This is a genomic window from Candidatus Hikarchaeum yamanae, assembly GCF_009889665.1.
GTDB lineage: Archaea > Halobacteriota > Halobacteria > Halobacteriales > Hikarchaeaceae > Hikarchaeum > Hikarchaeum yamanae.
This window is the reverse complement of record NZ_WTZR01000004.1, coordinates 1-110,043: the sequence shown is the minus strand read 5'-3', so window position 1 is coordinate 110,043 and position 110,043 is coordinate 1. Positions and strand designations below refer to the sequence as shown.

The 110,043-nt window shown below is 41.3% G+C and carries 110 protein-coding genes, 3 tRNA genes and 1 pseudogene; 53 read left to right on the top strand and 61 right to left on the bottom strand.

Annotated features, from left to right (window positions below; all coding sequences use genetic code 11):
* The 3 genes from larC to ACM9H2_RS03150 form a co-directional block, all read right to left on the bottom strand.
* The coding region (gene larC, locus ACM9H2_RS03160; protein WP_415488106.1) for a nickel pincer cofactor biosynthesis protein LarC at nt 1–842 on the bottom strand (842 nt) is incomplete at its 3' end.
* A 307-nt stretch (nt 843–1,149) separates the two neighbouring features.
* A tRNA-Leu gene (locus tag ACM9H2_RS03155) sits at nt 1,150–1,234 on the bottom strand.
* 81 nt (nt 1,235–1,315) lie between these two features.
* Complete coding sequence (locus ACM9H2_RS03150) at nt 1,316–1,924, bottom strand: TATA-box-binding protein (protein ID WP_415488104.1); 609 nt, start codon at nt 1,922–1,924, stop codon at nt 1,316–1,318.
* A 181-nt stretch (nt 1,925–2,105) separates the two neighbouring features.
* On the opposite strand from ACM9H2_RS03150, the gene ACM9H2_RS03145 reads away from it, so the two are divergent.
* A complete protein-coding gene (locus ACM9H2_RS03145; protein WP_415488102.1) occupies nt 2,106–2,483 on the top strand; it encodes a TRAM domain-containing protein in 378 nt (125 codons plus the stop codon).
* 54 nt (nt 2,484–2,537) lie between these two features.
* Nucleotides 2,538–3,101 (top strand): DUF420 domain-containing protein, encoded by a 564-nt coding sequence (locus ACM9H2_RS03140; protein ID WP_415488100.1) that lies wholly within the window; start codon nt 2,538–2,540, stop codon nt 3,099–3,101.
* Between the two features lie 32 nt (nt 3,102–3,133).
* Here ACM9H2_RS03140 and ACM9H2_RS03135 read toward each other — a convergent pair whose 3' ends face one another.
* The 4 genes from ACM9H2_RS03135 to ACM9H2_RS03120 all read right to left on the bottom strand — a co-directional run bounded on the left by ACM9H2_RS03135 (nt 3,134) and on the right by ACM9H2_RS03120 (nt 6,242).
* Nucleotides 3,134–3,307: a 50S ribosomal protein L37e gene (locus ACM9H2_RS03135; RefSeq protein ID WP_415488098.1), complete on the bottom strand. Its 174-nt coding sequence runs from the start codon at nt 3,305–3,307 to the stop codon at nt 3,134–3,136.
* Nucleotides 3,308–3,391: 84 nt separating this feature from the next.
* Nucleotides 3,392–3,943 (bottom strand): hypothetical protein, encoded by a 552-nt coding sequence (locus tag ACM9H2_RS03130; RefSeq protein ID WP_415488096.1) that lies wholly within the window; start codon nt 3,941–3,943, stop codon nt 3,392–3,394.
* 69 nt (nt 3,944–4,012) lie between these two features.
* Complete coding sequence (locus tag ACM9H2_RS03125) at nt 4,013–5,077, bottom strand: mRNA surveillance protein pelota (protein WP_415488094.1); 1,065 nt, start codon at nt 5,075–5,077, stop codon at nt 4,013–4,015.
* A gap of 43 nt (nt 5,078–5,120) precedes the next feature.
* Entirely contained in the window at nt 5,121–6,242 is a 1,122-nt protein-coding gene (locus ACM9H2_RS03120) for a zinc-binding dehydrogenase (RefSeq protein WP_415488092.1), read from the bottom strand.
* Between the two features lie 108 nt (nt 6,243–6,350).
* Here ACM9H2_RS03120 and ACM9H2_RS03115 point away from each other — a divergent pair, with 108 nt between their 5' ends.
* Entirely contained in the window at nt 6,351–7,274 is a 924-nt protein-coding gene (locus ACM9H2_RS03115; RefSeq protein ID WP_415488090.1) for an aminotransferase class IV, read from the top strand.
* Between the two features lie 15 nt (nt 7,275–7,289).
* Here ACM9H2_RS03115 and ACM9H2_RS03110 read toward each other — a convergent pair whose 3' ends face one another.
* The 8 genes from ACM9H2_RS03110 to panB all read right to left on the bottom strand — a co-directional run bounded on the left by ACM9H2_RS03110 (nt 7,290) and on the right by panB (nt 18,154).
* Nucleotides 7,290–8,195 carry a DMT family transporter gene (locus tag ACM9H2_RS03110; RefSeq protein ID WP_415488088.1) on the bottom strand — a complete coding sequence of 302 codons (906 nt, stop codon included), beginning with the start codon at nt 8,193–8,195 and terminating at the stop codon, nt 7,290–7,292.
* A gap of 54 nt (nt 8,196–8,249) precedes the next feature.
* Nucleotides 8,250–10,310: a ribosome rescue protein RqcH gene (gene rqcH / locus ACM9H2_RS03105; RefSeq protein WP_415488086.1), complete on the bottom strand. Its 2,061-nt coding sequence runs from the start codon at nt 10,308–10,310 to the stop codon at nt 8,250–8,252.
* Between the two features lie 72 nt (nt 10,311–10,382).
* Nucleotides 10,383–12,053, bottom strand: a complete 1,671-nt coding sequence (locus ACM9H2_RS03100) for a tRNA uridine(34) 5-carboxymethylaminomethyl modification radical SAM/GNAT enzyme Elp3 (protein ID WP_415488084.1) — start codon at nt 12,051–12,053, stop codon at nt 10,383–10,385.
* 43 nt (nt 12,054–12,096) lie between these two features.
* The gene (locus tag ACM9H2_RS03095) at nt 12,097–14,007 is read right to left on the bottom strand and encodes an OB-fold nucleic acid binding domain-containing protein (protein ID WP_415488082.1); all 1,911 of its coding nucleotides are present in this window, start codon (nt 14,005–14,007) and stop codon (nt 12,097–12,099) included.
* A 73-nt stretch (nt 14,008–14,080) separates the two neighbouring features.
* A complete protein-coding gene (locus ACM9H2_RS03090) occupies nt 14,081–14,323 on the bottom strand; it encodes a hypothetical protein (protein ID WP_415488080.1) in 243 nt (80 codons plus the stop codon).
* Nucleotides 14,324–14,369: 46 nt separating this feature from the next.
* Nucleotides 14,370–14,900: a YIP1 family protein gene (locus tag ACM9H2_RS03085; RefSeq protein ID WP_415488078.1), complete on the bottom strand. Its 531-nt coding sequence runs from the start codon at nt 14,898–14,900 to the stop codon at nt 14,370–14,372.
* Between the two features lie 43 nt (nt 14,901–14,943).
* Nucleotides 14,944–17,235 carry a CDC48 family AAA ATPase gene (locus ACM9H2_RS03080; protein WP_415488076.1) on the bottom strand — a complete coding sequence of 764 codons (2,292 nt, stop codon included), beginning with the start codon at nt 17,233–17,235 and terminating at the stop codon, nt 14,944–14,946.
* A gap of 133 nt (nt 17,236–17,368) precedes the next feature.
* Nucleotides 17,369–18,154: a 3-methyl-2-oxobutanoate hydroxymethyltransferase gene (panB, locus tag ACM9H2_RS03075; RefSeq protein WP_415488074.1), complete on the bottom strand. Its 786-nt coding sequence runs from the start codon at nt 18,152–18,154 to the stop codon at nt 17,369–17,371.
* A 103-nt stretch (nt 18,155–18,257) separates the two neighbouring features.
* Here panB and ACM9H2_RS03070 point away from each other — a divergent pair, with 103 nt between their 5' ends.
* On the top strand, nt 18,258–19,187 hold the full coding sequence (locus ACM9H2_RS03070) for an HAD-IA family hydrolase (RefSeq protein ID WP_415488072.1): 930 nt from the start codon (nt 18,258–18,260) through the stop codon (nt 19,185–19,187).
* On the opposite strand, the gene hisD is transcribed toward ACM9H2_RS03070, so the two are convergent.
* On the bottom strand, nt 19,184–20,458 hold the full coding sequence (gene hisD, locus ACM9H2_RS03065; protein WP_415488070.1) for a histidinol dehydrogenase: 1,275 nt from the start codon (nt 20,456–20,458) through the stop codon (nt 19,184–19,186). The genes ACM9H2_RS03070 and hisD overlap by 4 nt on opposite strands.
* A 342-nt stretch (nt 20,459–20,800) precedes the next feature.
* Here hisD and ACM9H2_RS03060 point away from each other — a divergent pair, with 342 nt between their 5' ends.
* Genes ACM9H2_RS03060 through ACM9H2_RS03050 form a run of 3 tightly spaced genes read left to right on the top strand, consistent with a single transcriptional unit; the run spans nt 20,801 to nt 22,816 of the window.
* Complete coding sequence (locus ACM9H2_RS03060) at nt 20,801–21,853, top strand: hypothetical protein (protein WP_415488068.1); 1,053 nt, start codon at nt 20,801–20,803, stop codon at nt 21,851–21,853.
* Nucleotides 21,854–21,907: 54 nt separating this feature from the next.
* Nucleotides 21,908–22,585, top strand: coding sequence for a hypothetical protein (locus ACM9H2_RS03055; RefSeq protein WP_415488066.1), 678 nt, complete (start codon nt 21,908–21,910; stop codon nt 22,583–22,585).
* A 3-nt stretch (nt 22,586–22,588) separates the two neighbouring features.
* Nucleotides 22,589–22,816, top strand: coding sequence for a hypothetical protein (locus ACM9H2_RS03050; protein WP_415488064.1), 228 nt, complete (start codon nt 22,589–22,591; stop codon nt 22,814–22,816).
* 60 nt (nt 22,817–22,876) lie between these two features.
* Here ACM9H2_RS03050 and ACM9H2_RS03045 read toward each other — a convergent pair whose 3' ends face one another.
* Genes ACM9H2_RS03045 through ACM9H2_RS03035 form a run of 3 tightly spaced genes read right to left on the bottom strand, consistent with a single transcriptional unit; the run spans nt 22,877 to nt 25,794 of the window.
* Nucleotides 22,877–23,614: an SDR family NAD(P)-dependent oxidoreductase gene (locus ACM9H2_RS03045; RefSeq protein WP_415488062.1), complete on the bottom strand. Its 738-nt coding sequence runs from the start codon at nt 23,612–23,614 to the stop codon at nt 22,877–22,879.
* Between the two features lie 55 nt (nt 23,615–23,669).
* Nucleotides 23,670–24,689, bottom strand: coding sequence for a class I SAM-dependent methyltransferase (locus ACM9H2_RS03040; protein WP_415488060.1), 1,020 nt, complete (start codon nt 24,687–24,689; stop codon nt 23,670–23,672).
* The gene (locus ACM9H2_RS03035; protein ID WP_415488058.1) at nt 24,682–25,794 is read right to left on the bottom strand and encodes a 60S ribosomal export protein NMD3; all 1,113 of its coding nucleotides are present in this window, start codon (nt 25,792–25,794) and stop codon (nt 24,682–24,684) included. Before ACM9H2_RS03035 ends, ACM9H2_RS03040 begins: the two co-directional genes overlap by 8 nt.
* A gap of 106 nt (nt 25,795–25,900) precedes the next feature.
* Between ACM9H2_RS03035 and htpX the strand changes: the two genes are divergently transcribed.
* Nucleotides 25,901–26,806, top strand: coding sequence for a zinc metalloprotease HtpX (gene htpX / locus ACM9H2_RS03030; RefSeq protein ID WP_415488056.1), 906 nt, complete (start codon nt 25,901–25,903; stop codon nt 26,804–26,806).
* A 7-nt stretch (nt 26,807–26,813) separates the two neighbouring features.
* On the opposite strand, the gene ACM9H2_RS03025 is transcribed toward htpX, so the two are convergent.
* On the bottom strand, nt 26,814–26,987 hold the full coding sequence (locus ACM9H2_RS03025; RefSeq protein WP_415488054.1) for a hypothetical protein: 174 nt from the start codon (nt 26,985–26,987) through the stop codon (nt 26,814–26,816).
* Nucleotides 26,988–27,189: 202 nt separating this feature from the next.
* Between ACM9H2_RS03025 and radA the strand changes: the two genes are divergently transcribed.
* Nucleotides 27,190–28,260, top strand: coding sequence for a DNA repair and recombination protein RadA (radA, locus tag ACM9H2_RS03020; protein ID WP_415488052.1), 1,071 nt, complete (start codon nt 27,190–27,192; stop codon nt 28,258–28,260).
* 37 nt (nt 28,261–28,297) lie between these two features.
* On the opposite strand, the gene pfdA is transcribed toward radA, so the two are convergent.
* From pfdA to ACM9H2_RS02995, 5 genes are read right to left on the bottom strand one after another with little or no spacing between them, the layout of a single operon-like run.
* Complete coding sequence (pfdA, locus tag ACM9H2_RS03015; RefSeq protein ID WP_415488050.1) at nt 28,298–28,708, bottom strand: prefoldin subunit alpha; 411 nt, start codon at nt 28,706–28,708, stop codon at nt 28,298–28,300.
* On the bottom strand, nt 28,695–28,874 hold the full coding sequence (rpl18a, locus tag ACM9H2_RS03010) for a 50S ribosomal protein L18Ae (RefSeq protein WP_415488048.1): 180 nt from the start codon (nt 28,872–28,874) through the stop codon (nt 28,695–28,697). Before rpl18a ends, pfdA begins: the two co-directional genes overlap by 14 nt.
* Before the next feature lie 47 nt (nt 28,875–28,921).
* A complete protein-coding gene (locus ACM9H2_RS03005) occupies nt 28,922–29,959 on the bottom strand; it encodes an ABC transporter ATP-binding protein (RefSeq protein ID WP_415488046.1) in 1,038 nt (345 codons plus the stop codon).
* Nucleotides 29,946–30,731, bottom strand: a complete 786-nt coding sequence (locus ACM9H2_RS03000) for a molybdate ABC transporter permease subunit (RefSeq protein WP_415488044.1) — start codon at nt 30,729–30,731, stop codon at nt 29,946–29,948. The genes ACM9H2_RS03005 and ACM9H2_RS03000 overlap by 14 nt, the downstream gene beginning before the upstream one ends.
* Nucleotides 30,728–31,663, bottom strand: a complete 936-nt coding sequence (locus ACM9H2_RS02995) for an extracellular solute-binding protein (RefSeq protein ID WP_415488042.1) — start codon at nt 31,661–31,663, stop codon at nt 30,728–30,730. Before ACM9H2_RS02995 ends, ACM9H2_RS03000 begins: the two co-directional genes overlap by 4 nt.
* 111 nt (nt 31,664–31,774) lie before the next feature.
* Here ACM9H2_RS02995 and ACM9H2_RS02990 point away from each other — a divergent pair, with 111 nt between their 5' ends.
* The gene (locus ACM9H2_RS02990; RefSeq protein WP_415488040.1) at nt 31,775–32,461 is read left to right on the top strand and encodes a TOBE domain-containing protein; all 687 of its coding nucleotides are present in this window, start codon (nt 31,775–31,777) and stop codon (nt 32,459–32,461) included.
* Between the two features lie 5 nt (nt 32,462–32,466).
* On the opposite strand, the gene ACM9H2_RS02985 is transcribed toward ACM9H2_RS02990, so the two are convergent.
* From ACM9H2_RS02985 to ACM9H2_RS02975, 3 genes are all read right to left on the bottom strand, one after another.
* Complete coding sequence (locus ACM9H2_RS02985; RefSeq protein WP_415488038.1) at nt 32,467–33,708, bottom strand: aminotransferase class V-fold PLP-dependent enzyme; 1,242 nt, start codon at nt 33,706–33,708, stop codon at nt 32,467–32,469.
* 73 nt (nt 33,709–33,781) lie between these two features.
* Nucleotides 33,782–34,087, bottom strand: coding sequence for a DUF424 domain-containing protein (locus ACM9H2_RS02980; protein WP_415488036.1), 306 nt, complete (start codon nt 34,085–34,087; stop codon nt 33,782–33,784).
* 1 nt (nt 34,088) lies between these two features.
* The gene (locus tag ACM9H2_RS02975; protein ID WP_415488034.1) at nt 34,089–34,799 is read right to left on the bottom strand and encodes a tetratricopeptide repeat protein; all 711 of its coding nucleotides are present in this window, start codon (nt 34,797–34,799) and stop codon (nt 34,089–34,091) included.
* A 159-nt stretch (nt 34,800–34,958) separates the two neighbouring features.
* On the opposite strand from ACM9H2_RS02975, the gene ACM9H2_RS02970 reads away from it, so the two are divergent.
* The 9 genes from ACM9H2_RS02970 (at nt 34,959) to ACM9H2_RS02930 (ending at nt 40,488) form a co-directional block, all read left to right on the top strand.
* Entirely contained in the window at nt 34,959–35,111 is a 153-nt protein-coding gene (locus ACM9H2_RS02970; protein ID WP_415488032.1) for a 50S ribosomal protein L39e, read from the top strand.
* The gene (locus ACM9H2_RS02965) at nt 35,108–35,386 is read left to right on the top strand and encodes a 50S ribosomal protein L31e (RefSeq protein ID WP_415488030.1); all 279 of its coding nucleotides are present in this window, start codon (nt 35,108–35,110) and stop codon (nt 35,384–35,386) included. The genes ACM9H2_RS02970 and ACM9H2_RS02965 overlap by 4 nt, the downstream gene beginning before the upstream one ends.
* A 2-nt stretch (nt 35,387–35,388) precedes the next feature.
* Nucleotides 35,389–36,057, top strand: a complete 669-nt coding sequence (locus tag ACM9H2_RS02960) for a translation initiation factor IF-6 (RefSeq protein ID WP_415488028.1) — start codon at nt 35,389–35,391, stop codon at nt 36,055–36,057.
* 58 nt (nt 36,058–36,115) lie between these two features.
* A complete protein-coding gene (locus tag ACM9H2_RS02955) occupies nt 36,116–36,505 on the top strand; it encodes an iron-sulfur cluster assembly scaffold protein (RefSeq protein ID WP_415488026.1) in 390 nt (129 codons plus the stop codon).
* Nucleotides 36,506–36,511: 6 nt separating this feature from the next.
* A complete protein-coding gene (ftsY, locus tag ACM9H2_RS02950; RefSeq protein ID WP_415488024.1) occupies nt 36,512–37,522 on the top strand; it encodes a signal recognition particle-docking protein FtsY in 1,011 nt (336 codons plus the stop codon).
* Between the two features lie 76 nt (nt 37,523–37,598).
* Nucleotides 37,599–37,832 (top strand): hypothetical protein, encoded by a 234-nt coding sequence (locus ACM9H2_RS02945; protein WP_415488022.1) that lies wholly within the window; start codon nt 37,599–37,601, stop codon nt 37,830–37,832.
* A 65-nt stretch (nt 37,833–37,897) separates the two neighbouring features.
* Entirely contained in the window at nt 37,898–39,274 is a 1,377-nt protein-coding gene (locus ACM9H2_RS02940) for a signal recognition particle protein Srp54 (protein WP_415488020.1), read from the top strand.
* An 88-nt stretch (nt 39,275–39,362) separates the two neighbouring features.
* On the top strand, nt 39,363–39,935 hold the full coding sequence (locus ACM9H2_RS02935) for a magnesium transporter (protein ID WP_415488018.1): 573 nt from the start codon (nt 39,363–39,365) through the stop codon (nt 39,933–39,935).
* 1 nt (nt 39,936) lies between these two features.
* A complete protein-coding gene (locus tag ACM9H2_RS02930; RefSeq protein ID WP_415488016.1) occupies nt 39,937–40,488 on the top strand; it encodes a magnesium transporter in 552 nt (183 codons plus the stop codon).
* Between the two features lie 2 nt (nt 40,489–40,490).
* Here ACM9H2_RS02930 and ACM9H2_RS02925 read toward each other — a convergent pair whose 3' ends face one another.
* Nucleotides 40,491–41,021: an AAA family ATPase gene (locus tag ACM9H2_RS02925; protein WP_415488014.1), complete on the bottom strand. Its 531-nt coding sequence runs from the start codon at nt 41,019–41,021 to the stop codon at nt 40,491–40,493.
* Between the two features lie 91 nt (nt 41,022–41,112).
* Here ACM9H2_RS02925 and ACM9H2_RS02920 point away from each other — a divergent pair.
* Nucleotides 41,113–41,217 (top strand) — tRNA-Arg (locus tag ACM9H2_RS02920).
* 28 nt (nt 41,218–41,245) lie between these two features.
* On the opposite strand, the gene alaS is transcribed toward ACM9H2_RS02920, so the two are convergent.
* Nucleotides 41,246–44,014: an alanine--tRNA ligase gene (gene alaS / locus ACM9H2_RS02915; RefSeq protein WP_415488012.1), complete on the bottom strand. Its 2,769-nt coding sequence runs from the start codon at nt 44,012–44,014 to the stop codon at nt 41,246–41,248.
* A gap of 60 nt (nt 44,015–44,074) precedes the next feature.
* Entirely contained in the window at nt 44,075–45,043 is a 969-nt protein-coding gene (locus ACM9H2_RS02910; protein WP_415488010.1) for a replication factor C small subunit, read from the bottom strand.
* A gap of 78 nt (nt 45,044–45,121) precedes the next feature.
* Between ACM9H2_RS02910 and samp2 the strand changes: the two genes are divergently transcribed.
* Both samp2 and ACM9H2_RS02900 read left to right on the top strand, forming a co-directional pair.
* Nucleotides 45,122–45,319: a ubiquitin-like small modifier protein SAMP2 gene (gene samp2, locus ACM9H2_RS02905; protein WP_415488008.1), complete on the top strand. Its 198-nt coding sequence runs from the start codon at nt 45,122–45,124 to the stop codon at nt 45,317–45,319.
* Between the two features lie 39 nt (nt 45,320–45,358).
* Nucleotides 45,359–45,736, top strand: a complete 378-nt coding sequence (locus ACM9H2_RS02900) for a GNAT family N-acetyltransferase (RefSeq protein ID WP_415488006.1) — start codon at nt 45,359–45,361, stop codon at nt 45,734–45,736.
* Here ACM9H2_RS02900 and ACM9H2_RS02895 read toward each other — a convergent pair.
* Both ACM9H2_RS02895 and ACM9H2_RS02890 read right to left on the bottom strand, forming a co-directional pair.
* The gene (locus tag ACM9H2_RS02895) at nt 45,722–47,101 is read right to left on the bottom strand and encodes a phosphoglucomutase/phosphomannomutase family protein (RefSeq protein WP_415488004.1); all 1,380 of its coding nucleotides are present in this window, start codon (nt 47,099–47,101) and stop codon (nt 45,722–45,724) included. The genes ACM9H2_RS02900 and ACM9H2_RS02895 overlap by 15 nt on opposite strands.
* Entirely contained in the window at nt 47,088–47,789 is a 702-nt protein-coding gene (locus ACM9H2_RS02890; RefSeq protein ID WP_415488002.1) for a type 1 glutamine amidotransferase, read from the bottom strand. Before ACM9H2_RS02890 ends, ACM9H2_RS02895 begins: the two co-directional genes overlap by 14 nt.
* Nucleotides 47,790–47,918: 129 nt before the next feature.
* Between ACM9H2_RS02890 and ACM9H2_RS02885 the strand changes: the two genes are divergently transcribed.
* The 5 genes from ACM9H2_RS02885 to ACM9H2_RS02865 all read left to right on the top strand — a co-directional run bounded on the left by ACM9H2_RS02885 (nt 47,919) and on the right by ACM9H2_RS02865 (nt 54,965).
* Nucleotides 47,919–48,497 carry a 2Fe-2S iron-sulfur cluster-binding protein gene (locus ACM9H2_RS02885; protein ID WP_415488000.1) on the top strand — a complete coding sequence of 193 codons (579 nt, stop codon included), beginning with the start codon at nt 47,919–47,921 and terminating at the stop codon, nt 48,495–48,497.
* Nucleotides 48,498–48,556: 59 nt separating this feature from the next.
* Nucleotides 48,557–49,582, top strand: a complete 1,026-nt coding sequence (gene gnd / locus ACM9H2_RS02880; RefSeq protein ID WP_415487998.1) for a phosphogluconate dehydrogenase (NAD(+)-dependent, decarboxylating) — start codon at nt 48,557–48,559, stop codon at nt 49,580–49,582.
* A 49-nt stretch (nt 49,583–49,631) separates the two neighbouring features.
* Entirely contained in the window at nt 49,632–52,259 is a 2,628-nt protein-coding gene (locus ACM9H2_RS02875; protein ID WP_415487996.1) for a valine--tRNA ligase, read from the top strand.
* Between the two features lie 110 nt (nt 52,260–52,369).
* Complete coding sequence (locus tag ACM9H2_RS02870; protein ID WP_415487994.1) at nt 52,370–53,191, top strand: DUF5821 family protein; 822 nt, start codon at nt 52,370–52,372, stop codon at nt 53,189–53,191.
* A gap of 25 nt (nt 53,192–53,216) precedes the next feature.
* On the top strand, nt 53,217–54,965 hold the full coding sequence (locus ACM9H2_RS02865) for a YcaO-like family protein (protein WP_415487992.1): 1,749 nt from the start codon (nt 53,217–53,219) through the stop codon (nt 54,963–54,965).
* Here the strand turns inward: ACM9H2_RS02865 and ACM9H2_RS02860 are convergent.
* From ACM9H2_RS02860 to ACM9H2_RS02850, 3 genes are all read right to left on the bottom strand, one after another.
* The gene (locus tag ACM9H2_RS02860) at nt 54,962–56,155 is read right to left on the bottom strand and encodes a DUF63 family protein (protein WP_415487990.1); all 1,194 of its coding nucleotides are present in this window, start codon (nt 56,153–56,155) and stop codon (nt 54,962–54,964) included. The genes ACM9H2_RS02865 and ACM9H2_RS02860 overlap by 4 nt on opposite strands.
* A 123-nt stretch (nt 56,156–56,278) precedes the next feature.
* Complete coding sequence (locus ACM9H2_RS02855; RefSeq protein WP_415487988.1) at nt 56,279–56,845, bottom strand: nicotinamidase; 567 nt, start codon at nt 56,843–56,845, stop codon at nt 56,279–56,281.
* A gap of 115 nt (nt 56,846–56,960) precedes the next feature.
* Nucleotides 56,961–57,045, bottom strand: a tRNA-Leu gene (locus tag ACM9H2_RS02850).
* A 162-nt stretch (nt 57,046–57,207) separates the two neighbouring features.
* Between ACM9H2_RS02850 and ACM9H2_RS02845 the strand changes: the two genes are divergently transcribed.
* Entirely contained in the window at nt 57,208–58,248 is a 1,041-nt protein-coding gene (locus tag ACM9H2_RS02845; protein WP_415487986.1) for a DNA-methyltransferase, read from the top strand.
* A gap of 41 nt (nt 58,249–58,289) precedes the next feature.
* Complete coding sequence (locus ACM9H2_RS02840; protein WP_415487984.1) at nt 58,290–59,249, top strand: LLM class flavin-dependent oxidoreductase; 960 nt, start codon at nt 58,290–58,292, stop codon at nt 59,247–59,249.
* Here the strand turns inward: ACM9H2_RS02840 and ACM9H2_RS02835 are convergent.
* The 3 genes from ACM9H2_RS02835 to ACM9H2_RS02825 all read right to left on the bottom strand — a co-directional run bounded on the left by ACM9H2_RS02835 (nt 59,244) and on the right by ACM9H2_RS02825 (nt 61,223).
* Complete coding sequence (locus ACM9H2_RS02835; protein ID WP_415487982.1) at nt 59,244–59,885, bottom strand: cyclase family protein; 642 nt, start codon at nt 59,883–59,885, stop codon at nt 59,244–59,246. The two genes, ACM9H2_RS02840 and ACM9H2_RS02835, sit on opposite strands and share 6 nt — an antisense overlap.
* 42 nt (nt 59,886–59,927) lie before the next feature.
* Complete coding sequence (locus tag ACM9H2_RS02830; protein ID WP_415487980.1) at nt 59,928–60,830, bottom strand: DMT family transporter; 903 nt, start codon at nt 60,828–60,830, stop codon at nt 59,928–59,930.
* Nucleotides 60,831–60,896: 66 nt separating this feature from the next.
* Nucleotides 60,897–61,223: a 30S ribosomal protein S10 gene (locus ACM9H2_RS02825; RefSeq protein ID WP_415487978.1), complete on the bottom strand. Its 327-nt coding sequence runs from the start codon at nt 61,221–61,223 to the stop codon at nt 60,897–60,899.
* An 88-nt stretch (nt 61,224–61,311) separates the two neighbouring features.
* Between ACM9H2_RS02825 and ACM9H2_RS02820 the strand changes: the two genes are divergently transcribed.
* Entirely contained in the window at nt 61,312–61,734 is a 423-nt protein-coding gene (locus tag ACM9H2_RS02820; RefSeq protein ID WP_415487976.1) for a bis(5'-nucleosyl)-tetraphosphatase, read from the top strand.
* 74 nt (nt 61,735–61,808) lie between these two features.
* The gene (locus ACM9H2_RS02815; RefSeq protein ID WP_415487974.1) at nt 61,809–62,072 is read left to right on the top strand and encodes an RPA12/RPB9/RPC11 RNA polymerase family protein; all 264 of its coding nucleotides are present in this window, start codon (nt 61,809–61,811) and stop codon (nt 62,070–62,072) included.
* On the opposite strand, the gene ACM9H2_RS02810 is transcribed toward ACM9H2_RS02815, so the two are convergent.
* Genes ACM9H2_RS02810 through ACM9H2_RS02800 form a run of 3 tightly spaced genes read right to left on the bottom strand, consistent with a single transcriptional unit; the run spans nt 62,073 to nt 63,671 of the window.
* Nucleotides 62,073–62,798 (bottom strand): methyltransferase domain-containing protein, encoded by a 726-nt coding sequence (locus ACM9H2_RS02810; RefSeq protein WP_415487972.1) that lies wholly within the window; start codon nt 62,796–62,798, stop codon nt 62,073–62,075. It lies immediately after the preceding gene.
* Nucleotides 62,795–63,151 (bottom strand): nascent polypeptide-associated complex protein, encoded by a 357-nt coding sequence (locus ACM9H2_RS02805; protein WP_415487970.1) that lies wholly within the window; start codon nt 63,149–63,151, stop codon nt 62,795–62,797. The genes ACM9H2_RS02810 and ACM9H2_RS02805 overlap by 4 nt, the downstream gene beginning before the upstream one ends.
* 46 nt (nt 63,152–63,197) lie before the next feature.
* Nucleotides 63,198–63,671, bottom strand: a complete 474-nt coding sequence (locus tag ACM9H2_RS02800; RefSeq protein ID WP_415487968.1) for a PUA domain-containing protein — start codon at nt 63,669–63,671, stop codon at nt 63,198–63,200.
* Between the two features lie 106 nt (nt 63,672–63,777).
* Between ACM9H2_RS02800 and dapA the strand changes: the two genes are divergently transcribed.
* The 7 genes from dapA (at nt 63,778) to ACM9H2_RS02765 (ending at nt 69,969) form a co-directional block, all read left to right on the top strand.
* Nucleotides 63,778–64,686 carry a 4-hydroxy-tetrahydrodipicolinate synthase gene (gene dapA / locus ACM9H2_RS02795; RefSeq protein WP_415487966.1) on the top strand — a complete coding sequence of 303 codons (909 nt, stop codon included), beginning with the start codon at nt 63,778–63,780 and terminating at the stop codon, nt 64,684–64,686.
* Nucleotides 64,683–65,468 carry a 4-hydroxy-tetrahydrodipicolinate reductase gene (gene dapB / locus ACM9H2_RS02790; RefSeq protein WP_415487964.1) on the top strand — a complete coding sequence of 262 codons (786 nt, stop codon included), beginning with the start codon at nt 64,683–64,685 and terminating at the stop codon, nt 65,466–65,468. The genes dapA and dapB overlap by 4 nt, the downstream gene beginning before the upstream one ends.
* Complete coding sequence (locus tag ACM9H2_RS02785) at nt 65,465–66,331, top strand: 2,3,4,5-tetrahydropyridine-2,6-dicarboxylate N-succinyltransferase (protein WP_415487962.1); 867 nt, start codon at nt 65,465–65,467, stop codon at nt 66,329–66,331. The genes dapB and ACM9H2_RS02785 overlap by 4 nt, the downstream gene beginning before the upstream one ends.
* 7 nt (nt 66,332–66,338) lie before the next feature.
* Nucleotides 66,339–67,565 carry a diaminopimelate decarboxylase gene (lysA, locus tag ACM9H2_RS02780; RefSeq protein WP_415487960.1) on the top strand — a complete coding sequence of 409 codons (1,227 nt, stop codon included), beginning with the start codon at nt 66,339–66,341 and terminating at the stop codon, nt 67,563–67,565.
* The gene (dapF, locus tag ACM9H2_RS02775) at nt 67,562–68,386 is read left to right on the top strand and encodes a diaminopimelate epimerase (RefSeq protein WP_415487958.1); all 825 of its coding nucleotides are present in this window, start codon (nt 67,562–67,564) and stop codon (nt 68,384–68,386) included. Before lysA ends, dapF begins: the two co-directional genes overlap by 4 nt.
* Nucleotides 68,383–69,456 carry a M20/M25/M40 family metallo-hydrolase gene (locus tag ACM9H2_RS02770; protein ID WP_415487956.1) on the top strand — a complete coding sequence of 358 codons (1,074 nt, stop codon included), beginning with the start codon at nt 68,383–68,385 and terminating at the stop codon, nt 69,454–69,456. Before dapF ends, ACM9H2_RS02770 begins: the two co-directional genes overlap by 4 nt.
* Nucleotides 69,457–69,537: 81 nt before the next feature.
* Entirely contained in the window at nt 69,538–69,969 is a 432-nt protein-coding gene (locus tag ACM9H2_RS02765) for a hypothetical protein (protein ID WP_415487954.1), read from the top strand.
* Here ACM9H2_RS02765 and purB read toward each other — a convergent pair whose 3' ends face one another.
* Nucleotides 69,970–71,343, bottom strand: a complete 1,374-nt coding sequence (purB, locus tag ACM9H2_RS02760; RefSeq protein WP_415488112.1) for an adenylosuccinate lyase — start codon at nt 71,341–71,343, stop codon at nt 69,970–69,972.
* 139 nt (nt 71,344–71,482) lie between these two features.
* Here purB and purH point away from each other — a divergent pair.
* Both purH and folP read left to right on the top strand, forming a co-directional pair.
* Nucleotides 71,483–72,490 (top strand): annotated as a pseudogene (gene purH / locus ACM9H2_RS02755) (bifunctional phosphoribosylaminoimidazolecarboxamide formyltransferase/IMP cyclohydrolase); the annotation flags it as partial.
* 34 nt (nt 72,491–72,524) lie between these two features.
* A complete protein-coding gene (folP, locus tag ACM9H2_RS02750; RefSeq protein WP_415487952.1) occupies nt 72,525–74,888 on the top strand; it encodes a dihydropteroate synthase in 2,364 nt (787 codons plus the stop codon).
* Here the strand turns inward: folP and ACM9H2_RS02745 are convergent.
* The 4 genes from ACM9H2_RS02745 to proS form a co-directional block, all read right to left on the bottom strand.
* Entirely contained in the window at nt 74,857–75,960 is a 1,104-nt protein-coding gene (locus ACM9H2_RS02745) for a glycosyltransferase family 4 protein (protein WP_415487950.1), read from the bottom strand. The two genes, folP and ACM9H2_RS02745, sit on opposite strands and share 32 nt — an antisense overlap.
* A 52-nt stretch (nt 75,961–76,012) precedes the next feature.
* Entirely contained in the window at nt 76,013–77,071 is a 1,059-nt protein-coding gene (locus ACM9H2_RS02740; RefSeq protein WP_415487948.1) for an NAD(P)-dependent glycerol-1-phosphate dehydrogenase, read from the bottom strand.
* Between the two features lie 60 nt (nt 77,072–77,131).
* Nucleotides 77,132–81,616, bottom strand: coding sequence for a glutamate synthase large subunit (gene gltB, locus ACM9H2_RS02735; protein WP_415487946.1), 4,485 nt, complete (start codon nt 81,614–81,616; stop codon nt 77,132–77,134).
* Nucleotides 81,617–81,721: 105 nt separating this feature from the next.
* On the bottom strand, nt 81,722–83,173 hold the full coding sequence (gene proS / locus ACM9H2_RS02730; protein ID WP_415487944.1) for a proline--tRNA ligase: 1,452 nt from the start codon (nt 83,171–83,173) through the stop codon (nt 81,722–81,724).
* Nucleotides 83,174–83,379: 206 nt separating this feature from the next.
* Here proS and ACM9H2_RS02725 point away from each other — a divergent pair, with 206 nt between their 5' ends.
* Nucleotides 83,380–85,299 (top strand): beta-CASP ribonuclease aCPSF1, encoded by a 1,920-nt coding sequence (locus ACM9H2_RS02725; RefSeq protein ID WP_415488110.1) that lies wholly within the window; start codon nt 83,380–83,382, stop codon nt 85,297–85,299.
* A gap of 27 nt (nt 85,300–85,326) precedes the next feature.
* On the opposite strand, the gene ACM9H2_RS02720 is transcribed toward ACM9H2_RS02725, so the two are convergent.
* Entirely contained in the window at nt 85,327–85,827 is a 501-nt protein-coding gene (locus tag ACM9H2_RS02720; RefSeq protein WP_415487942.1) for a flavin reductase family protein, read from the bottom strand.
* A gap of 75 nt (nt 85,828–85,902) precedes the next feature.
* Between ACM9H2_RS02720 and ACM9H2_RS02715 the strand changes: the two genes are divergently transcribed.
* A complete protein-coding gene (locus ACM9H2_RS02715) occupies nt 85,903–87,120 on the top strand; it encodes an MFS transporter (RefSeq protein WP_415487940.1) in 1,218 nt (405 codons plus the stop codon).
* Here ACM9H2_RS02715 and ACM9H2_RS02710 read toward each other — a convergent pair.
* The 6 genes from ACM9H2_RS02710 to ACM9H2_RS02685 are packed head-to-tail and all read right to left on the bottom strand — an operon-like array spanning nt 87,117 to nt 92,483.
* Nucleotides 87,117–87,668 carry an NUDIX hydrolase gene (locus ACM9H2_RS02710; protein ID WP_415487938.1) on the bottom strand — a complete coding sequence of 184 codons (552 nt, stop codon included), beginning with the start codon at nt 87,666–87,668 and terminating at the stop codon, nt 87,117–87,119. The genes ACM9H2_RS02715 and ACM9H2_RS02710 overlap by 4 nt on opposite strands.
* A 9-nt stretch (nt 87,669–87,677) precedes the next feature.
* Complete coding sequence (locus ACM9H2_RS02705; RefSeq protein ID WP_415487936.1) at nt 87,678–88,157, bottom strand: hypothetical protein; 480 nt, start codon at nt 88,155–88,157, stop codon at nt 87,678–87,680.
* A 12-nt stretch (nt 88,158–88,169) separates the two neighbouring features.
* Nucleotides 88,170–89,267 carry a glycosyl transferase family 2 gene (locus tag ACM9H2_RS02700; protein ID WP_415487934.1) on the bottom strand — a complete coding sequence of 366 codons (1,098 nt, stop codon included), beginning with the start codon at nt 89,265–89,267 and terminating at the stop codon, nt 88,170–88,172.
* 46 nt (nt 89,268–89,313) lie between these two features.
* Entirely contained in the window at nt 89,314–90,489 is a 1,176-nt protein-coding gene (locus tag ACM9H2_RS02695) for a DHH family phosphoesterase (protein ID WP_415487932.1), read from the bottom strand.
* Nucleotides 90,490–90,548: 59 nt separating this feature from the next.
* A complete protein-coding gene (locus ACM9H2_RS02690; RefSeq protein ID WP_415487930.1) occupies nt 90,549–91,892 on the bottom strand; it encodes an alkaline phosphatase family protein in 1,344 nt (447 codons plus the stop codon).
* Between the two features lie 57 nt (nt 91,893–91,949).
* Nucleotides 91,950–92,483 carry an inorganic diphosphatase gene (locus ACM9H2_RS02685; RefSeq protein ID WP_415487928.1) on the bottom strand — a complete coding sequence of 178 codons (534 nt, stop codon included), beginning with the start codon at nt 92,481–92,483 and terminating at the stop codon, nt 91,950–91,952.
* Nucleotides 92,484–92,589: 106 nt separating this feature from the next.
* Here ACM9H2_RS02685 and ACM9H2_RS02680 point away from each other — a divergent pair, with 106 nt between their 5' ends.
* The gene (locus ACM9H2_RS02680; RefSeq protein ID WP_415487926.1) at nt 92,590–93,855 is read left to right on the top strand and encodes a hypothetical protein; all 1,266 of its coding nucleotides are present in this window, start codon (nt 92,590–92,592) and stop codon (nt 93,853–93,855) included.
* 31 nt (nt 93,856–93,886) lie between these two features.
* Here the strand turns inward: ACM9H2_RS02680 and ACM9H2_RS02675 are convergent, their stop codons facing one another.
* Nucleotides 93,887–94,192: a DUF5789 family protein gene (locus tag ACM9H2_RS02675; protein WP_415487924.1), complete on the bottom strand. Its 306-nt coding sequence runs from the start codon at nt 94,190–94,192 to the stop codon at nt 93,887–93,889.
* Nucleotides 94,193–94,341: 149 nt separating this feature from the next.
* Here ACM9H2_RS02675 and ACM9H2_RS02670 point away from each other — a divergent pair, with 149 nt between their 5' ends.
* Both ACM9H2_RS02670 and ACM9H2_RS02665 read left to right on the top strand, forming a co-directional pair.
* On the top strand, nt 94,342–94,989 hold the full coding sequence (locus ACM9H2_RS02670) for a hypothetical protein (RefSeq protein WP_415487922.1): 648 nt from the start codon (nt 94,342–94,344) through the stop codon (nt 94,987–94,989).
* Between the two features lie 74 nt (nt 94,990–95,063).
* A complete protein-coding gene (locus tag ACM9H2_RS02665) occupies nt 95,064–95,942 on the top strand; it encodes a rhomboid family intramembrane serine protease (protein ID WP_415487920.1) in 879 nt (292 codons plus the stop codon).
* On the opposite strand, the gene ACM9H2_RS02660 is transcribed toward ACM9H2_RS02665, so the two are convergent.
* The 5 genes from ACM9H2_RS02660 to ACM9H2_RS02640 form a co-directional block, all read right to left on the bottom strand.
* Nucleotides 95,939–96,268 (bottom strand): hypothetical protein, encoded by a 330-nt coding sequence (locus ACM9H2_RS02660; RefSeq protein ID WP_415487918.1) that lies wholly within the window; start codon nt 96,266–96,268, stop codon nt 95,939–95,941. The two genes, ACM9H2_RS02665 and ACM9H2_RS02660, sit on opposite strands and share 4 nt — an antisense overlap.
* A gap of 19 nt (nt 96,269–96,287) precedes the next feature.
* A complete protein-coding gene (locus ACM9H2_RS02655) occupies nt 96,288–96,746 on the bottom strand; it encodes a transcription elongation factor Spt5 (RefSeq protein WP_415488108.1) in 459 nt (152 codons plus the stop codon).
* 59 nt (nt 96,747–96,805) lie between these two features.
* Nucleotides 96,806–96,973 carry a protein translocase SEC61 complex subunit gamma gene (locus ACM9H2_RS02650; protein ID WP_415487916.1) on the bottom strand — a complete coding sequence of 56 codons (168 nt, stop codon included), beginning with the start codon at nt 96,971–96,973 and terminating at the stop codon, nt 96,806–96,808.
* Nucleotides 96,974–97,015: 42 nt separating this feature from the next.
* Nucleotides 97,016–98,131: a cell division protein FtsZ gene (ftsZ, locus tag ACM9H2_RS02645; RefSeq protein ID WP_415487914.1), complete on the bottom strand. Its 1,116-nt coding sequence runs from the start codon at nt 98,129–98,131 to the stop codon at nt 97,016–97,018.
* Between the two features lie 110 nt (nt 98,132–98,241).
* Entirely contained in the window at nt 98,242–99,606 is a 1,365-nt protein-coding gene (locus ACM9H2_RS02640; RefSeq protein ID WP_415487912.1) for a D-aminoacyl-tRNA deacylase, read from the bottom strand.
* Between the two features lie 59 nt (nt 99,607–99,665).
* On the opposite strand from ACM9H2_RS02640, the gene ACM9H2_RS02635 reads away from it, so the two are divergent.
* The 5 genes from ACM9H2_RS02635 to hmgA all read left to right on the top strand — a co-directional run bounded on the left by ACM9H2_RS02635 (nt 99,666) and on the right by hmgA (nt 105,068).
* Entirely contained in the window at nt 99,666–100,817 is a 1,152-nt protein-coding gene (locus tag ACM9H2_RS02635) for a sodium:calcium antiporter (protein WP_415487910.1), read from the top strand.
* A gap of 45 nt (nt 100,818–100,862) precedes the next feature.
* Nucleotides 100,863–101,663, top strand: coding sequence for a shikimate dehydrogenase (locus ACM9H2_RS02630; protein WP_415487908.1), 801 nt, complete (start codon nt 100,863–100,865; stop codon nt 101,661–101,663).
* A 65-nt stretch (nt 101,664–101,728) separates the two neighbouring features.
* Complete coding sequence (locus ACM9H2_RS02625; protein ID WP_415487906.1) at nt 101,729–103,201, top strand: anthranilate synthase component I family protein; 1,473 nt, start codon at nt 101,729–101,731, stop codon at nt 103,199–103,201.
* 27 nt (nt 103,202–103,228) lie between these two features.
* Nucleotides 103,229–103,810, top strand: a complete 582-nt coding sequence (locus ACM9H2_RS02620) for an anthranilate synthase component II (RefSeq protein ID WP_415487904.1) — start codon at nt 103,229–103,231, stop codon at nt 103,808–103,810.
* A 49-nt stretch (nt 103,811–103,859) separates the two neighbouring features.
* Nucleotides 103,860–105,068 (top strand): hydroxymethylglutaryl-CoA reductase (NADPH), encoded by a 1,209-nt coding sequence (gene hmgA, locus ACM9H2_RS02615; protein WP_415487902.1) that lies wholly within the window; start codon nt 103,860–103,862, stop codon nt 105,066–105,068.
* Nucleotides 105,069–105,082: 14 nt separating this feature from the next.
* On the opposite strand, the gene ACM9H2_RS02610 is transcribed toward hmgA, so the two are convergent.
* Entirely contained in the window at nt 105,083–105,292 is a 210-nt protein-coding gene (locus ACM9H2_RS02610) for a DUF5817 domain-containing protein (RefSeq protein ID WP_415487900.1), read from the bottom strand.
* Nucleotides 105,293–105,367: 75 nt separating this feature from the next.
* Here ACM9H2_RS02610 and ACM9H2_RS02605 point away from each other — a divergent pair, with 75 nt between their 5' ends.
* The 3 genes from ACM9H2_RS02605 (at nt 105,368) to ACM9H2_RS02595 (ending at nt 109,875) form a co-directional block, all read left to right on the top strand.
* Nucleotides 105,368–107,602 (top strand): CDC48 family AAA ATPase, encoded by a 2,235-nt coding sequence (locus ACM9H2_RS02605; protein ID WP_415487898.1) that lies wholly within the window; start codon nt 105,368–105,370, stop codon nt 107,600–107,602.
* A gap of 90 nt (nt 107,603–107,692) precedes the next feature.
* Nucleotides 107,693–108,613 (top strand): NAD-dependent epimerase/dehydratase family protein, encoded by a 921-nt coding sequence (locus tag ACM9H2_RS02600; protein WP_415487896.1) that lies wholly within the window; start codon nt 107,693–107,695, stop codon nt 108,611–108,613.
* Nucleotides 108,610–109,875, top strand: a complete 1,266-nt coding sequence (locus tag ACM9H2_RS02595; protein ID WP_415487894.1) for an MFS transporter — start codon at nt 108,610–108,612, stop codon at nt 109,873–109,875. Before ACM9H2_RS02600 ends, ACM9H2_RS02595 begins: the two co-directional genes overlap by 4 nt.
* Nucleotides 109,876–110,043 lie beyond the last annotated feature (168 nt).

The following is a 110,043-nucleotide window of genomic DNA, read 5'->3' as shown; positions in this document are numbered from 1 at the left end:
GTGACATCTCTTGCCCCTTCTTCTACTAATACTTCATAGAGATTTCCTATTACCTCTGGACTGACATCATCTATGTTCGTCTCCAACAAGACAATTTCATCCTTTTCTAAATTCTTCATTTCTCCACTTATTACTCTCAATATGTTTGCTACACCTTCTATCTTGTGGTGTCCCATACCATATCCCGTTCTCATAACTTCCAATGGAGGTATTCTTTCAACTCCCTCTCCAAAGTAGACTAGTATTGCAGCCCCCGTGGGAGTCAATAACTCCCGTTCGACAGGTCCACCCCGTATCGACCAAGTTGCATTTTTAGCAAGAACCAGTACCGCTGGTGCTGGAATTGGATATTCTCCATGCTGCATTTTAACCGTACCCTCTCCGACCGATACTGGAGGGACTATTACAGACTTTACACCCAAATCTTCCATCAATACACAAGTACCCACGATATCTGCAATCGCATCATCTGCTCCAACTTCGTGCAGGTGTATTTCTTCTAACCTTTTCCCATGTACTTCTGCTTCAGCCTCTCCCAACAGCTGGAATATACCAACCGCATCAGAAGCCACCTTTTCTGAAATTGATAGAGATTCGACCACTTTTATTATATCTTTCAAATTCTTACTAGACCTTTCTCCCTCTATGACCTTCCCCCCTCGTGTAACCCGAACCTGTTTCGCTGCGATTCCTTGTTCTACTAATTCTTCTATATCATATTTCACGCCTAGCCCTTCTTCTATTGGACTCAATACTTCTGCATTTGCCCCAACTCCTAAAAGTGCCGCAATTATCATATCGCCACTGGCGCCCATTTTTCCATCGAACACTAGTGTAACCATATTTGTTCTTAAGAGTCCCTCAGGCGAAAAGCTCCTCGATCGAATATAGGAAGATCTCCTCTCCAGGATCCATTATATGCTCTATATCTCTATTTTCGCCACCATAGCCAAATTGTGATAATTCCCGCAATAATTGGAGCAAAGATAACCTGAAAGTTGCCAAACGAAGAAAGAGAAATTTGGAATAAAGTGGATGCAAAACTAATCATGATCCCAATGAAAATATATAGAATAATGAACAATAAAATATAACTTAGAAAATTTTTAAGTTCTTTTAATATATCCATAATTTTATTCTGCAATTTCATGCGCAGACCAGGATTCGAACCTGGGAACTCCTACGAGACAGAGCCCTCAACCCTGCGCCTTTGGCCTGGCTTAGCTACCTGCGCGCGCAAGGAGATAGCTCTCGACCCGTTAAAAGTGCTTTCGTTTTGCCCTATGGAGGGCCTATTTCTATATCTCTGCTATACTTAGCCTAATAAGGCGTATTCTGTTAATTTAGAAACAATTTTGTCAATCGCTTCTTCTGCATTTTCTGGTTTTTTCCCTCCGGTTATGACCACTTTCCCCGATCCAAATAGAAGAACAACAACCTTTGGTTCTTGTAGGCGGTAAACTAACCCTGGAAATTGCTCAGGTTCATATTCAATATTTTCCAATCCAAAACTAATGGCAATCGCATTTAGATTCAATGGGTGGCCTAGATCCCCACTGGTCACAATATTTTGGACTTTTATTTCGGGCGATCCTGGAACTTCTATCCCCAAAGCTCTCAGAGTGTCAAAAGTCAATTCCACCGCTGCATGCACATCATCAATACTCTGTGCACCTGTTGACACAATTTTCCCTGATCTGAAGATCAGACACGCAGCTTTTGGTTCTTGTAGGCGGTAAACTAACCCTGGAAATCGATCAGGGTCATATTCCGTCCCCGGTAGATCTGCCGCAAGTGCCTCTAAATTCAATTCTTGATCAATACCCGTTGAAGCGACCACATTTTCAATCTTCAGAGTCCCTTTCGGGTCTCCTTTTGGAAATCTTCCATTCCAATATGGTGGTTTGTCATCTTTTTTCACCATCGTACTCCTATGTTTCACCTGTTTACTTATAAACTGTACATAAACAATTTTCTTCAATTATCAATAATTTTAGTCCAGTTTTCGCGATTTTCACCCTCATATGTACAAATCTCTCTGAAAATTACCCTTGCCCACCGATAGGGTAAAACCATACTCAAGCGTTATATTAAGATGTATTTACATGTCTCGTGAACTTTCCTATTTATTTAGCAGTATAGTTGAACTCGATGATGAGTCTCATTTTATAAAATTACCCTCTCAAGAATCCCCCTCCTTTAATATCGATACGGATGCCACTTATCGAGTCCTATTTTTGCCAAAATCACCTGGGGAAACCAATGCCACCCCCTCCCACGTATCTGACGCCCCTGTTGCAATAGACGACACCCTCGAAGTGCTAATTGAGGATATAGGAAGTGAAGGCGATGGTATAGCGCGCATTGGGCCTGGGTATATCATATTTATTCCAAAAACAGATATAGGGCATAAAGTTAAAATAAAGATCAATTCGGTCACAAGTCGTTGCGCGTTCGGCGAAGTCGTCGAACATTTGATGTAGCCTTCCGCGATACATTTCAATTGATTTATTCCCCCCTCTGACTAGCTACCTCTTGTGAAGAAATTTGTCCATGACCATATTATTCTAGTTTCTGCCCTCCTGAGCATTGTATCTTTATCACTTGTATTCGGGGCTGCTGGTGGGTACCTCCCTGCCGAATACCTCCCTCGATCCGACTCCGTGCTCAAAGTCATACCTCATGTCAATGCATTCCTTAGTATCCTGGCAATTATAACTATCTTAAAAGGTGTATCCTATATCCGTAATAAAGATATAGAACGCCACAACAAAACAATGCTACTAGCATTTACCATATTTGCCACATTTTTGATTTTATATCTATACCGGGTAGCCATCGTTGGACCTGCAGAATTTGGAGGCCCCGAAAATATTTATCTATTTATTTATCTGCCTTTCTTAGCAATCCATATACTCCTTGCTGTCATTTGCGTACCTCTATTATTTTATGTTTTAACTATTGGATTAACATACGCTCCTGGAGAAATCCCCGGAACTTCTCATCGGAGAGTTGGAAAAGTTGCATACAAACTATGGCTCATCGCATTTATAATGGGATCCATGGTCTATCTAATGGCTTACCATGTCTATCCCCTTTAATCAGTTTATTAAAATTTATCTATTTTTCCGTACTACCTGTCACCGGCCATAGATTGCCATGAGTACGATCTCATTTTAGCCGATTTACCAAACCCACAGCTAGAACAAACACCCTTCTTAATATGATATGCCGCAACACCGCACCTTCTACATTTAACATGGATGGTTTTATTCTTTTTACCCTTGCTACTCGTTCCATCTGGCATGATATAGTCAAGACGATGCCTCCATCACGTATAAGCGTTTTTTCTCCAACTTTGGTTTCTGTAACCTTCTGAATTTTCTAGAATCTATCCGAAGCCTCTTCCAATTTCATCATCCTTAATCATTTCTTCCAATTTCCGTTCTAATTTTTTATTAACATCATGAAATTCTTTCGCTAACATGTCTAGTGATTCCGGACGACTACCCATTCCTCTGTAATCTAACGGACCATACGCGGGAGATCCTACGGCGACCATTACATCTTCAAATAAATCTAGTGAAGTCGTAGGCGCATCAACATGGGCACGTAAGGTTTCTTCTACGCGCTGGGTAACTTTTTTTACTTCTACCCCTTCTGAAATTGGTTTGTGTATCGCAAATCTTCCATCTACTTCTCTCGGAAAATGATCGCTAATCCCCTCATCAATTTTATGTACCAATTGCGCACCGACCCCTTGAACTTCAAATGGATTCTTCGCATATGTTTTGAGGTGATAGAGCCCTGCCCCGGGATGGCACAAATACAAATCTTCTCCTATCCCCCCTGAACGAATCCCCGAAATAGCACGCCATTTTTGTGGATCAGAATCTTTGGAAATAAGATCTTGTAATACATCCTGCCAATTCCGTACACGCATAAAAATAACAAAGAATTCACTGTGTATCAAACTATCGTTTGTATCTTTTACAAAAAATATATTTACTTATTAATTAACACGAAACCTTAGAAGTGCTGCAATTCCACCCAGGCCTTTCAGCTCCCCTCCTGGTCCATATTCTTTTGATAATATCGTAATTTCTCCCCCTTTTTTCTCTACCATTTCTATTATCTCATCTACATCCACTTTCCACAGATTTCTTCCTCCTCGTTCTTCTTGTAATTCCCCGTCAACAATTACTAAATTTTCTATAGCTCCATACTCTGAGGCAATCCGAACTTCTTCTGGTCCATAAGCAACCAAACCCGAAATTTTTATTCTCTTTTTTATTTCCTCCACAATTTGGGTTTCCTTCCCAATTCGGGTTTTAACAATAATATCTTTGGCAGTCCCTCCTGACAGAACCTCTTGAACTCCCCTCTCCCCAACAGAACTCGTTTCAGTCAATATGATTTTTTGAGCTAGTTCACCATCTCTCGACTTAATATAATCTAGAGCATTTTCTTTGGTAAATCCTGGCCCTGCAAGTACTATGACATCCACTTCTATGTGGGTCAATACTGCTAGAAGTTCTTCAAATATATCCGTTCTGTCCGCCCCCTCCCCCTTCCCCGTAGACCCTGATAAATTCGCCCGATCGCTAATCCCATATTGATTTATTGTCTGCACAAATGCAGCTCCCTCTTCAATTGTGGCAACTAAAATATCCGGAGAGTCTCGTGCAGCAACCGCTTCTTCAATTCTCTGAATCTGATCGGACTTCCATTTTTTCTGGATAGATATTGTATCGAATATTTCTACGTTTAATGTATGATGTGTTCCAATTTGTTCTTCATAAGGGCACTCTGTAAGCATCCCTGCTACTCTCAACCGATTAGAAAATTTATGGAATTCCGATGTCTCAATTTCAATGACCACTCTCATATATTCTCTCTGACCACTTGTCTCTCTAGAAATCTCTTCTTTTCTCCGAACTCTACGCGTCGTTTCTCCTATTACGGTATCTCCTGGCTCTAAGATAAACTGTAGATGCCAGAGATCATCCAAACTTTCTGGAACGATCACAATTTTTTCTGAATCACCTCCTATATCCTCTCGAGTTTGGATCCTCATATGGCGGCTACGATGGCCAGATGCATAAATTATCCACTCTCTTTCATGGAACTATCACTTGTCTTATCTCTGCTCCATTCTCTAGCTGGTACATCGCTTCGTTTATCTTGTCTAGAGGCAGCGAACTGGTGATCAACTCTTTAAGTGATAATTTTCCTTCAACAACAAGATCAGCCAACATTGGAATCGCGATGGGTAGATTGTATGATCCATTAAACGCCCCTATAATTCGTTTTTCATTCTTTACCATTTCCCTGAGGTTTATAGATACTTCATTAACTGGAGTAGATGGAGTCCCCACCAATACTGCCGTCCCCGATACTGCCAATGATTCAACAGCTTGTTCGAATACCCTTGGATGCCCAACCATATCAAAAGTATAATTTGCCCCCCCTCCTGTTATTTCTCTTATTCGATCCACTGGATCTTCTTCCATAGAATTAATTGTATTAGTCGCACCCATTTTCAAAGCAATATCAAACTTACTAGGAACTACATCTACTACAATTATTTCAGTCGCACCCCTTAAAACTGCACCTTGAACCCCACTAAGTCCTACTCCTCCTGCTCCAAATATCACGACAGAAGATCCTGGCTCTATATCTGCCGCATTTGCTACAGCCCCCACTCCTGTAAAAATACCACAACCTAGCAACGTTGCTTGTTCAAGTGGAATTTCCTTATTGACTTTTATCGCAACCTCTTGTGTCACATTGGTATACTCAGTAAACGACGAAACCCCATGATAATGATAATATGAATCCCCATTACTCCCCGTAAAACTAGTATCCCCCGTTCTCAGTGTTCCCTTTGATTGTCTTCTACTTAAACATAAATTAGATTTCCCCATTCTACACCGTATACATTTCCCGCATGCTATTCTCCCAAGAACCACATGGTCTCCCACTTCCAATGTTGTTACTTCATCACCAATTGCAGCAACAATTCCTGCACCTTCATGGCCCAACACTACCGGTTTCGGTTCTCCAGTTTCTCCCACAACACAAGAAATATCTGTATGGCATAAACTCGCAGCTTCAATTTTAACGAGGACTTCTTCTCCTGTTGGTTCCGAAACCTCCACCATCTCTATTTTTGCAGGCAAATCTCCTAAAAAATCATGATTTTTAGTAGACTCATGTAATACTGCCGCTTTTGATTCCATACGGTCTTGAGCCTTCGCTAAACAATATATCTTTTGAGAATTTTCCCCCCCTTTGGGCCTTCCCACTCGAAAATATTTTGCCCCCCCGTTGTCAGACACAAACGTAGAATGAATCAAAATAGAGAAACAAACGATCTCCTCATGTATTTTGATGGAGATTATCTCCCCGAGTCCCAGCCCATTTTCGGTGTATCCGATACTGCACAAATGTGGGGCTATAGCGTTAGTGACACAATCCGAACCTTTGGGAAAAAACTACATGGGACCTCTGATCACATATCTCGTCTCTTGAATTCATGTTCTGAGGCGAATATAGAATTTGATATCCCTTCTACCGATATCCAAACTATCTTGTCACATTTGGTGGAAAAAAACACCCCCTTGGTATCTCCTGAAGATGAATTCTTAATTATCATTTATATTATCGGAAATTGGAGTTTCAATCCATCTAAAGCTGGTGATTATCCCCCCTCCCGTTTGCTCATCCATTGCTCTACAATCAATTTCACAGAACACGCCAAGTTCTTTATCGAAGGTCAAAAAGTAAGAACTTCCATTATCAAACAAATCCCCTCTGAATCTATTTCTTCAACGATCAAACATAGATCTAGAATGCATTTCGTCATGGCAGATAAAGAAGTCAAATCTATCGAGCCAGATGCATCGCCTTTGTTGCTAGACTATGATGAAAATATTTCAGAAAGTATCTATGCAAATTTTTTTATAGTCAAAGACAACACCATCCAAACACCACCTCTACAAAATATCTTACCTGGAATCACCCGAAAAAAAATCATTAATTTGGCCAAACAGATGGGACTAAAAGTAGAGGAAAAAAATTTAACATTAGAAGAAGTCCACTCTGCAGAAGAAGCCTTTTTCACTTCCACCTCTAGAATAATTACCCCCATTTCTTCCATCGATGGAATTTCCATAGGGACTGTCATCCCTGGAAATATGACTCAAAAATTACTCATAGAATATGGTAAGAATGTCGGTGTGGATATTGTGGCCCAGTTCTTAGGAAAATAGATTAATCCCTCAAAATCATGGCATTGAAGAAAGCAAAACCACACCTGCTATTATTAACAAAGTCCCTACGACAAATCCCTTTGTTATTCTTTCAACCTTCTTCAATACACTTGCAGCAATTATTACTGTGAATAAAGGCCCAGTTCCTAGTATCGGATCTGCAACAGAAACCGGACCTCTAATCAATGCCTCGTAAAGAGTCAACATTGCCAGGAAAACGCATACTCCACTTAATCCAAAATTCCGATAACTTTCTCTATTTCCTGCGGCCAGTTCTCGACCCTTCCCTATCACCACTCCATATATTCCTACCACAACTAATGCCGCAAGATCATTAATAGCGAGGGCCTGAATAGCGGTAATTGCAGCATCTTCCATAAATCCAAATTTTCTTATCACATTCCCTGCAGCAAACGCCACCGCTGCAAAAAGAGGAAACACTATGTCACTTCTTTTCCAACCCGAAATGTTCCCACTCTTGGATCTTGTTATGAATACGACACCCATCACTATTGAAATCACACCAATCATCCCTGACACTGTCATATTTTCTCCAAGCCATACAACTGCTAATAACACCGCAAAAAGAGGACGAGAATTAGTAATGGTTGCACAAACACTAGCCCCCATTCGATCTATTCCTCTATAATAACTCAGTTGACCCATCGCTGCTGCAACCACCCCTGCACAAACAAAAAGCAATATTATGGGAATCGAAATACCTTCGAGCATATTTTTCCCATTTGAAATAACTATTAACACGCCCCACGCAAGCCCTGTCCTAACCACAAGAGTTTGAAATGTATTCTGAATCCAATTCCCCCCGCTCTCTAGACCACGTTTGGCAAATATTGGATCAATCCCCCTAAAAAAAGCACATAAAATCGCAAGAATATAAAATTCAATAGAGAGCAATACCATTCGATACCCTCCAGAGACAGTCTTTCAGTATAGACGTGCCGATGTAGTATTTTTTCACTCCACCATCGCGCTATTTCCTGCCGGTATCAGTTGGGAGATCTCATCTGGACCTGTGATTTTTCTAACAAACGTCCCATCGTGAAAACTTTCACAGAAATGACGATAAATCTTTTTAGCAATATCTTCCCGTGAAAATTGACCCGGCTCGATTTCAACTGATATAACTGACTTTGGAACTACGACAGAAGGTGGACCCCCTATCACCCTAGTTTCTGGGATGCATATGATCCCTACTGCAAAACCAATTTCCATGTTTCTAAAATAAGTTCGTTTCCCTCGAATAACAAAAGATCCCTTAGTCAAATATTCTCCACTTTCCGGAGTTTTGCTAATCTGATCTTTAGTGATCATATATACATCATCCGTTCGCTTACCTTCTTTCCACACAGATGAACATGATAAAGCAAATCTCGCAGCTTCAAGAAGATCCTTTTCTGGTATTTCTATTTCTTTTGGAGATTCCCCTGGCTCCGAAGCCTTCAAAATAGTAATAGGGGCACCCGGATTTTGTGTGTGGAATATTTTATCCCCTTTAGATATGTACTTTTTTACTAGCTCCTCATTTTGATCTGCATTCCTCCCACTTATGATCAAAAAACCACCTGAACTCCTAAACCAGCGAAACCGATCAAACCAATATTTAGACTTTTTTATTGGTATGGATGCCCGAGATAGCCAATTATCTTGCATTTTCATTTCTTCGCCATTAATTCCATTCGACCCACTCTTAATTTTATTATTTTTTGCTTTCTCGAGTTCCTGGTTAATCTCCGAAATAGCATTTCTTGCCCCTGCATATTTCCCCTCAACTTTTTTCGCTAGATTGTAGTTCAAATTGGCGTTCTGTTCAATACTTTTCCATGGGTCAAGAACAATTTGAATTCCTTCAATTTGAACTTCGATTATTTTTTCTACCTGATTTATCTTCATCAATTTCACAATTTCAGATTTCTTTGATTCTTCCAGTCTCTCATCAATCTGCTCAAATTGCTCTCCCCTCTCCAAACACAAACGGATTTCTTCAATTACTTCTTCCACAATACTATAATTTGAATATAGACGTTCTACACCTTCTCTAATCAATCGAGCATCTTGTGAAAATTGCTTTAGAGCATTTTTTTGGGATGCTAAAATCCGTTCATATTTATTTAACATTTCTTCTTCGATCTCTTGACTTCCATCTGAAATCTCCAATTTCCCATTTGAAAAATAATTTCCCACTGCAGAATTAAATGTGTCAAATTCATCGAAATCTAAATGTTCATACAATGCTAGCGAAAATGGAGTAACATCTATTTCTGATCCATCTTCATAATATATTCTTGGCTGCATTTTTCCCTTTCTTATTTTTTCATCCAATTTAATTATTTCTTCGTAGATTCTCTCATACTCTGGCTGAGTCATCGATGAAATCACACATTGTTTATCGACCGACGAACGAAGACAAAGCTCTTCTGCATATGTGCCCCCAAAATTTATCTGAGTTGCGAGGCTTCTAACGACATCCGACCCAGAATCATTCATTAATCCCACAAATGAGTCATAATCTAGTGAGAATGGATCAGTTCTATAAGGGGGGAATTCAAAATCCCTCCCCGAAGCAACTGTTCGGGAATGAAGCCTCACCGTTCTTAGACACGCGTGCACTTTACCGTCCGCACCCACAATTGATAAATTCCCATCTCCAAATAATTCTGCAACAATTAGTGTCTCACTTTCCCCCCCTTTAAAAATAATTTTTAAGACTCGATCAAACCCATGCTGCTCAATACTCTTCAAACGCTTTCCCCGCAATTTACTCCTCAATTTCATAGCAAAATCTGCAACTTTATCAGGTGCATTCGGAACGTTTTCCACTTCGGCAAAATGGATGTTTTTCATATCTCCAATACCTACTAATAGCTCATCTCTCCCCACCCCTGGCCTTCGCATTCTAAACCGTACTAATTCTTTTCCATAGCAGTACGATTTATCGAAAATAGATCCTTTATATGCTTCAAATTCCTGTACAAGAGATCGAATATCAACACCCGATATCTCCTGTTTTGGATCCATAACCTCTTTCGGAGATTAACAAAGAAATCCCTATCGTTGTACTCAAAGTTCCATGTAACTTCTAATATTTTTTTAACATAACCATTTAGAGACGTATGGTCCATCTTGATAATACCCCAATTTTTGTTTGTAGTATTCCCTCGCCCCAATACCTGCCAGAACTGCAATTTTTTTATAACCTGCATCCGCTGTCATCTCTTCAGCCCTTTCCATCAGTGCTCTCCCATGTCCTTTATGTTGGAATCCATCTTGCCATTCTCCCGGGCCTATTTCTTCCCCTCGTTCTATAAGTCCCATCTCATTTCCGTACACCTTGAGCTCCCGTAAAATGCTTGCATCTTTTAATTCCACTCGTGCAGGCGTTTCTGAAAACCTCAAACGGCAAAAACCAACTAGAATATCTTGGTCAAAATCTTCTATACTAATAAAATTCTCAATCCCTCCTGCAGCTTCATATTCTAATACTTCCATCTCAAGATTTTGAGGCACCTTTGAATTCAATCCGGCTTCCCTACATCGGATACACTTACAAGATTTCCCCATCGTTTTCAGATGTTCTATCGCCAATTGACGAAGGTTAGATTTCCATACCCCTGCTTCAATAAAATTAGCTGGAATATCTCGTTGAACTCTTTGTAGTCTAACATATCTAGGAATCATTGATTTTACTTCTGCAACTAGCTTTGCAGCTTGTTCATTGTCCAATGGATCATATTCTTTTCTTTTCCACATGTCATATGTTCGCGTACCTTTGACCACCAAAGTAGGATATATCTTCAAATAATCTGGTTTCCATATGGGATCTGCAAACAACCGACGAAAATCTTCTATACCCATGTCATAAGACATCCCCGGTTGTCCTGGCATCATATGAAATCCAACTTTAAAACCAGAATCTCTTAATCTCTGATTTGATTCTACACTTTCAATAGTACCATGCCCCCTGTGCATCGCATGATTAATATGCTCGAAGGTGGTTTGAACTCCCAATTCAACTTTAGTTCCTCCTAGACGGAGCATACGATCAATTTGTTCGTGATTGCACCAATCTGGTTTGGTCTCAAATGTCATCGCAATGCATCTAATATCTGCAGTTTCGTTCACTGAAATCACGTCTTCAAGATACTTGAATTGCGGATTTTCCTGCACAAATATTCTACCCTCTCCCAATGATGGTGCTATTGATAAATCGTAATCATTCATGGCTTCGAGCGCCCGACGAACAAACCATTCTTGATAATCTGCTGATCTAGCTGTCATGGTACCTCCCATAAGAATTAATTCCGCCTTGTCCACTGGATGTCCAATTTCTCTAAATTGTTCTAGTCGAAGAGTCACTTGGCCATATGGATCATAGTCAGTTTGTTTCCCCCGAGCGGCTGCAGGTTCATATCCTGTATAGCTTTGTGGAGACGAAAATTCCGATGCGGGTCCTCCTGGACAGAATAAACATTTTCCATGTGGGCACATATGCGGGGATGTCATAATCGCAATTGGGGTTACTCCCGATGCAGTTCGAACGGGTTTCCGGCGCAAAACCTGTTCCAGCTTCCCCCGTATTTCTGAAGGTGCATAATCTAAAATTTCAGTATTTTTTGGAACTTTTGGAGATGAATATATTGCACAGACCTCCATTTTTACCTCTTCGACCTGTTCCACACTAAGCTGGCCACCTAAAATACGCTCTATTATTTCTTCACAAGTTTTAGAAAATGCATCTGCTTCAGTGACCTGCGTACTCATGTAATAGCTATTAAGTAGTCGTGCAACAATTTAGCCTTCACTACTATAGTTGCTTAACAATTGATTCTACCACTGCATCTAGAATTTCTTCTCTATCCCCTGAAACAAATGAAATTTTTCCACTTGATATGCCTCCTATATCTATACTACCATTTTTTGCTGCTATCGATTTAATATCGTCTCCTAGCTCCTCTATATCGATAATTCCTCCCGCTTCCACATATATGCTGGTAGTATCACTTCCTACCACTGCCGAAACTTGTTCTTTTTCAATCAAACCTAGCAGGAGAAATTTAGTAGCCGGAAACTGATATCTATGTGTAAACTTATCTAAATCTATGGTTGCTATTTCTTTCCCATTTACTACCAACCGATCCAAATGCGGTGACGCGGTCAGAATTCCTTTTTCCATACTCTCGACAAAATAACTATTACATTGTTCTATCAATTCTGTATTTTCTCCAAAGAGCATGTCCGAAATCATTTCCCTCTTGCTACTGTTCCTCTGGTAAAATGCTTCCACCGCAATTGCCCTGTGAATTTTCCCGATCATATCTAATTCATAACCTGCCTCCTTGGCTAGTTCCATATATGTGTCTGGGGCATTTTTCCAATAACTTATCGCCGGAAGGTGAATAAGTTCATTTCTTCTCCCTGGATCCACTGCAACGGCAACTTCTACACTCAATGCACTCAAAGTCTTCTCTCCCCCTTGCTCTATAGACTTGATCACTATTTCTGCATAATTTTCTTCCTCCCCTTCTCCTATTCCGCCCCCTCCTATGATAATTCTATTAGCTCCATAGATGCCTATTAGTTTCATCCCTTCATATCTCTCCGAATCCTCACTATCTGATATGAATATATACAAAGGGACTGGATCACTATATCGTAACTGGGATTCTAGCATTCTAGAAGTATCTAAAATGGCAGCATTCATCTCTTGGCCATTAGACTGATATGGTCGTCTATCGACATGACGATGAATCGCTTGTATCTGCCCATATTCTTCCTCCACTTGTCTTATGATCGAATGTTCAATAGCTGCCCCTGCAATGTGCCCATCAACCGTTGCAGGATGTCTGATTATTATCGGAATCGATTCTAAAATTGCCATTCGAATCTCTGTAGCTGCCCTTTCTGCATTTGCATAATCTACCAATCCTTCTTCTATTGATTCAAATTTATCTGGTCGGGCCTTTTCATAAACCACTAGTGATATTTTCTCCAGAATAGCATCAGCATTTTCTCCACTGAGAGTTCTAATCACATCGGATTCTACTTGAATACTCCCCCTTCTTAGCTCCACTTTTCCTTCTATCTGTACAACTTCACCCACTTTTATATCTGGATAAACCCTCTTTCCTGGAGATTCAAAAGCCGAACAAATAATCTTTCCAGATTCATCTTGTATTTCAAAAAGTGTCGGCCCTGTCGTTTGACGAATATCTGAAACTTTCCCTTCCATTTTTATATTGTTCCCTATTTCTTTTTCTAGCATTCCAATAGGTACTCCCGATCCACTTTTTCTCTCCTTTTTAACTTCCCAACTCGCCGTTTCATCTTGTCCCCTTTCATTTTTCGAATCTGTGCCATCCCCGCCATCAGCCAACGCCCCTCTGAATTCATTTTCATCTTGGCGAATTGACCACCCCAAATCAATCTTCCCTTCATCTTGAATCCCTTTCACTTTGACATAAACCACATCTCCAATTTCCCATCCTAAACTTTCCAGTCTCTGTCTCAACTCATTCCTATGCAACAAACCCGTTACTTTTCCATTCAGTTTTACAAACACACCAAAATCCGCAATTCCGTCAACTATCCCTTGATAATAACGCCCGAGAGTAAGTTGCTCCGAACTATTTCCTCCGAATTTAAAAAAGACATCCTCAGCGTGAGTTGAACATATGTTCCCTTCTGTAGGAATGCCACAAATAATACAAGTATCCATCTTTATGTTCTGTTATACGTTTATGGGGGATAAAACGGTTTTTAGAACTTCACCAATCATTGTACCCTTGATTTTACAATAACGATTTTATTTTTTGCCCAATTTTGTCCCCCTCTTCTCCCGAAATCGCAATTTCAACTCGGTTTTTTTCTTCATCTTCAAAACATAATTTAATTTGGTCCTTGCCAAATCTTCTTATCTCTATATCTTCTACATCAAAAAATTTCACTGACGCCGATTTTTGCGGCCCGCCTACATTTTTAATTACACTATTTTTGATTTCTATTGAGAAATCTTCGATATTTATTACTATCATGCACTAAAGTGACCTTTGATGACAATCGCTAATTAACTTATCTGGACTATGCCACTAGACTATTTAGTGCCAATATGCCCCCAAAAAGATACCCGAAAACAATAATAGCTGGTATTATTGAAATCAAAAATGCTCTTTCCAAAGAAACACCATGCACTTCCTTCAATCCAATTATTAACAATATTGAGCCATACACCGCACACAAAAAACTTAGTGATGGTATTGCAAATCCCGCAAAGATACAAGGAGCAATGGAATATCCTATTACTTGAACAGTTGTCCCAATTCCCTTTCTATTTTTTGCCCCAATGCGTAATAGCAACGTTTGAATCGCAGCTACAATGTGAAGTAAAACCGGGGTGACTATTAAAACTGCAATGCCCAAAGAGATCAAAAAATATTCCGAATCCACTAAAATAAGTCTAGACCCTTCTTCTATCATTACCACTACCATTGCGAATATCAGCCCATCTGATTGCTTGCCACCCTTAATTTTTTTCTCAAAAAACCACTTAGGGTGGATCATAATCGCAATCCAGTTTCTAACCCATTCTTGTGGCAATTCAAATAAAGTCAATGTTCATCTTATAGCTCTCCCACAACTTAGTTTAAAAAAATTTCTATTGGAACGCCATCCCCAACTCATTGTCCTCTTCATTAACCACATCTAGGCGTTTCCCCAATCGAGTTTCCATATCTTGATAGTATTCTATCACGTTTCCATCCACGCTGGGGGCGATTTTCTCAAGTGCCCTGTCAAAATATTCTTGAGTTATTCTAATATTCCCCACCGATTCTGGAATATCTTCTATCTTTACAGAATTTATGTATTCTCGACTTGCCTCTGCAGCCGCTTCTCGGCATATTGCAGCAATATCTGCACCATTATACCCTTCCGTTTTGGATGCCAAACCATCCAAATCAATATCATCTACCACTGGTTTCTCCCTGGTGTGGATATCAAAAATACTCCTCCGAGAAACTTCATCTGGCATTGGAATGTGAACTTGGAAATCAAATCTCCCTGGTCTCAATAATGCGGAATCAATTAAATCCGGCCTATTTGTTGTTGCTATCACCACAACATTTTCTAGTTCTTCCAATCCATTCATTTCTGTTAACAACTGACTCACTACCCGTTCCGAAACACCAGAATCTCCTGCATTTCTACCCCTCTGTGTTGCTATTGAATCAATTTCATCAAAGAAAATTACTACTGGAGCATTTTGACGTGCTTTGGCAAAAATTTCTCTGACCCCTTTTTCTGACTCTCCCACATATTTATTGAGCAACTCTGGACCCTTAAGAGAAATAAAATTCGCCTCCGATTCATTAGCCACCGCTTTTGCCAATAGTGTTTTCCCGGTACCCGGGGGCCCATATAATAAAATACCCGCTGCAGATTCCAACCCCAATGTATCAAATACCTCTGGATATTTTAGCGGCCATTGCACCGCTTCCCTCAGACGTTGTTTAGTCGTTTCCAATCCCCCTATGTCTTCCCACAAGGTATCTGGAACTTCTACAAAGACTTCTCGCAACGCTGATGGTTCAATTCCTGTTAATGCATTTTTTAAATCTTCATTTTTTATTTTAAGACTTTCCAAAACATCTGAAGGTATTTCCTCCTTCTCCAAATCCAATTCCGGACTCACACGCCTAAGTGCATTCATAGCAGATTCTCTAGCAAGGGATTCCAAATCCGATCCAACAAATCCATGCGTTTTATCTGCATATTGCTCTAAGTCAATATCTTCTTCCAATGGCATATCTCTAGTATGAACTTGTAATATCTCCAATCTCCCCTCTCTGCTAGGGACTCCAATTTCAATCTCTCGATCAAACCTCCCCCCTCGACGTAGAGCCGGATCAATCGCATTAACACGATTAGTCGCCGCTATCACCACAACTTGCCCCCTCCCCTCTAACCCGTCCATGAGAGTAAGCAATTGCGCAACCACTCGGCGTTCCACATCTCCACTAGCCTCTGCTCTGCGCGGGGCAATTGAATCTATCTCATCCAAGAAAACTATGGATGGACTATTTTTTTCAGCTTCTTCGAACACTTGTCTTAATTGTCCTTCACTCTCTCCATAGTATTTTGACATTATTTCTGGCCCAGAAATAGACATGAAGTGAGCATCAATTTCGTTAGCAACTGCCTGTGCAATTAATGTTTTCCCCGTCCCTGGGGGGCCATGTAATAACACTCCCTTTGGCGGTTCAATTCCTAGTTGCTGAAACAGCTCTGGGTGTCTCATTGGGAGTTCTATCATCTCTCTAATTTGCCCTAGTTGATCTGCCAATCCCCCTATATCTTCGTATGTTATGTCTGAAAGTGGTTCAATAATTTCTCGCTTTGCACCACCTGGAGTCCCGCCTATCCGCATTGCTTCATTGGAAAATTTCACGATAGTCCTATCTGTAATCTGAACTGGTCCTTCAGGCACTGTCTCCGTAATAATAACTGGCCATCTCATCCCTGTACGGAAAATAGTAACATTAACAGGTACTGTTTGACCCTCACTGACACCCCTTCCTCTCAGTCGCTCTCCTATCAACCCCTCGATAAGTTCCGAATCTCCTCTCACATCTATGCCAGAACGTCTTGAAATTGCTATGCCAATACTTTCTGCCTCTTTGACTTCGATTTTTTCAATATCTACCTTTTCATCAATTCCCACATTGGCATTATGGCGTGTGAAACCATCCATTCGAATAACTTTCTGTCCTAAATCATTCGCATATCCTGGAAATACTTTTCCTACCACTGGATTCTTCGGAGGATCTCTGCCCTTTATAGCAACATAGTCTCCTTCTTGTATGCCCAATTCTGAAAAATCTCCTCGATCAATAAACACTAGACCTTTACCTGCATCTTTTTGGGGTACCTGTTTTACAATAAGTTCCATTTTTATCCTTCATGTTATGATCCATTTATCTAATATATAAATATTACGATTAAAAAACGCATTACTGCGTATAGTTTATAAAATAAAGCTTGTTTTGTGGTCCCACCTCTTCATGAGTTTCCTATTCGCGCTTTCAGTCCATATCTTCTGGTGGAAATTTTCTTGAAATAACTTCCTCTCGATATTTTTTAATTGCGTTTGACATTTCCGTTCTCACATCACCGAATTTCCTAGCAAATGGGGGTAACGAATTTGAAAGACCAATGACATCATCCACTACTAGAACTTGTCCACGCGTGTGTGATCCTGCCCCAATACCTATCGTTGGAATCTCTAATTGCTCTGTGATATTCTTAGCAATATCTGCTGGCATATGTTCTAATACAATCGCAAAAGCTCCTGCATTTTCATGTTCCTTTGCCAGTTCCATTATCTCCAGGGCACTACTTTCATCTGCCCCTTGTTGGTAATACCCTCCTATTTGCCTAATCCTTTGAGGTACTAATCCAACATGTGCCATGACTGGTATTCCTAGATCTACCAATCTTCTTGTGATGGAAATAGTGTGTGGTCCGCTTTCTATTTTCACGGCATCTGCACCTCCTATTTTCAACATTCTCCCTGCATTCATAATTGACACTGATTCATCCACCCCCACTGAGAGAAATGGCAAATCTGTTACCACTAGGGCTTCCTTCACACCCCGGACAACTGCCGCTGTGTGGCTAATCATTTCTTCTATTGTAACTGGCAATGTTGTCTCATACCCCAGTACTGTATTCCCTACACTGTCACCCACAAGAACGATATCTATCCCTGCAGCATCTGCTATCTCTGCTATCGATTTATCATATGCAGTTAACATAGTAATCGGAGGCCCATCTCTTTCACGTGCCATGATCTCCGGAACTGTTGGCATAGTTTCACATGAGGCAGCCACCACGTTAAACATGTTCGTATTTCAAAACCCGTACCTCTTCAATCCCCGTTATTTAAATCATTTAGCGATACACTATCAGTATATGCATGGTAAATTGGAGTCTGGAAAAGGCGTTGCAAATGTTTTAATCTCTGATCTTGAGGGGCTTTTATTGTCCCACTTATCCTTCCGCCCTTTCCCTGGAACACTCAACCTAACTCAGATAACCCCCTCTCTGTCTCTCCCTTGCACCACTGTAACTGACATAGAAAATGCTTTAGATAATTGCGATGGTATTGAGTTGACCCCCTGCTCTATCAGCGGAATCAAATCTGCTCTCATTCGCCCCATTGCCGATAACTATCCAAAATCTAAATTTGAATTCATAGCACCCGCTTCTTTACGGAACTTATTCTCTCTCAACGATGGGGATTCGGTACACATTTCTGCCCCTGATAATCTATGGAATTATGAGCTAAAAGCTAGTTTGAATTCCCTTGATAATTTCGACGGTGTAATTTTCGATCTGGATGGAACTCTAATTGATCTGGATGTCGATTGGAACTCTGTTAGAACTCAAATACGTGATTTATTCCCCCCTTCTATCGATCCATTTTCTCTTAGGCGAGACAGAAATGATCACACTCCTATTTACGAACTAGCTAGTCAACATGGTATTTATGAAGATCTACTCGAGCTACTCGCTTCACATGAACTTGCTGGAACGAAAAGCGCAGTCCCCTTGCCTTTGATCGACATCATCCCTAATTTAGATTGTCCCGTTGGTTTGTGCACAAAAAATTCTCGCATCGCTTCTCAAGAAATAGCTGAAAAGTTCAATGTTAATTTTGATTCGTTGATCACCAGGGAATCTACGTTCGAGGATAAGCCACACCCTTTACCCTTGCAAAAATGCATGGAAGATCTGAGCCTCTCCCCTGGAAATACCCTATTTATAGGAAACGAAAAAACAGATGCAGAGACTGCACATTGGGCTGGAACAAATTTCTTACAAGTCGATCAGTTCTACTAATCAAACCTACGTTCTATACTCTCCGCGTGACCATCCAATCCCTCCGATCTGGCAATTGTGGTTATAACTTTCCTAATTTTTTCCAACGCCGTTTTGTCGATCCGCTGTATCGTCGAAACTTTGATGAATGTATCTACAGAAACCCCCCCTGAAACGTGGGCACCTTGATTTGTAGGTAAGATATGATTAGTACCTGATGCATAATCTCCTGCGGCAACTGGGGTATAACTTCCTAGGAATATGCTCCCTGCACTACTGATTTCTTCTAAAAGCATTTTTTCATTCTCCTCCGACGTTTGGATGGAAAGGTGCTCCGAAGCATATTCCTCTGCAAAGGTCGCTGCAACTTCCATACTTTTTACCAAAATAACCCCACTATATGGATTATTTAGAGCTTTGTCTATTATCTTTTTTCTGTCCAACGATTTAGTTTGTATTTTCACCTCTTCGATAATTTCTTTTGCCAATTCTATACTATCTGTTACCACCAATGCGGCAACATTTACATCATGCTCTGCCTGTGCAATCACATCTGCCGCAACAATTTTTGGATCTGCGGTCAAATCCGCAATGATCAAAATTTCACTTATGCCTGCGATAAACTCTATCTCCACATCATTTCGAATCTCTCTCTTTGCCACCGCCACCCATTGATTCCCTGGGCCTATGATTTTGTCAACTGCATCAACCGTTTTTGTACCGTATGCAAGTGCAGCAATCCCCTGTGCCCCTCCTGCCGCGTAGATTTTATCTGCACCTGCAATATATGCTGCAGCTAGTGTCACTTGATTCATTTCCTCTGCTGGAGGTGTCACAACCGCGATGTGCTTCACCCCCGCAACTTTTGCTGGAATTATGGCCATTAATACACTAGATGGATATGCAGCCGTACCTCCTGGAACGTACACTCCAATTTTATTTATCGGCCGAAATCTTTGTCCCATTTCTCTGCCATCAAAATTTCTAACCCAATCCTCTCTAACTTGGTGTTTGTGAAATATTTCAATATTTTCTGCCGCCTTTTTTATGGCTAGTTTCAATCCCTCATCAATTGCTTCGTATGCACTTTTGGCTTCTCCCGTGATGTCTATTTCTTTTATTTCTATTTTATCAAATTCCAATGCATATCTCCTAAGGGCCTCATCACCTTGCTCTCTTACATTATCAATAATAGTACGAACCGTTTTTTGTATTTCTTGACTCACTTGATATCGATTGAATATAACCTCACGCTGGTCCTCCTCCATCTTTTCGAGGTACCGTATTTCCATATCCCCTCTTGGATCTCTATGTGAAAAACCATTTCTACCCTTGATCTTATCAACGAACTCCTCCGTACTCGAATTCAATTTTCTTTTTTGTAAATATTTCCCAGAAACTAACCTCCAACATCATCGCTTGGCTTCACGCCGCCTCAGCTGGAAGACCCTGTTCCGGGATCTGTAGCGTACCGGGGTTCTCCATATTTTCATCGTGTCCATTTTAGACAAACTCCAATGGGGACTTCGGAACGCACTCTTATTGTGGCACTTTCCTAAGTTAAATCCTTCTTTTCCCGAAAAATTTCTTTTATACCCCTCTACTTTTTACTCTATTAACAATAATCCCATTGTATGGTGATTTTTCTCTCCGAAACTGAAGTTGAACAGTGTTTAGATATGAGGTCTTCCATCGAAGCATTGGAACTGGCATACAAGGCCGATGCCGCCGGACGAGTAGTTAGCATCCCCCGATCCGACATGATACTTCCACTTGGGCCCAACGATGCTTATGTCTACAAAATTATGTCTGGTATCATACAAGATTTTGGTGTATCTGCTCTTCGCATTCAATCTGATCGAATCCGCTGGGAAGGGGGCCGAAAATTCAAGCTGGGAATGGCCCGAGACAAAAAATATGTGGAATACGTTCAAGTGTACGATATCGAAACAAACGAACCACTTCTAATCATTCCCGATGGATATGCTAGTAAAATGCGCGTCGGGGCTACAAATGCTCTTGGAGCTAAATACATGGTCCCTTCCTCTGATGTCCACACGATGGGCCTGCTTGGTGCGGGTAGACATGCTGGTGGACAAATAGAGGCTTTTGCCGAGATGTTTGATCTCGAGCAAGTGAATGTATATAGCCCCACTCAAAAAAATCGCGAAGCATTCGCCAAAGAATGGGATTCCAAATTAGACCCTGCCGTTCTCTCTGTGGATGAACCTACCAAAGCAATATCAGGAACCAATATCCTCGCATGTGCTTCCAACGCAATGAAACCTATATTCGACGCATCTTGGATAGAACCTAAAATGCATGTGAGTGCAATCAAAAATCCAGAAATTCCAGGGGAAGCATTTTCCGAAGTAGACCGCGTAGCAGTAGCAACAACACAGCTACCTTCTGGCCCCCATAACTATGCCCCCCGATTTTCAGATTTTGCTCAAAGTCTTACTGAAAAGTGGGCAATTCCCAATTTTGACATAACTGCTGCTCAAGACATTTCATCTCTCATCGCCGAAAACAAAAATCCAGAATCCGAAGAAACTACTCTATTTCTCAACAACATTGGCATTGGAATGCAATTCGCAGCTGTAGGGAAAGTAGTGTATGATCGTGCAATTGAAGGTGGATTTGGAACTGAAATAGACACCGACCTCTTTTTACAATCTGTTTGGTGAAATCCACTCAACCAAACCATTTGATTTAATGCCACCGAACCCCATGCTATATGCATGTCATCAGACTTACCCACCCTAGCGTCATTCGTGAATGATTTCACAGAAGAATATCGCATAAAAATGGAGAATGCAGTTGAGAAGTATTTCACAGATGAATACTTCGATTCACTAGGCGGACCCCTCGCTATGATGCAAAAACAATTCGCATCCCAGGCATGGAGAGAATTCTATATCGGCTGTTTACCCCCTGCACGACAAATGACCCAAATATATGAGATAGGGGATCCTTATGATCGTGATAGGGACTTAATCGTAGGACTAGGTGAACAAATCCGAGATGAAGTAAAACACGCAAAAATTTACGCAAATCTCTCTGAACAAGTTGGAGTACCCTGCGATTTGGCAACCTGGACGGCTGATAATTATGATCGATTAGTTGCAAAGTGTCGCCTAGCAACTGAGTGGGAAAAGCCACAATACATTGCCGCAGGTTTTCAAGTTTCAACCGAAATTGTGGCAGCAGAAACTTCCCGGAGGATGGGTGAATATGTTGAGAATGACTATCCTGAAATAGCAAAAACACTTTTCGACGTAACCTCTGATGAAGGAGACCACATCCATTGTGGACGTTTGATAGTAAAAAGATTCGCAACAGAGGACGATTTCGACTTCATGCATGAGATCGCAGAAAAAAAATATAATGCAGCACTAAGAATTCTTGAATCTCTCTAATCTATGACACAACGAATTCTAAAATTAACCCCAGAAACCAAAGTACAGTTCTCTGAACCTGCAGAAATACAGGATATACATCTCCATGATTTATCTTTTGTGGCTGGAATAGAAACCGAAGGTGATCTTATTACTTCTTGCACACTTGATGTGTCCCAACTAATACAATCAATGACTCTCTATTCCGCTATGGAAAAAAAGCGAGAAAGTTGGCGCCGTGTACGTAGGTAATTTTTAAACTTACCAGTCCGATAATATCTCCTCCCAACTTTTCTCTTCACGTTTTAAATTTTAGTAGAGTATGTTCCCGCCATCTACGTTCACTACTTGCCCTGTCATCATCCCACTTTCATGGCTCAATAAAAATCCAATAACATTTGCAATATCCTCTGGCTGTATGGCCCTCTTGAGCATCTGACTCGCTTCCGCGCGTTGTTGTATCCGATCTTCTCCCCCCTGTAGCGATGCTGGGGATGCAGTCAAACCTGGCATAATCGTGTTGACCCTAATATCCCGATCTGCTAGTTCTCTCGCCATAGTTCTAGTCATTCCTACAACAGCGGCTTTAGAAGCAATGTAGTGTAAGAGTCCCGCTGTGCCTTTCAAAATAGTCCCCGAAGATATATTGACAATTCGAGCACCATCATTTAGCGCAGGTACTGCTTCTTTTGTGACAATAAACACACCAGTTGTGTTAACTGACATCACCTTCTCGAACTCTTCCACTGTAATATCTGTAAATTGTTTGAAATTCCCAATCAATGGTGCGTAATAAGCCGCATTATTGACTAGCCCATCTATTTTAGTATCCTTAAACACAGCACGCATGGACTCTTCACTCGTTACATCGCCTTTGCGAAATTCTGCACTCCCTCCTGCATCTTCTATCTCTTTAACGGCATCTGTCCCATCTTGAATATCTGTTATCAGTATGTGTGCCCCTTTTACAGCCACATTTTTTGCAATTGCCAATCCGATTCCTTGCGAACCGCCTGTTACCACTATAGTTTCTCCAGCTAGATTTTGCATATCTATCTCCTTACCCATCCTGACTCATAAACCATTTGATCAATTTTTATTCTCTCTATGTAACTCGAATATCTACAACAAAATGAGATGTACCTGGGCTGTATCCTTTAATTCTTGTTCTATTCATAACCTTGGCAACTCTTCCCACTTTTGCTGCCACCGTTTTAATTTCACTATATGATTGAGACGGATTTGTGTCAGCTCTCACTTCATGTAAATGGATTATTCCTCCCCGTTTTACCACCGAGTATGCTTCTTTGAGAAATTCAACCGAATCATAGTGGCCCATTACGATTCTATCAAATAATTTTCCTTTCTCATCCGCCCACCCTTCGATAAATTTCCTACAATCGTTTCTTATTGGATGTAAATTTTCTTCAACGCGGTTCAGTTGAATATTCTCTTTCAGATATCTCATGGATGCTACATTCTTCTCCACTGCCGTTACTTCTGCCCCTGAAATAGACATTGGGATCGAAAAATAGCCGATTCCCGCAAACATATCCAATACACATTCTCCCCTGTCAACTATCCTCCCCATTCTTTTTCTTTCTTCCCTATTGCCTGGGGAAAACATAACTTCTGATAGGTCCAATGAATACCTCACCCCCCATTCCGTATGAACAGTTTTTGTTTCTTCCAACCCTGCAATATATTTTATAATTGGTTTTCTTTCGGTCCCTTCAATTCCAACTCGAGATAGCACAGTATTGACCCCTTGTAACTCCATCAAACATTCTCCTATTTCCTTTTCAGTGGTACATTTTTCTGAAAATTGAACTAAAGCTATTTCTCCAATCACATCCCACGATCGGGGGGACATTTTTATTTCTTCTTCCGAAACCCCCCTATCTCGAAGCAAATCTTTCAACCCCTTGGCCCTAATCTGAGGATTTTTTTGATTTATTATGACCCTGTTTTTCATTTCTCCCCCCGGCCCATGAATTGGAATTTCTATTGATTTCTCATCATGGGTCCTAATCTTCCTAGAATCATCATAATCCTGCCCCTTTTTTAATAACTCTAGTTCTTTTTTAACATCTCCTTTACTCACGACAACGGCGTTTTTATTCATTAGGTAAAACGTACACCCCTTCTTCCGTTTTTACTACTTTTACTTCCTTCCAATCTGAATCAACAAACATTGGACGAGCTATTGTTATCGGACGATATGATTCTGGATCCAATATCTGCATTGAATATGTATCATCTATCGATACAATAGAGGTTTTCCCCACCTTAGAAATATGCTTCAATTTATTGAATTTCCCATCTTCCACCGACCCCTTATACGATTCACCCGAGGCGAGTCGAATACCTTTTAAAACACTCCCTGAACTTCTAATTAAAATTGGTCCATTTCCATCTCTTATGTCTATCACGTCTCCAATAATTATTGCTGGAAGGCGCACCAAATATGAAATTCTATATACTCTATTTCCATCCCGATCTTCTGTCACTAATGTCTCCGAAGTTGACACTGAACCCCCTAATTCTTCTACAATAGATTTCGATATTTTCTGCCCGAGCTTACTAGTAGATATCCGTATATCTATGCCCTCTTTTTTTTCTACTATCTTTGAGATAAAATCATTCCTGTCGCCTAGTAATGTTCTTCGATTAACCACGTCATTAGCAATTTCAATAGAACGATTTTTCTCTACACCCGTAGGTTTCCTCGTTGACGCTCGAATCTGTATCTCTCCAGCATAATAACCACCTGATTTTTTTCTACACACATCACAAATTTCGCGTACTATCTGAACTTCAATCATTCTATTTTCTACTATCTTTCTCCCTTTTACATTTCCCTCAAATTCACATTTAATATTCATCATCTTGGTATCAATATTTTCTAGAATAAATCCCCAATTCATCTCCTTCACGTCATCATGAATTTTTAGTCCATCTTCTACCAATTCCAATATTACTTTCTCTTCCAAACCCTCTTTTTTATCTATCCATTTATTTTTCCTACAGATAGCTTCGCAAACTGAACAGATTTGAATATTTCCCTTCTCTTTCACTTCTACCAGTTCAAATTGATCAAAATAACACTGATCACACAACATATTTTCTCTACCTCTTTCCCATTCCTCTGATTCTCCTTGAGTAGTTCTCCCCCGCCCCCGCTCAACAGCGTTCCCACAGTTTGGACAAAACAACCCAAATTCACTCATTATTTGTATATGATAACTGGGACAAGTTAATCTTGTAGCTATACTCTTCAAAATATATTCATTCAATTCGGTACATTTTTAATTATCCCTCTACGTACCGGACCACATGGTAAGTTCCACAACATACTCTTCCACCCCCGCGAAATGGAAAAAAGACCCTGGTTTGCAATTCCGCATGATCTTAACCACGTTCTTATTATTCGCACTATATGTCTTCTTCATCGCAGCAATCACCACATATTTCGATGTGGGGCTCATTTCAATGGCCGCGATATTGGGACTTTTTTCAATAGCCCAATGGTATTTTTCTGATACATTGGCTTTACGTTCCATGGGGGCACGTATAGTTGATAAAACTGAATATCCCGATCTCCACGCTTCTGTAACACGCCTCGCCTGGCAAGCTGGTCTCCCCACTCCAAAAATAGCAGTAACATCTACTCAACTGCCAAATGCATTTGCAACTGGTAGATCTAAGAATCACGCCGCAGTCTGCGTCACAGAAGGCCTCCTCAACTTATTAAACGAAGATGAGCTGGAGGGCGTTATTGCACATGAACTTGCGCATATTAAAAATAGAGACGTCACCACTATGACAATTGCATCCTTCCTATCTACCATCGCATTTTTCATCGTCCGTTGGGGGTTCTTCTTTGGCCGTGGGAGAAACAACCGAGCCGCCGCCCCTGTCTGGGCCGCGGTAGCCATTTCGTTGGCAGTTTGGATCATTTCCTATTTGTTAATAAGAGCACTCTCTCGATATCGAGAGTTTGCTGCCGATAGAGGTGCCGCAGAAATAACTCAAAACCCCGCCGCACTAGCTTCTGCACTTCGGAAAATTTCTACTGGAATTTCAATGATTCCCCCTGCAGGCGAATTAACATCCCAATCCGAAATGAATGCGTTCTTTATAATCCCAATTAAGGTAGGGTTCATTGGTAAACTCTTCTCAACCCATCCTCCCATGGAAAAACGAATCGAACGTCTCAACGAACTCCAATATAATTTCTAAAATCCAATCACTCTTTTTGCAGCGAGATTTGATATGTTTGGATTGCAACTCCTGCTAGGGCAAGCAGGCCCCCTCCCCAAATTAGTTCTTTTTGCTGGACATACTCTCCATACAATAACAATACCAATCCAATAACTATGATTCCTAGTGACGCCCCAAACACGATTGAACTTTTAACCATACTCAAATTCATGCTGCCAGAGATATAAAATTCATTATCCATCATTTGATAAATAAAATAAAAATTTGATAGTTCTTTTTCTATTTAGATCCCACCAAATCATCACATAGGGCGACTTTATAATTTTATTTAGTTTACATTTACACTTTCACTACGCTGTATACGGAGGTTTATATCCCCCCTGCTCTAACACCAATCCGTTATGGAACCAAGTATCCCTGAACAAGAAGAAACTCCAAAGAAACCTGAGACCTCTTTGGAAGATTTACCCGGTGTTGGACCTGCAACAGCAGAGAAACTCCGAGACAGTGGCTTCGATTCTTATCAAGCCATAGCAGTTGCAAGTCCCATGGAGCTATCTAGTACTGCAGATATCGGGGAAAGCACTGCATCAGATATTATACAAGCCGCTAGGGAAAACTCTGATATTGGTGGGTTTGAAACGGCAACAGAAGTCAAAAAACGAAGAGATCTAATTGGAAAACTCACATGGGGTGTTTCTGAGATAGACGACTTGTTGGGTGGCGGCGTTGAGACGCAATCTATAACTGAAGTATATGGTCAATTTGGATCTGGAAAATCTCAAGTTACTCACCAGCTATCTGTAAATGTCCAACTTCCAAGAGAATTAGGAGGACTCGAAGGATCTGCCATTTTTATCGACACCGAAGATACCTTCCGCCCAGAAAGAATCGACGATATGGTTCGTGGTCTTGATAGTGATACCCAAGCAGCGACAATGCGTTTACATGGAATTGACGGATCCCCTGAAGACGAATTTGCTATCGAGGCTCTGATCGAATCTGTACTTGAGAATATCCACGTTGCTAAGGCTTTTAATTCAAACCATCAAATGCTACTTGCACAAAAAGCGAAGGAGCTAGTTGGTCAATCTTCGGATTCTAAATTCCCCATCCGACTCGTTTGCGTTGATTCTCTTACCGCCCATTTCCGTGCAGAATATGTTGGTAGAGGGACTTTAGCTTCTCGTCAACAAAAACTTAATAAACATCTTCATGATTTAATGCGAATAAACGACCTGTACAATGTTGCCACCCTCGTAACGAATCAAGTTTCTTCCAATCCCGATTCTTTCTTTGGGGATCCTACCCGTCCAATAGGTGGAAATATCCTTGGACATACCTCTACTTTCAGATTATACCTCCGAAAATCAAAAGGGACTAAACGGGTAGTCCGTTTAGTTGATGCCCCCAACCTAGCGGATGGGGAGGCAATCATGCTTGTTGAAGGTGGCGGACTTAAATCGGAATAACTCTACAGATCTCAAGTTATTCGATATAATTTTTATTTTATTGTAGGTTGGAGAATTGTTCTTGGGCCTGTTGACCTAATTTTACACCCTGGGCTTTTAACTCTTCAATTGCTTTTGAAATATTTTCTATTCGAGATGTTATTGTCTGAGACCTTTCCGTAAGAAGTATTTTCGCTTGCTCTTTGTTCTGACCTTGAGAATAATTGCCACCTATCCCTACAATGAATTCATCATCATTTACCACCGAAGCACGAACATAAGTTTCACTTCCAAGGGGGACTTGGATGGTAGATTCTGTAGAAATAGATTCCATCGACACCATTGCCATCTCCACATCTTCTTTTATCATCTGTAAGTTTTGTAGTTCGCCATGGAGTACTTCCAATCTGCTTTCTATTTCCATCATCATCTGAGATAATGCTTGGAGTTCAGGGTCAGCTTGACTCATCAGATGAGACCTCTTCAACTATAATTTGATTCCGTTTTAAGTGATGTTTACTACCAAAATTAGCATAGCAATGCTCGACAGCAAGATCGGAGTTTTGGGCATCTATCTCCACTTTAAACGGAGCCCATTGAGTCCCTGACCGAAACCGTCCTTGAATTGAGAACATAGGCATACACTCCAATGAGATACCCCATAGGAAGAACTTTACTAATTTCATCCGTTTGAAATTATCTTGATGGATTCTTTTGGAAAACACACTCTCACTGGAATTCCCTCTTCTAAATTTTCAATCTCATTCTGATTTAAAGATACATACGCCCGAATTTGATCTCTTACACCCTCTATGTGCAATTCCACCGCATATCTGTGTCCTTTAAATATTTTTTCAATAACCGCCCCCTTTACCCAATTTTTACCTTCACCACGTTTCCTCAAAACGATATCCTCTGGGCGTATACATACCTGCACTTCTCTGCCACTTTCTAATCCATCTACTTGGGTTTCTAGTTTGTAGTCTCCCCACTCAACTATGTGCCCCAACCTTCCACTTTTACCCACGACCATCTTTATGATGTTTGATTCTCCTGTTATCTCTGCAGCAACCACTGTTTTAGGATTTTTAAATACATTTTTTGGTGTTCCGATTTGGCATATTTTTCCGCCTGACATAATTGCAATTTTATCCCCAATTTCCCACGCAATATCTCTGTCATGAGTTACATATATTACCGGTATTCCAATCCGTTTCAATATCTTCCGCAGATCCGTGCTCAACTTCTTTCTAACCGGATAGTCCAAACTGCTTAGTGGTTCGTCCAACAACAACATCTTCGGCTTAGATGCCATTGCGCGTGCCAACTCAACTCGATTTTTCTCTCCTCCTGATAATGTATCAATAGACCGATCTAGTATTTTCCCAACCCCAAAAATATCAATAACCTTCGAAATATTTTCCCCTTCTACATTCGCATACATGATATTTTCCCTAACTGTCATATGCGGAAACAAAGTATCCTCTTGAAATACAATAGCAGTACTTCTATTTTCTATTGGTTCTTCGGATATGTCAATTTCTCCCATTAAAATTTCTCCACCATCCCTCTGCAAAATCCCTGCAATTACATTCAATAATGTGGTCTTTCCCGAACCAGAAGGTCCCAAAATCACCAAAATTTCATTTCCCACTGTCAACTCCATTGGCCCCAGTGTAAAATCTCCAATAGATTTGACTATTGATTTAATATGGAGCATAGCTACCTCTGACTTCTTGTCCTAATAAGCTGATTAATAATATTACGACCACTGAACTTCCTAACAACAATATTGCCATTGGGAATGCCTTTTCAATCCCTCCTGTAATGAATGAAACCCATATCTGTGTTGACATAGTCCTTGGATAATATGCCATCATTATAGTTGTACCAAACTCCCCCATTGCCCTAGCGAAAGCGAGCATCATTCCTGCAATTATCCCTCTCATCGATAGTGGTAATGTAATCTTCCAGAAAGTCTCAATTTTTGTTCTCCCCAGGGCCCTTGAGGCATATTCGAGTTTTTCGTTAACCGCGTCGAATCCCACCTTCGCCGCAATCACAACAAATGGAGATACAACAAATACTTGCGCAAGTATTATCCCTACCAGTGATTGGGTCAATGACACACCCGAATCCATAGCCAAAGAACCCAAAATTGATCCTGGTCCGAATAATGTGAGCAACACCATCCCGCTAACTATTGGGGGCAACACCAATGGTAAAAAAACTATGAATAAAACAATATTTTTCCACCTGAACTCAGTCCGCGAAAGAAAATATGCGAGCGGAATCCCCAACACACACGAAATCAACACACTGCCTATCGAAGTACCCACAGATGTAATCGTCGCAGAGATGACTTCTTCACTCATGATACTTGGAATTATGGCACCATTAGCTTTCCAAAACAACAATGAAACGACAGGGACGATGTAGTACACCATGAGAATTCCTCCCAAAATCCCTATGGTAGAGATTTTACCTTTCATCTATCCAACACTCCTTCAATTCCATCTGGAACATCTCCAACAATCTTCGGATATGCTTCTGGGATGTAAAATCCAAATTCCCGGAGATAATTTCCCTTAATATGTTCTTCAAAAACATTCACAATAGCTGCATCAAATTCCTCCGACCAAATAGTCGAACCATATTTTATGACATCTCCCCGAACAATCTCCCCACTATTCAATTTATATCTGACCTTGGAATACCAATCATTCACTTTCTCTGGAGAACTTAGATTTATTTCTAGGGGTAGTTCAATGTAGTCATATCCTCGTTCAACAGCCATATTCTTATACACAATAGCTGCGTCAATCCCACCTATTTCAAAATAACTCATCAGTTCAATTTCCGGAAAAACCCAACTCTTGGATAGGATTTCATCTTTAAGATTTATCTTCTCATAATACAACTCCGCTAGTTCCAATAGGAATAGTGTTCGGTATCCCAATGGATCTAAATTCGGATCTGTTCTCCCTATTTTTATGTTATTTCTTAATATTGGTTCATACCACTTTTCTTCTCCCCTTTTTGCAACTAACTTTCCACCGTCTGTATTTTTATTGTATGCAACAACCATTTGATTTGTAGCGAATTCAACATGCCATTTAGGTTCTATCAATCTTTCAAACAATATTGGATCTGACACTGAGATTATGTCTGGATTTTTCAATCCATCTTTAACCAATTGAGCAATGGCCACCGAACCATGGGCTTCAACCCTCAGTGGAATCTTAATCTCATTTTTCATACCTCTTTCCATTGCTGTTAGAAGACTCCCGGCAACTAGTAAATAGACTGGATCCCTATTTGTCCCCCACTCCCCATTTAAACCACCTCCATTCCGTTTTAAGCATCCCCCTATCTGTAAAATGGACCACATGAATGGTAAAAAAATCAACTCTCTACGTGTCATTCTCATTCCCCTTTCCCCTTTTGTTAATCATTATGTCCCTCTTGACATAACAGTTATCATTATGTCCGATTAGACATAACCTCTTTTATATCTCTACACTCTATGCAATTCATGCAAAATGAATTCGATCTCCATTTTCGAATCGGTTCTGTCTCTTTCAATTCAAAAGATGCCCTTCTTTTACAAGCTGTAGCAAAGCATGGATCTCTAAATTCTGCTGCTTCTTCTCTTGGGAGGTCCTATTCTCGAGCACACAAACGTATTCAGGAATTAGAAAAGCATTCTGGACCTTTGTTAACTCGAACACGTGGTGGCCCCGGGGGCGGAGGAAGCTCTTTGACCAAAAATGCTTATGGATTATTAGATCGATTCTCCCGATTAGAAGTAACTTTCGCTGACATTCTCGGAACTGAAGAAATAGTATTACAAGGACAAGTCCTATCTAGAGATGGTGAACTCGCAACAATACTTACTTCTGCAGGACCAATTAGAGCTCTTCTTTTCACAGATGCAGAATATGTGCAAGTATCGTTGAGATCTGATTCTATCACACTTCATTCTCCCCCTTTCACTTCTTCTTCCATAGTAACTAGTGCACTAAATCGATTCGTCGGGGTCATCACTTCAATCAACTCCCATGAAGCAATCGCAGAAGTCATTTTTGATGTAGGGTCTGATATCACAATGATAGCTCTAGTTTCTCTAGAAAGCCTCCAACAATTAAATTTCGAACTTGGCTCACCCGTAGTGGCTACCTTCAAAGCCACATCCACACGAGCAGTGCCTTTCCAATCTTGATGTGACTATTCGAATATTTTCTTGATTTCTTCAATTCCTGCAATTAATTTGTCAACTTCTTCCATCGTATTGTATAAGTAATAAGAAGCTCTAACCGTTCCTGAAATACCCAACTTTCGGTGAAGTGGATGGGTACAATGCTCTCCCGCCCGAGTAGCAATACCGTAGTCATCAAGGATGGATGCAATATCATGTGCGTGGGGAACTTCTAAATTAAATGATACCAATCCACCCCTCTCTTCACCAATAGGGGGGCCATATATTTCTGCGCCTTCAAATTCTAAAAGCGATTTCATCGTATATTCTGATAGTTCATTATCATGGCGCCAAATTTTATCTAGGCCAATTTTTTCTAAATAATCTGCGGCCCGAGCAAGAGCAATCCCTTGACAAATTGGTGGGGTTCCCGCTTCAAATTTCCATGGAAGGTCATTCCACGAAGACGAGTCAAATGTGACTTTTCGAATCATTTCGCCACCGTACATAAATGGTTCCATCACCCCTAGTATTTCTTCTTTCCCATAAAGACAACCAATTCCTGTTGGTCCTGCCATTTTATGGCCCGAAAAAGCATAAAAATCAACATCTAATTCTTTAACATCAATTGGCATACTAGGTGCCGCTTGGGCACCATCGGCTAGTACTAAACCCCCATTTTCATGTACCATTTTTGATAGTTCTTTTACTGGATTCACCGTTCCAAGAACATTAGATACGTGGACTAATGACATCATCCTGACATCCTTGTCAATTATCTCTTTTGCATGTTCCATATCTAGTTTTCCCGAATCATCAATTTTGATATATTTCACGGTAGCTCCCGTTCTCTTCCCAATCTGTTGCCACGTTACTAGAGAAGCATGATGTTCCATTTCTGTCAGTATTATTACATCACCCTCCTCAAGCTCTCTCAATCCCCACGATTGAGCCACTAAGTTAATAGATTCAGTAGTACTTTTTGTAAAAATCATTTCCTCACGGTCAGATCCTCCTACAAACTCAACCATTTTATCATGGGCTTCCTCATATGCATCAGTCGCATCCATGCTCAATTTGTGCGTGCCTCTATGTATATTAGAATTAATTTTCTTGTAGTATTCTTCTATGCATTCGCACACTATATTCGGTGTGTGTGAAGTCGCAGCACTATCAAGGTATACTAGTGGAACTCCTTCTCTAACTTCCACATCTAGTATTGGAAAATCCCTCCTTATCTTTTCTGTATCTAGTATGTTTGACCCTGACATATCTCGTATTGGCAATTTAACCCGAAGTGATAATTAACCTTCGGTCCTGACTATATTTTACCTATAGTCATTTTCATAAACGCACAAATTGCGCGTGCTGAACTTCCCCAACTTTCAGAACGTGATCTTCACTAATTATCCCCGTTTCTATCGCTACTCTGACCGATTCCTTCCCCATAATATTTGCTATGCTAGCGTTTTTTAAACTTTCTTTGATAGTTTCTTCTTCAGCCTCTTCCCCCAAATAAAATGATTCTGTAACTGTCAATGAAATTTTACCTTCTTTGAAAGTTTTCCCTATCACCTCTCCATCACACAACGAAACCAACAATCCTTGATCTGTCATTCTCTCTTTTAGAATCATTTTTTTATCTTTCATCTTATTTCTCCATCAACTCAATAACTTCGCTAATCTTTTGTCCCTCTTCATAATCTCCAAGAGCATCACACGAACGAAGTTTTTCTTGGAGTACATTTATACTACGATACCCTAGTCCAATTGCATTATCTAGACAATATAACGCTTGATCAAAAAGTCCCCTTTCGTTCAAGAAAAATCCCTTATTGTACCACGCTTCTGCAAATCTATCATCCACTTCAATAGCTCTTTCAACGTGTTCTAGTGCCTCTTCATCCTTCCCAAATTCCCACAATGCAAACGCAAGGTTATTTTCTGCAGTCGCGATGTGTTTCCCCTTTTCATCAGTTATTATCGCCTCTCTAAATGATCCTATGGCTTCATCCCACTCTTCTAACCCTGAGTGCGCAACACCCTTATTCACCCATGCTTCTTGAAGGGATTCGTTATCTTCTGTAAACCAAATAACACGCGAAAATGAATCAATTGCTTGTTCAAATCGATCTATCATCATGTATGATAATCCAATTTCCATCAAATCATCCACTTCGACTAGATCTTTCGGTATTGTGGATTCATCTAGCAGGTCTGGCAATACATGAGAATCAACAGGATCTATATATCTAGGATCTATGTCTACTGTCAAGACTCTGGGATCTAAATCAAACCCCTCATATGGGTTCTCATTTCCACGTTCTTCTTTCCAACTTTTGTCTTCTTCTTGTCCGACCATATTTATACTATGTTTGGCCCTAAGTTAAGCCCTACGACCTCCATTTTCACTATACCTCTCTCCCCTGCGAACCTCTCCTCTATAATTTGGCTTGAACATTTCCTGATAAAACAGAAAGGATAGCGTTTTAATAGACTAAGCAATAGATACACCCCATCCATGGTCAAGAAATCTAAAGCGAAGAAAAAAAGGTTAGCCAAGCTTGACCGTCAGAATAGTCGAGTTCCTGTTTGGGTTATCTTAAAAACTAATCGAGGAACCATCAGAAATACAAAACGACGCCATTGGCGCCTTAGTAATACAGACGAATGAGCTCAAGTAACTTCGATGAACGAGTCGTTACGATCCCCCTGCGTGGCGTAACTGCCGTTCCATCCTACAAACGTGCAGATAAAGCTATATCTCTAATCCGACAGCATCTAGCAAAACATTTTAAGGTCTCCCTCGATGAAATAAGACTCGACCCCTCGATCAACAAGATCGTTTGGGCACGTGGCCAAAAGCACCCTCCTCCCAACATACGCGTCCGTGCAGCTTTGTTTGAAGAAGATGGGCTAAGTGTAGTCGAGGCAGAATATGCAGCTTAGCCGTGTTTCAGACTAATATATCTAGTGCCTCTTGCGTAGGTGTGTTTCTCACAGTAACAGATGACTATCTTTTCATCATGCCAAATATAGATGAAGATCTAATAGATGGCCTCTGCTCCGAATTAAGAGTCGATGCTATTGAAACAACCATAGGTGGATCTATCACAACAGGTGCACTTCTCTGTGGTAATAATTCCGGCCTACTCACAAGTTCTCAGCTAACTGCATCCGAGAGGAAAAACATAACTTCTGAAACAGATTTACCACTCAAAGAACTCCCCGGCGATATCAATGCTGTTGGAAATATTGTATTGGCAAACGACCAAGGGGCTTGTGCCCATGGAAATCTGAGTGATAAAGCTGTGTCCACAATAGAACAGACCCTCGATGTCCCTGTAATTCGCTGTACCATTGCGGGAATTCCCACTGTAGGAACTGCGGCTGTGGCTACCAATAATGGTGTACTTTGCCCCCCTCTCACTTCTGACAGTGAACTCAACCAGTTACAAAAACACTTTGGAACTCCAGTCGATGTCGGATCTATCAATTATGGTGGTCCCTTGATTGGATCCGGTCTAGTTGCCAATATTCATGGATACGTCTCAGGAGGAAATACCACCGGACCCGAGCTAGGCCGAATTGAAGAGACACTTGGTTTTCTCTCAGATTAATTGATCTAAAAAAATAATCATAAATATTTTACTACTCAAGGGCATATCCAACTCGAATATGTCTTTGGGAGCCGATATGTATCGACAGCAAATTCTAGATCATTATAAATATCCACGCAATTATGGGAAATTAGACGATCCAACATTCACTCACACTGGCGAAAATATATCCTGTGGGGATGAATATACATTCGATGTCAAATTAGACGAAGAAAAAACCACTATTATCGCCATAGCATTTAGAGGGGAAGGGTGTGCAATAAGCAAAGCTGCAGCTAGCATGCTTTCTGAAGTTGTCATAGGAAAAACAATTGATGAAATTTATGAATTGGATCGCGATGATATCCTAGAATTATTGGGAGTAGAAGTAACTCCCATGCGTATCAAATGCGCAGTATTGGCGGAGAAAATAATCCAAGATGGGGTGCGGTTATATAAGGCAGAATAGTATACTATGTTCGAAAGCCTGAAGTCTTCTCTCAAACGTTTCAAAAAAGAAATAAAATCCACGTTCGAGGATTCTCCCCCTGAATCGGATGTACTCCCTGCAAGTGATACCAAAGAAGAAACGCCATCCGAAACCATTAGTCTCAAAGATAAAGCTTCTTCTTTGGCACAAGGGAAGGCCATTTTTGATCAGAAAGGTCTCTCATCTCCTCTCCACGATCTTGAGCTATCCCTCCTGTCTTCCGACGTAGAGATAAGTGTAGTAGATGCGATAATTGATGCGGTCCGAAAAGATCTAGTTGGAACTACTAGAAAAATAACAACGGGAATAGACAATGTCGTGGAGGAAACTTTGAAAAAAGCACTACTTTCAGTGTTGGACGAAAGCACATTTGATTTTAAATCATTTTTATCTTCCAACCCCCCTCCTGTGGTGATAATTTTTGTCGGTGTAAATGGGGTTGGGAAAACTACCACTTTAGCCAAATTTGCCCATTTTCTCGATTCTATGGGATATTCTACCGTCTTAGCAAACGGAGACACCTATCGCGCGGGAGCAAATGAGCAATTAAATGTTCACTCAGAAGCCCTAGGAAAGAAACTCATCACACATCAACAGGGCGGGGATCCCACCGCAGTTCTTTACGACGCTGTAGAATATGCAAAAGCACATGGGATGGATGTAGTCTTATGCGATACTGCAGGGAGACTTCACACAAATAAAGACCTCATGTCTCAGTTAGAGAAAATCAACCGTGTAGTTTCCCCCGACCTAACTATTTTTGTCGACGAAGCAATAGCCGGACAAGATGCCATCAATCGAGCACGTGATTTCAACGAAATGGCACCCATCAATGGGGTCATTTTAACAAAAACTGATGCAGATACTTCCGGAGGGGCAGCAATCTCAATCGCCCATGCTATTAAAAAACCAATACTTTTCCTCGGATCTGGCCAAGAATATGAAGATTTAGAGCCTTTCAATTCGATCACCTTTGTCGATAATTTACTAAATTGAATCTTCATATATGTGGTAGTTCTTGTAATGGCGTTTTAGAGTAAATGATTTATTTTTCGCAACCCATCTATCTATCATGACCACTCAATTCGAGGAGTTATTATCCTTCCTGACACCTCGGCATGAAAATGCTGCTTTAAAAACATATCAAAATACCACTGCTATCGCCTGCCCATCCTGCGACAACCCTTTCCACAACCTCTTAATTTGTAAAAAAGATCTGACTAGTCTCAACCTAGACGAGCCTATGAACCTTTGTATCACTACAACTCCTAGTGGGTCTCCCATGATTTTCACACATAAACAATAATCTCGATTTTCCTGTATATTTTTCACACTGATAATGATTTAAAGTTCTGACATCTACCATTACTGATGGTACTTGGCGATCTCGGAAATTCCCTACGAGCATCTCTCGATAAACTTCGAGGAAAATCACGTATTTCTCAAGAGGAATTAAGTGAAGTTATCAAAGATATCCAAAGAGCTCTTCTAGGGGCAGATGTTGACGTCGAACTAGTCATGTCTCTTTCCAACTCCATTCGGGAACGAGCTAGTGACCAGGAGCCACCCCCTGGAGCATCTGCAAGTGATCACGTTCTCAAAATAGTATATGAAGAGCTTGTTAATCTAATCGGAGATAGCTCTGATATTCCACTTAGTTCTCAAAAAATACTATTAGTTGGATTGCAGGGATCTGGAAAAACGACAACAGCGGCAAAACTAGCTCGTTGGTTCTCTACAAAAGGACTTTCTTCTTCGATAATTCAAACAGATACCTTCCGTCCTGGTGCATATGATCAAACAAAACAAATGGCAGAAAAAGCCGAGGTACTATTCTACGGCGACTCTAGTTCCAAAGACCCATTCGAAATACTTCAGTCTGGGATGGAAGCCACGCAACACACTGATATTCAAATCATCGATACAGCAGGGAGGCACGCCCTCGAAGATGATCTTATCACCGAGTTACAAAAAATAGAATCCATCGTCAAGCCCGATAGATCCCTTCTAATACTTGATGCTGCCCTTGGTCAAGGGGCAAAAGACCAAGCAAAACTCTTCCACAAAGCAATAGGAATTGATGGCGTTATCATAACAAAATTTGATGGTACTGCAAAAGGTGGAGGGGCACTTACTGCAATCCACGAAACAAATACTTCTATCGCTTTCATAGGCGCTGGAGAAACTATCCAAGATATAGACCGATTTGAACCAAATGGATTCATTTCTCGATTACTTGGTATGGGTGATCTAAGACAACTTACAGAGAGACTCGAGCGCGCCATGCAAGAATTTGCAGATGAAGACGAAGATTGGGACCCCATGTCACTGCTAAAAGGCCCATTCACCCTTCTCGATATGCGCCGACAAATGCGCGCCATGAATAAAATGGGCCCATTGGACCAAATTCTTGATTTAATGCCTAGCCTCGGAAAGGGTTCTCTGAACAAAATTTCCACTGAGGCAGTTGATTTGACGAAAGATAAAATGGTAACCTATGATATAATCATGAACTCCATGACACCTTCTGAATTAAAAAATCCTCGCACCATAGGTGCTAGTAGAATAGAACGCATTTCTCGAGGCTCTGGCACAAGCGAAGACGAAGTTAGAGAGCTACTTTCTCAACATAGAAATATGGAAAAGGGAATCAAACAAATGCAAGGACTTGGACAAGGTGATTTAAAACGTCTTATGAAACGGATGCAGAAAGGAGGGGGAATGGACCATCTAGACTTATTCAGATAATTCCATTTTTACATTCAAATCGCAATACGGTGCCGTTTTAACATTCCCCACCCCTTCTTGGATAATATGTTAGAAGGAGATGACCCACATGAACCTCCGGAAACTCACCACTCAAGCCTATTTTGAGGGTCTTCCTGCTCTCGTTCTAAGTAGTCTTGGTGGGATCATCGCAGGATTGATTCTTGGAGGTATGAAAGCAGAGTTGCAGGCAATCCCTGGACTACTAGTATTGGTCCCTGCCCTTCTAGCAATAAGGGGGAATGTCTATGGGTCTCTTGGAGCACGAATTTCAACAGGACTCCACCAGGGCCTCATAGAACCAAAAATTTCTTTTTCAGATCATAGAATCAAAGCTGTAGTTTTTGCATCATTTATCAATGCGTTATCTGCAGCAGCGATCGGGGCAATTTTCGCCTACTTTTTACTCACTTTCCTATTCGAACCAGTCGCACCTCTAGGCATTTTGCTTTCAATAGCATTGATAGCAGGAATATTCTCTGGAGTCGTGCTTATAACTGCTGTCATATCTGTTATTTTCACTGCCTACCGAAATGGACTGAATCCTGATACTATTGTAGGACCTCTGGTTGCAACTATAGGTGACATCTTTGGACTCTCATTTCTACTCCTCGCAGTCCGAATAATTATGGGGGGTGGCTGATATGACATGGTCTATGCGATCTATCACTAAAACAATGTTACCTGTTTTAGCAGTCCTTACTTCTATAGAGATCGCCATGGGACTAGTTTTGTCCTCTTTTGAGTCCACTCTCTTCCAATATCCTTCATTATTGGTTTTGGTCCCTGTTATCATAGGAACTGCCGGAAGCCTTGGCAGTACCCTCTCTGCTAGACTTTCTACAGCATTCCATCTAGGGCTTCTGGAATTCAAATTTAGTAACTATCACTTAACTGGAAATATCCTTTCTACCATGGCCCTATCTATCACCATTTTCCCTCTCATTGGCGCGATAACCTGGGTAGTCTCAACCATAGTTTTTGAACCTCTATTAGGGCTATTCCAAATAGTTTTAATCACCACTTTCAGTGGCATACTAATTTCCATTTTCACGGCCATAATTGCTTTAATTACAACTTACTCTTCATACCTACTCCGCCTAGATCCCGACGATGTTGTCATCCCCACTGTGACCAACCTTTGCGACGTTTTCGGTATATTTGTACTTTTAACCACTATATTTTTCTTAATATGATTTCACCTAATCAGTTTTGAAATCTCCAAACGCAATTCTTCAATCGTTCCTATATTCTCTATCCCAATCTCTGCACTCTCTATCGCCTCCCCTAAACCAAATCCCAATTCTCTATCGTCCCTTTGTTCTAGCGTTTCTACTTCAGGATTATCTCTCCCCCGTTCTCCAATCCTCTTCAAACGCAATTCAAATGGAGATTCGATTTTCAATAGTTTGAATTTTTTTCCAAATTCCCTTCTAAATGCTTTCGCTTCATCTCCCGATCTTATTCCATCTATTACTGCCCCTTTTCCTTTTCCTATCGCTTCCTGCACTAGAGGAATAGTCAACTTAGCTATTGCATCCCTTCCTAACTCTTCCCGAAGTTTCTTTGCAATTTCCCCGTGGTGGTCTGCTGGTTCCAATCCTCTCTCTAAACATTCCCTTCGAATAACGTCGCCCATCGATATGACTGGTATATCCTTCTCCTGAGCATAATTGGATATCTCTGTTTTCCCACTTCCTGGAAGTCCAACTATTCCAATTATCTCCATAATACTATTTTATTTTGTACGAGCTTAATGTCTCGTACTTACCGACATTGAACCCTGCAATTTTTGTTCCTTGAAAGCACTAGTAAGCATAGGACACGTAGCTCAGCCTGGACAGAGCGTCGGACTTCTATCCTCTTCACGCATAGTGTTGGGGGGAGTCATCCGATGGTCGCGGGTTCAACTCCCGTCGTGTTCGTAATCAATCCGAAAAAGTAATTTGCAAACTAGTCGCTTGAGGCTATTAGATCCTCTACTGATTCTAGCGCTAGATCGAGTTTATCAACCTCTGGTCCTCCACCCTGCGCAAATTCTGCTGAACCTCCTCCTTTTCCTCCTATCATTTCTGCTAAACCATTCAATATTTTCCCTGCATTCAGCTCCCCACCAGTTGGCACTGCCACAACCATTTTTGCCCCACGATCCCCACTGCCCAATACTGCAACCTTTCCTTCCTCTACTATTGCATTCGCAATCTCCCTGAGCTGCTCCATATCTGTGTCAATCCTCTGAATCACCACTATTAAGCCATTTATCTCGATTTCTTTTGCCCCCTCTCCGCCACGATTTTTAGCCACTTCGCGTCTCAAATTATCTATGTATTTTCCTCTTTCTTTCCATTCTTCAAAAAATCGTTGCGTTGTTTTGGGAACCTCTGCAGGAGATATATTCAGCATATCTGCACTTTCTACCAATATGTCCTCTGTCCTTTGTATCTCTACCAACGCAGCATCCCCTGCTGCAAAAATTATTCTCTCAACACCATCCTGAATCCTCTCTGTATTCACTATCTTAATAATCCCTATGTCTCCTGTTCTCTTCACATGTGTCCCTGCGCAAGCTTGCACATCCCCTGCAACATGAATCAATCTGATATCTACCCCTTTCGGTATTCCTCCTTGGTATAAATCAAACCCATGTTGTCGTTCTGCTTCATGCCTGTCAAGCCATTCCTGCTCTATCATCGTGTTCTCAACAATAATTTTATTTGCAATCGCTTCGATATCTCTGATATTTTCTCTACTTAATTTTCGATAATGTTGTATATCTATCCTGGAATTGTCCACTCCTTTCTGAGCCCCTGCCTGACGTATATGTTCGCCTAGCAATTGCCTAGCTGAGTGAACCAGAATATGCGTCGCGGTGTGATGCCGCATCAATCGCTGTCTTCTTCCACTATCAATCTCTCCTCTAACCGCACTTCCAACTTTTATATTCCCATCGACATTGTGAAAAATAATTCCACCCTCTGTCTGCACATCTACCACTCTCACCTTTGCTTTACCACTTGATATATTTCCCAGATCTGAAGGCTGTCCACCCCCTTCAGGGTAAAACAAAGTTTGATCCAAAACCAATTCGAACGATCCATCTTTGTTGTCTATTACTTCCACTACCTTTGCGTCAAAATGAGTTTGAGTTTGATCGTCATAGTACAACCTTTTAGTTTTACGAATATTTTCTTTCACCTTTGATAGTTTCTCTATTTTTGTTTGTTTTTTACTTTGTCTTTTCTCGTGACTTGCGGCAACAAGAGAATAAAAATCATCAGGAATTTCCACCATTGCCCCAACCCCTTCTGCTATCTCCTTCACCATCGCGGGCTGAATCCCATGAGAATCATAAAGTTCAATTAATTTCTCAGTTGGTATCGATTCTCTTGTCTTAGAATAATCTTTCCCGATTTGATCTACTTTTCTAGATCCTCTCTCAAGAGTTTCCCCATATCTTTCAATCTCTGCACATACAATATCCCTAATAACTTCTCGGTTATTGTATCCAATTTTCTCTGCTTGTATATCTATCAACTCTTCCAATCTCATCTCCACACCGATTGAGCTACACAGTCTCTCTGCCCTCCTAATAACCATTCTCGCGAGATATCCCGTTCCAACATTCGATGGAACTATTCCATCCCCTAGCATAAATGCCAATGCTCTACAATGATCTGAAATGGCATATATTGCTTCCATGGGTGCCATCAGTCGTTCTAATTCTTCTCTCGTAACAGACAGCTCTTCTGCAATTTTATCCCTCGCAATCTCAAATGTTTTCGATTTATCTATATCTAGTTCTCCAGCCAACATAGATGCACCATTCAATAGCTTCTTCTCTTCTTCAGTATGTTCTATTCCCACATCTCCAGCGAGCAATTCTATCATTTCCGGATAGATGGCCTCATAAATTGTAGACGTACCTTGGGATACCCACGCCCATCTCTCCAAACCATAACCAGTATCCACGATATACGTTTGCATTGGGGAATATGACTGCCCGTCTTTTAACTCATACTCTCCCTCCGAATCCAGTTTAAGCGACATAAATACCAGTGTAGCCAACTCTAGACCTCTGTATACTACTTCGAAAGCAGGCCCGGCATTTCCACCACCCACCCATGGATCTTCTATGTATACTACTTCCTGTAGATCTGCACCCATTTCCTTTAAAAATTCATCACAATATCTAACCGTCTCATCCTTCCAATAAATTTTCCCACTATATGCCAACTCATCTGGTCCTCCCTCCCGCACATTAAACGCATGATGAGCCAACATCTCAAAAGCTATCGTATGCCGGCCCGTCCGGCCAACATTGTCGATATCTTGCATCCTTATGCACGGCTGACTTATTGTCAATGGATTTGCAGGAGGTGGAACTTCTCCTGAAGTGACGAGAGGTTGGAAATCATATATGGAAGCCTGAGTTAGCAATACATCATCTCTCCATCTGTTAGCTGCAACAGGATATGGATCAATTCTCGTATGATCATTCTCTTCAAAGAATGAGAGGAATTTCTCCCGCATTTCATCTACTGTGTATTTCTTATTAAACCCCGGATTCCCGATAAAACTATACTCTTCACATGGGGATTCCCCACATTTATGCCTAGATTCATTTCTTGTCCAAAAGAATACCCCACAACCTTTGCATTCTCTTCGAAAAAATCCCTCATTTTCAAAATAATCAAGGAAGTATTCTTTCTCCAAATCACTCATTGTGGCCGTATCGTGCCTATCCGAACAAAAGGATTTCGGGCTTGGCCACCTTTCTCTCTACTAACTTTTCATCGATATAGCCGCAAGAAGTGCCTCTAATTGTATTCTCTCACTTGCCCCTTCCGAAATCCTATATTCCGCTTCCCCAATTCTATCAATCATTAGCACTGCATTCTCATTATTCACTTGGAATTCCCACACCGATCGATATATCTGATCTATTATATCGCCTCCCGAAACTCCACCTTCTATCAGCAATATTTCCAATATTTTTCTGGCTTCTATGAAATCTCCGCTTAGTGCTTTTTCTACCATCGAATGTATGTCCTCCGGTCTTGCAGATGCGGCTGTCTTATACACTCCATCTTCTTCAACCTCTTCACCTGTTATTGAAGCAGCCTGAAGTGAATTTATCGCCTTTCTCATGTCCCCTTGGGATACGTATATAATTGCCCCCACTCCCCCCTCTGTAATCGTTATTCCTTCTTCCCCTGCGATTTCTCTCACCTTCTCTGATATGGCTTCATCCGATAATGGTGGAAATCGAAATACTGCACATCTAGATTGAATTGGATCAATGATTCTATTGGAATAATTACATGATAGTATAAACCTAGTATTATGAGAAAATTGTTCCATTGTTCTTCTCAAAGCACTTTGAGCATCTTTGGTTAGTGAATCTGCTTCATCAAGGAATATGATCTTGTAGTCATATTTCCCAAAAGAAGACCGGGCAAAATTCTTTATTCTATTCCTAACAACGTCAATTCCTCTCTCATCAGATGCATTAAGTTCAAGAAAATTTTCCTTCCATTTCTCTCCATATATCTCTTGGGCAATAGCGACAGAGCTCGTCGTTTTACCCACCCCCGCGGGACCCGAAAAAAGTAGGTGCGGTAGGTCTTTTTTCTCAACATAACCTTTTAACCTCGAGGTTATCGCCTCTTGACCAACAATTTGCGATAGTGATCTAGGTCTGTATTTTTCAATCCATATCCCCTCCTTCGCAGGTGAGGTAGTATCATCCATGCTCTCTCGACGTCTTTCCCAATCTTAAACCCCGTGGAAAGTCGATACTCTAAAATCAATCGATATTCTAAAAACTATGTGAAAGCAACACTTTCAATTGTAGGTGGAGACACCCATGAGTTTGATGTTTCCAACCAGACATATGTCGACTTATTACGAGACATAGGCATATCTCCAAATGAAGTTGTAATATTGGTAGATGGGATCCCTATACCTCATGATTCCCCTGTCACTGCTGCTCATTCTAAATTATTAACGGTCCTCAGTGGGGGTTAATTCAGTAAACCTTTGTCCTGCAACTTACATACTGCTCTTGTGGAATACAGTAGATTCAACATCCGAAGTGCCACCATCCCCGATCTACCTTCTGTTATGAATATAATTGATGGATCTATGCTCCAACTAGACTTGAAAATCGTTCAAAGTAGAATCTCTTCTAAAGAAGTTCTAGTAGCAGAGTCCTCCGAAACGATTCTTGGCATTCTCGTATCTACTGGGAATACTATAGAAGTGATTGCCGTTAGATCCAAGCGCCGTGATCAAGGAATTGGATCCGCTCTCGTGAAAACTGCCGCTAAGAACTCAAACAAACCTCTCATCGCCGAATTCGATAAGGAATCTCTGCAATTCTACCAAAAATTAGGATTTTCAATTTCATCTAAAACAGATGGAAGATACCTAGGATCCTATTAATTCATTGATCAACTCTTCCCCCGCCCTCACCAATTCTTCAACCCTGTGCTTGCTATTTCCCTCTGTATATATGCGCATTTTTGGCTCTGTACCACTAGGTCGTAGGAGAATCCATGATCCATCTACTAATAAAATTTTAACCCCATCGATAGCATTAATCTGTTTTATTTTAACCCCTGAAAATTCATCCCCCACGACCTGATGAATTTTATTCAGTACTTCTTTTTTCTTTGATTCTTGGCAAACTATATTTTGCGTTAGATTGTGAACTTCACCATGCCTTTCTAAAATTAAATCCACTCTTTCATCCAATGACCTTTCTACTTCTGCCGAGGCCGCTAACTGAGCAATTAAAATACCATCTTTTTCTCTAACATGTCCTTTCATAGAAAAACCACCCGAGTCTTCTCCCCCAAATAAGGCCGAGTGAGTTTTCATAGCTTGGGCAACCCATTTAAAACCCACTGGAACTTCAACTACTGATTCATCATGGAATTCTGCTATTTTATCAATTAAGTACGTCGTCGAAACCGTTCGAATTGCGGGACCTGTATCTCTTTCAAGTAAATATTCATAAAGCACTGCAAATAACAAATTTCCATCAAGACACCCTCTTCGCGGGGTCACAACCGCCACCCGGTCTGCATCCCCATCATTAGCAATTCCAATATCTCCTTCTCCACTTTGAATAGACCCAACCAGCAACTCTAGATTTTCGGATTTTGGTTCTGGTGGAGTTCCACCGAATGTAGGATCCAAATAATCTCTTATCGATTTAACATTTGCCCCCGATTCTCTAAGGATTTCATCTGTAATCCCCCTTCCACTACCATGCATAGCATCATATACAACCTCCAACCCTTTGAGGTCCGTTCCAACTAGCCCCTTGACATGTTTGACATATGGCCCCATAAAATCTACCACTTCCACCTTTCCTCCTCCTTTCAGCACGCTGTTTGGATTCATTAAATATTTCTCTAGCTCTGTAGTTACTTCTGGAAGGGCCGGAGCTCCGTCTGCCGGTATGAATTTTATCCCATTATATTCTGGTGGATTGTGGGAAGCAGTTATCACAATGGCACCTGCAAGGTCTCTATCCACAACTGTCCACGCAGCCATTGGAGTTGGATAGTCCCTATCTCCGCATATTACATTTTGACCCAATTGAGTCATTTTTTCATATAACCCCTTGACAAAAATTGGAGATGATTCCCTGGCGTCATGCACAATTATTATTGGTTTTTTTTCGAGACCGACAGACCTAACATAAGACACAATCGCTTCCCCTACTAAATTAACTCTCTCTGCTGTAAAAATATCGAGAGTCGCCCTCCACCCATCTGTCCCAAATTTAATTTGTTCCATGTCGTTTCACCTCCGACACCAATTCTATAAAATTATCAAACAGTCGCTTAGTTTCGCTTATTTTATGATATGTAACCTTTGTCGATTTTGCTAATATTTTTTCAATTTTTGCACGAGGAATAAGTGGGCCTTCTTTTTTAGGTGTAGTATCTTCAATAGTCTTCAAATCATATTCTGGATGAAATTGAACAGTCCATATATTCCCTTTATTCCATCCTTGTATTCCATATTCATTTTCTGCAATCAGTAGAGATCCAGGTGGGATCTCAACAACCGCATCACCGTGGGTAGAAAACGAGACAAATGTCTCTGAAATTCCCTCCAAAAGCCTATTTTCCCCTACTCTTTGAATTTCATTATATCCAATTTCAAAGTCACCCATCGATTCTACTTTCCCCCCCAATACCACTGCCATAATTTGGTGGCCAAAACAAACACCAAGATGGGGAATTTCTCTTCTAACCGATTCCTCAAGCCATTCCCTTAAATTTCCAATCCATTCATCTTCCCAATATACAGAAGCACGGGACCCTGTGACAACAATCGCATCAAAATCAAAATTCTGCGGCAAGTCCCCTCTTGTAACATCAAACTCAATAGTTTCTACTCCCATTTCTCTCCTAAAGTTCCTACGGGCATGGCCATCGTTATAAGACGCATCCAAAACGGCTACTTGCAATCTTTCCATTGATCTCTACACCCCAGTAGCTTTCAATAAATTTATCCATTCCCTTTAAGCAATATTTCTAAAATTCAGATATTCTTTTTATGATCTGGGATCAAAACCGCCTTAAACTAGCCATCCATAACCCGGAATATGGTTGATTTAATGGGTATGGCATTAGGCGTCTTTCTTACAGCTGCCTTTGTAGGTCTTCATTTTTCTAGAGGACAACAATGGCAATCCAAAGAAGACATAGCCCCATCTATTTTAGCGCAAAGGGCTTTGGCAATTTCTGAGACGACTTTCCCGGAACCAATGAGTAGGGCCGCAGGTGCCATAGTAATTGGATCCTCTGTTGCCACCGATTCTTCCACTGAAGATATGGGATCGGAAATCGAAGAATCTTCTAAACATCGACCCCAAGACATCCCAGACAGCGACGCTAGAGTATTTAAAATTGAGTATGTAAAAGAAGGACTCACGGTCGAAGTCCGAGAAAACCAAACTTTACTTGAAGCTGGAGAGGAACAGGGGTGGGACATGCCCTACGCCTGCAGAGAAGGTAGTTGCCTCTCTTGTGCAGGTAAAATCACCAACGGTTCTGCAGCGGAGTTGGCCTTCCACGATGATCAAGAAATGATATCTCAAGACGAACTCAATTCTGGATATTGTCTCACTTGTGTCGCTTATCCAGTATCTAACTTGCGCCTCGAAACCGGCGAATCCCCTTAGATCTATCCTCATAGAAACGAGTAATCATCCTTAAGTTCACTTGTCCACAAAGACGACACATGAAAATTGGAGTCATAGGACTCGGTAGAATGGGTGAGTATATGTCCCGTAGATTGCGCAACAATGACCATGAAGTTTGGGGATACCGACGAAATGTCGAAGCAGCCAAGAAGCTCTTCGAAGACGATGCTCTAGATGGTTATGCGAATGATATTGAAACACTGGTAAGCTCGGTTCACGACACAACCGATTCAAAAAGTGTTTTCCTCATGGTTATTCCCGCAGGATCTGTCGACGATACCCTATCTGAACTTCTCCTTCACGTACGTCCTGGGGATATCATCATCGATCATGGAAATAGTAATTTTAAACACAGTCGGGACCGGGGAATCCGCCTAGCGGATCAAAATATTGGCTATATCGATTGCGGCACTTCTGGCGGTGTTTGGGGATTAGATCGTGGGTATTGCCTTATGATAGGAGGGACTGACGAAGACATAAATTATTGTAGACCAATTTTCGATGCTCTTTCACCTGATATAAATTCCATCGATAGAACCCAACCCGATTCTACTATCACCCCTGCAGAGAATGGATGGTTACATTGTGGTCCCTGGGGCGCGGGACATTTTGTTAAAATGGTTCACAATGGTGTCGAATATGGCATTATGCAATCTTATGCCGAGGGATTCAATATACTCAAATCCGCAAATAAAGGAAAAGAATATGTTGGCATTGACGCCGAAACAGCACCCATGGAAGATCCTCAAAATTATCAATACGATCTAGACATCGCAGAAGTAGCAGAATTATGGCGTCGTGGCAGTGTAGTTGGCTCTTGGCTGCTAGATCTCACCGCAGCCGCCCTCCGGGAATCTCCTGGATTGGATACTTATTCTGGAAGAGTTTCAGATAGTGGTGAAGGACGTTGGACTATCAATTCTGCAGTTGATTTAGGGGTCCCCGCCCCTGCCCTTTCAGCTGCTTTGTTTGCTAGATTCAATTCTCAGGGGTCGAGCCCATTCGCCGATAAAATTCTCTCCGCAATGAGATTCATGTTTGGGGGGCACCATGAAAAGAAATAGAAGAGATTTCCCAATTTACTATTCGACGTATTTTTAACAGAAGTTAGATATGATTGATTTTCCAGAACTTTATAATCCAAAAGAAATCGAACCCAAATGGAGGGACTATTGGTTTGAATCTCAACTATATAGCTACGAAGACACTGGGGCAGAAGACTACGTAATTGATACTCCTCCTCCTTATCCTACCGGAAATTTCCATATTGGAAACTCACTTGGTTGGTGTTATATGGATTTCGCAGCTCGCTACCGTCGGCTTCAGGGCTACGATGTTTTATTTCCTCAAGGCTGGGACTGCCACGGATTGCCCACAGAAGTTAAAGTGGAAGAGAAAAATAGTATTCACCGCACTGATATCCCCCGAGATGTCTTCCGAAAAATGTGTTCTGACTACACCGAAAAACAAATACAATCTATGAAACAGGTCATGTTGGATCTAGGATTTTCTCAAGATTGGAACTACGAATTTAGAACCATGGACCCCCACTTCTGGGGAACAACTCAATTATCTTTTCTTAAAATGCATTCCCAAGGGCATATTTATCGAAGTGAACACCCTGTAAATTGGTGTCCTAGATGTGAAACAGCAATCGCGGACGCCGAAGTAGAAACCCTAGATCGAGAAGCGAGCCTTCACTATTTAAAATTCTCCGGAACTGAAGGAAATGATATTCAAATAGCTACCACTCGCCCCGAATTATTAGCAGCATGCGTTGCTATCGCTGTCAACCCCACTGATTCTCGTTATTCCTGGGCACTTGAAAAGTCATTCAAAGTGCCGCTATTTGAACACGAAGTTCATCTATTCGCAGATGACTCAGTCGATCCCGAATTTGGCACCGGCGCTGTTATGATCTGTACTTTTGGAGATAAACAAGATGTCGCCTGGTGGGCTGAGTATAATCTGCCACTCCGAGACGTCTTCACAGAGGATGGCCATCTCGGAGAACTAGCTGGGGATTATGCTGGATTGACAATCGATGAAGCAAAAAGTGCAATTGTAACTTCCTTATCTGAACAAAAATATTTAGCCAAAAGTGAAAACACAGACCAATCCGTTGGTGTCTGTTGGCGTTGTGACACGCCCATTGAAATTTTAAGCCGCGAGCAGTGGTTTGTAAAGGTAGACTCTAAAGATATACTCAAAAAAGCCGAGTCTGTAGATTGGATTCCTGCACACATGTTCCTTCGATTAAAAGAATGGACGGAAAGTATGGATTGGGATTGGGTTATTAGCCGTCAGCGTGTATTTGCCACACCCATTCCTGCCTGGTTTTGTTCTTCCTGTGAGTACATAGCAATTGCACAAGAAGATGAATTGCCAATAGATCCCACTGAAACCAATCCTTCTATTGGAACTTGTCCCAATTGTGGTTCTTCCACTTGGTCACCCGAAACAGACGTGATGGATACATGGATGGATTCTTCAATAACTCCCTTATATGTTCGTGGATGGCCCGAAAATACCTTTACTCCCACGTCTCTTCGAGAACAGGGACATGACATCATCCGAACCTGGGCATTTTATACTATATTGAGAACCGCAGCAATAGTGCAAAAAGAACCCTGGAAAGAAGCCCTAATCAATGGAATGGTTTTTGGAGATGATGGCTATAAAATGTCGAAATCGAGAAATAATTTTGTCCAACCAAGCGAGGTCATTGAAGAGTATTCCGCAGATGCATTTAGACAGGCAATAGCATTGGGTGGTCATCCTGGAAGTGATATCCAATTCCAATGGAAAGAGGTCATTAGCGCATCCCGCTTCTTAACAAAACTATGGAACATCGTCCGTTTTTCATCAACTCACTTTTCCAATGATTTACCCTCTTTGGAAAATCCATCATATCGAACTGCTGACTTGTGGTTATTCTCTAAACTAAATTCGTTAGTACTGGAAGTATCGCAAGACATGGATAAATATCGATTCGATTCCGCATTAAGAAAACTACGAGATTTCATTTGGCACGACCTCGCCGATAATTATATTGAATTAGTTAAAGGCCGTATATACGGCGATCAGACTCCCGAAAAATCTGCAGCACTTCATACTCTATATCTCACATTACACGCACTTATTGTAATGCTATCCCCTTTCACCCCTTTCATTTGCGAAGAACTATATTCTCGACTTCCTCAGACAACCGACAGTGTCCACACATCACCTTGGCCCACGAACCTCCCTGAATTATCCGATACTACTGATATCAGTTTTTCCGGAGGACTCATAATCGACATAGCCCAAAGTATCCGCTCTTGGAAAGCGAATTCTGGAATGGCACTCAACGAAAAAATAAGCACTGTAGAGCTTTACATCCCCGGAATAAACCAAATCGATACATTGGATCTGTCTGCTGCCATTAATGCCCCAATCTCTTTAAAATCTGGAAAGCCTGATCTTAATCTTGCACCCTCCGATATCCAAATAGACTACAGTTTAATCGGCCCAATTTTCCGTGAAAAATCAGACACCATTGTCTCTGCAATAAAGGAAATGCCCATATCCGATGTAAAACTCCAACTTGAAACAAATGGAATTCTTAAACTCGAAATAGATGGATCTGAGGTCTCAATAAATCCAGACGCGATCAAAATTATGGAAGAATATCAAACAGACGAAGGAAAAGAAGTCAATGTACTCACGCTTCCCAATGCCACAATTTTACTTCATCTTTGATTTAAATCAACACATTGGGTGACTTTTTTTCAAACTCCCATAGGATCCTGTATCTCTCATTTAAGCCAAAACAAGTATATATCTGAAAATCAATAGTCCTTTTACGAAAAATGGATTCTATTTTCAATCGCGATTTGGACTCCACGTTACAAACACTTTTTTCTGAAAATATCGGACAAATTTTTTTAATCGGTCCCTCTAAGCGACTAATTACTTCTATAACTAATCTACTATTCACTTCAATTGACCCTCCCTCCATTAGAATACTGTCCGATGGGGCCATCATTAAAGAAACGACAAATGATTTTATTACAGCTAGCTATCTATCTGAACTGTCTAGTACTGGACTCTTGGAACTCCGAACTGCAGAAACTTTGCCCACGAACGAGCTATTGCTAACTAGCAATTCCCTCATCACTATAATAAACGCCGGAAATTCAACCTTGACACTCACTACCCCTGCCCAACCCATAACCGAAGATGTTTACACCTTCTACAATAATCTGTGGTCTCAATCTATACCTTTCCATATAGCAACTCCTCCCTTCTCTCTAGTCTTGGATTCGCTTCAGTCCCAATTTGGAACTACTCTCCAATCCGATTTTTCCACCGCTCTTTTCTCTCTCCAAAAACTTCCATCAACCTATGACTTTATGGATGAAGTTGCATTGAGTTTACTAATCGCAGCACGCAACCAACTCCTTCTATATGATCTTTCACGCTGGGGCGAAGATATAGGCATTGCAAGCAGGGCAACTTTTTCACGAACTAAACAACTATTGGAACAACTAAATCTGATTACAACTGAAACGGTTCCGGTTAATGTAGGAAGACCTCGCCTCCGCCTCCGGCTAACCCACCCCCTGCTCGAGACCTGCCCTCCTGAGAACTTATTAACCACTGCAACCGAATTACTCCCCCGTAATGGATAAACATCTGTGATGCACAAGTTATACCGTGAAAATAGGTCTTATCGGAGATGGAGCCACTTCAATTTCCATCGAATTTGCACTCCAACAATCTGAAATCTCCGTCACCCCCATTTCTATAGAATCTGTTTCTAAATCTAAATTAAAAGCATTTTCTATGGTTCTGGTAGTTGACAACGTTGGATCTCCACTTTTCGAAAAAGTGAATGATGATATAACTACAAGTTGGATCGCAATAGAACTTGGAGGCCTTGGTGGTTACTCCATACCACCTGTCCTCGGTTCAATTTCTCTATTTAACCCTGCCACTGCCTGCTATTTATGCCTTCGAGATAGAGTAAAATCAAATTTATCTACTTCGGAAGAATTGAATCCCAAATCTATTATTCCCATTTCCCCATCCTTTGAATCTTTACTTGGATCCCTTTCCGCATACCTAGTGAACTCCATGCTGAATTTCGATATGACCCATAGCCATGTGTTCGAGATTTCAGATTTATCTATAGAACACATAAGCGGAGGGAATAGTGCCATCACACATAGACTTTTACTCCCCGTACCTACTTGTTCTTCAAATGACCATTCCTCCACGACCCATATCCCCGGAACCACCATGGAACGTGCAGAATATGCAATCGATGAGCGTATCGGAATTATCAATACAATTTCTGAAGCAGAGTCTTTCCCTGCTCCTTATTATCTAGCAAATTTATGCGATACAACTTCCTTCACCGCCCAATCAGTCCGAAAACAATCTGCTGGAGTTGCCATCGATTGGGACCAAGCTTTCATTAAGACAATCGGAGAAGCTCTAGAGCGATATAGTTCCGGAGTTTACGATCCCGATTCATTCACATCTGGACCCGCTTCTAGTTTCAAAAATTCAATTTCTCCTTCTTCTTTCGTCCAACCCTCTCCTGATCTTTATAAAGATGAATCAATAGATTGGATTGGTGGAATCGATCTTCATTCCAATGAAACTGTTTTGCTACCTGCAGAATTCGCTGTCTTCCCGTACCCTTCCGAACAGTATAAACCCGCAATAACCACTGGACTCGCAATAGGGAACTCACTCATAGAAGCCCAACTCTCCGGCCTATACGAAGTTATAGAACGAGACGCAACCATGTTGTCCTGGTATTCCAACCGTCCCCCTTCTGCATTTTCACCAGACGATCCTGAGTTCGATCTTTTATCTCAGATGGCCAATTCCAAAGGACTCGATTCCACCGTTCTCTTAGTAACTCAAGATATAGATATTCCCGTAGTTACCGTAGCTGTTCATAGATCTTCAAAATGGCCGAAATTCGCTGTAGGTTCTTGTGCAAATATCAACCCAAATCGTGCAGCAATTGGTGCTCTCTCCGAAGCATTACAGAATTGGATGGAATTACGATCTATGGGTCCTGATACCGCAAACAATCAATCATCCGCAATAGGAACTTATTCTAATTTTCCAAAAGAAGCACAATCTTTCATAGGACATAGTGACGCTATCCCCTCAAACGATCTTTCTATTCCTACTTTCTCCACACGAACTGAAGAGCTATCCTTCCTCCTAACTCACTTACATTCCTTAGATTTGTCTTCTTATTCTGTCCAACTCACTCCTCCTGATATCGCCACCATAGGATTCGAAGCCGTTCGTATACTTATCCCCGAGGCACAGCCCCTCTTTTTCGAGAAGCCCTTTTTCGGATCTCGGGCACGCACTGTATCCGCTTCACTTGGCAACTTTAGATCTAGATTAGATCGACCCCATCATCCCTATCCTTAGATTCCCAAAACCGCTCTTAGTAAATCCCGCATTCCTGGACCTAAACCCACTGCTATTATTACAATTAAAAGCAAAATAGTCCAGCTCGGGTTTTCTTCCATCGCCTCCTTATCAAAAATATAAATTACTAAAAGTGCAGCACCTATCTTGATCACCAAGAACGGCCAAGCCGTTCCTATTATATTTGTTATCCAATCTGGAAACTGGGACCCTATTTCCACCAACCCTCTGTTTATGGGATGTTTTGGCACTAGATTTTGCTGCATTCCACTTGTTAATCTATACACCCAATCTATGCCCACTACATTTGCAACACCATCTAAAATTTGAGACCATAAAACAACCAATCCAATCTCACCTACTCCCTCTGCCATCGTACTACCCCCCCGATTTATCACTCGCCATAAAAACATTGTAATAATGGTTGTCATCACTAATACAACCAATGCTATTTCTAAATACAGGTAAACATGAGGCCATGAGAGAACAAGCCAGCCCAGATAACATAATATTGCCCCTGTGAGTCCTGAACCTATTGCAAATAGGCTTCGGTTATATTTATCCACAAGTCCCATTCTCTCTAGTTTTACGGAAACTAGTATTGCTACCATTGTGACTAAAAACATAGTCCCATACACCACCGGGCTTATTAGAAGTATATTAAGTGGATACCCAATCGTAGCTTCTACACCTGCCGGGACGATGTCATTTGCGTCTTCTACAACCCTAAGAGCCCCTCCAAATAGCATATATGGGATCAATGAAAAGACTAGTTGCGTATCCAGTTCGATTCCCATCTGTGAGAACATCCTGGCCACTGCAAAAAGCAACAAAACTAGTATGAGTGCATATCCAACTTCAGACACGTAGGTATATCCTGGATATGCCACTATTCCTTCTAACTCTGAACACACATTTGCATACTGAACTACTTCAAAACCACGGACTAGCTGTCCTCCATACCCTGAAGCAGTAGAAGTCCCCTTCACAGCACAAGCAGATCCGGTTGCATCCGCAAGTATTGGGCCCCAAAAGTAACGCCAAAAGACGTCATATATTGTTCCTCTAAATATTATACATGGTATTAATACAATGGAAATCAAAGCAATTTTGAACCTAATTGACCACGATCCTAGATTCCCCCATCTGTCCACAAGCAATTTTAATTTCCCATCTTCTGTAGGTTTCATAATAGTTCTACTTAGATACTTTTTATTTGATTTCAGCAAATATAAACCCGAAGTAACCCGAGATCGGAAGGGCGGAAACGAATCTCATTGTATGAACTGTATAAACTATCGTATTTCTATTAATTAAACCAATGACGACGATTGGATGAATTTTGCACCCGAGCCTTTCATTTCTTTAATCGCGTTGGCACAATCCCCCTGATTTACTTCTACACCTCTAATCAAATCTTCAATCACTGAAGTAGAAAACCCATTTTCTACAGCCCCGATCGTGGTCCCGTGAACACAATAATCCGTAGCCAGTCCGCCTATAATCACATTTGATATATTATTTTCTCTTAACTGCTCAGCAAAATCTGTCCCATCAAAACCAGAATATGCTTCTTCACCAGTTTCAGTACCTTTGTTGATTATACCTACTCTGTCATCAATCAATAATTCTGGATGAAGTCTAGCCCCCGGGGTCCCCTGAACACAATGAACAGGCCACAATCCCCCATTTGTCTGAAAACTACAGTGATCTAAAGGATGCCAATCCTTTGTAGCATAAACGGGTTTTCCCTCTGTATGAAATTTATCTATCATTTCATTAAGTCCCCTGATCACTTCTTCTCCATTCTTAACCTCTAATGGACCACCTTTGCAAAAGTCATTCTGTATGTCTACTATTATTAATGCTGTGTCATTCATAATTAACAAGACTTTCTTATAGTAGACACCACTCAAAATACCCTCCTATTTAACTCTGGAAAAATGCATCCAACTTATAGTAAAAATATGGGTGATTTCTACCCTTAACTCTCAGTGGGGGGGACAGGATTCGAACCCGTGAACACCTACGTGAGCAGATCTTGAGTCTGCCGCCTTTGGCCTGGCTTGGCTACCCCCCCGAACTTTCGGACCAGAATACGACTTTCTGTCTATTCATCTAGTTCGCCTTATGATCTTATGACCTCATTTATCTAACCTTTCCGAAAATATATCCAATTTTTACCGATAGAAGTACGTATCAGCACCGCCCTGTATTCAATATATTCCCCATTCTATATATCATGGAAACAAAACACAAAATAATTTTTAATGATAGTCGTGATATGCGCTACATATCCAACGACAGCATTGATCTGATTGTAACTTCTCCCCCCTATCCAATGATCGAAATGTGGGATGATCTATTTATCACCCAAAATCCAAAAATCAAAGAAGTATTATCTTCCCAAAACGGGATTTTGGCTTTCAATCTCATGCACGAAGAACTCAATAAAGTCTGGTCGGAATGTTATCGGGTATTGAAAAAAGGTGGATATGCATGCATAAATATCGGAGACGCCACCCGAACATTAGGCGGTGAATTTCAACTATATCCCTCCCATGCCAAGATACTATCCTTTTGTTCTGACATAGGATTCCATTCTTTACCTGGAATCATTTGGAAAAAACAAACTAATTCTCCAGCTAAGTTTATGGGCTCTGGAATGTTGCCAACCGGGGCATATGTCACCCTCGAATATGAACACATTCTAGTGCTCAGGAAATCTGGAAAAAGGAAATTTAAAACAGAAGAAGAAAAGAAAAATAGACAAAAAAGTGCAATTTTTTGGGAGGAACGCAACCAGTGGTTCTCCGATTTATGGCAAGATTTAAAAGGAAATCGCCAAAGTCTACATTCGGAAGATCTACGAGCCCGAAGTGCAGCATATCCCTTGGAGCTATCTACTCGACTGATTAATATGTTTTCAGTCCAAGGGGATCTAGTTCTAGATCCTTACCTTGGCACTGGAACTACTCTTTTAAGCGCAATAGCTTCTGGAAGAAATAGTGTTGGAATTGAGTTAAATGAATCCTTCGGCGGTCATATAACTCAACGTATAACTGACAATTCTGATGTTCTAAAAAATTATTCCCCTCTCCGATTACAAAGCCACTTCGACTTCGTCCAACAAAGAGAAAATGATGGAAAAACACTCAAATATATCAACACAAATTATTCAACTCCTGTAGTAACTAAACAAGAAATAAATCTAACCTTGCCCACTGTTTTAAATATCCACACCGAAAATGATTGTCTTCACACGGCAACGTATCTCGATTGAAAAAGATTTTTATCACTGGACTCACCACGATCAAGTGAGCTATGGTTTCACACGGATATGTCCTTCCCACCCGTGGTATCACCATGCAGAGTGATTCTTCGATGTCTCTTTCTTCCAATACTGCCGCTTTACTAACTTTAGCTTCCCATGCAGAATCTTTAGATTTTTCCTCATTGTGGGTTGGAGATAGCATCTTGACAAGATACCGACTGGAACCACTCACCACACTTGCTTCAATAGCAATTTTGACAAAAAAAGTCCAAATTGGAACTGCAATTTATTTATTACATTTGCGCCATCCCATTCATGTTGCCCATGCAACTGCAACACTTGATCAACTATCTGGTGGAAGATTTATTTTTGGCGTCGGTGTCGGAACTTCTCATGAATCTACTCTAAACGAAAGCATGAATTTAGGTGTCCCCTTCTCCGAACGTGGAAACATTCTCAATGATTCCCTCGATCTAATTAGAAATTTGTGGCGTGGGGAAACTGTTAGTTCCCCTGGGATTTACTCCTTTAACGATGCTTGTCTCAACGTTCCTCCCACCCGGGAACCACCCATCTATGTGGCAGCCACTAAGTTCGATTCAAAATCTGGTTTTCCAAATTCAATCCAAAAAAGAATAGAACAACACGCAGACGGTTTGATGCCCCAAACAGATCCTTCGAACTATTCTAGTATGATCTCTCATGCTCGGGATATCGTGGAAAAATCAGGGAGGGAATCTTCGATTGTTGCAACCAATTATACCGATGTAGTAATCGCCCCCAGTGAAAAAGAAGCATTTGCCCAAGCTAGGGACTATATAGGCGCTTACTATCCCTGGAATATCCCCGATGCCAATCTGAAAAAAGCGGGAGTATTTGGACCTCCTGAGATAGTCGCAGAAAAAATACATTCATTCATTGATGCTGGTGTTGAACATTTCATAGTCCGCTTCCCCACACTTGATCAAAAAAATCAACTAGATTTGTATTCTGACCTATTCAATCTATAGGGCCCTTGCAACTACGCGAGTAGGCGTACCTTCAAATCCTTTTATCAACATGGGGAAACACCCAATCCAAATACTCTCATATCCTACTATTTGTTCTATATTGCAAATATATTCGACCACCGGGATATCTGCTCCTAAAAGGGCTTTATGAACTGGTCGGTCTGGTTCCCCTGGGACCGCCTCAGTGAGAAAATCGTTCACTATCAGTTCTACCTCCCGTTCAATAAGCCACTCTGCCGCATCAAGAGTAATATCTGAAGCCTCTTTGAAAAAATCACCTGTAAAAAAATTAGCATCAACGTCTCCTGTAACCATTATGACTTTATCTTTTTTCTCAATCACACTCTCATGATCATCTAATATTTCTGCTGTAATCGACTTCCCCTTGAATTCCCTCAAATCTACTACTTTTGTAGGGCCCACTAACTCCTCAAATGTCAATTCATCTACAGTTCTTCCACCTGGGATAAAGTGATAAGGTGCATCTATATGTGTACCCTGGTGAGTATTTGCCGAGTAATAGTGCATCAACGCACCACCTCCTTCATTATGCCCCCCCCACTGTTCATATTCAAAACCTGGATACCCTGGAAAGGATGGGAGCTCCTTTCCCATAGGAACTGTAAGATCTATCATATTGATTTAAAGACAATCTATCTGCAAAACATTTCTGTTTTTCTACGCTATGGTGGTTATAATTATTGCTGCACAAATCATTACTATAACCCCTAGCACCAATCTCCATGAAATACGCTCTATATCTTGTATCCAAATATATGAAAAAATAACCACGAATAGTGGACTAGTTTGGAGGAACGGGACTACAAACACCACTGGGGCATTCTCTATTGCAGCATAGTAGAATACCATCATTGAGGTATTCGCCAATCCTGCCAAGATATGCCATTTGGCAATTTCTCTATCTGCTAAGAACTCTTTTACATCTGGTAATTCTTCCTTCCAAACGAAGTAGAGCAAAAATCCAGTTGCGGCAATTAATATCTTTATACTCACTCCAACTTGAGCCGGTGTCCCTTCTAATACTCCAATTCTAGCAAATATGGGCTCAAAACCAAAACACACTGCAGCCAACACCGGATATATAATGTCCCTTCTCTTTCCTACCACACTTTCCCCACCTTTATTCAGCATAATCTCCGACGAAATGATCCACACTCCCATCACGACGGCCAATATTGCAAGTATATGGGTTGTAGTAGGATCTTCTCCTAATACCAATATGGCCGTAATCGTAGCAAATATCGGCATAGTCGCCTTGATGGCATCTGCCCGACTAGCCCCCACTCGGCTAATTCCTTCAAAATAAAATACTCTCCCAGTCAAAGTCCCCGTCAATCCTGCCCCCACGAATGCCAAAAACGATCTCAATGTTATGCCATATTCTGGATAGTATATCATTGCTACTGCTGGGATTATGATAATCAAATTCAAAACGAGACTAACAATAACTGCTGTAAATGCATCCCCTCCCTTTTTTGTAGCCATTCTCACAAAAATAGCCATGGCAGCGATTGATATACCTGCCAACAAAGCAAACAATATCCCTACGGTATTACTCATCAACCTAGTAGTCCTTTGGATAGGATGTCACTGTTCCGAAACAATTTCCGCCTCATTTCACCCTCGTTAGCTATTTTTTAGCCCCACTTGTAAAACTTCAACCTCGACGTGTATGCCTTTTGGAAACTCTATATCTGTAACTCTTCGAACAGAAGCGTCGTGTCCTGATATTTCTATCCACCTCTCATACACATTATATTCCCACGGGGGGAATTTTCTTTCTATATCGTCCAATCTTTTATATTGTGGCGCCCGATAAGTTTGAGGTGGTGGAGTATGTGGACCTCGCACTCTCACTCCTTTCTTCTCCGCAGAATGCTTGATATCTCCTACTATTTTATCTAGAGAGTTTCTATCCCCACTCCTCAGCGTAAGTCTAGTTACAAACGTCATACTCTTGCCATATAGAGAATCTCCTAGGCACTAAATTTATCCCATTCATCCCGATATTCTGAAATAACCTCGAATTCTAGTATATGCTATGATAGAAGCGGTTAGCGCTGGCGCTATAATCTACCGAGACAAACCAACCAAACGAGAATATCTTTTATTAAAAAGCAGAGCTGGCGACTGGGAATTCCCAAAAGGTGGTGTAGAAGGAACAGAAGAACTCCAACAAACTGCAATTAGAGAAGTCCGCGAAGAGTCTGGACTCTCTAATTTTAAACTTTTAGATGGATTTCGAGAAGAGTATGACTATTTCTTTCAAGCAAGCGGCTCTACTATTCATAAAACCGTCCATTTATTCGTTGCAAAATCATTCGATTCCAAGGCGGATATTTCTGATGAACATTCCGATCTCCAATGGCGCGATTATACTCAGGCAATCAATACAATTAATCATGATGGCCCCCGTGAAATTCTTGAACACGCGAATCAATTTTTAATAGATTCTGGATACTGATTTTATTCCCTCTCCGCTCGATTTTTTTAAGTACTTTGGTGAACTTATATCACCTCTAGTATAATTCTTTCACCATGTCAGAACAAGATAAATATGCCGCAATGTTCCAGAAACTCACCGGTCAAACTGGGACGACAGAAACACAAGAAGAAACTGACATAATTGATACCAGCAATGTCACCGAACGAGGTTTGCCTACTACCAACTCTAAATGTTCTAAGTGTGACAATGACACTGCATATTGGTATCTGCAACAAATACGTGGTGCAGACGAATCCGAAACACGATTTTTTGTTTGCACAAAATGTGAGTATCGCTGGCGCGAGAATGACAATTAGCTATGCATACTTCCTAGCAAAAGTCAAATATCCCGAATGCCCCACACCTATAGTTTGGGGCCTCGTACCGCGTGCACCAAACTCTACTTCACGCTGAACTGTATCTATCGTTTTTATATCTAACAAACCCACCTCTTTAGCACATTCCACTACCTTTTTAGCACTTTCCATAAATGGAGAATATGCTACTAAGATTCCACCTGCTCTGAGAATTTTTCTAGCATGCTTTACCACTAACTCTGCGTCCTTCATGTCCAGCGTTATTACACTAAAATCATTCAATACATCTAATTCCTCAATCACATCTCCCTCTCGTACTTCTACCATATCTTCAACTCCTGCTTTTTTTATATTGGATTGGGCAACCTCGAAAAATTTAGTATTCTTTTCATATGTTATTACACTTGCCCCCACCTTTCCCAGACAGATTGATAAAATTCCAGTCCCCGTCCCCACGTCCAATATTCGATCATCTGACCCAATCCCTGCCATCCCTATAATCAACCCCACGTCGCGAGGAAGTATCGGGGCCCCTGTCCTTTCTAAATGATGGAACAGATCTGTAACTCTCGGCTCTATAACTGTAAATTTTTTACCAAGATGCGTCTCTATTGTGTCCCCTATTTTCACATCTTCTGGAACTCTCATTATTCCCAAATCTGTTCCGATCTCATCTCCTGGATGGCAAAGATACTCTCTATTCTCTCCAACTACTAGCACTATCACTTTAATCTGTATATTGCAGCAGCAAGATCTCCTTCAGTAGCCTCAATCGATTCTCGAGCTGTTTCTTCATCCGCGCCCGATTTTTGCATTACCATCTCGATATCCTCTTTAGATATTTTCATTCCACTATCTGCTATCTGATCACTTCCCCCTATTTCTGGGTCTCCAACCACCTGATATGTCTTTTGACCTCTTGCTTCCATTTTCGTCACTTCAGCTTCTTTAAATATTAATTTTTCACCACCCACTAGCGTCATTACAACGTCCTCTACTTCTAACTCTTCTAGTTCAATCCCCATCTGTTCCATCATCTTTTTCATTTTTCGAGGGTTCAAACCCCCACCGCTAAACATACTCGTCTACATGTCCCGTCAAAACAAAAATATGGCGCTCGGAATCTTATTCCAATTGGCCCTCTCTAACCTTTACCGCAACACCTCTGTTAAAATCCAACATGGCATCTGCACTCATTTTTGCCCTCCCCACCGCCAATAAACAATCATTTTCTCCTACTACCATCACCTCATCCTTGGGTCTAATATTTGGATCAACATCTATGACAAATTTTGCAAATGCGTTTTTCCCCTCCCTGACATATATCTCTGATTCTTCTCCTACCCTGACTCTGTATGCTGGAAATTCAAGTGATTTCCTAAGTCTTTTTCCACCTTCTATCCCCAATGAAAGCCTTCCCCCTTTGGTATGTGTCGCTATATACTCATCTTCTGAATGAATTTGACGAGCCCTACCCGTTCTCGATCTCTCTATCCTTATATCCCCTGTAAATAGCCCCTCTCCCGCCCCCTTCCCAAACTGATAATCTGCAATATCTTGAAGATCAAGTATCCATTCTTCATCACTTTTTTCTTCCATGATATTTCTCATATCGTTATCGCATACTCGTATTTCTTTGGAAAAGACTATTTCCTTATACGTCTTACAAGACTCAGCACAAATCTAATCTTTCCAAGCACTTACTATGACTTCTTTAAACCTAACTGGTGTTTTCCCTGCAATGACCACCCCATTTTTCAACGATGGGTCCATCGATTTTAATCAACTCGAACACGATGCAAAACGATTAGAATCTGCTGGAGTTGATGGGTTGGTCCCTACTGGTTCCACTGGCGAAAGCGCGACTCTATCTCACGATGAACACGTCGAAGTAGTAGAATGTGTGGTCAATGCGGTGAAAAATATTCCTATTATTGCTGGAACTGGGAGCAATTCCACTAGTGAAGCGATAACCCTTTCCAAACGCTCTGTAGATGCTGGTGCGGACGGGATACTTTTAATTTCTCCCTACTATAACAAACCAGAACCTGCTGGTATGGAATCTCACTTCTTGGCTATTGCAGATGCAGTCGAAATACCTCAAGTTATTTACAACGTGCCTTCTAGAACTGGAAGAAATATAGAAATACAAACAACAATATCACTCGCTTCCCATGATAATATTGTTGGGTATAAGGCAGCTAGTGGTGATATAGGTTTTATATCTCAAGTAATCGAAAGTACTAGAGCGGAAAATTTTAACATTTTATCTGGGGACGACGAAATGACTGTCCCAATACTATGTCTTGGCGGAACGGGTGTTATCAGTGTTGCAGCAAACATAGCACCTGAATTGACCTGCGATATGGTATGGTCCACTCTACCCGGAGAGCGACATAATTTCTCCCATGCATTGTCCCTAAATCGCAAGTTGTGTCCCATCTTCCGTGGATTATTCGTCGAATCGAATCCAATACCCATCAAAGAAGCAATGCATTTAAAATATGATTCATCACCCCACCTTAGATTACCTTTGTCAAGAATCTCTGATGACAACCGTCAACAACTTCTTGACCTCTTAGGTGATTTAGCAGAATTAGAGCATACAATATGAATATAGCAGTAACTGGAGCAACAGGACGCATGGGCAAATCTGTAATTGAAGAGATACTTCAGAGATCGGATTCAACCACTGTGTCCTTTGCCACTTCCCAAAAAACTCAGAAAGAACTTCCAAACCATTTATCATCCGTAGAATTTCCAATCTGCAATCCTCTTGATTTTTCCTCCCAACTCCAGGAATCCAACCCAGATGTGATTATTGATTTAACAGTCCCAGAAGCAAGTTTATTTTTTGCTGAGAACGCAGCAAAATTCTCAATTCCCCTTGTAACAGGAACAACAGGATTTACAGACGAACAATTAAATGTGCTACACGATCTCAGCAATGAGATTCCTATACTCTTCGAAGCCAATTTCTCTAGAGGAATTGCATCATTACATCTAGCAATAGATGCAATTTCAGATGTTTTATTCAATTACGACGTCGAGCTAACTGAAACTCATCATAACAAAAAAATAGACGCACCGAGTGGAACACTTTTATCCATTCTAGATACTATCAAGAAATTCCGTCCCAACCTGGAAGCTATATATGGCCGATCTGGAATTCACGAGCGCCAACCAAACGAAGTTGGAGTCCATTCTGTACGGGCCGGTAACATTCGTGGTTCACATGAGGTACTTTTTTCTGGAAATGATGAAATGATTACTCTAACCCATCAGGCAGAGAGCCGTGGAGTCTACTCTTCTGGTGCAATAGACTCCGCCATCTGGCTTTCAAACCAACCACCTGGGTGGTATGATTTCAAAGATGTATTAGGTGTTTCAACATGAATCTCAAAAACGACGTTTCTACTTTGTGGGATCTCTATACTTCTGGTGAAATCAATTCAGAAAATCGAACCGAAGAACACCTATCCCTACTCGATGAGTTTCTTGACTCTCTAGAGTCTGGAACAACCAAATCTGCGGAAAAAAAATCTGAAGGGTGGACTGCAAATACTTGGGTCAAACACGGAATTTTATTAAATTTTTCTCTTAGAAAAAAATACCCTATTGTCTACGGGCCACCTGCGCCCTTACCCGAAGACTTTCCTGTAGTTGTATATAATGATATTTTGCCCCTGGCAGATACTTCCGATTTCCTTCAACGCGGAATTCGGAACACTCCATCTGCAACAGTCATCCGACGCGGCGTTCATATTGGTTCTAATGCAATTCTAATGAGCCCCTGTTTTGTCAATATAGGCGCATCAATTGGAGATGGGACTCTTGTTGATTCCAACGATGTGGTTGGTTCCTGTGCTCAAGTAGGCGCTAATGTGAAACTCGGGGCAAACACCGTTATAGGAGGGGTCCTGGAACCTGTAGAAGACACACCCGTTATAATAGAAGATAATGTTTCCTTGGGGGCCGGATGCCGTGTAACCAGCGGATTCGTAGTTGGAGAAGGATCCGTCGTGGCCGAAAACACTCTTCTAACTCCTAGAATCCCTGTATATGATCTAGTTTCAGAAGAAATTATTCATGGCCATATTCCTCCAAATCGCCGTGCATTCACTCGATTTGTACATTCTGATGTTGGAAATCATCCGTTGTTTGAAGGAGGTGGGGCATTGAAACCCGCAGTTGTGGCACTATCCATCGAAGAATCCACACAAATCGCAGCAGAAAAAGAGGACCTTTTGCGGAAGTGATTTCCTGATGTCAGAGCACAGAACAATCTCCGATTGGTCACACGAAACACTACTATCTATTGTGGAAACTCATGGGACTCCAACCTATGTAATTGATCTCGAAAGAATCCGCCAAAATTACCGCAGATTATCCTCTGCTTTTGAGGACGCAGATATATACTATGCAGCAAAAGCCAATACCTCTGGGGCAATACTACAAACACTTGGAAATCTGGGAGCCGGGATTGAATGTGTCTCTGCTGGAGAAATTTACAGGTCTATACGTGCAGAAATACCTCCTTCAAGAATCCTGTATACTGCAGTAAACCCTCCTGATTCTGATCTAGATTTTGCAGTTAATCTTTCTGGATTAACAATAAATATTGGCTCTCACGATACACTCCGTAGATTATCTGAACGGGATTATCGTGGCCGTATATGCCTTCGAATCAATACTGGATCTGGGGCAGGCCACCACAAATATGTATCAACAGGATCCGACGCAAAATTTGGATTTTCCCCCGATCAAGCCCTATATCTACTTTCCTCACATTCTTCTCATGATTTCGATATCGTTGGAATACATGCCCATGCTGGAAGTGGAATCTCCCCTCAAGACATGGACGTCCATCAAAGTCTTTGCAGGACCCTTGGAGATATATCCCGATCTTCGCCAATTGATCTAGAGTTCATCGATGTAGGAGGGGGATTTGGTGTTCCATACCATCCCGAGGATCTGTCTCTGGATCTATCTAAAGTCTCGCTCGAAATACAGAAATCTTTAGGGGATTTTTCTGCAAAACTTGTCCTTGAACCAGGGAGATACATAGTAGCAGATGCTGGAATACTCCTCACGAAAATTAACACAATCAAAAATCTAGATTCTCACACTATAGTGGGGGTGGATGCTGGAATGCACACTTTACTTAGACCTGCTTTGTATGGTTCTTATCATGATATTCAAAATATTTCTTCAACCGAAACTAAACAGTCCTTGCCAAATACCACCGTAACCGGCCCAATCTGTGAAAGTGCCGATATCCTAGGAGTCGATATAGAACTTGAGGCTTCTGCTACTGGTGATATTTTAGCTATTGGAAATGCAGGTGCATACGGCGAAGCAATGGAAAGCCAATACAACTCTTTCCCTCGTTCTGCGACCGTGGCAATTGATGGAAATAATATAGGTCTCATCCGAAAAAGAGAGACGCTCGAGGATCTTTGCTCCCATGAACATGAGGTAGGTTGGTTTTGATACCATTCGATAAATATCATGGTGCTGGAAATGATTTTATACTCATCCACAAACGTCTGGATAAAATCTCTAACCGTTCCGAATTAGCCATAGCTCAGTGCAACAGAGAAGATGGAATCGGCGCAGATGGGGTTCTCTTTTTGACAATTGAGTCTACCTCCTCCCCTCCCCAAATTACCATGGACTTACGCCAACCAGATGGTTCAGTTGGCCCCATGTGTGGAAATGCCGCTAGATGTGCAGTAAAATGGGCTAGCGAACTTTTGAATAAAGAAGAAATTATTCTGCACACTGCTGCAGGAACCTTCCCATCCAAAATAGTCGATGGGGGTGATGTTCAAGTTGAAATGGAACCTTCCACTTTCGAACCCAAAAGCGTACCTATCATCTCAGATATTCCCTTCATAGATCAGGACTTGTTCGGTCTAAACACTACTGCGATCAATTCAGGAGGGGTCACCCAAGCTGTAATATTTGTGGACGATATAACTGATCCAATTTTACTCAACAAAGCATTTGATATCCGCCATTCCAAGATGTTCCCCAAAGGAACCAATGTCACATTTGCCCAAAAGATCCAAAATGGGTTTAAACAAAAAACTTTCGAGCGCGGAGTGGAGGGCATAACTCTCGCTTGTGGAACTGGTGCATGTGCAATAGCTTCGGTGTTGCACCACTCCAAACAAATTAAACCAAATCAATCAATACGCATAACTCAAGAAGGTGGAGAAGATCTCTTTGTGACTATTAACAAAACAGGTTCTATGATTTTAAGAGGTCCTGCAGCAAAACAGTTCTCTGGAGAGCTCCCACTAATATGACGAATTTTGATATAGTATCTTTCCTCGAACAATCCGTACAAATACCCTCTCACGACGATGTCGATGAAATGAGAACTTTCCTTGTAGATACCCTCACATCTCATGGATTTGAACCTTCAGTTGATTCGGCAGGTAATACAATTACAACTAGAGGGACTGGATCCCCCCATATTGTCTTAAATACTCACATAGACACCGTTCCCCCTTATCTCCCCTTCCACAGTGACAGCGACATGGTCTATGGGCGCGGAGCTTGCGATGCAAAAGGACCACTCGCAGCTTTTGTATACGCATTTATTCATAGCAACCCTTCTGGAAAATTAACACTAGCCATAACGCCCGACGAGGAACTCACATCCCGCGGAGCGAACGCATTACACTTCGACGACGTCCCAGACGCGTTCATCGTAGGGGAGCCAACCAATCTTGATATCTGCAATGCTTCCAAAGGTAGATTTGAAGCAAAGATATTGATCATAGGGGAAAATGCACATGCAGCTGAATCTCATCTAACCAACAACGTCATCGATGTTTGCGTTTCTATCCTTGCAGCATTGAAAACATTCGATAAAGAACAACCAGTCAACACTGAAACATCCCTCGGATCTCCTCTTCTCACCCCCACTATAATTAAGAGCGGTGATTTCTCAAACCAAATACCATCTAAATGTGAAATCACCGTCGACCGAAGAAGTGTTCCTCCTGAATCTGCAGATGACTTCAAACTTTCTCTGGAGTCTCATCTTAAAAATCATATACCTAAATGGGCTACCATTTCTATATCCCTATCCGAACGAGAAACTCCATTTCTAGGGCCCTTTTTTACCCCCGAAGATACAAATTTGGTTAAATGCTTTCAACAAATAAGTGGAACAAAAACCCGCCCCTTCACCGCAGCTAGCGAAGCATCTTATTTTTCTTTAATTGCCCCCACCGTCATTTTTGGCCCTGGCGTTCTAACTGACTCCACTGGTGCAGTTGCACATTCCTCCCGTGAATACGTCCCCATTTCTGAAGTCAAAAAAGCCGCCCATATTTTGACAGATGTCATTTCAAAACTGGGATTATGAATCTACCCTTCATTTTGTTCATAATCTCCTATATGGCAAAAAAGCCATGTTTTTTATCCACTGACCTCTGTGATCTTCGGTATGAGTTACAGAAACTCTCTGTTGACTAAATCTTCTTCTACGAAAATCAAATCTATTCTTCTTATCTCTAGTATCCTAACCACCATTTGTTTATTTGGATTTCTCTCTTTACTAATGGGACCACAAGATGGATTTCTTTCTAGAATGCCCCTCTATGTTTTCGGAACTTCTATTTCATTTGTGGTAGCCATAATTCTTTACGATGGACTCTTAAAAACAGGCCAATCTTCAATTCGTTCCGCATTTCTAATGGGATTTATAACTTTTATTTTTTTAGTTTCATTTGGAGAAGGAATTATATCTATCTTGGTGAATTCTAATCTCACATTAACCACGAAAAATCTATTCTATCTTCCTTCTTTAAGCTTATTTTTAACAGGCATCGGATACTGGATGTCCCTGCATAAATCTGATCTTATCTCTAAAAAATAATCAACGAATTTCATCAACTAATTCACCCGCCAAACCAAAATATCTCTGTGGTACTAGATCTTTTAATTCTTCCCGTACAACATCTTCTATTTCCAACCTGTCTACCATTCTATGCAATTCTTCCATAGTGATATTTTTCCCCCGGGTTTCGGACTTCAGAATTTCATACGCATCTTGATATCCCTCCCTGCGTAATATGGTCTGATATGCCTCTCCTAATATCTCTACATTTTCTGAAAGACTTTCAATCATCTTCTTTTCATCTGGTTCTATCTTGGCCAATCCCTCTTTTGTTTTACAATAACCCAATAAACAATGAGCAAACGCAGAGCCTATATTTCTCTTCACAGTCGAACTAATCAAATCCCGTTGTAATCTCGAAACTGTAATCGTTTCTGATAAAAATTTCAAGTCGCTATTTGCCTTTCCTAAATTTCCCTCTGCATTCTCAAATTCAATTGGGTTTACTTTATGTGGCATCGTAGATGACCCCGTTTCCGCTTCATTCTTGCGCAAAGTAATTTGTTTGTTTGAAATATACATCCACATATCTCGATTTAAATCTATTATTATCTGATTGACAATTTGTATCATTGAAAACAGAATAGCTAGGTCATCCCCCGGATTAATTTGAGTCGTCAATGGTATTTGTTTGAATCCTAATTTTCCCACCACTTTCTTTGAAACTTCTGGCCAATCTACTCCTGGAATTGCAACTACCTGGGCCGCATAATTTCCACTCGCTCCTGACATTTTCCCCACAAGTTCTCCCGTTGAATGTTCAATTTCCCTTTGCATTTGGTTCAATCGAGATGCATAAATAGCCATTTCCTTTCCGAAGGTAGTCGGAGTTGCTGGCTGCCCATGAGTTAGGGACAACATAGGCGTATCTCTCCATCCTATGGCAAGTTTTTCTATCTCATCTTTCACGGCATTTATAGCTGGAATTAGAATCTCTTCCATCGATCCTTTTACAAGAATTCGATAAGCAATATTGGTCACATCCTCACTAGTCAATCCAAAGTGTATCCATGGATGTATCTTCCCAGGTGTCTTCTCTCGCAAAAAATATTCTATTGCCTTTACATCATGATTCGTCGCTTTGTACTCTTTGTACCCTTTCCTTTCAATTTCTTTCACCATCCTTGCGTCGGATTCTCCAAAATCCACGTATACCTTGCGCAATGCTTTCATTTCTTCCTCTGATAATTCTAAAGAGATTTCTTCTTCTTCTGACAGAGAAATTAGATATTCGATTTCAACTTGCACACGCTCTCGCATAAGGGCTGCTTCCCCCATATATTCCCTTAGAGGAAATGTCTCAACTGCATAGCGCCCATCAATCGCTGATATGGCAAAAAGTGGGTCGTCCATAGTCTCCCCTTTGTTCTGCGCCCGTAAAAAAGACTCCAGTCTAATTTTCTCAATTGCTATGTTCACCAAAAAAGAATTATTCTTCATAAAATCTACCTCTCCATAGTGTAAAAAGCAAAAACGCAACGAATTTGGTACATCAAGCTTGCATTCTAGTATGGATTCCTCCCAAGATGATTTTCCCGCCTCTCTGATGATAAAAAACGATCACTATTGTGAATTACGTTATGGGGAAAATCCCCACCAAACTGCAGCTTTATATGCCGATCCTACCGTACAGGAGGCAAATGTTGTATCAGCACTACAGCTAAACCCTACTGCAAAAGAACTTTCTTATAATAATTACAACGATTCTGACGGGGCCCTCAACCTTATCAAAGAATTCAAACAACCCGCGGCAGCAATAATTAAACACGCAAACCCTGCCGGGTGCGCTGTCGCAAAAACCATTTCTGAAGCATATGCAAAGGCACTTTCAACCGATCCTATGAGTGCTTTCGGGGGGGTAGTTGCACTCAATCAAGAATGCGATGTAAAAACAGCAGAACAAATAGTATCCTCTTTCAAGGAAGTCGTAGTTGCCCCTTCTTATACTGAAGATTCATTGAATATTTTACGCACAAAGAAAAACCTACGAATATTATCTGTTGGAGAATTGAATTCTCCTTCTGTAACTTTAGTTGAAAAACCTATAGTTGGAGGGAGATTAATTCAACAAAGAGACCTGAGTTCACTATCCTCTAAAGACCTCCAAGTAGTTACAAAAATAGAACCAACCCCTGCCCAAATAGAAACTATGCTTTTCGCTTGGAAAGTAGTAAAACACGTTAAATCCAACGCCATAGTTTTTGCCACCGGAACCGAAACCGTGGGACTGGGAATGGGTCAGGTATCTAGGGTCGACGCCGTTAGGTTGGCATCTATTAAAGCAGTTGAACATTCCGAAAATAAAACTCCAAAAGGGGCTGTCATGGCATCAGATGCATTCTTCCCCTTCCCCGACGCATTGGAAAATGCAGCAGAAGCGGGAATTTCTGCAGTAATCCAACCCGGTGGATCCATAAACGACGATGCTGTCATCGATGCTGCAAATAATCTTGATATCTCCATGGTTTTTACAGGAACAAGATGTTTCAAACATGATTAATACATTCTTAATTTCAACGTGGTGAATTCAAAAAATGGAATATTTTGAAGCAATAAAGTTTTTATTTAATTTTCCACGTTCTAGAATAGGACCTGGGACTGATTCCACATCAAAGCTTCTGGATTACCTCGAAAACCCTCATATAGGAAATAAATATATCCACGTAACTGGATCAAATGGAAAAGGATCCACTTCTCGAATGATATCTTCAATTTTAATGGAATCAAATCTCAAAGTAGGACTTTATACCTCTCCTCATCTTTCTGATTTCCGCGAACGAATCCTCGTAAATGATCAACCCATTCCTCATCAATCCATTCGCGATTTTATTGATATTATCTCTCCCCACGCTACCTTTTGTGAATCCAACCCTCCACTTCCCACATTTTTCGAAGTTACAACTGCTCTGGCACTTTGGCATTTTAACAATGAAGATGTAGATGTTGCTGTAATAGAAGTTGGCATTGGTGGAAAACACGATGCAACTAGTGTTATCACTCCCATGTCTAGTGCCGTCACTAATGTTTCCCTCGAACACACAGATATATTGGGAAACACCGTAGAAGAAATAGCACGAGATAAAGCGGCAATCGCATCTAAAAATTCTCCTCTAGTTACTGCAGCAACAGGAGCCGCCCTCTCCGAAATCAAACGAGGCGTAAGTGACCTGTTACTTGTGGGTGAGTCTGGCGATTTTAAAGTCAAATATGAAGGTAGTTCTTCTTCAGAATCTTTTGTAGAAATAACCGCACCCAATTGGGCTATAAAAACAGAACTAGGACTCATTGGATCCCATCAAGCGATAAATGCAGGCATAGCCGCCGCAATATGCGATCAATCATTTGGCACAACCCCTCAAGATATTTCAACCGGCCTCAAAAATTCTTATTGGCCCGGTCGCTTTGAAATCTTTAGCCAAAACCCATTAATCATTCTAGACGGGGCCCACAATCCTGCTGGATGCATGGAACTTAGTAAAACACTATCTGAATTTGAATATCAAGACCTTTTCATAGTTTTCGGGGCTCTTGGGGACAAAGACCATGAAGGAATGATCTCTTCATTGCCCCTTCCTAAAAAAGTATTTGTAACAAAACCCAATATACCCCGTGCAGCAGAACTTCTCCCCCTTGTAGATCTATTCACAAAGAATGGATATCCTGCAATATCCTCTCCTTCTATTGATGTAGCCCTGAATCAGGCTATATCTTCTTCAAATGAAGTGGATTGTATCCTTGTAACTGGATCTTTATACACAATACGTGAAGCCCGTCAAAAGTGGGAAAATCATGTAATCAAAAAAGCAACACAATCTTCTTCTTCATATTCCCTAAAAACAAAAACTTATCCTGTATATGCTAGACAAATCCAGAAAGAATTCCTAAAACTTGGAGGCTCCTCCGAAATATTCCTCTTCGATAAACTTGAGGAAGAATTAACTGATATAATCCTTTCTGGTTCTCCCTCTCAATTCAAATCTTTACTTAATATAATTGAAGATGGAAAATTTCATTTCCCCACCCTTGTTTCTCAACTTTCCTCTGTGATTGACTCTCAAAATGTACCTATCAAATCCAATGGATTCCCCTGGGAAAATAGTACTATTTTGATGGGAATTTTAAACCTCACCCCTGATAGCTTCTATGATGGTGGAAACTATCGCACGAAAGATCAAGCAATAACTCACGCAATTTCCATGGTTGAATCTGGAGCAAACATCATCGATATAGGTGGTGAAAGCACTCGACCCGGTGCAGTTCCTATTTCTTCCAAAACAGAATTAAATAGAATCTTACCTGCCATTAAGAAACTATCCAAATCAAACGTGCTCCTCTCTGTTGATACAAGAAAAGCCAATGTAGCCGAGGCTGCAATAAACGCAGGCGCAAATATAATCAACGACGTTTCTGGCCTTTCGGATCCTCAAATGCGTTTCATCGCATCCGATTTTGATGTGCCTATTGTTTTAACACATAGCATCAATACACCAGTAGATCCCACTTGCATCATAAATTACAACGATGTTGTCGAAGAAATCATATCTCATCTTTCCAATCTAATCATCCGAACTGAAAATGCGGGGCTAGACCGTTCAAAAATAATCATTGATCCCGGAATTGGTTTTGGAAAAACACCCTTACAAAATTTTGAAATCCTTCGCCGTTTAGACGAATTCAAAACTCTAGGCTGCCCCATCCTCGTAGGTCACTCCCACAAGTCTCTATTTTCTTCTCTTAAACTCACTCAACATAATCGTTTATCTGCTACTATTGCAACTACTGCTATGGCAGTTTGCAACGGCGCCAACATAATTCGAGCCCACGACGTTTCGCAAAATCTTGATGCCATTCGAGTTGCAGAGGCGCTTAAAGAACTCCCATATCCGATTGATCTCTAACCAATCCACTCGATTTAACTCTTTTTGCATTCTCAATGAGTCCTATATATTTCTCTATAAAATTTTTTTCACTATATCCAAAATACCCATCTTCAATTTCTTTTCTAGGTAATTTTGCAGCTTCTCTAATAGTCTGATGCAACACTTCCCCTTCTGTTATTCTAAACCCCCTTTCTCTAGGTCTTATTAATTCATGAGCACTAGAATTCTCGTGATATTCTGCAATCCCCACACACCCGCAAGCAAGAGCTAGTAAAAAATCCTTGGGAAATCCACTCTTCACCGCCGTGTGCACACAAACATGTGCCCCCTTGAAAATTGCTATTTTCCTTTCTGTGGGAACTTCCCCCAAAAATTCTACCCTGCGTGAAATCCTTAAATCTTTTATTTGCCTCTCATAAAATTCCTTCATCTCACCCTCTCCAATTATTGCAGCTTTCCATTTCACATCACGAAGCTCTGCTAGGGCCAACAAAAAAGTCTCCAAGTTGCAATTTTTATCCAATACTTTGGAGTAAATAATATCTGCGACCTTCTCTTTCTTTGTATCCTTTATGGGTTTGATCTTGATTGGGTTTGGTAGCTTTTCAATCAGTTTCTCCTCACACCCCGCCTCTATCACACTCGTTTGAATCATTTCCGATGGGACTACTACTAGATCTGCTAAACCCATAATGAGTTCAGATTTTCTCTTACTTCCTTTTCCAATTTTAATTTGTTTGTAGAAATCCAATATAAGTGGTTTTCTCAAAAATAGACACGTAAATTTTGATCCCATTACCACTGCCCGTTCTGTCCCATCTGCAATTATCACATCTGGTTCATATTCTTTAATTTTTGAGGGTAGTTGTGCTGCAAATCTCCATTCAACATCTTCTATATTCTCTGATACTGCGTAATATCTCACCCCATTGTGTATTTTCTCCCTATCTTCCTCTTCCCACCACTTAAGACAATAAAAACTAACTGCATGCCCTTTTATAGCAAGCAATTCTGCCACCGTGTGCAATCTTTTTGCAGAACTCCCCCCTTCTTTGTGGATAGTCCGCCGCTCTACAATTGCGACTCGCATGTATATTTATTGAAGATCGAACTCAAAAATAACCATCGATCTGTATTCTCCGTTAAATAACTCCTGTTTTTTCTGCTACTATCTCTGCGTCTTTTTCCCCAATACCCTTCCCTAATATTGTATGTCTATCTCGTATTTCGTGCGCGGTCGATAGGGCCTTAATGATATTTTCTCTTGTGACCCCTAGTTCCTCGGCAGTCGTTGGGCACTCTAATTTTTTCAGCGTATCTTTTATTTTTCCCCATTCTCCCGATTCTCCAGAGTGGAGATATTCAGTCAATATGGTCCCTACCCCCACTTGATGCCCATGAAGTCTCTCCCCCTCCGCTACTCGATTCAGTTGGTGACTAAACAAATGTTCTCCCCCACTCGCCGGGTGGGAACTACCTGCAATACTCATTGCAACTCCTGATGACACAAGTGCTTTCATTACGATAAAAATTGACTTCTCCGATTTCTTCAGAATTAAATCCACATTCTGAATAAGCATCTCCGCTGTCATCTCGGATAATGCAGCTGCGTATTCTGAATATTCAGTTTCCCCCTGCAGTTTCGCCAACTTCCAGTCCTTCACTGCAGTGAAATTAGATATTATATCTGCGCATCCTGCACTGGTTAGTTTCCAGGGCGAACCCACTATAACTTTTGTATCTGCTATGATTGCAATTGGAGGTTTTGCAGTAATGCTATGTTGCACTTCCCCATCTGGTATTGAAGCCCTGCTACTTGCAATCCCATCATGACTAGCCACTGTAGGAACTGAAATAAATTCTTTGTGAAGCTCCCCACTGGCTATTTTTGCAATATCTATTGGCTTTCCACCTCCTACCCCTATCACAAAGCCAAAATCATCTTTGTTTAGCTCTCGTATGACTCTCTCGACTTCTTTCATTCCTTCTGATTTTACCACAACCATCTTGGGACTATATCCCCTCTCCTCAAAATCTCCTACAATCTCTGAACCTGCAACCATTTTTGGAGTTTTAGTAGTGATTATCAAAGGATCTCCTGATAAACGAAGTTCTTTCACTATGGGGGCCATTTCTGATAAAACCCCCTCTCCTAGTGAGACTATTCGAGGGAGCTGCTTCCAGGTAACTGTATTCGTCATATCCAGGTCCTATATTAACTTTACTTGTATCACTCAACTATTTACGTATTGAGTATTTTACTACGCAGCATCTGCCACGGCAACTGGGAGTGTTTTTCTAACATCTGCATCCGGCCATTTTCCAATAGCTTCCAAATAAGCTTCGGGCATAACTTTGACAAAAGACCTGCGTTCATTTTCCCAGGCTTCTAGTATACTCTTTGCTAGCCTTGATTCTGTATATGCCACATGATTTTGCAACAGACGTTTTATCATTTTTTCATCCGATTCTTCTAACACCACTGCGATATCACAAATCTCTGAATTACAATACTTATTCAATCGTGCCTCTGGATCATACACATACGCAATTCCTCCCGACATCCCCGCGGCAAAATTCTTTCCAGTTTCTCCTAGTACTACAACGACACCCCCTGTCATATACTCGCACCCGTGATCCCCGACCCCCTCAACCACTGCTTTTGCCCCTGAATTCCTCACTGCAAATCTTTCCCCAGCAAGACCATTTACGTACAACTCACCCTCCGTAGCTCCGTACAGTGCCACATTTCCTATGATGGTATTTTCTTCCGCAACGAACCCTGAATTTCCGGGAGTCCTAATTGCAATTTTCCCTCCTGATAATCCCTTCCCCACATAGTCATTTCCTATCCCTTCCATTAAGATTGTTATTCCCCGAGCTAGAAATGCACCGAAACTCTGCCCTGCTGTTCCTCTCGATTTAATTATTATGGTATCCTCTGGTAGGCCCCCTTCTCCATGCATTTTCGAGATTCTATTCGACAGAATAGTTCCAAAAGCCCGATTCGAAGTTTTTAGATCCAAATCACCTATTTCTACCGATTCTTTTTTGGATATTGCCCCTTCGCATTTCTCTATGACCTCCCAATCAATTGAATTCTCTACCAAATGAGTTTGTTGACGTGTCTTGTATCTATCCGTTCCAGTTATTCTAGCGATTAACGGAGACAAATCAAGAGTTTCAGCTTTAAAGCCCCTATCCACTTCCCGTTGCTGTAATAGATTCGCCCTCCCTATCATCTCCTCCATTTTTCTAAACCCAAGAGATGCCATAATCTCCCGTAAATCCCGTGCAATAAATTCCATATAGTTCATCACGTGTTCTGGTTCTCCCTTGAAACGATCACGAAGTTTTGGATCTTGCGTTGCAATTCCAACTGGGCAAGTATTATTGTGACATTGACGCGCCATTACACATCCACCTGCGACCAGACCACCGGTACCAAACACATATTCTTCTGCACCCAGCATGGCTGCTATGGCAACATCCCGCCCCGTTTTTATTCCTCCATCTACTGCAAGTTTTACTCTAGATCTCAATCCCGTAGCACAGAGCATTTGATTGGCTTCAGACAACCCCAATTCCCACGGAGATCCTGCATGTTTTATCGATGTTTTAGGACTCGCACCCGTACCTCCCGAATGCCCTGAAATATGTATCACATCCGCATTTGCCTTTGCCACTCCTGCAGCTATCTGACCTATCCCGGCCTCCGCAACCAATTTAACATTTATGTCTGCTTTTGGGTTAGAACATTTCAGATCATATATGAGCTGCTTCAAATCTTCAATTGAGTATATGTCGTGTTGGGGTGGCGGTGATATCAGCCCAACTCCTGGAACAGACCGACGAACCCTCGCGATCATCTCATTCACTTTGTGACCCGGCAATTGTCCACCTTCTCCTGGCTTTGATCCTTGGGCCATTTTTATCTGCAACTCATTTGCGGAAGCCAAATAGTATGAAGTAACTCCAAATCTCCCTGATGCAACTTGTTTCACCGAACATCCTCTTTCCGTACCAAAACGTTCTGGGGGTTCTCCCCCCTCACCAGTATTTGATTTTCCCCCTATTCGATTCATTCCAATCGCCGTATTTTCATGTGCTTCTTCGGACAGACTACCAAGTGACATGGCAGCAGATGAAAATCTTTGCACAATGGATGCTACTGATTCCACTTCTTCAATCAAAACCGGTTCCTTATTTGGCTTGAATTCCAAAAGCCCTCTCAATGTTTGAAAGTTCCCGTTCTGTTCATTAATGAGTTCTGCAAATTCTTGATATTTTGCATATTCTCCCGTTCGGACAGCTTGTTGTAAGCTGGAAATAGTTTTTGGGTTCCATTGATGATGAATTCCAGTCGTTCGAAATTCAAATTCCCCTTGTCTTTCCAGATCCAATCCACTACTAAACCCTGCCTGGTGCCTTTCCCTTATTTGTCCTTCAATTTCTTTTATCCCAATTCCTTCAATCCTATTCGCAGTACCTGTGAAATGTTCATCTATTAACTTAGAATTTAACCCAATTGATTCAAAAGTTTGAGCCCCCTTGTAACTCTCAATAGTTGAAATTCCTATCTTAGACATAACTTTGAGCAGTCCTTCTTCTAAAGCTTTTATGTACGCTTCAATTGATTCGTCTACACTACATCCCTCTGACCCATCCACTATACTTTCTATTGTCTGATAAGCCAAATACGGATTAATTGCTCCTGCCCCATGACCTATCAGTGTGGCCATCTGGTGAACGGTTCTAGGATCTCCTGACTCCACCACAATCCCAACACGCGTGCGTAATCCCTCCCGAACCAAGTGATGATGTACACTACTTACAGCTAGTAAACTTGGTATGGGAAATTTATTTTTATCTACATTTCTATCTGTTAATACAAGAATTTCCACTCCCGTTTTTACTTTTTCTACACATTCTCCTCGAATGCTTTCAAGCGATTTCTCTAGGTCTTCTCCATCATATGTAATCTCGACAGTCCCCACTTTCAGGCTGTGCCCTCCGTGTAGAATGGTGTTTACATCCCCATCTGTCAATATGGGACTCTTCAAAACCAATTGCTTCGCATGATCTTCTGATTCCTCCAATATATTTCGTTTATGCCCAATTCTAGTTTCTAAACTAAAGACTAAACTCTCTCTTATATTGTCCACAGGGGGGTTTGTCACCTGGGCAAATAATTGCCTAAAGTAGCTAGATAAAGGCCGATTAAACTCTGATAAAATCGCCAATGGTGTATCGTCCCCCATGGATCCAACAGGATCCTTCCCCGTTTCGAGCATGGGTTTGATCAGCCGGTCTAATTCATCGTATGTATACCCAAACGCAGCTTGATACGATCTTAGTTCCTTAATTGATCCTCTCGGTTTTGTACTTCTTTCTACCAACTCTTCTAATCTAATCTGCTTAGATTCTACCCATTTTTTATATTTTGAATCTGAAAATTCTTTTAATATTTCCTCTTCAGAATATATGCCTTTACCCGGCTCTGCTAAAAATAGTTGCCCCGGTCCTAGTCGACCTCTTCTGATTATTTTTTCTGGAGGCATATCCAAAACACCCGCCTCACTTGCCATGACAAGTATATTATCTGAAGTCACATCATATCTACAAGGCCTCAACCCATTTCTATCGAGAATCGCACCTACCCGTTCCCCATCTGTTGCAATAACTAGCGATGGACCGTCCCATGGTTCTACTAACGATGCATGAAACTTATACCAGTCTTTCCGTTCTTCATCTACTAAATTCGCATCCTCTTGCCAGGCGTCTGGAATTAACATTCTCAACGCATGAGGCAAACCCCTCCCTGTAGCTAATAATAATTCTAGAACATTATCTAATGAAGCACTATCTGATTGATTTCTATCCGCAATTATTGGCTTTAATCCCTCTATACGTTCTCCAAATTCAGGATGTTCCAAATCAGCTTCTCTGGCATTCATCCAATTTACATTTCCCTTAATGGTGTTGAATTCCCCATTGTGAATTAATCTACGATATGGGTGGGCCAAATTCCAAGAGCTACTAGTGTTAGTTGAAAACCGAATATGAATGAGGGCAAAACTAGTTTTTAAATTCTCATCTTTGAGGTCTTTGTAATACTCATCTATCTGATTCCCCCTAAGCAATCCTTTGTACACGATTATTCTTCGATCAAGGGAACAAATCCAAAAGCTCTCTTTTCCTTTTATGTTCGACATTTGGATTTCTTTTTCAATCATCCTACGTCCTATATATAATCTCCTGTCGAACTCTTCATCCGTGTGCCCTTTTCCTACAACAAATGGCTGGAATATTGCTGGTTCAGAATCCCTTACTGTTTGTGGGAGAATTCGATTGTCCGTTGGGACACCTCTCCAATATCTCACTTCTAGTCCCTGCTCTGATAGTTTCTCCTCAATTATGTTTTTCAAATTTATTATTTCCTTCCCCTCCTGTGGAAAAAAGACCAATCCAGTTCCATACTGACTTGGAATTTCGATAGGAATCACTTGTTTAAAGAACTCATGCGGGACCTGCAACATTATCCCTGCACCATCCCCTGCATCTTTTTCTATCCCAATAGCGCCCCTATGTATCATATTGGATAGCACTTCCATTCCCATTTCGACCACAGAGTGCCGCCTCCTCCCTCCTAGATCCATAACAGCCCCCACTCCGCAACTCGATCTTTCTTCTTTTGGATTTATCAGCAGAGCGGGCTCACAGCTCCTCGCTAAATTGGCCACCATATACAAATAATACCTGCCTTTCTATATAATTCTATTCCTATGATTATATATGTATATGTGTATCACATTAACATAATTAATGACATTATATCTTTTATCAGAATATTAATATTTTTTAGCAAAATAAACAATTTCTTTCGCATCACTTCCACACACCGAACATAAATCTCCTTTTTGCACCTTCCCCTCCATTTCCGACGGTATCATAACAATACTCGCTGCAATTTTTTCCTTAACTGTTTCTTCACACCCCTCTTCCCCACACCACGGCGTTTTTGCATATCCCCCTTGACTAGTCAATTTATCTACAAGCTCTACTTCGTTTGACACTTCGTGAATGTTCTCTTGGAGGCTATCAAAAGCACGTTGGTATAATTTCTCATAGATTTTCTCAAGGTGGGATCTCATCGCATCTTCGACACCTTCTATCTCAATCAAATGGCGTTCTCCATCCGGTCTATGTACCAATGTTATTGTTCTATTTTCTACCTCTTTCGGACCAATTTCAATTCTTATTGGTACCCCTTTTAATTCCCATTCATTAAATTTGAAACCCGGATTTTTCTCATCTCTGTCATCCAATTGGACCCTGAATTCTGACAATGCTTTTTGAATTTCTCTAGCATATTCCATAACTTCTTCCCGTTTATCGCCTTTCCAAATGGGGACAATAACTATTTGCTCCGGGGCAATGGCAGGTGGAAGTACCAAACCCTGGTCGTCCGAATGTGTCATTATGAGTGCTCCTATCGCTCTCCAGGAAAGCCCCCACGACGTTGTATGAACAAGCTGATTCTCTTCATTTTCATCCACATATCCGATTTCAAAAGCCTTTGAAAAAGTTGTCCCTAGGTAGTGACTTGTTCCCCCTTGAACTGATTTCCCATCTGGCATTAAAGCCTCCACTGTACTGGTCGTTTCTGCCCCTGGGAATTTGTCATGTTCTGGTTTTCTCCCCTTCAGTACGGGAATGGCCAATATTTCTCGATATAGTCTTTCATATTGATCCAATCGCTGAATGGTTTCTGCCCATGCATCATCTCGATTTTTGTGCGCAGTATGCCCTTCTTGCCAAAGAAATTCTTTCGTTCTAAAGAATGGTTTGGTTTCTGTGGCCTCCCATCTCACCACCGAACACCACTGATTCAATCTGAGTGGAAGATCTCTATGACTTCTTACCCAGCGCGCCATAAATGGGGCAATAATAGATTCAGAAGTAGGGCGAACAGCAAGTCTTTCTCCTAATTCTTCTTCCCCCCCATGTGTGACCCACGCCACTTCCGGATCAAAACCCGCGATAATTTCTTTTTCACGCTCAAGATATTTCTCGGGAATCAAAACCGGGAAATAGGCATTTTCAACTCCGGTTTCTCGAAACCATGAATCTAAATGAAAACGGATCGATTCCCATAGGGAGATTCCCCTTGGACGTACAATAATAAATCCTCCTACTGGGGAGTAATCAGCAATCTCGGCTTTCTTGACAACTTCTGCATACCATTCTCCTGGACTTTCATTTTTAGAATTGGAAATACCAAGCTCCTGTTCGCCTCTCATAGACACTCTTTCTACCTCATAAGAGTAACCCTTTCCGATTTTTCTGTTCTCCTCTGTTGAAAAAGTTTTTATAATCACCCGGTGTAAACATACCAGCGGATTTTACCCGTCTCCTATGTTGGGTAATATTCTATCTTTGGTTTTCTAGAGGGCTACTTACCACAGTGCTCAAGATGTCCAAGATTCCCCTGAAAGATTTCATAGCAATGAATGAAGTAGATAAAAAACTAGAATCCATCCACGAAAAAATTCTTGATATATTACCCGAAAACCTTTCCATTTCCTCGGTCAATTATGAAGGACCTGAGCTAGTCGTATATACCTCAGATCCCAAAAAATTCGCCGAAAGTGGTGATATTGTTCGAACCCTTGCCAGTAGTCTCCAAAAAAGAATCACAATCCGTCCTGATTTGGACTCCCTTCTTCCCCCTAAACAAACAGAAGAAATTATTCATAAAATCATACCCAAAGAAGCCAACGTGACTAGCCTTGATTTCCATGAAGATACTGGAGAAGTTTTAATTGAAGCAACTAGGCCTGGAATGGTCATTGGAAGACATGGGTCTACTATGCGCGAAATAACACAACAAATCGGATGGACGCCAGATGTTGTGCGAGCCCCTCCTATCGATTCCACTGTAGTTTCTAACGTTAGAAATTTCCTAAAACAACAGAGAAAAGAACGAAGATCCATTCTTGAAAGAGTAGGGCGCCATATTCACAGACCTAAAAAATCCTCTGATAAATGGGTCAGATTGACCACTCTGGGATGCTGCCAAGAAGTTGGACGAGCTAGTTTTTTACTTTCCACACCCGAGACACGAATTTTAATCGATTGTGGTGACAAACCAGGATCTGAAGATGAGTTTCCATATCTCCACGTATCAGAAGCTCTTGGAGCTGGAGCGAACTCTATAGATGCAGTAGTCCTCACTCACGCACATCTCGATCATTCTGCTTTCATACCTCTTCTTTTCCGTTATGGATACGATGGTCCAATTTACGCCACAGAACCCACTCGAGACCTCATGGGTCTCCTCACTCTTGATTATCTAGATGTTGCTGCCCAAGAAGGCAGGACGCCTCCTTACACGTCCGAAATGATCCGGGAAGCGATAAAACACACAATCACCATCCCCTATGGAAGTGTCACTGATATCGCACCTGATATAAAAGTAACTTTGCACAATGCCGGACATATTCTGGGATCTTCGATAGCCCATTTCCATATTGGGGATGGCCTATATAACATATGTTTTTCAGGGGACATACACTACCGTGGAACCCGTTTATTCAATGGAGCCGTAACCGATTTCCCACGGGTCGAAACTCTGATACTTGAATCTACTTACGGTGGGAGGAATGATTATCAAACTGATCAAAAACAAGCCGAACAAAATCTTATTGAAATAGTCAAAACAACCACGGAAAACGGAGGAAAAGTCATCATTCCCGCCTTTGCGGTGGGACGATCTCAAGAGATTATGCTAGTATTGGAGGAGGCAATGCGAACAGGAGAACTCTCTGAGCTCCCTGTTTATCTTGATGGAATGATTTGGGAAGCAACAGCCATACATGCCGCCTATCCTGAATATCTTCGAGACGATCTAAGAAAGCGAATTTTCTACGACGATGAGAATCCATTCCTTGCACCTCAATTTCATCACATAGAACGTGGAGATGAACAACGTCAGGAAATCAAAGATGAAGGTCCCTGCGTTATCATATCTACAAGTGGGATGATAACCGGAGGTCCGATTATGTCTTGGTTAGAGCATTTAGGCAACGATCCTGACAATACGCTTATCTTTGTTGGATATCAGGCACACGGAACGCTCGGACGTAGAATTCAATCTGGCTGGGAAGAAATCCCAGTTTCTGGTTCTGGAGGACGAACGAGAACACTCAAATTAAAGTTCAATGTTGAGACTGTTGATGGATTTTCTGGACACGCCGACCGCCAAGGACTTTTAGATTTTGTCAAGTCAATGCACCCTCGCCCCGAAAAAGTTCTATGTGTGCATGGAGACGAAAGATCCACTCGGGATCTCTCATCTGCCCTTTACCGCCAGTTTAATATAAGAACATTCGCTCCCAAAAATCTTGAAACATTCCGATTCGTTTAGTATCTCCCCTCTATTCTCTACACAAATCTATACGCTTCCCCATTTTCCCCTAAAATAGGTCAGCACTTCCGCCTCCGATCGTAGAAGTTTCGCATCTTTTACTTTACCCATATATACTGTGTGATCTCCCTCTTCGACATTATCATATAGTGAACAATCTACATATGCAATCGAATTTTCAAAATACAACGATCCTGTTGGCAATACTTTCGTGATACTCTCCTCAAATGGATTTTCTTCAGCTTCTCCCATGTTCGCAAAATACTCCCCAATCCATTTTTGATCCGCTGCAAGTATATTGATACAAAAAGTGTCATTCATACCTTCTTTTAATCTTTTATAAGCCTCTGAATTATGGTCAAGACAAATTGATATCAAGGTTGGCTCTAGAGATACACTAGTAAACGAATTAACAGTAATCCCATGCGGAGGATCTCCTGGCAGTGTCACTACCGTTACACCCGCAATGAAATTCCCCATTACACCGCGAAAATCTTTTATATCCATGTTATTTATGTTGTTTTCCATAGACTATATGTCCTCTCATATCCCTCAAATCCCCATCTAGTAAACATCAAGTCAAATCCCCTCCAAAATTCAGTCGTGTCTATAGATTCTACTAATGTCCCTGAGGAATCTCTTCTTCGAGGTTATACTGGTAAAATCTCTCTTCTATTAGCATTCGGATGGCTCATGATAATGTCTGGGAGATCCCTCCTCCCCGCTCTACTTCCTCTAATCTCTATTGAACTATCATTGACTCCTGACAAAGCAGGGTTTGCCCTAACAGTCGTTTGGTTATTCTATTCTATAGCACAGTATCCCGGGGGACGATTTTCAGATCAATTATCCAGAAAAACAGTTCTAGTATTTAGCCTATGTGCATTGGTTCTTGGACTTGCCCTCTTAACCCAAACACAATCATATCTCCAATTCCTTGCCGCAGGCGCTCTTCTCGGCGTGGGGGCTGGTGGATATTTCTGCCCCACACGTGCCCTTCTTTCTGATTTTTATTCGAAAAAACGTGGTCAGGCATTTGGAATTCAAGTTGCTTCTGGAAGGACCGGAAGCGCCGTTGCAGCGTTATTTGGTGGAGTAGCTCTCGGTGGGGTAGCAATACTTGGAGGGCCATTTTGGAGAGAAGCATTTTTCCCTGTAATACTACTGCTAATATGTGTAATTTTCTTATTACATAAATGGAGTAAAGAACCCTATAAATTCAGTCGAGTAAGCTTGGACCTCGGAAGCACTGGCTCTCGTGTATTCCGTAATAAAAAAATTAGACTAATTCTAATTGCTTATATTTTCTTTGCCATAACTAGCCAAGCATTTTCCTCTTTTCTTCCCACTTTCTTATTAATCGAACGTGGATTCTCAACTACCCTTACAAGTATCGGATTTGCAACATTATTCCTCGTCGGTGTTCCTTCCACCCTACTTGGTGGATTCATCGGGGATAGATTTTCAAGAATGTATGTCACAATAGCTGCACTCTTCATCGGTGCCATCGGCCTAATCATACTCCTCCTTTTCGAGTCACCCGCTTTGGTAATTTTTGGAATCATTGTATATGCACTTGGAACCTGGGCATTTCCCCCTGTAATGCAATCCTATCTATTCGAACTTTTCCCCGAGGACACGGTGGGAGGCGATTTCGGCGCTCTTAAAACAATCTACACCGGAGTTGGTAGTTTTGGATCTACCTATGTTGGCATAGTAGCCGCATATTATGGTAGTTATGGGTTAGCGTTTGTAGGGCTCATAGTTGCATTGCTGTTAGGATCTTCTATTTTATTTTCCATCAGCCGTTCGAAGCTCTAATATTTCCATTCCGTTGTAATTTCTAGTAGCTGAACCAAAATACGTGCTGTAGCTCCCCATATGGTGTCTTCTTCTATGTAGAAATAAGGCAGCAATATAGTTTCTTTACCATTTGTGTGTTCCTTCCATTCAAAACAATCTCCGGCAATTAAAGCTTCAATTGGATATCTCACGATCTCTGCAACTTCTTCCTCATTCCTATCATATTCTCTATCTGGTATCCTTGCAACAAATGGGGTTATAGTGTATTTTGTAATCGTTTCGCATTCATTGAGCTGGCCAATAAACTCGATTTCATGTGCCTGTATACCTATCTCTTCTCCCGCTTCCCGGATTGCTGTTCTTTTTAATATTTTATCTTTCTGCTCATACCTTCCCCCTGGAAAACTCATTTGCCCCGGATGTTCATCAAGCCAATCGGTTCTCTTTGTAAATAGTATCTCTTCTTTTTTCTCTCCTAAAATTAATGGAACAACTACTGCAGCCCTTGAATTTCCTTTTACTCCCAGCCCCTTCGGCACCGCGCGACTTATTTTTTCAGTATCCATTTCCCCGAATCATTCCTCAATATTTCCCCTATTGTCTATTATTCTTTCCAGTTTCTTTCGAATACCATCAACGTCTACCCCTGCCCAAATCTCTAAATCGTAACACACATTTAGCAAACTTTCTATCTGATTTCTATCTTTTTCAAAAATCGCTATTTCAACTTCTTTGCCTATCCTTTCCACAACACTTTTTTCCACTTCTTCTCTATTTATCTCCCGTTCTCCCACTAAAATAAGGTGAGGTAAATCTTCCCCACCTTCTGGAAGCTCGGGCAAAGCAGATGGGCCCGCCACCAGTAGCCCCTGATCCACCAATTCTACTAGATAATATTTTTCAATAGCCTCGTCAATACGAAAGTTCAACCCCTTGATATCTACACCATCACCCATCCGGGCGCCAATATCTTGGAACCCTCCTATCAATTCTTCCCGCGACAAACCTCCGAACAAATCCACCGCACCTACAAGCTCATCTAGTGTTGGGTCCATTTTTCAATCCTTTTACTCCCCACTCAAATCCACATCTTCTAAGGATGCTCTTTTTATATCTTTCATTTGTATTCCAAGCTCTTCCCAAGATGCTATTCGAGTATCCCCCCTTGGGGCCTTAATCGACTCTTTGTATTCTTCAACCTGGGCACATTCCTCTTGCGCATCATACTCCAACCCATTGAATTTCGCATCCAATTCATATTGGCGAATAAATTCACTTGCCATAGATTCATACGCCTTACGAGCCACGTCATATTTCACTTTCACCCCCTCTCTTCGAAGTATGCCGAACAATGCGTCACTCACTTCTAGACTCATTTCAGCTAACCCATTTGGACCACTTTTTTCTCTGTGAAAATGTTCGTATATGCCCAAATCTACCTGGGCTGTGGACTCAAAACCCGCAAAATTAAAGGCTTCTCCTAGAAGTCCCACTTCCAGACCAAAACCCCGTTCCATTTTGATTCTCTTTATCTCTTGAGATCTGATGCCAAACTCCCCTGATAATCCGTATCTAAATACATCTAGATATCTTAAAATTGGAGTATCATATAGGTCTCTAAGAGACCTTACCAGAGGTGCATAAAACAATCTACAAAGACGACCATATAATCTGTCATTTTCTATTCTAGCATAATATCCTTTCACAAATTTATTTCCTTCAGTTAAGGGGAAAAGTAGCCTAGAAATATCCTCTCCCACATATGTTTTCCTGTCAACATCATGGCATACTATGAATTCTCCATATTCACTAGCCAATCCAAGAGCGAGCCAAATATCATGGCCCTTTCCATTTCTCCCCTCTAATCCTTTCTTCCTCAACGTTTCTGTCATTCGATTTCCATTACACCAAAGCATCTTCACATCTAGATTAAATTCATTCAACCACTCCTCTATGTCTCTCACACTTTGCTCCTCGCATCGCAATGCCACAATTACCTTTTCAGGTCCAATACGTTCTATTTCCGAGAAGGTCCATTCGGTCGCATCCAAGCGAAAATCCCTTTCCAACATCGGGACCACCACCACCACGTCCTCCATTGAACATTCTGGATTTTTTTCAGTTAGTTTATGAAGTGTAGTTACCTCACCCGGAACATAGTCCATTAATTGTTCTCACTTTAGTCTGGTACCACAAAACTTACTCGACTTATTATTGCATTTCGCCGGTCATCGCAGTGAACAAACGTTCTGGAAGCTCCTTGCAATATTCACGATTCTGCTTTTTCGTCTTTGCCGTTATTTGACCGGCACCCGCTTTGGGTTTTCCCCCTGCATCTGCCTCTGGTATATCAACAAGGGCAGCCTGTAATGTATCTCCCATGTGAACTCGGTCGTCTCTAGATCTACCTTTAATATGTGTTGTAGTACCCTTGTATCCATACACCACCACGGCTGTGGTTCCCTCTAGCCCTAGCAATTCATCTGCCGCTTGGGATAACGCATCCACGTTAGACACCTCTCCTACATTACTAATCACAAATGGACCTCTTGACTCTCGTTTTAGAATAGAAGATGCAATAATATCAAGCACTTCTGCATCTATTTCTGGATTTGCTATCCTATCCAAACTATCCTCATCAATCCCCTCGTAAAGATAAGCACTTGCAGCAAACTCCGCTTCTGATGCACCTTTCGTAAAATTCTTCGTATCTGTTAATATTCCAAATAATAACCCCGTGGCAACTCTCCTTGGAAGGTCAATTCTACCTATTTTGGGTTGGATAATTCTCCCTGCTACTGCTCCTAAGTCTGAAAAATATTCTGTAACGATGGAAGAGCATGATCCATACTCCGGACGGATATCTGTAAATCCCACGCCCTTCCCCTCTCCGGGGTGGTGGTCTATCACGGCGTATGGTATCAGCTTTTCTGCCCCCGGAAATCCTCTTGCAACATTGTGATCCACTAGAAAAATAGCCCCTCCTGCTATATCTTCGTCAGATTCTATTTTCTCCATTGAAGTCCCCAACACCGTTTTAAATGCCCTATTTTCTTGGTGCCTTATTTCTCCTGGATATTGTATCGTCGTCGCAACCCCCATGGATTCTGCTATATGCGCAATTCCTATCGCAGAAGCCATCGCATCAGGATCTGGATTGGAATGAGTTAGTATTACAATTCTTTCTAGTGTACTGAGTTTCTTTTTCAAAACCCGACCATTGGGACGTTTTCCTATATACTTAACTAATAAGATTATCAATAGGGCCACAACAGCCATTATAGCAACTATGATCTCTATCCCTGCTGTTTCATATACTAATTCAGCTACAGTGGTGAAATTTTGCAGGACGGACGACGTTAAATTTATAAAAACTTCTCTAATCATGTGGTATTTTCTCTAATACAAAGAGTTTCTTGCGTACTTATCCTTCCATTCTCACCCTACTAGATTAAACTTTCTCCATCAAACACGGCTGGATCATGCTCTATTCCCATTAATCCCAAGATTGTTGGGGCTATGTTATATAAATTTGACCCCTCTATTACCATTCCGGGTCTATCTATGATCAATAACGCATTTTCAAACGTATGCATGCCATTTCTAGGCCCTTTTCCAAACACATCTTCCCTTTCTCCAAAACCCGCTTTCAGATCAAAACCATCATTCGGCAGTGCCACCAAATCCGGAGCAATTCCCACATGGTCTCCTGTAAAAACCTCTTCACTTTTTTCAACACTTTTTATGACCTTTCCCCCTTCTGGTCCTTCTACCTCTAGTAACATTTCTTTCAGTTCTTCACGTACATTTTCATAATCTTCTAGCTTAATCTCGCCATTTGGCTCTCTGCCTTTCAAATTTATATAAAATCTACCCGGTATCAGTGAGTATGCTTTGGACCCCAAAGAAACATCCTCCAAGTTATTTTTCCTATTTTCTCTATATTTTACCCAACCTAATCTCTGAAGCCACTCATTCGCATGGAATTCATATATCAATTCCGTAAAACCATGATCAGAAGCTATCATCATTGTTACATCTTCTGCTAACATTTCTTTCAGTTTGCCTATGTATTCATCCAATATTCTATAAAATCCAAGAAATTCTTCAAAATATTCTCCCCCTTGCTTATAATCTCCATATAAAAAGTGGTTCACCCGATCTGTCGTCATGAACACTCCAAAAAATAGATCCCAATCATCCTTTTCAATAAAATACTCGAACGCTTCAAAACGCTTCTCCAGCGTAAACAAAGCATCCTGTAAAAATGCTGTTTTATCTTCTTCATGACCCAATCTCGAATCAACATCAATTCTATATCCCATCGACATTAAATATTCTTTTACCTCTTGTGGTTTTGCTGCACTCTCCACTGAAGTAGACAAAAAACCAGAAACCATCCGTTGCACTCCACCCCTTGGGGGATATGTTACAGGAACATTCATCACGGTTGCCTTTTTTCCCATTTCTGCAATCAATTCCCACACACGCTTGGACTTCACATCCTCCCCCATTGGAATATATGTCTCGTGACTTCCAATCTTCCTTTCCTGGAACCCATAGACCCCTGTCGATCCTGGATTCTTTCCGGTCGTGATGCTAGGCCAGCAGGCACTAGACTCTGGAGGGACTATACTTCTAATCGAACCTGAAGACCCTTGCCTCGAGATGGCTGTTAGATTCTGAAACACGTCCGGATTCTCCACTACAAGAGAATGCGGGACGCCATCAATCCCAATAAATGCTACCCTTGGGCCATCTTCTCTGCGCAAACGGTCAAATAATCCCATAAACCTAATGTTCTCGTCTACTTAGGTATATCTCGACTTTGAAAAACCCTGTCTTTTTCAACTAAATTTCTCCAAATATAGTCCAATTCCTTTATTAATGGCTTCAATAGCCGACGATTTACCTTCCCATCCTAATACCTTGACAGTCTTCCCCGGCTCAAGATTTTTATACGTTTTAAAGAATTCATCTATCTCATCTTGTATCTGCTTTGGGATGTCTCCGATGTCTTCTATATGGTCAAAACGGGGATCATCTACTGGAACTGCTATCACCTTGTCATCTATTTCCCCACTGTCATCCATTTTCATCAATGCAACCGGTCGTGCACTAACGACACACCCTGGGAATGTATGATCTTCTACTAACACCAGTATGTCTAGTGGATCTTCATCTTCATACCAAGTTTTTGGAATAAATCCATAATCCCCTGGGTAGTGTACATTTGAGTGTAATACCCGATCAAGAAAAATGGCCGAAGAGTCCTTCTCGTATTCATATTTATTCCGCTCACCTTTGACACACTCTACCACTGCGTATACCTCTTCAGGTGGATTTTTCCCTATATCTAAGTCTTTCCATAGATTTCCCATGGTCATTAGATATAGAAGCAGGCAAAAAGATGTTACTATACAATTTTTTGTTTAAACCACTACTTACTACCCGAATGTTAAAGTTATCTTAATTCCTACTCTAAATGTGTCCCTCGATAAACATCTCGAGGGTTTCGAACCCCCTTTGGAAGACAAACGTAAGAAACTCGCACAGGAAAAATCCTACGCCATCTTAAACCACATAAAAGATACACGGAAACTATTCGATTCCTTTACACCGAAAAAGAACTTATTTGGGAGCACCTCACCATCTGTTTTCGTAGGGCGATCAAATTACCCCGATGTTTCGACAGGAATTCTTGCCCCATTGGATCCCGATTCCGATGCCTCTGATTTCGCCACCAGTAGTGACTGGTATCATAAAAATCTTCAAATTGAAGATATTCTTCAATACAGGATAGGACTGCTTAACTCGAATCGATCAACTCCTGTCAATGTTTATGATGTTTGGAATGGGTTTGTAGGGGTACAACGGGAAGTAGCTATTTCTGCACGGCCTGTCGATATAGAACTTTCACTAGTGAATAAACCAAAACTAGATTTTTCACCTAATAATATAACTGCAGCAATAGGATTCCAAGCAGATGTAGAATCTGCACGAATCGTAGACAATCCTAAAGTTCCAAAACCTGTCGAAACAACCCTCTCCGACGACGACCTGGATGCCAGAGGTGCTATCTCCTTTCTCTATAAAAAGGGCATAGACGTCTATGATATCCATAGAATTTTTTCTGTCGGGGCCATTGGCCTACGCGACCAACGGCGTTTAGTTCCCACAAGATGGTCCATCACCGCAGTAGATGATATGGTCGGTAAACTTTTGCATAAACAAGTACTCGCCCACCCCAACATCGATGGAGTCACCGTTTGGAGAAATAACTATATTGGGAATGCATATTGGATTTTCTTGATCCCTGGAACTTGGGAATTTGAGTTAATAGAAATAAAGTCACCCGGTAGTATTTGGAATCCTAGTCAATCAAACCAAATTTGGATTTCTAGTGAATACGAAGGGTATGGAGGGCGGACTTCTTATGCAAAAGAAACTGCAGGTGCCTATTACGCCGCACGATTAGGAGTTCTAGAACACCTACTCTCAATAAAAAAACAATGTAAATGTCTCGTCATCAGGGAGGTTTCTGATGCCTATTGGGCTCCAGTTGGCGTTTGGCAAATCCGAGAGAGTATTAGAAATGCTTTCAAAGAAGAACCCTATCATTTCGATAATTTTCACACTGCACTAATTCAAATCTCGAATTCCCTCTCCCTCCCCATACATGATTTGAAATCTAAATCTACGATACTAACTGGAATCCAGTCAAAACTAGCTGATTTCTCACCCACCTCTTAACTCAGTTCAATTCAATTATTTATTTTCCATTTCATTCCGAAACTGAAATAGTCCCTTTCCCTATTTGCTTTTCGAGAATTTCCACAAACATCTGCCGCTTAGAGAAGTACGTTGTATCTACTTGCTCTAGTAAATCTTCCAATTTTCTTGCACCATTAGGCGTCCTAATAAGTTCTTCCCCCTCCTTTCGCACAATTTCACTTTTCTCTTGTGGCCACGTCAATCTAGATGCGATTCTTTCGATAGGAGCCCCCTCTACTGTACCATCCACATCAAGTTTCATATCAACAAAACTAGATTCTTCTTCTATTTCCTCTTTGGTTTTCTTCTTAGTCATACTACTACAATTCTTGGCAAAACCATTAAATTCTTCGAGACTCACTCGAGATACTTTTCTTCACAAAACCACATTCAAATTTTTAATTTCATTTCAGCCTTTCATTTCTACAGCATCCTTTTGTTATCTGAACCCGAATAAAACACATTATGACTAGTTTGGCAGAAGCCTATGATCGTACAGGTAAAAAAAGTCGAAAAAATCTTTACACCGGAACTGCACTTTTCGCGACAGGTGGCATTCTAGTTATAGCCGGCATATTGTTTAGTACTACCAATATCCTGGTAGACCTAGATTTTGGCTATTTCGTCATACGTAGAATCTCTGGTTTATTGGCAGGGTTGGGATTCCCTATATTTCTACTAGGTGTCTTTGCAGTTCTCCCTGCAACAGAATATCAGCGCGCTTCTGCCATAGTTGGAGCTAGCATATCTGTTTTTGGAGTTCTACTTTTCTGGTATGCATATCCTTACAAATGGATAGGGGCAACTTCAAATCACATCACACTCTTCGTTGTCATAATCTACTTCTTGGGTTCCATCGTGATCCTCTGGTCTCTCTTCACGGCTGTAGTAAATTTCAAAACCAGAAACGATCCTGGTGGGACTGTAATTTTACAAAGAATAGTGAATGGAAAAACCCAACTTATAGAGGTCCCCGAATCTGCTATCAAGGTAGTCAAAAGTGGAACGCCAGAGGAAAAACAAGTTGGTACTGTTGGAGTTTTTGGAAAACTATCTCCTACAACTCTAAACCCTGATACTCCCAACGAGGATGTGGACATAGATCGATTATAATTTTCTCACATAATCTTAATTTATTCACCCTCTCCAAACCAAACTCATTTTACACCCAAACCCCAAACCCGGTCATGGCAATCTGTCAAGTTTGTGGTCAAAACGAAGCCATTCCCTTCTCATGCCGAAATTGCGGCGGTGTTTTTTGTGGCCTCCATCGTCTCCCAGAAGCTCATAATTGTGATGGTCTTAAAAACTGGAATGATCCCCTTATGCCCTCTGAAAATAGCTATTCCTCTTCCTCTGATGTGCGAGGAATCTCTAAATTTTTGAATTTGATTTCTAACCGTTTCTTGACGTTCACACTCCCTTTCTTTCGTGGAAATTTAACCTATCTATTCCTAGCCTTAATGTGGATTACTTTAATACTACAATGGTCCGTAATCATAATTTTTGGAATCAATGCACATAATTCTATTTTCACTGTTTCTACATACCATCCCGAATATGTTTGGACCTGGATTTTCTCTATTTTTGCCCATTCCCCTTCTTCATTTTCACACATCCTTTTCAACAGTATAACCTTGTATTTCTTCGGTCCTAGTGTCGAACGATATATAGGTACTAAGAAATTTTTCTACCTTTTCATGCTTGGTGGTATACTCGCCGCACTGTCCCAGATGGGAGCTGGAATTTTGACAGCAACTCCTGGATTTGTACTTGGAGCTAGTGGGGCAATACTGGCTATTATGGGGTTCCTCACAGTGCTCAATCCCAATCTCAAAGTACATCTTTATTTTTTGTTACCCCTCCCACTTTGGGTATTGACAATAGGCTTCGCAATTATCTCTGTGTCTCTTATTTCTGTAGGTGGAATTGGAGCTGGAGGAGTGGCCCAACTAGCCCACCTCGTTGGATTGCTAATTGGAATCGTATATGGCGAACGCTTCAAACGGAACAATCCTTCGAATTTCATTAGCCAAAGATCATTCAAACCAAAAATTGGTTTCTAGCTATCTTTCAAAAGCCCATCTATTTCCTCTTCCCATTCACTCATCAATGATTCATAAGCTGTGTCTATATCTATCTCCAACTCTGCCAACTTTTTTATGTGTTCCCGATACCGAATATCATTTGAATTAGCTCCATATGCAAGCATATATTTCACTCTACGATGCACGCCTATGACATGTTGGATCGCAAAAATACCGTCGGGAATTTCCTCTCCACACACTTTACAGGAAACATGAGGGTGTTCCTTAATTTGATGACGAAGTAATCCTTCTATCGTTCCAAAATGGATTTCGCATTCTGCGATTCCACAAATCCATTCTGCCATCGCCTCTCTCTCCCCTCTCTTAACGATCTCCCGAATCTAAGACCCTTATTTGATCTCCCCTGACTGTAACCGGAATTGGAACAGTTGCTTCATAAAGTTCCACAGTCACCTGATCTTTAGCCTCATCTATCCTTTGAACTTGTGCCCTTTCACCTTTAAATGGCCCTGCGACCAACTCAATTATATCTCCTTCTGCAATCCCTTCTACATCCGATTTAGGTGTGAGGAAATGTCCAATTTCTTCAATTGAACTCTCCCCCTTTATTATTGTTCTCGCATGTGGAATTTCTTCAATTATCAATCCAATCGCATCGGGTTCATCTGACTCTACCATTACATAACTTGTTAGTGAATCCGGGGAAAGAATAGAATGTATTGCAGGGTGCTCCTTTCTGGCTATCATATCTGACACCGCTTGTTCTTGACTAGCTGTAGTTTTAATGGCATATATTTTTGATATACTCTGCTCACTATCCATTATGCTTTCTCCTCCAACTTGCTCCTTCCTTGGTTCATTTTCATCTATAGACATTTTTATCACTTCGGGATCAATTTCATTATTCCAAATATTATGAACCCTATGCCCCCTACCACTAGAATCCCTATCCCTGCAATCTTAGAAATTTGTATAAATTCCTCTTTAGTAGGGACGCTAGATAGTTTTATTAGGCGCAAATACGAGGCCAGATCACGTGGGACATCCATAATTTAATCTATATTCTCCTTTATTTCTACTTTTCCTATTCTTCACTCAACGTAATCTATTTTACCAATTCTGCTTTCTTCTCTTTGTCTAGCCGCATCCATCCTTCCATATATCTGTGGTGATTGAACTCCCGTAACCACTATCATGGTTCGTATTCTTCCTTCAAGCTCATCATCAACAGAGGTCCCCCATATGATTCTTGCATCTGGATCAATCCGTTCGTAAATTTCTTCTACCACACCTTCTGCTTCTTCGATCGACATATCTGGCCCACCTGTAACGTTTATCAACGCTGCATTTGCTGTTGAAATATCTACATCTAACATGGGGGATTTCAAAGCTTCTTTCACCGAATCTTGAGCCTTATTTTCTGAATCCGACTCTCCCAATCCGATCATTGCAACCCCTCCTCTTTCCATAACCGTTCTGACATCTGCAAAGTCTAGATTAACAAGCCCGGGTTTTGTAATCAATTCTGTTATCCCTTTCACCGACCGCATAAGTGCCCTATCTGCAGCTTTAAATGCCTCTTTTACAGGTAGCTTCCCCACAACTTCAAGTAATCGATCGTTCGGAACAACAATTACTGTGTCTGCTACATCTCGTAATCTCTCGAGCCCTGCATTTGCATTTACCCTTCTGACTTCTCCCTCAGCTGTAAATGGTGTTGTCACAATTGCAATTGTCAAAGCACCTATGTCTCGAGCGGCTTTCGCAACCACCGGCGCGGACCCCGTGCCAGTTCCCCCTCCCAATCCTGCTGTGACAAATACCATGTCGGACCCTTTCATAACTTCAAGTATCTCATCTTTACTTTCAAGAGCAGCTTCTTCTCCAATTTGTGGTAAAGACCCCGCACCCCTGCCCTTTGTTCTATTCCTCCCTATCAATATCTTAGTGTCCGCATTCACCTTGACCAAATGCTGAACATCTGTATTGGCAGCTATTAGATTTGCCCCATGAATTCCCTCTTCAGACATCCTATTGACTGTGTTGTTTCCTCCCCCTCCACATCCAAAAACTGTGATGTTCGTTTGTAAATCTTCCAAAATTTCAAGGAGCTGTTCATCCGTCATTAGCCCATCTCTTGATGGCACCTCTTCAAGAGCTACATTTTCTTCTGCTTCTTCGATCACATCTTCAGCGGTAAATTCCATTTACGTGTATATTATGTACTCAAGCTCATTAGTGTTACTTTTATACACCCTGTTAAAATAGTCACTTTTCCCCCATCTTGTTAATTCATCTCATCCGGTATACTGTACTATTAACTTAACTTGTATCTCTTATTTTTTACTTCTTGTACTTCTTCTGGATCCAACATCTTACCCTTCACCTCCACAGATTTTCCCGATGCCAACTCTCCAAATTTTGGCCCCTCTTCCACTCCTAAAATCCGTGCTTTCTCTGGACTAAATACCAACTCTTCAACAAAAATCTCGCTCCCCTTTCGAGAAACATGATTATATCTTTGCTCTAATATGTGACAAAATTCTTCTATTATGTCTTCATATGCTTGCCGAGCCCGTACTGCTACTTTTCCCTTAACCAGACTTCCATTTTCAACGGTCTCGAATGCAATTGTATTCCTCAATATCACTTCTCTCACCCTTTTTGAACTTATAACTTGAACATCCTTCAGCAGCGATTGATCCAATTCTCTAATTTCCACTCGATCCGACCTAACTCTCCCAAAACGTAATCCTTCTTCAATAGTTGACATGGAGATTTCCATGCGCGAAACAACCTCTAGTCCCACTCCCGTTGTTTCTCTCACCCATTTTTCACTAACTATTTCATATCCTTCTTGTTTTATTATTTTTTCCAATTCTAAATTTTTATCTACTATGATGCATCTATTTGACCCACTTTTATCGAATATGTTCCTTATCATCTCCGAATTAATTTCTCCCATATCTTCCAAACACCAGTCGGCAGCAACATGCCCAATCGCCCAATCTGTATCTCTCATAATCCTCTCGAATCGTGGCATATAATGTCCCCCTCCAAAACCCACAATAGTCTTTTCACAATTAGATTTCTCCCCTTTGATACTCATAATTGATTTCGCGACCGACTCCGCAGCTTCTACATCCACCCATTCTTTTTCTGAACTCCCTATCTCTACAAACATTGAAGGAACATTGACATCCGACGGGCCATGATGTGTACATTCGATACCCACTTCATAATTTTCGGGGGCATATTTTCTAAGTGCATCAACAACGGCTTTATGCAAATTTGGGCATGCCATTGATAACTCTCTAGGTTTACCTCCAAATTTTGCTTCCCCAAAATTCCCCGTATAGTGAGCTGTCAGTAAAGCCCCGGTTTCTCCCACATGTCTAGAAACAAATATGATGCATTCCACGGTACCAAAGGCCAATCCAACCTCTTCAAGTTGAATATGCAGTCCTTCAAATTCTCTGAGTTCAAACCCATCTGTACAGTAATATTCTCCTCCTCCTTCTGTATCAATTCGACTCGAATCTATTTTTTGTACCCATTTTCCTATCTTCAATATTTCCTCCCCAATTAGAACTGAGACAGAATCCGACCGGCTCACAACAATGCCTATCACAGTAACCCATGGGTCCTCGTTCGAATAAAACCAATCGGTGATAATTCCCACCAATTCTTCTCTCTGTTGAATACAGTAACCCTTTAGTAATCCTTCTAATAATTTTATATATGAGTGAACTTTTTTCTATTTCTTCCACTTTACTGAATATATCCACACTAGTCGTTTCGTTCATCGCACTTCTCCTAGGCGCTGCAATATTCACCAATGGAATTGAATGGGTAGGCCATAAAACCAACATCTCTGAAAGTGCAACTGGAAGTATTCTGGCAGCAGTTGGAACTGCGCTCCCTGAAACCATGATACCTGTTATTGCTATCTACACTGTATGGAGAACTGGTGGGGCAAGTTCTGCAGATGAGATTGGGGTGGGTGCCATTTTGGGTGCTCCTTTCATGTTGGCTACCATCGCCATGTTTCTCATAGGTTGCAGTTTGATATATTTCAAACCCAGGAGATCTTCTGGACTAAAATTAAAAATCTACTCCTCCTCAACGAAGAGGGACCTATCCTTTTTTATCATCGCATATTCTCTAGCAATAATCGCCGCACTTGTCCCTTGGAGAACTTTGTCCTTACTCATAGCTTTCAGTTTAGTGGCGCTTTATTTATTTTATCTCCAACGCACCCTTTCTAGTGGCATTGCAATTGAAGCAGAATCTCTCGAGAATCTACAAGTTGGTGTTGTACTTGACAAACTAGCACAGATAGTACCCATCCTCGCCGCGAAAAAAACCCGAGCTTCTGATCCCACCACTCCGTTGGTCATTTTCCAGGCACTATTCGCACTCGGAATCATCATTGCAGGTGCCCACCTTTTCATTCATGCGGTAGAGTGGCTTTCTTACGATGTGCTAAATCTTCCTCTCGCAGTAATTGCTCTTCTTCTTGCTCCTTTGGCAACTGAACTCCCTGAGAAATTTAACAGCATAATATGGATATCTCGTGACAAGGACGTTTTGGCTCTAGGAAATATCACTGGGGCATTGGTATTTCAATCAACTCTTCCCGTAACACTTGGGATCATTTTCACATCATGGGATCTTTCTTTTGCCTGGGGCACTGTTGGATTCTTAAATGCAATTTCTGCTGTATTCGCAATTTTGGGTGCTTCTATCCTTTACATCCGTGCTAGATATTCCACAGACGAGACCCTGGGTAATCTCCCATTTTTGATTGGTGGGGTATTATATCTCCTATTCATCATCTTGTTGGTTTATCATGTAGGAAACTTCGATTTGACTGTAACTAGCCATGGTTAGTCCTAAAGAGAATTTATGTATCCTGAGATCTGTAATTAATCTATAATGCAGATCTTTGGTCTATTGGGAAATCCTATAGGCCACTCTCTATCTCCTGTAATGCATCAAGCAGCATATTCCCATCTGCTCATGGATGCTAAATATATCGCAATGGAACCCGAAGTTTCTGATCTCGAGGAAATTATAACTGAAGCTCCTCAAAATGGGATCTCTGGGTTAAATGTCACTATACCTTTTAAACAAGATGTCTTACCCCACGTCCAACCCAACAAACTAGCAAAAAGAATTGGAGCTGTCAACACAATTGACTTCTCTGGAAAAAAGCCAATTGGATACAATACCGATGTTGCCGGTGCCCGTAGATCATTTGAACACCACGATGTTAGTTTATCTGGAAAAAATTCTGTTGTTCTTGGAGCGGGGGGAGCTGGCCGCGCATTGGCCTTCATGCTATCTGACGAAGGATCTGATGTTTCCATTGTTAACCGAACTGAAAGCAAAGCACGTTCTCTATCCGAATCTGTACCCAATTCAACTGGATATGGATTATCTAGTTTACCTGAGTTGCTCCCCGAAGCCGATATAATTGTCAACACAACTAGCGTTGGCATGAAAACTGATATCTCTCTCATACCTGAAACTTTCCTCCACTCCGATCTTGTCGTAATGGATGCTGTTTATCGCCCTCTCCAAACCAGATTACTCCGAGAAGCAAAAGATTCTGGTGCACTTACTATCGACGGCGCCTGGATGCTTTTGTACCAAGGAGTAGAGGCCTTTGAAATTTGGACTGGTAAAAAAGCCCCTGTGAGTGTAATGAATAAAGCAGTACGCTCTCAACTGTAGTATCTCACCTTGAATTTCCTTTCATTCGAGTAATACCTTTTGCCATCGGTAATCTATTGGCCACCGTGGACTCTATCAATCCTCAGATCGAGGTATACACTGACAAACACGATTATCTATCCGTCGCAGCAACTTCGCCATCCAGATCTAGAATCCCTGTAGAAGTTCGAGTTGTTGTAGACGATCCGTTTAAAGCATATCTCAACTCTCGGGAAGGTTCCCAAAGTTTTTATCTAGAGACTACTGGGGGGACACCTGGCTGGGGATATTTTGGCATCCGACCCAGTGCTTTCCTCGAGATCAATTCTAATTCCTCAACATCTTCATCTGCCCTATCTCAATTATATGATTTTTTTTCCAAAGAACACCTAGTACGAAATGGGTGTGAAACCCCGTACCCTTGCGGAGTAGTTGGATGGCTATCTTATGAATTATCAAAAGAAATAGAAAACATTCCGCCCCGCACTGATACTTTAAACCCCTTTCCTTTGCTTCAAGCTGGATTTTACGACTGCATAGTATCTTGGAAAGAACCCCGTGATGAAAAAACAACACTTAGAATTACTTCATGCCCTCTCGTAGAAATCCCCGAAGAAACTTTTGACACCACGTTAACAACAATACTAGATTTAGCTAGGTCTCTCCTAATTCCATCTCCCCCTTCAGACGATCTATCTGATGCCTCTCCGATCACTGATTTTAAGAGTGATTGCGGGCGTGAAATTTTTTGCGAACGTGTACGAGAAATCAAACACCATATACGGGAAGGTGACACTTTTCAAGTCAATACAGCACATAATCTAACTTTGGATTCTGATATGCCCCCTAGTCTCTTATTCAGTGCCCTTCGGCAGATAAATCCTGCTCCCTATTCTTCAATATTCGAATTCCCAAAAATCGATCTAATTGGAGTAAGTCCCGAGTTACTTTTTCGACTAGAGGACGATTTAATCATAGCAGAACCAATCGCAGGAACTAGACCCAGGGGTGCCAATTCTTCCGACGATCTCGCACTCGAAAACGAGCTTACCAATAGTCCAAAAGAACGAGCAGAACATGCAATGCTCGTTGATTTGTGTCGGAATGATATTGGAAAAGTAGCCGAATATGGAACTGTCCATATCGACGAATATTGTAGGGTGGATCGATACTCTGCAGTAATGCATCTAGTTTCCACAGTAACGGGAACTCTGCACCCTACTAAAAATATACTTGATATAATCAAAGCAATGTTCCCTGGCGGTACTATCACTGGTGCCCCAAAACCCCGTACCATGGGGATAATAAATGAACTAGAAACTTCTTACAGAGGTCCTTATACCGGTAGTGCTGGGATCTTTGGTTTTGATAATCGGGCCACTTTAAATATAATCATTCGAACTTTCATCCATCAAAATGGAACTTATCTTCTTCCTGTTGGTTCTGGCATCGTACATGATTCTTCTCCCGAACTTGAATATGAGGAAACTCTTTCTAAGGCTAGAGCCCTAGTCCAAGCAATGAACCTAGCACTTTCAGATCCCTCTTCTCTGGAATGACTTAGAAATTACCAACCACCTATTACCATGGATTCCCCTCACATTTTAATCATTGACAATTATGATTCATTTTCGTACAATCTAGTTCAGGGAATTGGAACTCTGGCAAATGTAGATATATACCGAAACGATGCTATAACTATCGATGAAATACAGAAGTTAGATCCCGATGGAATCATCATATCACCTGGCCCCGGATTCCCCCACAATGCCGGTGTTTCTATGTCTATTTTTTCGGAGTTAAATTACCCCACTCTTGGAGTTTGTTTAGGCCATCAGGCCCTGTGCGCCGCAAATGGAGTATCCATTATTCACGCACCATCCGTTGTACATGGAAAAATTTCACATGTAACTCATGATGGATCTGGTGTTTTATCAGACCTTCCCAATCCCTTTGTCGCCGGACGTTATCATTCGTTAATAGCTGAAGAAAACAGCATGCCCGATTTCCTCATCCCAACCGCCCGGACCCTCGGTGAATTCCCCCTCCTTATGGGGGTTCGTCACACGAAAAAGCCCCATGAGGGTGTTCAATTCCACCCCGAAAGCTTTCTGACACCATTGGGGGCTAAAATATTAGAGAATTTTTGCACCCAATGCATTAAATAAGGCGTTCATTTAATCACCATTTAAGCTTTAGCAGCTTCATTTCTTTAGTATGAGTGCAAATGACATAATAAAACGTGTCCAAAAAGGAGAAATTAAACTCCACGAGCTTGAGGAACACGTAGATTCCGATATGGCAGCTAATGTCCGTCGGCAGATAATAGAGTCCGAATTAAATGTCAAACTCTCTTCTATTGGAAATTACACTTTCGACGCAAAATTAGCCTCTACTAATATCGAGAACATGATCGGATCTGTACAAATACCTATGGGGATAGCCGGCCCAATCACTGTATTTGGATCTGCAACAGAAGGATCCTTTTACCTCCCTTTAGCAACCACTGAAGGGGCCTTAGTCGCTAGCGTAAACCGTGGGTGCTCTGCCATTCGACACGCGGGCGGGGCCATATCCCGAGTATTCAACAATGCAATGACACGAGCCCCTGTGTTTAAAGTTGCTAATGTCTCTGAATCTCTAGATTTCATAAATTGGATTTCTACTAATTATTCAGAAATAGAAGAAATAGCCAATTCTACCACCAACCATGGGGAATTGACAGGGATCAAACCCTATGTAGTTGGGAATTCTATTTTCCTACGATTTTCATACGATACAAAAGACGCAATGGGGATGAACATGGTCACAATTTCCACCAAAAAAGTATCTGAATTCCTAGAACAACAAACTCCCGCGAAACTCATTTCCCTTTCTGGAAATCTCTGTTCTGATAAAAAACCAGCCGCAATTAACGCAATTGAGGGTCGTGGCAGAACCGTTTCAGCTGATGTTCTAATCCCCCGGAAAATAGTAGAAGAAAAACTCCACACAACTCCCGAAGCCATTGTGGAAATCAATACGCAAAAAAATCACATTGGTAGCGCTAGGGCGGTTAGCCTGGGCCACAATGCCCAAGCGGCAAATATTATTGCAGCAATTTTCTTAGCAACGGGCCAAGATGCAGCACAAGTCGTAGAAGGAGCAAACGTCATCACAACCGCTGACGTCCGAGACGGGGGCCTATACCTGAGTGTCACACTCCTGAGCCTTGAAATAGGAACTATTGGAGGGGGGACTCATCTACCCTCTCAGTCCGAGGCCCTTGATATCTTAGGCGTCCGTGGCGGGGGGACTCCTCCCGGATCCAATGCAGATGCATTTGCAGAAATAATATCATCCGGCGTCCTTGCAGGGGAACTGTCATTACTTTCTGCACTGGGTTCTCGAGATCTCTCAAGTGCCCACGAACGACTCGGAAGATAACTATTCTCCTTGCTTTAAGTTTCTTTATTTTCGCTCGTTCCTATTCTCTCTGACAACAACTGAGTCCGTACTACACGAGCAACCTCTATGTCTTCTTCTTCTGCGAATTTCCTAAGTTCCCTAAAATTATGTCTTTTGCTACACCTGGGGCATTTAACAGTCTTCGGCCGCATCCCAACTATCCATATTGTCTGACATCTGTCACACCCAACCACGGAATACATACTGGTTTTCTTACTTTTTTCAATAGATAAAGCATATGTTCTATGACCTCTATGTGCTAATTACAAAATAACACTATGTCCTCTGAAGATCTAATAGTCGACTTAGAAGTGGCAAAAGCATATTCCAATGATTCTGGCCGTGGGATTGCACGTTTAGATCCTGACACATTTCTTCATTTAAAACTCAGCCCTGGGGATATAATTCGGATCAACGGTGGAAAACAAACTGCAGCAAAAGTCTGGAGGGCAGATCGACAAGATTGGAATACGAATACCGTTAGAATAGATGGTTTCACACGCCAGAATGCTAATGTTAGTCTTGGAGAAACAGTCTCCATCCAAAAAGTAGATTCCATTCCTGCAGAAAAAGTAGTTTTCGCTCCCCCTCCTGCTAGTAATGTTCGTTTCGGTGAAGACGCAGCTAGTATGATTCGAAGGCAGATTCTTAAACGGCCTGTCTTTTCAAGGGATGTAGTGCCCATAATGTCTACTACAAGCCATCCCTTCATGCGATCTCCTGGACAGGCCATTCCACTCATTGCTGTCGAAACAGTCCCGACTGGGATCGTTGTGATCTCTGAGGAAACCGAGATCCAACTCAGCGAAGTACCCGCGTCTGGGTATGAAAAATCGAGCAACGCCATCACATACGAGGACATAGGCGGGCTTTCTGACGAAATCCACAGAGTCCGAGAAATGATAGAACTACCTCTCAAACACCCCTCTATATTCGCAAAACTTGGCATTGACCCTCCCCAAGGGGTACTTTTACATGGTCCTCCTGGAACTGGGAAAACACTTCTAGCAAAAGCTGTGGCAAGCGAAACCAGTGCAAGATTTTTCTCAATCGCAGGACCCGAAATTATTTCAAAGTATTACGGCGAATCTGAACAACAATTACGTTCCATTTTTGAAGACGCAGCTAAGGAAGCTCCTTCTATAATCTTTATAGACGAACTAGATTCTATAGCACCTAAACGTGAAGAAGTTACTGGTGAAGTTGAACGCCGTGTAGTCGCTCAATTACTCACTATGATGGATGGCCTTGAATCCCGTGGAGAAGTCATTGTTATTGGAGCTACCAACCGCCTCGATGCAATTGATCCTGCCCTTCGACGACCTGGACGTTTCGATAGGGAAATCGAAATTGGTGTCCCCTCTGCGATCGACCGCCACGAAATCCTCCAAATACACACACGTGGAATGCCACTTGACGACTCTATCGATTTAGTTGAGTTAGCTCGAGACACCCACGGATTCGTTGGCGCAGATCTAGAATCTCTAACGAAAGAAGCTGCAATGAAAACTCTTCGAAGATATTTGCCAAAAATTGACCTCGATTCAGAAGAGATTTCCCACGAACTAATTGACACCATGATTGTCACCAACGAAGATTTCGACCTAGCTCTCTATGAAATAAGTCCTAGTGCAATGCGGGAAGTTTTGGTTGAAGTTCCCAATGTCAGTTGGGACTCTGTTGGAGGACTTGAAACCGCAAAAAGAGAACTTCAAGAATCTGTCGAATGGCCACTGACCAACCCCGAAAGATTCACTAGAATGGGGATTTCCCCTCCTTCTGGAATTTTGTTATATGGTCCTCCTGGAACTGGGAAAACACTTCTAGCAAAAGCTGTAGCAACAGAAACTGATGCAAATTTCATCTCCATAAGGGGCCCCCAACTCCTTTCAAAGTGGGTCGGGGAATCCGAAAAAGCGATTCGAGAAGTCTTCCGAAAAGCTGCCCAAGTTTCACCAGCAGTTATCTTTTTCGACGAGCTGGATGCACTTGCTCCTAACAGGGGGTATGAATTCGGTAGCAATGTATCGCAACGAGTTGTTAACCAACTACTCACAGAATTAGATGGACTAGAGGAACTTGCAGACGTAGTGGTCATTGCAGCAACCAATCGACCAGATATGATCGATCCAGCACTAGTACGATCTGGAAGATTCGACAGACTAGTCATGGTAGAAGAACCTGGATTAGAAGGCCGAAAAGAGATTTTCAGAATCCATACCCAAGAAATGCCGTTGGCATCCGAAGTCGGTTTAACTGAACTTGCTGAAATAACCGAAGGCTATGTTGGTAGTGATATAGCTAGTATAGCCAGAGAAGCAGCAATTGAAGCACTCCGAGAAGATTCCGATTCAACCGAAGTAGAAATGCGTCACTTCCGCAAAGCTTTAGATTCAGTTCGCCCGACGATGACCGCTGATCTTCTAAAGTATTATCATACAATCCAAGATGAGTTTAAAGGTAGCACTGGACTTCCCACTTCCGCTCAGAGAACTCGTATTGGATTCCAGTAACTAAAGAGCTCTATTCTTCCTTTTATTCTATAATTTTTGTGGATAACCTAACCGAGGACATTTAATATTACAGATACAAAACTTTGTATTATGAAAACTTTAATCATTGGTTCTTCTGGTTTAATCGGGAGAAATCTTACCTCTCAACTAAGTGAACAAGGTGAATCTGTAGTTTGCATGGATCTTGACACAAACACAACTCCCAATCTCGACGGTGTAGAATTGATCCAAGGAGATGTGACAAACTACGACGAAGTTTCACAGATTATTAATACACATGAACCCGACCGAATAGTCCATCTAGCATATCTCGTTGGTCGTGGGGCGCTTGAAGATCTTAGCTTATCATTACACGTTAATCTTCTAGGTGTCGATAATGTATTCCGGGCATCTGTAGAATCTAGTGTCCCCCGTGTTGTATGGGCAAGCACTCTTGGTGTTTATAGCTCTTTAGATTATGAAGACGGACTCATAGTAACTGAAGATTCTCCCCGTCCTTATTCTCCTTATACTGCATTCGATACCGCTTCATATTATTCCGCATTGAAACATATGAACGAATATCAGGCGTTGTTATACGCTTCACGTGAAGATTTAGATGTATGTGCCATTAGACCCAGCACAGTTTTTGGACCTGGAAGATATACTGGATATCCTTGGGTGGGCAGTTTCGTAGAAGACGCTGTGGCTGGAAAAACGACCAATGTTCCTATGCATCCCGATTCCACATTTGGACTCGTCTATGTCGATGACGTTGTTGATTTATTTGAAAAAGTAACTCTGGCAAAAAAACTCAATTTTGATGTTTACAATACGGGGGGAAACCTCATTTCCCTCTCTGAAATAGCAGAAACTGTTAACACAGTTTTGGGTGGCAATTTCGTCCCCGACCCCTCTAGAGAGCCAACATTTCAATTTAACATATCAAATAACCGCGCCCGCGATGAGTTTGGTTATGAAATATTATCTTTTGCAGATGCAATAAGTCGCCATGCCGCTCTTCTCTCGTGATTTCTTTAAAAAATTTACTTGGTTCTGAAGGAAACATACTTTCCGACCGGAGTTTACAGCTTTTACTACTAGCCAATATGGTATACCCTATGGGGACTACCATGATTTCCCCTGTTTTAGAATCTCTAATCCTACCTTTGTCAACAACTCCCGCTGCCGTCGGATTGCTAGTAACTGCATTTTTTGCCCCTTTGATGATTCTTTCCCCCATCGCAGGAGGGCTCACAGACGCTTATGGGCGAAAACCAATATTGGTTGTTGGACTGCTAACATTCGGTATTTCTGGACTCTTGATGACGTTAAGTACATCTTTCCTGTTGACCCTTTCTCTCCGATTTTTACAGGGAGTAGGTGGGGCATGCATCCTACCTGTTATTGTGGCATCTATAGGCGATCTTTATACTGGATCTGCAAGTGCAACCGCTCAAGGTTTGCGCTCCACTAGCCACGGTTTGAGCGGCGCACTTTTCCCTATCTTCTCTGGTTTCCTTGTACTTATTGCATGGAACTACCCATTTCTCCTATATGCAGTTCCCCTTCCTATCGCACTCATCATATATCTATTTCTAGAAGAGCCATCTACTCCCGTCTCTGAGGTCCAATCCCAAGATAGAATTTCATTTAGAACAATAATGCAAAAAGCACCATCACTATTGCTCTACCCTCGGCTTTCTGCTGCAGTTCTTGGAATGTTTATAACTTCTTTTATTTTCACGGCATACGTGACCTATAGCTCTTTGATAATTGTACTCGGAATAGGTGGATCTGCCGGACAAGCGGGCATATTGGTATCTCTATTCAGTGGTGCATCCGCGATAGCCGCTTCCCAATCTGGGCGAGTGTATTCTTATTTTTCCAACTTAACTTATCCTTTCTCAATTCTTTCTGTAGTCATCGGAGGTGGTTTGATGTTAGTTGCATTATCCCAATCACTTATGCACATGGCCGTTGGGGCATTTTGTATAGGAGTGGGTTTCGGACTTTTATTTTCTCTTTGGCGTGTTTTGATAATTGAATTCACACCCGAAGCCTTCAGAGGCGTCATAATAAGTTTTGGAGAAACCGCAAAAGGAGCCGGAGCAACTCTTGCCCCTGTAATTATGGGGATTGTATTTATTGTCTTACAATCTCACTACGAGTTAGTATTTGCATTACGTTTGACAAATGCGCTCTTTGGATTCTTGGCGATCATCGTGAGCATATATCTGTCTTTCATAGCCGTTTCTCAAACACCCGAACGGATCTCGATGGCAGATTTTTAAATTCTATCTAATTTATTATAGTGGGACTCTTACGTCCCAACTAATGCGAATTGTAATAAATTCAATAAACACGAATCGTAACCCGGGGCAAATATGAATGGAAAAAATAAGAAAACCCCTTATGCAATATTCCTAGTGGTGATATGTCTCCTCCTTGCGGGGTGTTCA

Excerpts from the sequence above, each read along its gene's own strand:
- ACM9H2_RS03150 (WP_415488104.1), bottom strand. The coding sequence starts at position 1,924 with ATGGTGAAAAAAGATGACAAACCACCATATTGGAATGGAAGATTTCCA.
- ACM9H2_RS03145 (WP_415488102.1), top strand. The coding sequence starts at position 2,106 with ATGTCTCGTGAACTTTCCTATTTATTTAGCAGTATAGTTGAACTCGAT.
- ACM9H2_RS03135 (WP_415488098.1), bottom strand. The coding sequence starts at position 3,307 with ATGCCAGATGGAACGAGTAGCAAGGGTAAAAAGAATAAAACCATCCAT.
- ACM9H2_RS03130 (WP_415488096.1), bottom strand. The coding sequence starts at position 3,943 with ATGCGTGTACGGAATTGGCAGGATGTATTACAAGATCTTATTTCCAAA.
- ACM9H2_RS03125 (WP_415488094.1), bottom strand. The coding sequence starts at position 5,077 with ATGAGGATCCAAACTCGAGAGGATATAGGAGGTGATTCAGAAAAAATT.
- ACM9H2_RS03120 (WP_415488092.1), bottom strand. The coding sequence starts at position 6,242 with ATGGAATCAAAAGCGGCAGTATTACATGAGTCTACTAAAAATCATGAT.
- ACM9H2_RS03115 (WP_415488090.1), top strand. The coding sequence starts at position 6,351 with ATGAATCAAAATAGAGAAACAAACGATCTCCTCATGTATTTTGATGGA.
- ACM9H2_RS03110 (WP_415488088.1), bottom strand. The coding sequence starts at position 8,195 with ATGGTATTGCTCTCTATTGAATTTTATATTCTTGCGATTTTATGTGCT.
- rqcH (WP_415488086.1), bottom strand. The coding sequence starts at position 10,310 with ATGGATCCAAAACAGGAGATATCGGGTGTTGATATTCGATCTCTTGTA.
- ACM9H2_RS03100 (WP_415488084.1), bottom strand. The coding sequence starts at position 12,053 with ATGAGTACGCAGGTCACTGAAGCAGATGCATTTTCTAAAACTTGTGAA.
- ACM9H2_RS03095 (WP_415488082.1), bottom strand. The coding sequence starts at position 14,007 with ATGGATACTTGTATTATTTGTGGCATTCCTACAGAAGGGAACATATGT.
- ACM9H2_RS03090 (WP_415488080.1), bottom strand. The coding sequence starts at position 14,323 with ATGATAGTAATAAATATCGAAGATTTCTCAATAGAAATCAAAAATAGT.
- ACM9H2_RS03080 (WP_415488076.1), bottom strand. The coding sequence starts at position 17,235 with ATGGAACTTATTGTAAAACAGGTACCCCAAAAAGATGCAGGTAAAGGT.
- panB (WP_415488074.1), bottom strand. The coding sequence starts at position 18,154 with ATGCCAACAGTTCCGGAGATCATGGCACGTGAAAGAGATGGGCCTCCG.
- ACM9H2_RS03070 (WP_415488072.1), top strand. The coding sequence starts at position 18,258 with ATGCATGGTAAATTGGAGTCTGGAAAAGGCGTTGCAAATGTTTTAATC.
- hisD (WP_415488070.1), bottom strand. The coding sequence starts at position 20,458 with ATGGAAATACGGTACCTCGAAAAGATGGAGGAGGACCAGCGTGAGGTT.
- ACM9H2_RS03060 (WP_415488068.1), top strand. The coding sequence starts at position 20,801 with ATGGTGATTTTTCTCTCCGAAACTGAAGTTGAACAGTGTTTAGATATG.
- ACM9H2_RS03055 (WP_415488066.1), top strand. The coding sequence starts at position 21,908 with ATGTCATCAGACTTACCCACCCTAGCGTCATTCGTGAATGATTTCACA.
- ACM9H2_RS03050 (WP_415488064.1), top strand. The coding sequence starts at position 22,589 with ATGACACAACGAATTCTAAAATTAACCCCAGAAACCAAAGTACAGTTC.
- ACM9H2_RS03045 (WP_415488062.1), bottom strand. The coding sequence starts at position 23,614 with ATGCAAAATCTAGCTGGAGAAACTATAGTGGTAACAGGCGGTTCGCAA.
- ACM9H2_RS03040 (WP_415488060.1), bottom strand. The coding sequence starts at position 24,689 with ATGAATAAAAACGCCGTTGTCGTGAGTAAAGGAGATGTTAAAAAAGAA.
- ACM9H2_RS03035 (WP_415488058.1), bottom strand. The coding sequence starts at position 25,794 with ATGAGTGAATTTGGGTTGTTTTGTCCAAACTGTGGGAACGCTGTTGAG.
- htpX (WP_415488056.1), top strand. The coding sequence starts at position 25,901 with ATGGTAAGTTCCACAACATACTCTTCCACCCCCGCGAAATGGAAAAAA.
- ACM9H2_RS03025 (WP_415488054.1), bottom strand. The coding sequence starts at position 26,987 with ATGGTTAAAAGTTCAATCGTGTTTGGGGCGTCACTAGGAATCATAGTT.
- radA (WP_415488052.1), top strand. The coding sequence starts at position 27,190 with ATGGAACCAAGTATCCCTGAACAAGAAGAAACTCCAAAGAAACCTGAG.
- pfdA (WP_415488050.1), bottom strand. The coding sequence starts at position 28,708 with ATGAGTCAAGCTGACCCTGAACTCCAAGCATTATCTCAGATGATGATG.
- rpl18a (WP_415488048.1), bottom strand. The coding sequence starts at position 28,874 with ATGTTCTCAATTCAAGGACGGTTTCGGTCAGGGACTCAATGGGCTCCG.
- ACM9H2_RS03005 (WP_415488046.1), bottom strand. The coding sequence starts at position 29,959 with ATGCTCCATATTAAATCAATAGTCAAATCTATTGGAGATTTTACACTG.
- ACM9H2_RS03000 (WP_415488044.1), bottom strand. The coding sequence starts at position 30,731 with ATGAAAGGTAAAATCTCTACCATAGGGATTTTGGGAGGAATTCTCATG.
- ACM9H2_RS02995 (WP_415488042.1), bottom strand. The coding sequence starts at position 31,663 with ATGACACGTAGAGAGTTGATTTTTTTACCATTCATGTGGTCCATTTTA.
- ACM9H2_RS02990 (WP_415488040.1), top strand. The coding sequence starts at position 31,775 with ATGCAAAATGAATTCGATCTCCATTTTCGAATCGGTTCTGTCTCTTTC.
- ACM9H2_RS02985 (WP_415488038.1), bottom strand. The coding sequence starts at position 33,708 with ATGTCAGGGTCAAACATACTAGATACAGAAAAGATAAGGAGGGATTTT.
- ACM9H2_RS02980 (WP_415488036.1), bottom strand. The coding sequence starts at position 34,087 with ATGAAAGATAAAAAAATGATTCTAAAAGAGAGAATGACAGATCAAGGA.
- ACM9H2_RS02975 (WP_415488034.1), bottom strand. The coding sequence starts at position 34,799 with ATGGTCGGACAAGAAGAAGACAAAAGTTGGAAAGAAGAACGTGGAAAT.
- ACM9H2_RS02970 (WP_415488032.1), top strand. The coding sequence starts at position 34,959 with ATGGTCAAGAAATCTAAAGCGAAGAAAAAAAGGTTAGCCAAGCTTGAC.
- ACM9H2_RS02965 (WP_415488030.1), top strand. The coding sequence starts at position 35,108 with ATGAGCTCAAGTAACTTCGATGAACGAGTCGTTACGATCCCCCTGCGT.
- ACM9H2_RS02955 (WP_415488026.1), top strand. The coding sequence starts at position 36,116 with ATGTCTTTGGGAGCCGATATGTATCGACAGCAAATTCTAGATCATTAT.
- ftsY (WP_415488024.1), top strand. The coding sequence starts at position 36,512 with ATGTTCGAAAGCCTGAAGTCTTCTCTCAAACGTTTCAAAAAAGAAATA.
- ACM9H2_RS02945 (WP_415488022.1), top strand. The coding sequence starts at position 37,599 with ATGACCACTCAATTCGAGGAGTTATTATCCTTCCTGACACCTCGGCAT.
- ACM9H2_RS02940 (WP_415488020.1), top strand. The coding sequence starts at position 37,898 with ATGGTACTTGGCGATCTCGGAAATTCCCTACGAGCATCTCTCGATAAA.
- ACM9H2_RS02935 (WP_415488018.1), top strand. The coding sequence starts at position 39,363 with ATGAACCTCCGGAAACTCACCACTCAAGCCTATTTTGAGGGTCTTCCT.
- ACM9H2_RS02930 (WP_415488016.1), top strand. The coding sequence starts at position 39,937 with ATGACATGGTCTATGCGATCTATCACTAAAACAATGTTACCTGTTTTA.
- ACM9H2_RS02925 (WP_415488014.1), bottom strand. The coding sequence starts at position 41,021 with ATGGAGATAATTGGAATAGTTGGACTTCCAGGAAGTGGGAAAACAGAG.
- alaS (WP_415488012.1), bottom strand. The coding sequence starts at position 44,014 with ATGAGTGATTTGGAGAAAGAATACTTCCTTGATTATTTTGAAAATGAG.
- ACM9H2_RS02910 (WP_415488010.1), bottom strand. The coding sequence starts at position 45,043 with ATGGATGATACTACCTCACCTGCGAAGGAGGGGATATGGATTGAAAAA.
- ACM9H2_RS02895 (WP_415488004.1), bottom strand. The coding sequence starts at position 47,101 with ATGGAACAAATTAAATTTGGGACAGATGGGTGGAGGGCGACTCTCGAT.
- ACM9H2_RS02890 (WP_415488002.1), bottom strand. The coding sequence starts at position 47,789 with ATGGAAAGATTGCAAGTAGCCGTTTTGGATGCGTCTTATAACGATGGC.
- ACM9H2_RS02885 (WP_415488000.1), top strand. The coding sequence starts at position 47,919 with ATGGTTGATTTAATGGGTATGGCATTAGGCGTCTTTCTTACAGCTGCC.
- gnd (WP_415487998.1), top strand. The coding sequence starts at position 48,557 with ATGAAAATTGGAGTCATAGGACTCGGTAGAATGGGTGAGTATATGTCC.
- ACM9H2_RS02875 (WP_415487996.1), top strand. The coding sequence starts at position 49,632 with ATGATTGATTTTCCAGAACTTTATAATCCAAAAGAAATCGAACCCAAA.
- ACM9H2_RS02870 (WP_415487994.1), top strand. The coding sequence starts at position 52,370 with ATGGATTCTATTTTCAATCGCGATTTGGACTCCACGTTACAAACACTT.
- ACM9H2_RS02860 (WP_415487990.1), bottom strand. The coding sequence starts at position 56,155 with ATGAAACCTACAGAAGATGGGAAATTAAAATTGCTTGTGGACAGATGG.
- ACM9H2_RS02855 (WP_415487988.1), bottom strand. The coding sequence starts at position 56,845 with ATGAATGACACAGCATTAATAATAGTAGACATACAGAATGACTTTTGC.
- ACM9H2_RS02845 (WP_415487986.1), top strand. The coding sequence starts at position 57,208 with ATGGAAACAAAACACAAAATAATTTTTAATGATAGTCGTGATATGCGC.
- ACM9H2_RS02840 (WP_415487984.1), top strand. The coding sequence starts at position 58,290 with ATGGTTTCACACGGATATGTCCTTCCCACCCGTGGTATCACCATGCAG.
- ACM9H2_RS02835 (WP_415487982.1), bottom strand. The coding sequence starts at position 59,885 with ATGATAGATCTTACAGTTCCTATGGGAAAGGAGCTCCCATCCTTTCCA.
- ACM9H2_RS02830 (WP_415487980.1), bottom strand. The coding sequence starts at position 60,830 with ATGAGTAATACCGTAGGGATATTGTTTGCTTTGTTGGCAGGTATATCA.
- ACM9H2_RS02825 (WP_415487978.1), bottom strand. The coding sequence starts at position 61,223 with ATGACGTTTGTAACTAGACTTACGCTGAGGAGTGGGGATAGAAACTCT.
- ACM9H2_RS02820 (WP_415487976.1), top strand. The coding sequence starts at position 61,312 with ATGATAGAAGCGGTTAGCGCTGGCGCTATAATCTACCGAGACAAACCA.
- ACM9H2_RS02815 (WP_415487974.1), top strand. The coding sequence starts at position 61,809 with ATGTCAGAACAAGATAAATATGCCGCAATGTTCCAGAAACTCACCGGT.
- ACM9H2_RS02805 (WP_415487970.1), bottom strand. The coding sequence starts at position 63,151 with ATGTTTAGCGGTGGGGGTTTGAACCCTCGAAAAATGAAAAAGATGATG.
- ACM9H2_RS02800 (WP_415487968.1), bottom strand. The coding sequence starts at position 63,671 with ATGGAAGAAAAAAGTGATGAAGAATGGATACTTGATCTTCAAGATATT.
- dapA (WP_415487966.1), top strand. The coding sequence starts at position 63,778 with ATGACTTCTTTAAACCTAACTGGTGTTTTCCCTGCAATGACCACCCCA.
- dapB (WP_415487964.1), top strand. The coding sequence starts at position 64,683 with ATGAATATAGCAGTAACTGGAGCAACAGGACGCATGGGCAAATCTGTA.
- ACM9H2_RS02785 (WP_415487962.1), top strand. The coding sequence starts at position 65,465 with ATGAATCTCAAAAACGACGTTTCTACTTTGTGGGATCTCTATACTTCT.
- lysA (WP_415487960.1), top strand. The coding sequence starts at position 66,339 with ATGTCAGAGCACAGAACAATCTCCGATTGGTCACACGAAACACTACTA.
- ACM9H2_RS02770 (WP_415487956.1), top strand. The coding sequence starts at position 68,383 with ATGACGAATTTTGATATAGTATCTTTCCTCGAACAATCCGTACAAATA.
- ACM9H2_RS02765 (WP_415487954.1), top strand. The coding sequence starts at position 69,538 with ATGAGTTACAGAAACTCTCTGTTGACTAAATCTTCTTCTACGAAAATC.
- purB (WP_415488112.1), bottom strand. The coding sequence starts at position 71,343 with ATGGACGACCCACTTTTTGCCATATCAGCGATTGATGGGCGCTATGCA.
- folP (WP_415487952.1), top strand. The coding sequence starts at position 72,525 with ATGGAATATTTTGAAGCAATAAAGTTTTTATTTAATTTTCCACGTTCT.
- ACM9H2_RS02745 (WP_415487950.1), bottom strand. The coding sequence starts at position 75,960 with ATGCGAGTCGCAATTGTAGAGCGGCGGACTATCCACAAAGAAGGGGGG.
- ACM9H2_RS02740 (WP_415487948.1), bottom strand. The coding sequence starts at position 77,071 with ATGACGAATACAGTTACCTGGAAGCAGCTCCCTCGAATAGTCTCACTA.
- gltB (WP_415487946.1), bottom strand. The coding sequence starts at position 81,616 with ATGGTGGCCAATTTAGCGAGGAGCTGTGAGCCCGCTCTGCTGATAAAT.
- proS (WP_415487944.1), bottom strand. The coding sequence starts at position 83,173 with ATGAGAGGCGAACAGGAGCTTGGTATTTCCAATTCTAAAAATGAAAGT.
- ACM9H2_RS02725 (WP_415488110.1), top strand. The coding sequence starts at position 83,380 with ATGAATGAAGTAGATAAAAAACTAGAATCCATCCACGAAAAAATTCTT.
- ACM9H2_RS02720 (WP_415487942.1), bottom strand. The coding sequence starts at position 85,827 with ATGGAAAACAACATAAATAACATGGATATAAAAGATTTTCGCGGTGTA.
- ACM9H2_RS02710 (WP_415487938.1), bottom strand. The coding sequence starts at position 87,668 with ATGGATACTGAAAAAATAAGTCGCGCGGTGCCGAAGGGGCTGGGAGTA.
- ACM9H2_RS02705 (WP_415487936.1), bottom strand. The coding sequence starts at position 88,157 with ATGGACCCAACACTAGATGAGCTTGTAGGTGCGGTGGATTTGTTCGGA.
- ACM9H2_RS02700 (WP_415487934.1), bottom strand. The coding sequence starts at position 89,267 with ATGGACTATGTTCCGGGTGAGGTAACTACACTTCATAAACTAACTGAA.
- ACM9H2_RS02695 (WP_415487932.1), bottom strand. The coding sequence starts at position 90,489 with ATGATTAGAGAAGTTTTTATAAATTTAACGTCGTCCGTCCTGCAAAAT.
- ACM9H2_RS02690 (WP_415487930.1), bottom strand. The coding sequence starts at position 91,892 with ATGGGATTATTTGACCGTTTGCGCAGAGAAGATGGCCCAAGGGTAGCA.
- ACM9H2_RS02685 (WP_415487928.1), bottom strand. The coding sequence starts at position 92,483 with ATGGGAAATCTATGGAAAGACTTAGATATAGGGAAAAATCCACCTGAA.
- ACM9H2_RS02675 (WP_415487924.1), bottom strand. The coding sequence starts at position 94,192 with ATGACTAAGAAGAAAACCAAAGAGGAAATAGAAGAAGAATCTAGTTTT.
- ACM9H2_RS02670 (WP_415487922.1), top strand. The coding sequence starts at position 94,342 with ATGACTAGTTTGGCAGAAGCCTATGATCGTACAGGTAAAAAAAGTCGA.
- ACM9H2_RS02665 (WP_415487920.1), top strand. The coding sequence starts at position 95,064 with ATGGCAATCTGTCAAGTTTGTGGTCAAAACGAAGCCATTCCCTTCTCA.
- ACM9H2_RS02660 (WP_415487918.1), bottom strand. The coding sequence starts at position 96,268 with ATGGCAGAATGGATTTGTGGAATCGCAGAATGCGAAATCCATTTTGGA.
- ACM9H2_RS02655 (WP_415488108.1), bottom strand. The coding sequence starts at position 96,746 with ATGGATAGTGAGCAGAGTATATCAAAAATATATGCCATTAAAACTACA.
- ACM9H2_RS02650 (WP_415487916.1), bottom strand. The coding sequence starts at position 96,973 with ATGGATGTCCCACGTGATCTGGCCTCGTATTTGCGCCTAATAAAACTA.
- ftsZ (WP_415487914.1), bottom strand. The coding sequence starts at position 98,131 with ATGGAATTTACCGCTGAAGATGTGATCGAAGAAGCAGAAGAAAATGTA.
- ACM9H2_RS02635 (WP_415487910.1), top strand. The coding sequence starts at position 99,666 with ATGAGTGAACTTTTTTCTATTTCTTCCACTTTACTGAATATATCCACA.
- ACM9H2_RS02630 (WP_415487908.1), top strand. The coding sequence starts at position 100,863 with ATGCAGATCTTTGGTCTATTGGGAAATCCTATAGGCCACTCTCTATCT.
- ACM9H2_RS02620 (WP_415487904.1), top strand. The coding sequence starts at position 103,229 with ATGGATTCCCCTCACATTTTAATCATTGACAATTATGATTCATTTTCG.
- hmgA (WP_415487902.1), top strand. The coding sequence starts at position 103,860 with ATGAGTGCAAATGACATAATAAAACGTGTCCAAAAAGGAGAAATTAAA.
- ACM9H2_RS02610 (WP_415487900.1), bottom strand. The coding sequence starts at position 105,292 with ATGTATTCCGTGGTTGGGTGTGACAGATGTCAGACAATATGGATAGTT.
- ACM9H2_RS02605 (WP_415487898.1), top strand. The coding sequence starts at position 105,368 with ATGTCCTCTGAAGATCTAATAGTCGACTTAGAAGTGGCAAAAGCATAT.
- ACM9H2_RS02600 (WP_415487896.1), top strand. The coding sequence starts at position 107,693 with ATGAAAACTTTAATCATTGGTTCTTCTGGTTTAATCGGGAGAAATCTT.